The sequence below is a fragment of the Pseudoalteromonas sp. SG43-3 genome, from assembly GCF_014164385.1.
Classification (GTDB): Bacteria; Pseudomonadota; Gammaproteobacteria; order Enterobacterales; family Alteromonadaceae; genus Pseudoalteromonas; species Pseudoalteromonas distincta.
Map to the genome: position 1 here is coordinate 230,686 of NZ_JACJFC010000001.1, position 115,343 is coordinate 346,028.

Genomic DNA, 115,343 nt, shown 5'->3' on the forward strand with positions numbered 1-115,343 from the left:
TACAAAAATACCCGTAGGATTGCCAAATTCGTCTTTAATTATCTCACCGCCTTCAGGTGCTTTTGTTTGGGCGGTAATACCTGCAAGTTCGAGCGCTTTTGAATTAACCCAAATGGCATGGCTATCAACTCGAGAAAGCACCACAGGTCGATCGTTAACTACTTTGTCTAAATCTTTAGCAGTAGGAAAGCGTGTATCAGCCCAAAGCTCTTGGTTCCAACCTCGCCCTATAATCCAACCTTGTTTGTTATCGGCAAATACTTTTAGTTTATTCGTTACTTCATCAACCGATTCTGCACCGCGTACATCAAGTTGCGATAAATTATCGCCAAGGCCAATAACGTGCCCATGAGCATCAATTAAGCCTGGTAATAAGGTATTACCGTGCGCGTCAATTAGCTTGGCATCTGGGTAGCTATCTTTAAGTGTATCGCTACCTAGTTTTACTACCTTGCCATTTTTAATAACGAGGGTAGTAAACTGCTGTACTTCACCTTGATATAAAGGGGTATAACCGTTGGCATTATAAATTACTTTTGTTTGTGCAAGAGTGTAACTAGAACTAGCGCAAAGGCTGGCTAGTATGAGTGGTTTGATTATTTTTTTGAGCGACATGGTTACTTAATTTTCATTGTTAATTTACTTACATTAACAAACTTGATTTTATAATACCAATGAATTGATAGGCCTCATTATAAGGTTTTTCTCTTTACTAACTGTTTACAAAATAGGTAATTGATGTGATTATTTAGTATGTAAAACAATCAATAAAGCATAAGGAAACGCTATGAAAGCCCTCTATTTATTACTCCCATTAACTTCATTACTTGCGGCATGTGGAGCAACACCTACGACAGAGGAAACTGTTGAAAAGCTAGATTATATAGATTTATCAAGTGTTGAGCTGCGCGATAGGGTGAAAGACTATTGGAATATTTTAACAAGAACAGAACCACAATATCCAATAGCTGCTGCAAAAAAAGGTCTTGCAGGTTGTGTAGAACTCATGACTATCATTAATTCTGAGGGTAGGGCGCAAGGATATAAAGTAACCTCCTCATATCCTAAAGGGTTATTTGATGAAGCCGCAGCTCAATCTTTAAGTACATGGGCCTGGTTGCCTACTAACGTAAATGTAGCTAAACAGCCTGTTCTTACTCATATTAGAATTGATTTCACTATTGACTCAAAACCAGTAGGTGAAAAATATTTAAAGAATTGTCCGGCTGGCGAAGCATTTCAAATAACGGGAGAAAGAAGAAAGTCATAAGATTTTAAGTGGAGTATTTATATATCTCACTTTGGTGGTGCACAGGTAATTGATGCAACTACTTAAAAAATTATTTATAACGAATTAATAAGGGAATGCTATGAAAGCTCTCTATTTATTACTCCCTTGAGCATGATGCTGACAGCCTGTAGCTCAATGTCTGATAAACAAGTAAACGATGAAATGCCGAGTTTTATTGATTTATCAAGTCCTGAACTGCGAAGTAAGGTAGGTGAATACTGGGATGTTGCTAAAAGAGTTGAGCCGCGATGTCAGATAGAAGCTGCAAAGAAAAGTATTTAAGGCTGTGTTGAGTTTGCTATGTTAATTAATTCACAAGGTGAAGTCCAAGGGTATAAGGTTGTCTCGTCTTACCCTGAGGGCGTGTTTGATATTGATGCGGCAGCTGCTGTGGGTTTATGGCGCTGGAAACCGACAGTTGAAAATACGAGTAAGCAACCGATTCTAACTTATCTCAAAATGGATTTTATGGTGAGCCCAAAACCTACTGATGCAGAGTACTTAGCGCATTGTTCTAAAAATAAAGTCTGAACGTAATTAATAGTATAAATATAATAAGCTAGGTGTTTGTGTACCTAGCTATAAGACTACTTACTTGCATATAAACTGTATTCACTTAGCGTTAGCTTGCCGTCTTTGTCTTGATCATAGCTTGAAAATCGAGACCACAAAGCGGGGTCTACAGCGGTTTCTGAACGTGTTAAAAAACCATCCTGGTTTCTATCAAGTTTTTCAAATTGCTCTGCAACATTGTTGCTTGCAGCAAAGCCTAATGTGCTAAAAATACTAAACGCAAAAAGCGCTATATAGCTTGTTTTTTTCATGAAAAATACTCAGTAGAGATTATTGGTAAGGTAATTTTTAAATTCGATTAACGAAATTTGGTTATCTTGGTTTTTGTCCCATTTTACAAATGTGTTTAATAGTTGTGGTTGGGGATCAAGTTCGTCATGCGTTAAATAGCCACTTTTGTCGCTATCGAGGTGATCAAAGCGTTGCTTTACATCAAGTGCAGCGGCATCAAAGCTTAATAGCATTAAGATGCTTATAATAAGGGGAAGTATCTTCATGGTGTTCCTTCCAAAAGATGTATTTAAAGTTTGTGGCTAAAATAAAGTGAAAAGGAAAAAGCACTTGCCGTAATTTAACTCCCAACATTAAATCCTTTTACACACTCCCTCAGGGATTATGGCAAATGCTTTTAATTCCAGTTTACCTATAACAAGCTTAAGTAAAGCTTAATCAGTAATTACTCATTAAGGTTTAAAGCTTTCAAATTCTTTTTTTGAGACTTTTTCATCACCGTCTTCATCTAAGTCGGCAAATTGTCTCATTACTTCCTTATCTTCCTTTGCTTCTGCAATTGATATTTGTCCGTCCATGTCTTTATCTAAGTGGGCAAAACGCACATTTGTTGGCGATGCAATTACGGTGGCACTAATTGCTAAAAACATTAATGAAAAAGCGGCTATAAGTTGTTTCATAATCACGTTCCTTATTAAATGAGTTTATTGAATAAATTTTTTGAATTCATCTAGCGACAATTGCCCATCTTGATTAGTATCAATTTGAGAAAAATTCTCGTGTAACACAGCATCTTCACCTGCTTCGGCTTCACTTAATGTGCCGTTACTGTCTTTATCAAGTTCGTTAAAAGTCGCGTGAACGTCCATTGCGTGTGCATTAGCGCCTAAAAAGCCTAAAGCCAGTAATGATGAAATTACTAAAATGCGTTTGTTCATAATTATTTCCTTATTGATTAAAGTTATTACTCCTATTACAAAAATGGTGCCAATAATAATTGTTGTTATTTTTCAATTGGTTATTGTTTTAGCTTTAAGCCAGTGAGAAGTTTTTACTGGGTTTATTGTAATTTTTGTGCGCCTTTTGCAACACTATTTAATGGGGTTAAAAGGGAGTTTATTAAAATCAACGAGTTACGTTGTCTCTATTTGGCGACACATTGTTTTGTAGTGCTGGCTGTTAATCGTATTAAATATAATTGCTGGTTCAGCTAGTGTATAAGGTAAGCACTTAATAATAGAACGCTTAACTTAAAAGGACTAAACGAAATGCCAGCAACCATAGCTAAAAAATACCAAGCAATGCTTAACTGGCGGCCTAATTTAATTGGGCAATTTGCAATGAGTATGCTGCTTTCGTTACTGCCGCTTTCTATAGTGGTGATCGTATTTTTAAATGCGCTTAATAAGCAATTAGCGGTTACTCAAAGTATTGTGAGTAGCAACTACCAAGTTACTAAATCGTTTAACACTTTAAAGCAAGAACTCAACAGTCTTGAACGCGCCACTAGACAAAACTGGGTATTAAAAAGTGAATCGCTAGATAAGCTCATTGTTGATAAATGGCAATCATCCCTACAAAGCATTGATGAGCTTAAATTTGTAAACACGAATAAAGAGTATATCAACCAATGGCAACGCTTATATACCACCTTACAAACCGCGCATGTAGAGCTTGTTGAGAAAAAACAACAGCAAGCTGAGCTATTTGTGCCAGTGAGCGATTTAGTTGCTGAGCTTACTTTATGGTTACGTGATAAAAACGAAGCGCAAATTACCAATAACCAAAAAGAGCTTACAAGCCTGCAAGCGTCATTTATAAATTGGCTGGTGGCACTTATTCCACTGACTTTAATTGTTGGGGGAGGTTTTTTATGGCGCATAAGTGGGCGGCTAAAAGGGTTAACTACGGTTATTGATAAGCTTGGGCAGGGGCATTGGCAGCAAAAAATATCTGTGAAAGGTTCAGCTGAGCTTGTTGAGCTAGGAGAAAAGCTTCAGTGGGTGCAAGAGCAACTACATATGCTTGAGCAGCAAAAAGATACTTTTTTACGCCATGTAACTCATGAGCTAAAAACGCCGCTTGCTTCAATGGTCGAAGGCACTGACTTATTAACTGATGAAATAGTAGGTCCAATTACCGCTGAGCAAAAAGCAGTGCTTGAGCTTATTAGCCAATCTATGGTGCGCCTTCGTACAATGATTGACAGCTTGCTGAGTTATAATGCTATTCGCACCAGTAAAGATAGCCTAAGCGAAGTTGAATTTAGTCTTCTTATTAATAAAATTAATAGCCATTTTGAGCATCGCTTAACTGCGCGTCAGCAAGCTCTGCAGTGGCAAAATACTTTACCTAACAAACCGCTTGCTTTACCTAGTGAGCTTATTGAGATGATTTTAATTCAGCTTATTTCAAATGGCTTAAAATTTTCAGAAGATAAGCAAAGCGTTACTATTAATTTAGCGCTTGAGCAAAACCAGCTTTGTATCGTTGTACTTGATAAAGGGTGCGGTATTAAAGAGCAAGAAAAAACTCAAATTTTCAGCGCATTTTATCAAGGTAAACACAGTAAAAATGTTACGCTGCAAGGCAGTGGGCTGGGTTTAACTATTGTAAAAGAGTCTGTTGAACAGCTAAGAGGTACACTTAGTGTTGAGCATAACGAGCCACATGGTTGCCGGTTTTCAATTAAAATTCCCATAACAAAAAATCTAGGAGTTAATTAACATGCGCTTGCGTTTAATCGCTATTTTATGTGTGCTCAGTAGCAGCATGGTTATATCAGGTTGTGAAATTAATAATGGGCAAGAAGAGCGTGTGTCAAATACACCTGCACCTGTGGTCGATACAAAAAAAACGACCGACAAAAACAGTAACCCTAGTCCAAAACCTAGACCAAAAATTGAACCAAGCTATCCTCCTGCAGAGCAAGTTATTGCATGGCACGCTAATCAGTGTGGCGGGTTTAAATTGGTACCTAGCAAAAATGTTTTTACAGGCGAAAACGAGCTTAAACGCTTTTTTAAATTTATGTGCTTAAACATAAATAATGATCCAAATACGGTAATGACTCAGTTGCTAAAGCTCGATCTTGCTTACTTTTGGCCTGATGACATAAAGCAATATTTATGGCTTCAAAAGCAGCAAGTAACTATGCAAATAAATGCTAAAAAAGAGCAGCAAGCACTTAATAATAAAATGCAAGAAACCCTCTCATCGTTAGCAACGATTGAGCAGCAACTTTTACTACGAGAAGAAACGAAGGAGCAGTAACGATGGCCGCAACTAAAGTACAAGGTGCAAAAGTATTACTCGTAGACGACGACGCTAGCTTATTAAAACTGCTCGCTATTCGTATTGAATCAAAAGGATACGAAGTAACAACCTGCGAAAGCGGCTTAACCGCACTACAAATACTTAAAAGCCAAGTGTTTGACGCCGTAATAACCGACTTACGCATGGATGAAATGGATGGTATGGCACTGCATCGTCAGCTGCAAAGCCGCTACCCTGCATTACCTGTCATTATGATGACAGCGCACGGCTCAATTCCTGATGCAGTAGAGGCAACTAAGCAGGGCATTTTTGCATTCATAACTAAACCAGTGGATAAAGATGAGCTATTTGACAGCCTTGCAAAAGCGATAGAAATTCATGGTGTTAACGCCGATGAAGCTGCACCTAAAAGTAATATAGTTACGCGCAGTGGTGCAATGCTGCACTTGTTAGAGCAAGTAAAACTACTTGGGCCAACGCAAGTTAATGTACTTATTTCGGGGGCTAGTGGTACTGGAAAAGAATTACTCGCACAGGCGATTCATCAGCATAGCCATGCAAGCGGTGGCCCTTTTGTTGCAATTAACTGCGGTGCTGTACCAGGGGAGCTTTTAGAGTCCGAATTATTTGGTCATAAAAAAGGCTCGTTTACGGGTGCAATTAAAGATCACCAAGGTTTGTTTCAACAAGCACAGGGTGGCACGTTATTTTTAGACGAAATTGGCGATATGCCGCTTAACTTACAGGTTAAGTTACTGCGCGTATTACAAGAAAAAACAATTCGCCCAGTAGGTTTTCAAGAAGAGGTAGCAATTGATGTACGCATAGTGTCGGCAACACATAAAAATCTTCCTGAAGCTATTTTAAACCAGCAATTTAGAGAAGATTTATACTATCGCTTAAACGTAGTTAATTTAAAATTACCGCCACTGTGTGAGCGCCGCGAAGATATAAGCTTATTAGCACAGCACTTTAGTGCAAGCATTGCTAAGCGCATGAACCAAACTGAAAAACACTTTGCAAGCGATGCTATGCATGCGCTTGTACGTTACGACTGGCCAGGTAATATCCGCCAATTACAAAACGTAGTAGAGCAGGTTGTAGCATTAACGCCAAGCGATGTTATTTCAGAGCATTTAGTGTTAGCTGCGCTAAATAGTAACGAAACAAACGTAGAACCATTATCACTAAACGACGCTAAAAAAGAGTTTGAGCGCGACTATGTAATTAACACTTTAAAAATGGCAGGTGGTAACGTAGCTGAAGGCGCTAAGCTTGCCAAGCGCAATCGCTCAGATTTTTATAAGTTGATTAAAAAGCATAATATTGATGTTGATAATTTAGGTTAAGGAAAAGCATGCAGTTATTTATGGTGTATTTAGGTGGCCGGATTCAAGGTTGCCACATTGAAATGCATGATATTCGTTTTGTAGTAGGGGAGAATATAGAGCAAACCTACTCAAAGTTAAAAAGCCAGTGGGTAGGAGACAGAAGTAGTGTTCACATGGATAGCTACATGGCAATTAATCATATTGATGGCTTTAAAGTAGAAGTTGTTGATAGCTATGTGGAGCAAAATAAACAACTCTATTTTGTAAATTTAGGCGCTTACAGAAGTGATTCAATGGCTGAGCAACATGACTTTGCACTGTATGTTGCAAGCAGTAGCCATGAAGCTAAAGAGCGTGCTAAAAACGATTTGCTCGCAGGGCTTAGTCATATTCATAAAGATGATTTACATGATGTGGACGATTGCTTTGCCATTGATTTACTCGACAGCCAGCTAAACATTAAGCTCACGCCTAGCGGTATATCGCAGCCGATAAAGCCAGACTGGTTTGGCTATCACATACTTTAAATTATAATAAGTAGCTAAAACAGAGTAGGATTAAGAGTCCTGCTTGTTTTGTTCATCCTTTTCGCTTTTAGCCGCCATTTTAAACGCCACAATAACCAACCCAAACATAGCAAACGGCAGTGCTGCCAACATGTATTCAACCAAATTACTGTCTTGAAAATTTGCTTGTAGTAAAAAGTGACCCGCCACACACATCAAAATAACCACTAATAAAATGGGTAGTAACATGAGTTCTTTTTTTGATGAATGGTTTTTCATTAATTATGAGGCTATAGCTAAAAATAATGCGCCATTGTAATGAGCTTACTTAAGCTTGGCAAATACCGCAGAATTTTTTAATTAATGATATGATTAGCGTCAAACAATTGGGCAAGTGTTATTGGGAATAAAGTGAAAAGTAACTTAAAACAAGTTTACCTCGTTGGCGGTGCAGTGCGCGACAAACTGCTAAATATAAAATCAAAAGATAACGACTATGTAGTGATTGGGGAAACACCAAAAACGATGGAATCGCTTGGTTTTGTGCCAATAGGTAGTGACTTTCCGGTTTACTTACACCCAAAAACAAAAGAAGAATACGCACTGGGGCGCACAGAGCGTAAAAGTGGCAAAGGCTATACTGGCTTTGTGGTTGATGCCAGCCCAACCGTTACGCTAGAAGAAGATTTAGCAAGGCGTGATTTGACCATAAATTCAATGGCGCTTGATGAACACGGTAATATTATTGACCCGTTTAATGGCCAAACTGACTTACAAAATAAAACACTGCGCCACACCACTGAGGCATTTGTAGAAGACCCTGTTCGAGTACTGCGTATTGCCCGTTTTTTAGCGCGCTATGGCAGCGATTGGCGTATTCACCCAAGTACCTATGCATTAATGCGCGAGCTTAAAAATAAAGGTGAGCTAAATCATTTAGTACCTGAGCGCGTGTGGCTTGAAACTGAAAAAGCACTGGGTGAAAAGCACCCTGAGCTTTATTTTGAAGCACTGCAAGGTTTAGGTATTTTTCCAGAACTTGAGCGCATGGTTAATGTACCGCAACCGGCAAACCATCATCCTGAAGGGGATGTATTTGTGCATACTATGTTGGTACTTAGGCGTGCAGCCGATTTAAATTTTAACTTAGAAGCACGTTTTGCTGCACTTACCCATGATTTTGGAAAAGCGCTTAGTTTTAAAAAGCATGGAAACCTACGTGGGCACGAACGCGAAGGTGTTGCAGTTATTGAGGCGTTTTGTGAGCGCTTAAAAGTGCCTAACCGTTTTCGCGATATTGGTGTACTCACCAGTGATAATCACACCCTTTGCCATACAGTTGATCAGTTAAGGCCGCAAACCATTCACAAGCTAATAGTGACTAACTTAAATGCGTTGGTACACCCAGAACGTTTTATAGCGTTTACCCAAGCATGCCAATGCGATGCACAAGGGCGTGGTGAAACACTGGTCGATAAGCCATACCCGCAAGCAGCTAAACTGCGAGCAATTCATACTGAACTGCAAAAAATGGATAAGAAACAAGTAGTGCAAGATGCACTTAAAAATGGCAAAAAAGGCCCTGAAATAGGCGAAGAAGTAAAACTTGCAGAAATAAACTGCATTAAAGCATTTTTAGAACATGAGAAGTCCCAAGCGTAATAAAATTAGACTAAGTAGTGCGATACACCTTGGTTTTTAGTCGCGTCGTGCTTTCTTAGCTCTTTGTAATTGGTGTTTTTTGGTTTTACCTCTTCAGACTTGGGCTTTTTAGAGGGCCTGTATAAGTCAAAAATAAAGTCTAGTTCTTCACGCTCTAGTGATGGTTTCATGAGTATTCCTTCAATTTAATACTTTAATATGATGTAGGGTATGGTCATTCGACTGAATAAAAAGTGAATAGTTACATTTGAAGTTGTACTAAATTGTAACCGGCAGGTTTTGAGGGATGAGAGGGGGTTGTTTGTTAATTTATATGGAGTTAAGGTAAATTAAAGTAGCTCTTTTTAACTAAAAATATACAGCTGAATTTAACTTATTGCGTACTTACTATTTGCATATAATGCTGGGGCTATAAATATAACGGTACAAATATAACGGTATAAATACAGCCCTAACCATTAGCTAACGGCAGTGTTACGGTAAACACTACACCATTACCTTGCTCGTTGTTTTGCGCGGTTACACTGCCTTTATGGTAATCGCACACCAGCCTTACAATATAAAGCCCTAACCCCAAATGTGGCTGTTGCTGCATTTGCTGGCTACGTACCGACACCATAGAGTCAAAAATATGCTCAGTGAGTCCTTCAGGTAAAGCAGGACCAGTATTACTCACTGTTAATGTTGCTTTATTTTCGCTCTGCTTAAGGCTTACATTAATAGCCGTATTGGCTTTGCTGAACTCCAGCGCGTTACTAATAAGTTTATCAAGCAGCTGGGCTATAAACTCCGGTGCACCTTGCATAGGTAATTTGCTTTGGCATACATCAAGCGTAAATAACTGGTTTGGGTAAGTAAGCTGGTAGCCTTGCATGCAACCATTTATTACTTTTTGTAAATCAAAAGGCTCAGACTCGTTGCTTTGAATACTCTGCTCAAGGCGGGTGGCTTCGCTCATGGTGGTTATTATTTTACCTAAGCGTTCAACGCCTTCACTGGCGCGGTCGAGGTATTTTTGACTCAGCTCGTTTTGTGGCAAGCTTTGCAAGTTTTCGAGTGATGAGCGCACTACGGCAACTGGCGTGCGCAGCTCGTGGGATAACCGTGACGACATATTTTCTAAGTAATCGGTATAGCCACCAAGTCGGCTTACAATATTTGAAAAACTACGAGACAGATCCCCAATTTCATCGTTAGCATCGCTGTAATTAATACTGCCGGTAACACGCCCTTGTGCATCAATTGCTTGCTCAGCGGTATCGCGCAGCCGCCTAATTCGGTTCGATATACGTGAGGCAAAAAAGAACAATGTGACAGTACCAATTAGCATCACAGCTAAAATAACGTTAAAGAGTTTTTCAAGTGACTTGTTACGCAGCGTACGTACGCCGTTTGTGGTTTCCTCTGCTATTACCGCGCCAATTACTTGGTCTTGAATCCAAATAGGGTAAGCGGCCGATAAAATAACGGCTTTGCTGTCGGGAGTTAAGCGCCAAGACGATGCAGGTTGTCCTTTTAATGCTTTCGCTAAATGTGTGCCCTGCATAGAAGCTACATCGTGCAGGGTATCTAAAAACTCATTTTCGGGGCGCGTTAATATTTTATAGTAAATTGGGTGTAAGTAATTTTGCTCAAAGCGCTGCCACCAAGTTTCAGGTGCTTTGTTAGCAAGTCCATCAGCCCATACGCCATCTGCATTTTGAATAGTACCCGATTGCGCAAGTACACGATGATGGTTATCAACCACCCAAATGCGGCTACCACTGTGGCCCATACCTTTTAAAATACGGCTAATTTCTGGAGAAGGGACTAATACTGAGCCTAAATCGTTTGGGTTATTTAAGTTTGAGGTCGACATTATTTTAGGCTCTAGCAATGCCTCTTTACTATCAATGTCAACAATAGCAAAGCCAAGTTTGTTGCCCAGCATGCTAATAGGAAAGCGCAGCTCTACGTTATAACCTGATTCGGTACTTTCAAAATAGCCCTGAATTTTTGTAAAAGGGGCTTTGGTATTTGCATCAAACGCATTAACCCAGCCATCTTGGCGTGGCGCAATTATATAGGTATTAAATTGGCCGTCAGGTGTTTTTAAGCCAATTTGTAAATAATCGTTATTGGTAATGCTTAAACTATTTTTAGCGCGATAAATAAGGGTATTGTCGGTTACTTTAAATGCGGCGTATAAGTAGTTATCAAACTTGCCAACCATATGATCAAACGATAAGTCACTGGCTTGATGTTTGTTATCTGTTTTTTGTAAATAGCGTTTGTCGTAGTGCCAAAATAACGGTTGATAGCTGTCCCAATCGTTAAGTTTACCGTCGAGCTGAATAGGGTTTTTAAGATTATAAGCGTATAAATCACGACCTTTTACAACTTGGTCTAAAAAGTTGGTTTGCTCGTCAAATAATGCAGGGCGCTCATGTAATGCGGTAGCAAGTGCGCGAGTGGTGCCTACGAGGGTTTTTTCTTGGCCTTGGCGTAAAAACTTTTCCATTTCCCATACGTACTCGTAGCCAAGCCACGGTAGCAAAAACAAAAAACATGAAAGTAATATAAATTTACTGCGTAGACCAAATCGTAGCATTAGTATTGTTCCCACCTGTAGCCCATGCCATACACGGTATCTATGCAATCAAAGGAGCTGTCGAGTGCTATAAATTTTTTACGAATACGCTTTACGTGGGAAGTAATAGTGCTGTCGTCTACATAAATTTTTGCATCGCTCATTAAATCGTTACGGCTTTTAACATGGCCTGGTCGCTGGGCGAGTGAATGCAGCATCCAAAACTCGGTTACGGTTAAATCAACTAATTGTTGCTGCCAAAATACCTGCATACGTTGCGTGTCGAGCGTTAACTGCCCGCGTGTTATGAGTGCATTTGCATCAGCGGGTTGTTCAAGTGCTTCCATTCGGCGAAATAGCGCACCAATACGTGCAGCCAAGTGAGCCAAGCTTATGTCTTTTGTTAGGTAGTCGTCGGCGCCCATGCGTAGGCCGCATACGGTATCTATTTCGCTATCGCGGGCGGTTAAAAAAATAATAGGCAGTGTTTTAGAAAGCGATCGCAATGTTTGGCACAGTAAAAAACCACCATCTATTTCATGGCCTAGGCCAATATCAACAATGGCTAAATCGGGCAGGGCATTTTTAAATGCAGCTTCAGCGCTGGCGCGATCGGCAAAGCCACTGACTTGGTAGCCCTGTGCGCTCAGCATTTCTATGTAGTTTTCGCGGATTGCGGGTTCATCTTCAACGATGGCTATTTTTTTCATCTTAATCATTATCCTATCGGCTCTGCTGTGCACTATATCGAAGTTTTTAAGCTAAGTACGCTTAAAAAGGCAATTGCCATTTTTTTGCCACAATTGCTCAGCAGTTTGCCATTTTTGATCCCCTTTGTTGCCACTTGAACTTGTTTTAATAGGTCCATCAAAACAAAACATCACAAATTAAAAAGTAAGTTTAAGGGTCAAATCATGAAGAAGACATTAATTGCATTAACACTCGTTGCTAGTTTTTGTACTCCAGCAATTGCCTCAACATCTAACACGCCATCAAAAGAAGCCCATAAAGAAACGGCTATTGGTTTAGGTGCAGGCGCTATTATTGGCGGCGTAGTAGGCGGGCCAATAGGCGCGTTTATTGGGGCATTTGCCGGTGGTTTAATAGGTGATTCAAAAGTAGCTGATAACAAAATTGCAGAGCAAGAGCGTGCAATTACGGTTATGAAAGAAAAAACCAGCGATTACCAACACGTGCTTAACCACAACAATATGTTAGAGCAACAGCTAGAAGTGCTTGCCAATCAAAATGAGCAGTTAACTCAAGTTCAAATTAATAACTTATTGGCGATGACGGTGCAATTTAAAACAGGTTCAAGTGTTATTGCCCCGCATTTTGCACTGCAGTTAGACCAACTCGTTACCTTGTTAAACAACCAACCACAACTCGCACTTGATTTAAGTGGCTTTGCCGATCAGCGCGGCGATGAGCAAGCCAACCTTTTACTTTCTAAAGCGCGTGTAAATGCCGTGCAAAGCTATTTAATAAAGCACGGTGTGAGCCACAAACGTTTAAGCACGCAGGCATTTGGCGAGCAGCAAACATTGGCTAACAGCAACACGGTGGAAGATAACTTTTTTGATAGACGCGTAACGCTTACCACTCGCTCAATGAATCCAGTAAATGGCCAAACGGCGAGTAACTAAATCTAACTGAATCTAAGTAAAACAAAGCGTTCGATGGAGTGATTTTATGTTGAGTAAACCGACCAAAATGCTTACTAAAGTAAGCATTTTTATATTCATAGCGATTGTGCTGTTAGCGAGCTTCAAAAGCCATGCGCAATCACCCAAGTTAGAGCTTTTTGATAGCAATGGTGCGCCAGCAGGCCCAGCAATAATATTAAAAAGCGACGCCAATATGACCTTAACTGGCCTGATTAATCATGTTGTAGTCACGCAAACCTATCAAAACGAAAACCCGTTTGCGGTTAATGCGCGCTACGTTTTTCCATTGCCTGATGAAAGCGCCGTACATGCCATGACTATGCGTATAGGTGAGCGAGTCATTAAAGGCCAAATTGATAAAAAGGTAGAGGCCGAAAAAAAATACGAGGAGGCTAAAAAAGCAGGTAAGCAAGCGGCCCTTGTACGCCAGCAACGCGCCAATATGTTTATTACGAATGTGGCAAATATTGGCCCTGGTGAGCAAGTAATTATTGAGCTTGAGTATCAAGAAATAATTGATTACAGCAGCGGCACATTTGCTATTAGATTTCCTACTACCATTACACCGCGTTATCACGCGATTAGTGGTGAAGTTGAGGTTAATACTCAGAACCAAACGCACGTTAACTCACTCCCAACGGGATGGTTAAGCCCTGTTTACAGTATTAAAAGCAGTAATCAAAATGATAACGTACCAAGCAGCCAATTTAGCTTAAACATAGATATAGACGTAGGCTTAGAGCTGGTGGATATCAATTCTAAATTTCACAATGTTGAGGTGCAAAACACCGCGTTTGGACAATATAAAATAGCGTTAAATGAGACAAATGCAGTTAATCGCGACTTTGTACTTGAGTTTAAACCGCTGCAAAAAGAGCAAGCTCAAGCCGCATTTTTTACTCAGCAGTTTGAAAATGGTGACCGATACGGGCTTGCTATGCTAATGCCACCAGGGGATCATTTCACACAAACACAGCGCTTACCTCGTGAAATGGTATTTGTAGTTGATACGTCAGGCTCTATGCATGGGCAATCTATGGAGCAAGCTAAAAAAGCGTTGTTTTATGCACTTTCATTACTTGATAGCGACGACAGCTTTAACATTATTGGTTTTGACAACATAGTAACTCCAATGAGCGATAAACCTCTTATAGCCAGTGACTTTAATTTACGCCGTGCAGAGCGATTTATTTATAGCCTAGAGGCCGACGGTGGCACTGAAATACAAGGTGCGCTTAATGCCGTACTTGATGGTAGCGAGTTTGATGGTTTTGTGCGCCAAGTTGTATTTTTAACTGATGGCAGCGTAAGTAATGAAGATGCATTATTTAAAAATATTCAAAGTAAATTAGGCGATAGCCGCTTATTTACAGTGGGTATTGGCAGCGCACCGAATAGCTTTTTTATGCGCCGAGCGGCAGATATAGGTAAAGGCTCATTTACGTTTATAGGCAGCACAAGCGAGGTGCAACCTAAAATGCAGCAGTTGTTTGATAAGCTTGCACATCCGGCTATTACTAATTTGGGGCTAAGCGATGAAAGCGGTAACAGCTTAGATTTTTGGCCGTCACCACTACCTGATTTATATTTTGGTGAGCCTATCATGGTCGCCATAAAACTTAATAATGCTAAAAATGTGGTACTTGCTGGGCAAACAGCACAAGGGCCTTTAAGTATTAAATTAAGTACACAAAATAGCTCAAGCGCTCAAGGTATAGCAAAACTGTGGGCGCGCCAAAAAATCAAGTCATTACTTTTATACAACGAGCAAAATACAGTTAAAGATGAAGTACAGGAGCTTGCGCTTACTCATCAATTACTTAGCCCGTTTACTGCTTTTATAGCGATTGAACAAACTCAAATAAAAGAAGTGGCAGAGCAAACGGCGCAAGCTACTAATGCAGTACCACAAGGTATGGCAATGCGTTTACCGCAAACCGATGGGCAAAGCAGGTTACATATATTACTAGGCTGTATTTTATTATTGGGATTTAGCGCCCTTAAAATAAACCGATCATTTAAATTAAGCAGGGCACGTAAATGAAAAAGTGGCTAAGCGCGGGTTTACTAATAGCTGGGCTTGGATTATTTGGTCACGGTGCTTATATGCAGGCAAAAGCATGGCTTGCTCAAGTATTAATTGAGCAAGCATGGCAAGAGGCGCTTAAATCACCCGGCACTAAAGTAAAGCCGTGGTATTACGCCGACAGCTACGTGACTGCAAAGCTTGATTGGCCAAGCCATAATAAAACATTAAGTGTATTGGCTGGAGCGAGTGGTCGTAATTTAGCGTTTGCGCCTAGCCAATTTTTACCTGCAGGGGAGCTGGGCGGAAAAGAATTTGGAAACGAAAAGGGCGCGCTAATAGCTGGGCATAACGACACCCACTTTGCATTTTTACAAAACGCCAAAGTGGGAGAGGCGTTTACTTTGCAGCTGCAAAGTGGAGTGATTCAAAATTATAAGGTAACGGGGATTGAGGTTATTCATCAATCCCAAAACTCATTTTTACAAACACCTGGGCTGTATTTGCTTACCTGTTACCCTTTTGATTCGCTTGCCTCGGGTACTGATTTAAGGTTGCTTGTATCTGCGCAAATGTCTTCGCCTGATTCACTAAGCGGTATATCAACCACGAGTTCTTGATGGCGCTGGCTTACCATTACGCCAATAAATACCACAAATATGCTCAGCCATTGCCAAACGTTGAGCACTTCGCCCAAAATAATAGCTGACAAAATAAGTGTAAAAATAGGAATTAAATTAGAGTACGCAGCAGCGGTTAATACCGATACCTTGCTAATTGCATAGTTGTACATGCCGTAGCCGCCAAGGGTTACACACGAGCCTAAATACAAAATGCTCATGAGCGCAGTTAAGTCGTGTTGATTTTCGCTTGGTAGGTCGATAAAAAATAAAAACGGCGCAAAAAACAAGCTGCCGCTAATACCTTGCAACGCAATTAAAGTCAGGGGCGAGTAGCGATTAGCTAAATGTTTAATACTTACGGTATAAAATGCAGCGCACACCATAGCCATAAGCTCTAAAAAGTTACCTAGTAACGGATTAGGTGCTTGGTCGGTACTTGGTGAAAGAAGCGTAAGTAAAATACTGCCGCCTATACACAGCGTAAAACCGACAACAATGGCTTTGCTTATATGCTCTTTAAGTAATACAAAGGCAAGCAACGCAATAATAATAGGCAAGCAAGAGACAATAACACCAGCCTGCGAGGCTGATGTGTATTCCATTGCATGGCCTTCAAATAAAAAGTATAAGCAAGGCTCAGCAAGCGACATACCCACTAAATACTTCCAGTCACCTTTTAAGTACTCAAACCGAATAACGTAGCGCCATAAACAAAGCGACAAAACTAACGTGGTGAGCATGCGTAAAAATATCACCAATGCAGGGTCGTAAATAGCAATGGCGTATTTGAGCGCAATAAAAGAGCTGCCCCATAAAAAGGTGGCAATAATTAAACATAAACTGGCAGGCATAGAGAGTAATTTACTTAATTTAATAAAATCAGATCCTAGCATGAAAATTTTTAACTTGTTCAAAAATACCGAGCTGGTATAAATTAATTCATCTTTAATTAATCAATAGTAAAAAGCACATGCAAAGGGAACAGGTAATAGTTGTAAAGCTTGGTACAAGCGTACTAACTGGCGGCACCGATAAGCTAGACAAAGCACATATGGTTGAATTAGTACGCCAATGCTGCGAGCTTAAAAAGCAGGGGCATCACGTTATTTTAGTATCGAGCGGCGCGGTAGCTGCTGGGCGCGAACAACTATTAAAACCCTGTGGCAGAAGCTTAATTGATAAACAAATGCTTGCTGCAATTGGACAAGGTCAACTTATTCATATTTGGCAGAGCTTGTTTGCTTTATATGGGGTAAATGTAGGGCAAATGCTGCTTACTCGCGCTGATGTAGACGACAGAGAGCGCTACCTTAATGCCCGCGATACACTCAATGCGTTATTAAATTACGACGTTGTGCCCATCATTAACGAAAATGACGCAGTCGCTACCAGTGAAATAAAAGTAGGCGACAACGATAATTTATCGGCACTTGTCGCTATTTTGGCTAATGCTAATAAGTTACTGCTACTTACCGATCAAGAAGGGTTATTTACCAGCGATCCGCGCACAAATGCCGATGCTACCCTCATTGGCGAAGTAACACATATAAACGATGAGCTGCGCCAACTTGCTGGTGGCAGTGGTACAAACTTAGGTACTGGCGGCATGGCGACTAAACTGCAAGCCGCCGACATTGCAAGGCGTGCAGGCGTTGAAGTCATTATTGCTAAAGGCGCTGGTAAAAACGTTATTTTAAAATGTATGAGTGACGAGTTACCTGGTACACGCTTTTTAAAACTCACCGCCCCAAAAGATGGCCGTAAAAAATGGCTACTAGCTGGGCCTAAAAGTACCGGCCAAATTGTTATAGATGCAGGTGCTATTAGTGCCCTTCAAAATAAAGGTGCAAGCTTACTTGCTAAAGGCGTTACTAATGCATTTGGACGTTTTGAAAGAGGCGATTTAATTGATTTAATAGATACTAAAAATCAAGTAATTGCACGTGGCTTAACGCGTTTTAGCAGTACCGAGGTAAATAAAATCAAAGGCGCACACTCAAATCAAATAGGTGAGTTACTTGAATACGATAGTGGTGCAGAAGTATTGCATCGCGACGACTTAGTATTACTTTAATACCTATTCTAAAGGATTAGTTAATAAGTATTACCTCATAACTTAGTAAATTCATGAGTATTGTCTAGACTAATAAAAGTTTAATTAGTTTAGGCAGTGTAATGAAGGCAAATAAGTGTGGGCATGAATGGATTATTAAGCTTACCCAGCAAGAAGAGGAAAGTGATTTAGATAGCGCATTAATACAAATAATTGGCGACTTGCTCGAAGTTGATAATTTTGCCATTTACGTCAATAAAAATTTTTCAGCCCCCATACCCCCTACTCTTATAAATTCAAATAGTAATTTAGAGCAATTAAGCCCAGATGAAGCATCATTGTTATTACAAAAGGTCACTCAAAATAAAATTAGGGTGAGCTATGCCTTTAGTAGTACTACAAGTTACGTGCCTATTTATCATTTTGGAAAAGTAGTCGGCACTTTATTAATAGAAACCGAGCAAGAATTACCAGAACGAACAACTATGTTAGCTGTACATATTTTAAATATTTATGCTAATCAGCTTGGGCTATTATATAAGTCGCGGTTAGATCCACTTACAGAGCTTTTAAATAGGCAAACATTTGATAAAAAAGTAATTGAGATTGTATCGGGTAACGGTTTTTTGTTACCAAGAAATGATAACAATAAAAAGCGACGTTGGTATTTAGCTATTGCCGATATCGACAACTTTAAAAATATTAATGATAACTACGGGCATGTAATTGGCGATGAGGTTATTTTACTTGTTGCACGGCTACTAAAAAATAATTTTAGAATTGAAGACTATGTATTTAGGTATGGTGGTGAAGAATTTGCTATGTTATTTCAAGCAAAAACAGAGGGTGATGCACATGTTGCACTTAACCGGTTACGCCTTAATGTTGCCCAATACCCTTTTCCACAAATTGGCCAATTAACCATTAGCATTGGTTTTTTAGAGTTAGTGAGTATTGATACTGTATCGAGTATTGTAAACCAGGCTGATTTAGCGCTTTACTACTCTAAAAATACTGGTCGTAATAGAGTTACCTCCTACAGTGAATTAGAAGTTAATAACGAACCAAAGATAGATAACAGTATTGAGCTTTTTTGATTGTAAATTTGTGCTAAAATCTGGCTCCTTAAATTGTTGTAAGCAGAGCACAGAACATGAAATTAGTTCGTTGGTTTTTAGGTTGTATAATCTTATTCTTTAATTTTGTATTTACTCCTCGCAGTAAAAAGCGTGCAAGCGACGAGCAAGCACAGCTTGATCAGCAAACCTCACAATTTAAACTGTACCAATTTAAAGCATGCCCGTTTTGTGTAAAAGTACGCCGCGCTATTAAGCGCGAAGGCTTAAACATAGAAACGCGTGATGCAAAAAATAATGAGCAATATCGTCAAGAGCTTCTTGAGCAAGGCGGCAAAGTTAAAGTGCCTTGTCTGCGTATAGAGAAAAATGGCCAAGTACAATGGCTGTATGAATCAAACGATATTATTGCTTACTTAAACAAAGTAGCTGCATAAACCACTTTTATTATCTCACTTATTTAAAGAGAATTTACCATGACAATTCGCACCCGTGTTGCCCCGTCGCCAACTGGTGACCCGCATCTTGGCACCGCTTATATCGCCTTATTTAACTACTGTTTTGCTAAACAACAAGGCGGTGAATTTGTACTTCGTATAGAAGATACAGACCAAGTACGTAGCACGCCAGAGTCTGAACTTGCGATTATGGATAGCTTACGCTGGTTAGGGCTTGAGTGGGATCATGGTCCTGATGTGGGTGGCGAATTTGGTCCTTACCGTCAATCTGAGCGTAGCGATTTATATAAAAAATACGCGCATCAGTTAGTTGACGATGGTAAAGCGTTTTACTGCTTTGCAACAAGCGAAGAGCTTGATAAAATGCGTGAAGAGCAAATGGCAGAAGGCTTGCGCCCTAAATACGACGGTCGTGGTTTAAACCATACAGATGAAGAAATTAAAGCAAACTTAGCGGCAGGCAAACCTTACGTTATACGTATGAAAATCCCAAGCGAAGGCACATTTAAGTTTAACGACTACCTACGAGATGAAATTGAGATCCCGTGGGAAAACGTAGACATGCAAGTGCTTTTAAAAGCGGATGGTTTCCCAACGTACTTTTTAGCGAACGTAGTTGATGACCACCATATGCAAATTAGTCATATTTTCCGTGGCGAAGAGTGGATTAACTCAGCACCTAAGTTATTAAAACTTTACGAAGATTTTGGTTGGGAAGCGCCAGTACTTGGTCATTTACCATTACTACGTAACCCAGATAAATCAAAGCTATCTAAGCGTAAAAACCCAACGTCTATTAACTACTATAAAGAAATGGGTTACCTGCCAGAAGCCGTGCTTAACTACTTAGGTCGTATGGGTTGGTCAATGCCAGATGAGCGTGAAAAGTTCACACTTAATGAAATGATTGAAAACTTTGACATGAAGCGCGTATCGCTTGGTGGCCCAGTATTCGACGTGGATAAATTAAGCTGGTTAAACGGCATGTGGATCCGCGAAAATCTAACCGACGAGCAGTTAATTCAGCGCTTTGTTGATTGGAAGTTTAACGGTGAAATGTTAGCTAAAGTATTACCTGAGGCTAAAACGCGTATTAATACCCTTTCGGATATGGTTGAGCTGGCAGGGCACTTTGTAGGTGGTATTCCAACTTACGACCCTGCGCTATTAACAGCTGGTAAAGCAGACGAAAACGTAATACGCCAAGCACTACAATTTTTTGTATGGCAGCTAGAAGGCTTACGTAGCTTTGATAAGCCCGCTATTTTTGCAATTGCAAAAGAAGTGGCTACATTCCACGAGCTTAAAATTAAAGACTTTTTAGAGCCAATTTTTGTCGCAATTACAGGCAAAACATCAAGTACGTCAGTGCTTGATGCAATGGAAATATTAGGCTCTGACTTATCACGTGCTCGTTTACGTGTTGCACTTGCTCATTTAGGTATTTCTAAAAAGCAGGCTAAAAATATAGAGCGTGCGTACCGCGAATACCCAAGTGCATAATTACTAAAATGCACTTATAAAAGCCGAACTTAGTAAAATAAGTTCGGCTTTTTTGTTTCAGGCTGTTTAGCTATATGACATCGTATTTTGATATTGTTTAACTAAAGTATTAGTACTTAGCCCAATGATACAATAGGGCATATAAACTCATAGGAGGCAGTATGATTGCACCTGTAAAAAACAAAGCCATTTTTAGCAGTAACACATTTTCGATAAACCTTGTTACTTACCCAACCAATCATAGCGTAATGAACCATATTGACCCTGTGCAGCAAGGGCGCTATTACAAGCTCAATTTTGTATTAGAGAAACCTAAAGCGGGTGGGGTATTTAAATGCTCTAAATGCATTATAAATTTATTTAATCGCGTGTATTTGTTCAGACCCGATAAGTACGAACACAGCGTATCTAAAATCGAGTCTGGAAAGCGTGTACTACTGAGCTTTGCGCTTAATATATAATTTGCACTTTTACTTATTAATAGTCGTAGGCCTGTCCGGTGCATAAAACAGATAGGTCGCAGTACGATACAGAGGTTTCACTACAGGAATTAATAGTAAAAGCATTCCCGCCCCTGCGCATAGCATCAGCTTTAAGTAAATCAATCGCGTTTGATTTAGAGCGATTGTAGCTTACATTATTGTTGCCCATACCGTCGCCATCACAGCTTTCACCTTCTATTCGGCCTAAAAGTGTTGCGCCACTTTCGTGTGCTTCTTGGTCGCTATAAAATTGCTGTAAATCTCTTTTATTAACGTAGGTGCCAATTTCTTGAGATAAAACACCGTTGTCTATGTCTGTATGATAGGTCATTCCTGAACAACCGGTTATTGTGGCCAGCACTGTTATTGCCGCTATAAAACGTAGCATATTTATTAGTCCTTTAATTTATTATTTAAAGTAGTAAATTACTAACAAAATCAAACGCTGGCAATGTTTGCTAACGGGTAAATTGTTAGCATTTGTAAATGTATTTAGATTTTACTGAGCATAGGGTAAGTAAACAAAAAGAAGTGAAAAACGTTCACTAACCAGTGGCATATAATAGCCCATTCTAAACGCTGCGTTTTATAAAAAATATAGCCGTATCCTAAGCCTGCAATAAATGAAACCAATACATAGTTAATTCCTCCAGCAAAATGCGCCAAAGCAAACACTGCTGCTGTCATTATTGGGGCAAGTAACGCTAGGCGAGTAGATGAGATTATTTGGCTAAGTTTGGTTTGTAATAACCCTCTAAATAAAGCCTCCTCAGCTACACAGGTAAATAAAAGATTAATAGCAATAAAGGCTAACCAAAAGTCGGGCACTTTTGGGTTAAAACTTACAAGTTCAAGTATTAAAGCCACAGTGAGCGAAGCTAAAACCGTAGCAATAATTATAAAAATGGGCTGTTTAACGTTTAATCGACTTACTTTATTAGAGTCTGCTTTTAAAGCTTTTTTATTCGAATAAAAGTAAGCACAAAGAAATAACCCCGCCATAGCTTTATCAAAATTAGCATAAAAGGTAAAAGCAATCGCATCGCTTGTAATACGCTCATCTATAACAATAGGGAGGTTATTAAAACCAGACACCCAATGAAGTGCTAATGCCAGTGAGAAAGTTATAAAAACAGTACTTAATATAGCGCGTATTATTGCTCGCTTTGCATTTAGCGCGCAGTAGTATAAAACAACGTAAAGCCCAATGCTGAGCAGAGCATATAAATTTACATAACCTTGAAAATACGCACTTAGAACACTTAAAGCCATTAAGTAGTGCCAAAAGGGTTGCCGCATTATTGATATTTTGCAGTACGGAAAAACACATATAATTGATAGCGCTAACAAATAAAAGGTCATTGTTTTTTTATTGCTCTGTTTTATTTAGCCATTAATCTAACAGATTCGACCTCTCAATATTTTTTTTCTGGTAATATAGATAGGTTATAAGCAGTTTAAGCAGTGAACAAACTATGTTAAGTCCTTTTTTTCAGCAGCATGCTGATTATGTTTCTATCTCTCGTGAGCAGGGTTGTCGCTTCGCTAAATGCGTTGCTGATGATTACAATCCACTTCATGACAAAGATGCCAAAAAGTTTTGCGCGCCAGGAGACTTACTTTTTTCATTGGTACTAGACCGCTACGGTATTAGTGAACAAATGGAATTTACTTTTGCCGGTATGGTTGATGAAAACACCAAACTACATTTCCCTGAGGGAGCAGATGAGTTTGATGTTACCAATGGCGAAAAAGTAATTTTAAAGGTAAAGCGCAGCGGTAAAACCAGCCAATGCCCAGCACTAACTAATAGTCTAATAAAAAATTATGTTGAGTTTTCTGGTACTACCTTTCCGCATGTAATTATCCCATTAATGGGCAAGCAAGAGGTAATGATAAACCCTGCTCGTCCGATGGTAATTTACGAATCAATGCTTATTAATCTTGATAACCTTGATATAACAGCGCCAGTACTTGAATTTGCAGAGCCAAGCTTTGAGTACACTGGTAAGCGCGGAAAAATTACACTACGTTTTAACCTGTTAGAAAACGGCGTTAAAGTGGGTAGTGGTGAAAAGCACATGGTGGTTTCGGGTATTCGCGAATACTGCCAAGCAACAGTTGACGATTTAATAGCGTTTTACAACGAACGTAAAGCGACACTAAAGCCAGCTTAAAGCTACAGCAAATTATAAAAGGCGCTAAATACAACGGTTATTTAGCGCCTTTTTTATTATTTTAGCGCTAAAGCGAAAGAGAGCAATCACGATTAAATACTTTTCTGGACTGGTTAATTTACGCAGTACAGTAATATGCGTACAATAGCGCTCTTTGTTATTTTAAAGCTAAGCCTATGTCTGCCACTACGTTCTCATCACTTAATCTCGACCCGTTATTATTAACAGCGATTGAGCAAAATAATTACACTCAGCCTACCGCAATTCAGATTAAAACTATTCCGCCTATTTTAGCCGGAAGTGATGTAATGGGCAGCGCGCAAACAGGTACGGGTAAAACCGCCGCCTTTGTTTTACCTCTGTTACATAAGCTTTTAAATACCCCTAAAAAAGATGAGCAAGGCCTTGCCCGCGTTGTAATTTTAACGCCAACACGAGAGCTTGCTCAGCAAGTATTTGCCAGCTTTGAAAAGTACGCACAAGGCACTAACATCAATGGTGCTTTAGCCTATGGTGGTGCAAGTATTGGCCCTCAAATAAAAGCACTTAAAACAGCACAAGTTATAGTGGCCACACCAGGGCGTTTGCTTGATCATATAGTTAAAGGCAGTGTGGTACTTTCAAGCGTAGACTCTTTAGTGTTTGACGAAGCCGACCGCATGCTTGATATGGGCTTTATTGATGAAATTAGACGTATATTGCGACATATCCCGGGCGATCGCCAAACTTTACTATTTTCAGCTACGTTTGATGACAGCGTGTTTGAACTCAGTAAAAAACTACTTAAAAACCCTGAGCTAATTGAAGTTGATAAACGTAACTCAGCTGCGGTTGAAGTAGAGCAAGTTATTTACGCTGTAGATGAAGACCGTAAGCGCGAACTTGTATCGCACATGATTGGCATGAAAAACTGGCGCCAAGCGCTTATTTTTACTCGCACAAAACAAATGGCCGATCAGCTTGCTAAAGAAATGTGTAAAGATGGGTTAAAAACCGAATCAATCCATGGCGATAAATCGCAAGGCGCACGTGACCGTGCATTGCAAAACTTTAAAGAAGGTATTACACGCGTACTTGTTGCAACCGATGTCGCTGCGCGTGGTTTAGATATTTCTACACTTAGATACGTAATTAATTTTGAACTGCCGTACATTGCCGAGGATTATGTGCACCGTATTGGCCGTACAGGTCGCGCTGGTGAACAAGGGCTTGCTATGTCATTGGTAAGTCTTGATGAGCAATGGCTGCTAGAAGAAATTGAAGTATTACTCGATACGCGTTTAACGCCGCAGTGGTTAGAAGGTTACGAGCCTGACTTAAATAAAAAGCCCAAAGATAATCGTAAAAATACGAATAAATCTCGAAAAGATCGCGATAAAAAACGCATTACAGGTAAAAGAGAGCCAAGTAGACGTCGTAAATAATAGCTTTTAGTTTACTTTTTTGCCTATACTGGAGCTATTAAATAGCCGAGGTAAAGTTAATGTTTGAAACTGATAAATGGGCATTCTCTGGTGTTGATGGCCAAATATCTTTGCATAAATGGCAAAAAACAATGGACCTTATCACGGGGCTTTTTTCAGCCCCGTCTGGTTATATAGTTCAGGCAACAAGCAAAGGCTATCGCGTTGTTATTAGAAATAACGAAGGTGGCTCAAGCTTTGAAACCAACCCGATACTTCCCCCTCAAACTCCTCTTTTTTGTCGGCACGTCGCTGAAACTAATAATATTTTATATGTTAATGATGCAAGCAATAACGATGCATGGAACACCCTACCAGAAGTAGTTGAGGATGGCGTTGAATCCTACCTAGGCTTACCTATTCATTGGCCAGAAGGTGAAGTATTTGGCACGCTATGCTTAAAAGACACTAAAATAACTAGCTATACCGATGAATACTTTGAGCTCATAGAGCAACTACGCGATTTAATTGAAGACGACCTAGCGCTTGTTTACAGCTATGAACAAATGCGCGAAATAGCCATGTTAGACTCATTAACAGATATTTATAATCGCCGAGCACTTAACTTACTAGCTCAGCAAAAGCTTAATTTAGCACTGCGTTTGGGCTTCGACGTATGTTGCTTGTTTATTGATATAAACGACTTTAAAAAATTAAACGACACCTTTGGACATGAAGTAGGTGACAAAGCCTTAATTATTTTGGCGGATACGCTAAAAAACCATTTAAGAGATGCCGACATAGTAGGGCGTTTAGGTGGTGATGAGTTTGTTGCAGTAATGCAATTAAGCGATAAAAGCAAAATTAGCTACATCATGGATAAAATATCCTCTGAGTATACAAATGCTTTACTAAAAGAAGGTGTTTGCGATTTATCGCTCAGCATTGGTTATAGTTTTACTAATAAACAAAAGCAACCATTTGAAGCGCTATTAAATGATGCAGACCACGCAATGTATAAAAATAAACAAGCGTATAGACTCGCTAAAAAAGCACAATAATAAAAGTAAGTTCGTCATGACTCATGACTCATGACTCATGCCACAAAAACTTGGCTAGTTTTTTCTGCGATAGGTTTTATTTTTGGTGTTATGTGCTCCTCTATGGGGTTTGCCTTAAAAAGGCTTGAGAGTAATAACCAAAAATAGCTTCAATGAATAGCTTAAGCTGCAAATTTTTACTTGTACTTCTTAATTTATTTTTCAAAGTACGGACATAAAAAAGCAAGCCATGAGGCTTGCCAAGAAGGGGGTTAATTAGCTCTTACCTAGCCTTTAAGCTATTAGCTTTTCAGCAAGGTTTAATTCCATAATAGCTTTTAATAAACGGTATAAGTTAATTGATGCATCAATTTCTTCTTTACGGTTTGTTAAGCTTTCAATATTTAAGCCCAGCGGTACATCTAAATGCGCACAGCTTTTAAGTATTAAGTCGAGGTTTTCGCGGCAAATACGGACCGATTCGCTTAATGTATTGTCTGCATCAAGCATGCGCCATTTTGTTGCCTCTGGCACTGAGATACCCAACCATTGCATAAATTCTAAGGTTTTTTCGCCGCCGCACGGGGTAAACGTTAATATAATACGTTGTGGTATAATACCCTGCGCTTTACATGTACGTGCGTAGCTAGTAATTAGCTCTATAGTCGCTTGTGCATCGTAAACAGCTTGCGATATAAAAAACTGACAACCTTGTGCTGTTTTTTCTATTAATCGTTCGTGCTCATTTCGTTTACTTGAATGGCGTTCAGCAATCGTAACGCCACCTAAAAAGAAATCATCTGATTGCTCAGCCAATGCTTTATAAGCATCTGGCAGGCTTAGCTTTATATCGCCTATCGATGATGGGCTACCTACTAAAACAACATTTTGTAAATCGTAGTCGTTTTTAGTTTCACTTAGCCAATCTTTAAATTCGCCTACGCCACGCTGCGCCACACTTTTATAAGTAATTACATCTTGTGCAGATAAATTACGAAGTAAATGGCTGTATTCACGCGGATCAACGGTTTGTTTAAACGCAAATGGACGGTCTTGATTAGTTCGGCTGCTTTCGTCTTGAATGTCGTAAATTATCACGCCGTCGTATTCAATTTCGTGTAAGCGACCTAATAGCTTTTCTGCAATGGTTTTTAATTGCGCTTTATCGGTGCCAATTTTAGGCGGGGTAGTACCAATAAGATAAACACCTTGATTGGTGTCCACTATCTTCTCTTTTAGTGATAAAGCCATAATCCTCATTCCAGCTAAGTTTGTTTTGATGGATTTAATATAGCAGCCATTTAGACGTCTAGATAGATTTATTTAATGAAAGTTTTTCAATTAACATGATGTTTATTCATAGTGCTTGTTCCCATAATTTATAATTGACACAGTTGTTTACACAATAAATTCCCTTGGGGCTCTTATATTTATTGGCTTTGGGGCATAATTAAAGAGTTAAATCTGACAACAAATTTGCTCAATTTAAAAAGGGACAACAATGAAATTTAAATTATTAGCAACCAGCTTAGCGGTATCGCTGGCCTTAACGGGTTGCGCCATGCAACAAAACCAAAGCACGCAAACAACAGCACAACAAGAACAAGTAAATAAAGCTGATGACCGTGTTTTTTCACAAGATTACTTAATTGAAGAGCTAGAAAACGGCTTACGTGTCATGGTTGTTAAAACCGATTACCCTGATGTAGTGTCGCTGCAAATTCCGGTATCGGTTGGATCGCGTAACGAAGTTGAAGAGGGCAAAACAGGCTTTGCTCACTTTTTTGAACACATGATGTTTAAAGGCTCACAAAAATACCCTGAAGATGTGTACTCAGACATATTAAAAAATTCAGGTGTTGATAACCGCGCATATACAACAAACGATTACACAAATTACCATTTAAACTTTTCAAAGCAGCACCTTGATAAAGTACTTGAGCTTGAAGCTGATATTTTTCAAAACTTAACCTACACCGAAGAGCAATTTAGAACAGAAGCGCAAACAGTAAAAGGTGAGTACTTAAAAAACAACGCGAGCCCAATTCGTAAATTATTAAGCGCTGTACGCGAAAAAGCGTTTGATAAGCACACGTATAAACACACCACTATGGGCTTTTTTAAAGACATAGAAGCCATGCCTGATCAAATGGCCTATGGTAAAGAATTTTTTGCTAAGTTTTATAAGCCTGAGTATGTGTCACTTGTCATCGTGGGCGATGTAGACCCACAAGCAACAATGGCAATGGTTAAAAAGCATTGGGGCAGCTGGAAAAAGGGTAACTATGTTGCTGACATTAAAGCAGAACCTGTTCAACAAGCACCAAAATATTTACACCAGCAAGATGAAGCGCTACCAGGGCATTGGTTACTCGTATCGTACAAAGGCGCTGCGTGGGAGCCTGCTAAAAAAGACAGAGCGGCGCTTGATTTAATCTCACAGCTTTATTTTTCAAATAATTCAGATTTATATCAAGAGCTAGTGGTCGACAAACAAATTGCCAGCCAAATGTTTACCTATAACCCAGAGACTAAAGATCCGGGTTTATTACACGTATTTGTTAAAGTAGAAAACGCAGGCGATTTAGCCACTGCGCGCGATGCCATTAATCGAACTTATGCAAAAGCACGCACTGAGCTTGTTGATGAGCAAAAGCTAAGTGATTTAAAATCGAATCTTAAATACAGCTTTATTAATGGCTTAGATTCGTCGCAAGCGATTGCATCAACCCTTGCCAGCTACATGCATTTTGAGCGCGATCCTGAGGTTATAAACCAGCTGTATAAATCGGCAGATAACATCACCAGCGCAGATATTAAAGCCGTTGCTAATAAATACTTTACTGATAACGCACGTACCACATTAACAATGTCGGCACTTGATAAAGCCCCAGGTTTTGAGCAAGAAGTTAATTTAAATGCGCTTACTGCAAAGCTTGAACAAGCACCTGCGGCACCTGCATTTAAAGTACTTGATAAAACCAATAGCTCGCCGTTAATCGATGTTAACTTTTTATTCAATACCGGCGCGGCTGCCGACCCTCAAGGCAAAAAAGGTGTTGCAGCGCTCACTGCGGCAATGCTTGCACAAGGTGGCTCAGAGGCGACAAGCTATAAAGATATTCAAAAAGCACTTTATCCGCTTGCAGGTAGCTTTGGTTATCAAATAGATAAAGAAATGCTGTCGTTCCAAGGGCGTATTCATAAAGACAATGCAGCGCAGTGGTATTCACTTGTGAGCGATCAATTATTAAACCCAGGCTTTAGAGACGATGACTTTAAACGCCTTAAAAAAGAAATGATCGATGGTATTAAATCAGGCTTAAAAGCATCTAACGATGAAGAGCTAGGCAAAGAAGTGCTATACAGTGCACTTTACAACAATCACCCTTACGAAAGTTACAACTACGGTGATATTTCGGATTTAGAAGCGTTGACGCTAGATGATGTTAAAGCGTTTTATAACAGCGAGCTTACGCAATCTAAACTCACGGTTGGCTTAATTGGGGCTGTGCCTGCAAACCTTAAAGCTAAAATGATGAGCGATTTTGCAACGCTACCAAAAGGTGAGCAAAGCCGTTTAAGTATTCCTGATGCGCCAGTGCTTAAAGGTCATCATGCAACTATTGTAGAAAAATCGGCACAATCGACTGCTGTATCGTTTGGTTTTCCTATTGATACAATAAGAAGTAGCGAAGACTGGACAGCCCTTTGGCTTGTGCGTTCGTACTTTGGTGAGCACCGTAGTTCTAACAGCTTTTTATATGAGCGCATTCGTGAAACTCGCGGCATGAACTATGGCGATTACGCATACATTGAATACTTTCCACGTGGTATGTTTCAAACCAAGCCAGATGCAAACCTAGGGCGCTCAGAGCAAATATTTCAAGTGTGGTTACGCCCACTTCGCTCTAATAACGATGCGCACTTTGCAACACGTACCGCCTTGTTTGAGCTAGATAAGCTAATTAAAAATGGTATGAGCGAAGGTGATTTTGAAGCTACGCGTAACTTTTTAATTAACTTTGTGCCGCAAATGGTTGCAAGTCAAAATCGCCAATTAGGTTACGCGCTTGATAGCGAATTTTACAACACTGATAACTTTGTAAGTTACGTAACTAATAAACTTAAAACGCTAACGCTTGCTGATGTTAATCGCGTTATTAAAGAAAACTTACAAACAGACAATGTTCACTATGTATTTATTACTGGTGACGGCGCTGATATGCAAAAACGTTTAGCATCGCAGCAAACATCACCAATGATTTATAACACTAATAAACCTGCTGAATTAGTGGCTGAAGATAAAGTGATTGCTGATTATAAATTAGCAATTCCTGCAAAAAATATTGAAGTGATGAAAGTCGATAAAGTATTTCAATAATTTAAGTGTTTTTTAAGCGTTAAAATAATGCCTCGGTGCTATAAGCATCGAGGCATTTTTATTATTTAATAATGAAACTTAATAAACAGTTATACCTAATAACCAGAACAAATAACTAAGGGATTAACACCTTAGTGGTTAAATCCGTTAGACTTGGGAAAAGGCTATTTTATATCAACTTAAGGCAGTGCAGTATTATGCGTCATGCAATTTGGCAACAGCTTCGCGACGAAGCTAACGATGTAGTAAAACGTGAACCATTATTAGCAAGTCATGTTTATTCATGTGTTTTAAATCATGATTGTTTAGGTTCGGCATTGAGCTTTATTGTTGCTAATAAGTTGGCTGATGCGGTGGTATCTGCATTCACTATCCGAGAGCTGTTTGACCAAGCATTTGTAAAATGTGACCGTATGCTATCTTTTGTTGCTGAGGATATTAAAGCGGTAAAAGACCGCGACCCTGCATCAGAAACCTATCTTACGGTTATATTAAATCTAAAAGGTTTTCATGCTATTCAGGCGCACCGTTTGGCTAATTGTTTGTGGCAACAAAATCGCAAAGAGCTAGCGCGCTTTATTCAAAGCCGTAATTCTGAAGTGTTTGGGGTCGATATTCACCCAGCATGTAAAGTGGGTAAAGGCATTATGTTTGACCACGCAACCGGTATTGTTATTGGTGAAACAGCGGTAATTGAAGATAACGTATCAATTTTGCAATCTGTAACGCTTGGCGGTACAGGCAATGAGCAGGGCGATCGTCATCCTAAAATTAGAGCAGGCGTATTAATTGGCGCGGGTGCTAAAGTACTGGGTAATATTGAAGTAGGTGAGGGCGCACGAATTGGTGCGGGCTCAGTTGTACTTAGCAATGTTCCACCACACACAACCGCTGTTGGCGTACCCGCTAAAATTATTGGTCGACCGGATTGTGAGTGTCCGGCGCAAAGTATGAACCAAAACTTTTTAGCAAATCCTGAGCCTGAAAACGAATCGCACACGAGTGCAATGTTATAAGTAACTAAAAATAATAAAACTTAAAAGGAATTAACATGAACAAGAATAGTTTATTGGCTCTAGGGATTGGGTTTATTGCGGGTGTAGGTTTAACTTGGAGCTACTTTAATGCAGCTTCAAGTTATCCGGAATCTGTTAAGTCGCAGCCAAGTTATGAAAAACAGAAAAAGCTTCATACTGAACAACAAAGTAATGAGGTATTGAGTAATGCAGACTCTGCAGTACCTGAGCAAGTCGCTAGTATAGAGCCCGCTGAAGACACGCCTACAACCAATTCAGAAACCCAAATGCTTGATGAACTACCTTTAGAAGAGCAAGTAACTCAGCTTAAGCAGCAACTCGCCGAACAGAAAGCGGCGCTCAAAAGTGTTTTAAAGAAAATGAGGGGCCCTTCAGATTTTGAGCAGATTTTACGTGATAAATTTGAAAATCAAACGCGCGACGAAGAATGGGCTTATCGTACTGAAATGGTATTACAAGATTTTTTATTAACAGCTGATTTATCAATTATTCCTGACGTTGTTAGTGCAAAATGTAAAAAAACAGTATGTGAATTTGAACTTGCCGCCCCCATTGATAACGACACATTTGGTAATGCTCAATGGCGAGAGCTAAACGATAAGTTGATGGAACAAGAGTTTTGGCAACAATTTAAAAGCACTACCTCCACATCGAGCGATAGCGAACTTAAAATGTTGCTAAGTACAGAGCTTTAAATAATTTGTGATTCTATAGAGCCATCGACTAACTCTGTAACTAAAACATCGCCTGTTTTAATTTGCCCCACAGATTTAACTACTTTTCCTTGCTGTGTTTTAGTGATGCTATAACCGCGCGCTAAAACATTAAGCGGACTTACCGAGTCTAACCTGCTTGCTTGCAGTGCTAAGCTATTATTCGCTTGTTGTAACTGATGCTGTATAGCTTGGTTTAGCCTAGCTTGTAATTGCGAGAGTTGATGGCTTGCTGAAGCGAGTTTTTTATCAGGTGATTGGCGCATCAAACGAGGCGTTAAGTTATTGAGTGTGCGTTCTTGCTGATATAAACGATTACGCATAGCTTGTTGCAGCGCAATGCTTAGCTCATCCAAACGTTGTGATTTTTGACTAAGCTGACTACGCGGATGACACAAATTAAGGCGGTGTTGTAACTGCGTTGCTAGAGCGCGTTTATCGGCAATGTCGTGCTTAAACGCGTTAGATAAACGATTAACCAATTGCGTTACTTTGTTGTGTAACTCTTGCGTATTTGGGCTTACAAGCTCAGCTGCGGCTGATGGAGTTGCTGCACGAACATCAGCAACGTAATCGCTAATGGTTGTATCTATTTCATGGCCTACTGCACTTACTATCGGTAATTCACTTTCAAAAATAGCCCGTGCGAGCTGTTCGTGATTAAAGCACCATAAATCTTCAAGTGATCCGCCGCCTCGTCCTAAAATAAGTACGTCTACTTCATCACGAGCATTAGCTAATTCAATTTGATTAATTAAATGTAGGTGTGCTTCTTTGCCTTGTACCATAGCAGGGTAAATGATTACTTCTAACTGCGGCGCACGGCGTTTAAGTACCGTTAAAATATCTTTTATAGCAGCGCCGGTTGCTGAGGTAATAACACCAATACGATTAATGTTTTGCGGAAGTGGTTTTTTATACGCAGAGCTAAATAATCCTTCGGCGGCCAAACGCATTTTAAGTGCATCGAATTCTTGTTTTAGCTGACCTTCGCCGGCCGGTTCCATATGCTCAACAATAAGCTGGTAGTCACCGCGAGGTTCATAAAGTGATACACGCGCTTTTACTGTAACTTGCGCGCCATTTGCAGGGCGATAGCTTTGGTTGCGATTATTCCCACGCCACATAGCAGCTTTAATTTGTGCTTTATCGTCTTTTAACGAAAAGTACCAATGTCCAGATGCAGGGGTAATAAAGTTAGAAATTTCGCCCGTGAGCACTAAAGATGCAAAACCTTGCTCAAGAATTGTGCGAATTTCTCTATTAAGGCGTGAAACGGTGTAAACCGCCTGCGAAGGCTTCGAAAACATAAAAAACAACCTAAAACTATTTATTGCACTACTTTATCATAAATATTTGCGAAATATTATTTACTCATGCCAACAACGCTGTTAAAATTTGGCCGCAATTCCTTATCTTAGATCCACATGTGAGAAGTTGCCAAAATGCTTAGAATCGCTAAAGAAGCTCTTACCTTTGATGACGTACTTTTAGTACCTGGTCATTCTACTGTTTTGCCACACACGGCAAATATTTCAACTCGCTTAACGCGTGGTATCAAACTTAACTTGCCGCTTATTTCAGCATCTATGGATACTGTTACAGAAGCTCGTTTAGCTATTGCCCTTGCGCAAGAAGGTGGTCTTGGTTTTATTCATAAAAACATGACTATTGAAGAACAAGCGAAAAACGTACGTAAAGTTAAAACCTACGAAGCAGGTATTGTTTCATACCCTGTAACGGTCACTGCCGATTTAACAATTGCAGATGCAATTGAGCTTTCGCACGAAAAAGGTTTTTCAGGTTTTCCGGTTACCGACAGCAATAATGTGCTTGTAGGCATTGTTACAAGTCGTGATATGCGTTTTGAAACTAAGCTTGAACAGCCTGTTTCTACCGTTATGACCAAAAAAGAAAAGCTTGTTACCGTTAAAGAGGGCGCAGCACGCGAAGAAATTTTAGGCTTAATGCACGAACACCGCATTGAAAAAATCCTTGTTGTTGATGATGAATTTAAACTCAAAGGCATGATCACAGTAAAAGATTACCAAAAAGCCCAAGACAAACCTGACGCATGTAAAGATGACCAAGGTCGTTTACGTGTAGGTGCTGCTGTAAGTGTTGGCGCAGGTACTGATGAGCGTATTGCTGCATTAGTAGAAGCGGGTATTGATGTTTTACTTATCGATACATCGCATGGTCACTCTCAAGGCGTTATTGACCGTGTTACTAAAACTCGCAAAGAGTACCCAGACTTACAAATTATTGCAGGTAACATTGCAACGGCTGAAGGTGCGATTGCACTAGCTGATGCCGGAGCGGATGCAGTTAAAGTAGGTATCGGCCCTGGTTCTATCTGTACTACACGTATTGTTACCGGTTGTGGCGTTCCACAAATTACCGCTATTTCAGATGCTGTTGAAGGCTTAAAAGGTCGCGACATTCCTGTTATTGCTGATGGTGGCATTCGTTTTTCTGGTGATATTGTTAAAGCACTTGTTGCTGGTGCATCGTGTGTAATGGTGGGTTCTCTTCTTGCTGGTACAGAAGAAGCACCAGGTGAAGTTGAATTGTACCAAGGCCGTTATTACAAATCTTACCGTGGTATGGGCTCATTGGGCGCGATGGATCAAAAAGAAGGTTCATCAGATCGTTACTTCCAAAAATCAAACGAAGCAGACAAGTTAGTACCTGAAGGTATTGAAGGTCGCGTAGCTTACAAAGGTCCTATTGCAACGATTATTCATCAGCAAGTAGGTGGCTTACGTAGTGCTATGGGCTTAACGGGTTGTGCAACAATTGAAGAGCTAAATACAAAACCACAATTTGTACGTGTTACTTCAGCAGGTATGGGTGAGTCGCATGTTCATGATGTGCAAATCACTAAAGAAGCACCAAATTACCGCTTAGGTTAAGCAGCGTAATTAATTTAATATACTGGGCTTGCTTTGCAAGCCCTCTTTTTAGTCGTTTACATTAACAAACGGCATTTAGCATCAGACTTTACGAGATACTCCATGAGCAAAGATATTCACGATTCACGAATTCTCATTTTAGACTTTGGTTCACAATACACTCAATTAATCGCCCGTCGTGTGCGTGAAATTGGTGTTTACTGTGAACTTTGGGCATGGGATGTGACTGAAGAGCAAATCCGCGAGTTCAACCCACAAGGTATTATTCTTTCTGGTGGTCCAGAATCAACAACACTTGAAAACAGCCCGCGCGCTCCTGAGTATGTATTTAATGCAGGCGTGCCTGTGCTAGGTATTTGCTACGGTATGCAAACAATGGCAGCTCAACTTGGTGGAAGTGTACACAGCTCTGATAAAAAAGAGTTTGGCTACGCACAAGTTGAAAAAGTAGGCAGCTGTGCATTATTTGATGCAATTGAAGACCATATTACTGATGGCGGCAACGGCATACTTGACGTATGGATGAGTCATGGCGATAAAGTAATGGACATTCCAGCTGATTTTACAACAACAGCTAAAACATCTACTTGTCCACATGCTGCAATGTCTAACGAAGAAAAGCGTTTTTACGGCGTGCAATTTCACCCAGAAGTAACGCATACTCATCAAGGGTTACGTTTGCTTGAGCGTTTCGCTATTGATATTTGTGGCTGTGAAAAATTATGGACTCCTGCAAAAATCATTGATGATGCTATTGAGCGTATTAAAGAAACTGTAGGTGATGACGAAGTCATTTTAGGTCTATCTGGTGGTGTTGATTCATCAGTTGTGGCTATGCTTATTCACCGTGCAATTGGCGCAAAGCTAACATGTGTATTTGTTGATAATGGTTTACTTCGTTTAAACGAAGGTCAGCAAGTTATGGACATGTTTGGTAATAAATTTGGCTTAAACATTGTTAAAGTTGAAGCTGAAGAGCAGTTTTTAAATGATTTAGCTGGTAAGTCAGACCCAGAAGATAAACGTAAAGCCATTGGTCACACGTTTATTAATGTATTTGATGAGCAAGCCAAAAAGCTTAAAAATGCGAAATGGTTAGCGCAAGGTACAATTTATCCTGACGTTATTGAATCTGCGGCATCTGCCACAGGTAAAGCGCATGTTATTAAATCTCACCACAATGTGGGCGGATTACCAGATGACATGAAAATGGGCCTTGTTGAGCCATTGCGTGAATTATTCAAAGATGAAGTGCGTAAAATTGGTCTAGAACTTGGTTTACCGTACGACATGCTTTACCGTCATCCTTTCCCTGGACCAGGCTTAGGTGTACGTGTACTTGGCGAAATCAAAAAAGAGTACTGTGATTTACTACGCCGCGCAGATGCGATTTTCATCGAAGAGCTACACAAAGCTGAGCTTTACCATAAAGTAAGCCAAGCGTTTACTGTATTCTTACCAGTTAAATCGGTAGGGGTTATGGGCGATGCACGTAAGTACGATTGGGTTGTATCACTTCGTTGTGTAGAAACAATCGACTTTATGACAGCACGCTGGTCACATTTACCATATGAGTTTTTAGGTGTGGTTTCAAACCGTATCATTAACGAAATTGATGGTATTTCTCGTGTTGTTTACGATATTTCAGGTAAACCACCTGCAACTATCGAATGGGAATAATTAATTTTAGTTTTAATTAACTAATTTAAAGTGATTAAAAAACGGCGAATTAGCATGCTAATTCGCCGTTTTGTTTATTTAAAAAGCAGTTGAACTAAAAGAGTGATTTTTCTCTTTACCTTTGGCGAAACTTCTCTATAATTCGTCGTCATTGCAGGGGCGTAGTTCCAATTGGTAGAACAGCGGTCTCCAAAACCGATGGTTGGGAGTTCGAATCTCTCCGCCCCTGCCATTTCTTCTTTACATCGTTTTTATTACTTCTTATATTGTTCAAATGTCTAATCTACTGAGTTGTTATGCATCCACGTTACGCAGCTATTTTTGATATAGAAAATCTTGAACTCAATCAGCATTATTGTTCTCAAACAAATGACCAAGCAGATACTTTATCGCAAAGCACGACAGCTAGTTCTTTAACGATAAATGAGCAACTATTTGCAGACATTAAGCTCAGTGCAGGGGCTATTATTATAAATAGCGTTGTACAGGGTAGTGAGATGCAATTAAACGACAATCAGCTTACATTGCCAACCCCACAGCTCAACGCCTCTGAGAAGCGTGCTTTATGGGCTTTAATGAGTGAACACCTTGATAAACTTTAAATCAGTAGATGAAACTGCAATACCTCAATTAATGACCATCGAAACAGCATGTCATAGCCATCCGTGGACTTTAAATACAATGAGTTCATGTATAGGCGGGCGCTATTTTAATGTTGCCGCATTTGATGAGGTGAGCATGATTGGTTTTTATATTGGTGAAAAAGCAGGGCCTGATTTTACGCTTATGGATATTTGTGTAACACCAAGCCACCAGGGTAAGGGTATTGCAAGGCAGTTGTTAGCCCAGTTTATTGAATATGGTGAACAGCAAAATGCTGAAAACCTCTTTTTAGAAGTACGCGAATCTAATACGCGGGCTATTGCGCTATACGAGAACGCTGGCTTTACAGAGATGTCAGTGCGTAAAAACTACTATCCAAGTGATAATCCGGCCAAAAATGGCTTTGAAGACGCTATTTTAATGGGCATGGCATTAGGTTTAAACTTTTCATAATTAAAGTCGGTGGTTAGCGTTTTAAGCATAGAGCACTAACGCACCGAACTTGTACTATTTTGTAAGTTTTCTTTTAGGTTACTTTGCCACTAATTGCTTGCTTAATGGCTGCTATTAATTTATTTACTAGCTCGTCTCTTGGCACTTTATTGTTACTTTTTAAATTTTCTTCAAGTGCCGCAGCGCTGTGGTAAATCTCATCAAAATTAAAGCATCCAGAACTACCTTTAATACTGTGCGCTATACTTCTTAATGCTTCCCAGTCATTACAATGTTGCAGAGTTTTAACTTCTTCTAAATAAGTAGGTAAGTTGGCTAAATAGTTATCAGTAATTTGCTGAAACTTTTCGCTTTTTAATAAGCTGTCCCACTTATTTTGATTATCCTTTTCAAGATGTAGGTAGCTTACGAGTACATTTTCCAGAGCATCTTTATCAATGGGTTTAGCGAGTGCTTTGTTGCAGCCAGCTTCTAGGTAAGTGCCTATATCGTGGTTCATTACATTAGCAGTAAGGGCAATAATGGGGCCATCGTATGCTGCATGACGAAGCATTTTAGTCGCTTCTAATCCGCCCATTACAGGCATTTGCATATCCATTATAATAAGCTGATAGTCATTAACGAGTGCCATTTCTACAGCTTGTGCGCCATTACTAGCAATATCGGGTTCAAGGCCCCAAGTTTGCAGTAATAATTTAATTAATAGTTGGTTATCAGGGTTATCCTCAGCGACTAAAATATTAGCCTCAAAGTTATTGGTCGCAAACGATAAGAGAGGGTCTTTCTCTGGTATTAACTGGCTTTCTTGCGTTAAAAACTCAAGCATTGGTTGATCATCAGATAACTGACACGACACCCTAATTGTAAAGCGGCTACCAACGCCAACTTCACTTTCAAGCGTTACATCGCCACCAAGTAACAGTGCTAAATTTTTAGAAATACACAACCCAAGGCCTGTACCACCAAAACGACGTGTGGTTGTGGCATCGGCTTGCTCAAACGGTTTAAACACACGCTCTATTTGATGCTCAGACATCCCAATGCCGGTATCTTTAATTACAAATTCTAGCTTTTGACTTGCTTGTAAATAATGCACGCAAATAGACACACTGCCATTTTCGGTAAATTTAACAGCGTTATTTGCAATATTTATAAGTATTTGTTTTAAGCGGGTCACATCACTATAAATGGTGCGAGGTAGCGGCAGTTGGTAATCAATATTAAGGGTTAATTGTTTTTCTTGTGCCAGTGGTTGAATAATCGATTCAATGTCATGCACAAGCTGTACTACGTTTAACGCAGACAAATCGACAGCTAGCTTTTCAGCTTCAATTTTAGATAAGTCGAGTATGTTATTTATTAACTCTAGTAAGTGTTTTGAATTACGTAAAATAGTGCTTAGATGTTGTTTGTCGTTGGCTACTTTGTCGTTGTGGAGTAATTGCTCTGTAAAGCCCATAATAGCCGTAAGTGGCGTTCGTATTTCGTGACTCATATTAGCTAAAAAACGACTTTTAAGCTGATTAGCTTGCTCGGCTTGGCCAATTGCAAGCTCTAGTTGGCTGTTCATGGCTTCAAGTGCTTTAGTACGACTTTCTACTTTATCTTCAAGGTGGTGTTTATATTCTTCAAGCTGCTGCTGGTAGTGTCTAATTTGATTAACCATGTGGTTAAAGTCGTTAAACAAAACACCCACTTCGTCATTTGTATGAGCTGGTAAGTGCACCGACAAATCGCCATCACCAACACGGTGGCTTGCAGCACCTAGTAATTCAATTGGATTAAGTAATAAATTACGTACCACTATAAAAATTAATATTGGCAGGGTGATTATCGAAATAATAACAATTAAGCCTGTTATTAAGCTTATGGCTTTACCAGATTGATAAAGCACACCTTTGGGAATGGTTGAAACGTAATAATATCCACCGGGCATTTGTACGGCAAAAATCATTCGCTCTATTTTATCTATGCTTGAGAGTTCAATGGTAGAAAGCATGCCTATATCGGCAAGATCATGTACTTGGTTAAGTTCATATTCGCTTATGTATTGGCCGCGCATGTTGTAGTCGGAGCTAAATAAAATTTTCCCGTCTTTGGTCAACATTAAATTAAGTGTGTTGTTATATGGCGCTTCTAAAATACTGGAGTTGAGTATTGAAGGCTCTATATGTATTACAATAAAACCAAGCTGCTGTGGACGTTTCAAGTAGTAATCAACGCTGTCAATTCGTTGAATGAAATATAAGCTCGTGGTGCCATCGTCCTTTTGAATCATAAATTGCTGTGTACTTAAATTACTTTGCAATACTCGATTAAAAAATGGATAGCTTTTAGGCGCTGTTGTTAGGTTATTAGAGTAGTAGGCATCACTTTTCCCACTTGCTGAAACTAAATTAATGCTAATTATATCTGGATAAGCTTCGCTGTAACTGGCAAATACATCCATAAGCGCGCCAAGTTTTCGGGTGTAATTACCGTTGGCACTAATATCGTTTGCTAAAAAGTCACTAAGTACTGGCGAATTTGAAAGTAGTTTTGCAGTAGAGTGAAAAGAGTCGATATAGTTGAATATTTTTTGCTGTTGTTGCTCAACAAAACGGCTCATTATTAAATCAGCTTGTTTTTGTGTTGAATTAGTGACATTGGTGAGCGTAAAGCCACCTAAAAATAGCAGTGGTAGAATAACAAGAGGTGTTATATACCATAATAATCTTATACTTAACTTACTGGTTTTCATGACCAAACGACTTATCCTCCATGCAATCTGCCAATAATATGCGTTACGACCTGATTACACAAGCTTATAGCGGTCTTGGTGGCTAAATTACAATCATTAGTTGCATGATCTTTAGCTCTTTTTTTTATGTTTAAGTTATTTAAATTTAACAAGTTACATGGATATAATATTAATTCGCTGTTTAAAAAACTTACATAGTTTTACATCTTTTAAAGTTACTAATTAAAGTTGATGCATTGCCAAGCGTGACATTAAAAGGACACGTTGACAGTCTAAGTCCAGCAAGTGGTGTAAGTTACTCCACTATTGGTGCGCATAATGCAACAGGCAACTTTACTAAAATAGCGCAGCGCCTACCGGTAAAGATTAGTTTAGATGTTAAGCAGCCTTTACTTAGTCAACTACGTGTTGGAATGTCGGTTGTACCTACTATTGATGTTGTTAAGTAACTACTCATTTTTATTTAAACGATCTACGAGCAAATTGTAGGTCGTTTAAATATCGCTTGCTGTACACATTTATTTTAAAGCTAAGATATTTTTAAGTAGATAGCACACTTTTATACCGACTCCTGTTACAATTGCCATTATTAAAAAATCAACTATTGACGCTTTATTATCAGCTGTTTGCAACGTGAAAATCAGCGAGAATAGTAGTTAATTACGATCAACATAACGGGTTTACTCGCAGACGCTTATTAAAATGCATTCAACCCCGCATATAAACTAAAAGAATTTATCAATGGCAGACCAGACTATTATCAATGAAATCAGCAAGCGAAGGACCTTTGCTATCATCTCTCACCCGGATGCTGGTAAAACAACGATTACCGAAAAAGTATTGTTATTCGGACAAGCTATTCAAAGAGCTGGTACTGTAAAAGGTCGCGGCTCTAACCAGCATGCTAAATCTGACTGGATGGAAATGGAAAAAGAGCGTGGTATATCAGTTACTACGTCTGTAATGCAATTTCCATATAACGACGCACTTGTTAATTTACTTGATACGCCAGGACACGAAGATTTCTCTGAAGATACGTACCGTACATTAACAGCAGTAGATTCGTGCTTAATGGTTATTGATGCGGCTAAAGGTGTAGAAGACCGTACCCGTAAGCTAATGGAAGTTACACGCCTGCGTACCACACCTATTGTTACGTTTATGAACAAATGTGACCGTGATATTCGCGACCCAATGGAAGTGCTGGACGAAGTTGAAACAGAGCTAAATATTGCCTGTGCACCCATTACTTGGCCAATTGGTTGTGGTAAAGAATTCAAAGGTGTTTATCACATTCATAATGATGAAGCTGTTTTATATAAAACGGGCCAAGGTCATAAAATTCAAGATGTTCGCACAATTAAAGGCCTTGATAATCCAGAGTTAGATATTGCCATTGGTGAAGACTTAGCTGCGCAGTTACGCGATGAGCTTGAGCTTGTTATTGGTGCGTCCAACGAATTTGATTTAGATCTGTTTTTAGCCGGTGAGCTTTCGCCAGTTTATTACGGTACCGCACTTGGTAACTTTGGTGTTGATCACGTGTTAGATGGTTTAACTAAGTGGGCGCCAACGCCATTACCACGTGAAACCGAAGATAGACTAATTGTTGCAACTGAAGAAAACTTTACCGGGTTTGTATTTAAGATTCAGGCCAACATGGACCCTAAACACCGTGACCGTATTGCATTTATGCGTATTGTATCGGGTAAGTACAGCCAAGGCATGAAAATGAATCACGTGCGAATTGGCAAGCAAGTGAGCATTTCTGATGCGGTAACCTTTATGGCGGGCGATCGTGAACGTGCCGCAGATGCTTTCGCTGGCGACATTATTGGCTTGCATAACCACGGTACAATTCAAATTGGTGATACGTTCACGCAAGGCGAAAAACTTAAATTTAGTGGTATTCCTAACTTCGCCCCTGAACTATTTCGTCGTATTCGCCTTCGCGATCCGCTTAAGCAAAAGCAATTGTTAAAAGGTTTAGTACAGCTTTCTGAAGAAGGTGCTGTACAGGTATTTAGACCACTTATTAATAACGACTTAATAGTAGGCGCGGTAGGCGTACTTCAGTTTGATGTGGTTGTAGCGCGTTTAAAAGCAGAATATAACGTTGATGCTATTTATGAAGGCGTAAACGTGAATACGGCACGCTGGGTAAGCAGTGATGACGTTAAAAAGTTTGAAGAATTTAAACGTAAATGCGAAAGCAATTTAGCACTCGATGGCGGTGATAACTTAACTTACATTGCGCCGAGCCGTGTAAACCTTAACTTATCGGTCGAGCGTTACCCAGAAGTAACGTTTAGCCATACACGCGAAAACTAGAGCTCATTTACAAGAATTAAAAGAAAACCTGCTTTGGCGGGTTTATAAAGGTAAAAAAATATGAATATTCGTACTATTTTAATTGAAAAAGCCATTGCAGCTATGGTCGGTGCAGGCTTACCTGAAGATACAAACCCGGCAGTAACGCAAAGCACGCGTCCACAATTTGGTGATTACCAAATTAATGCAGCCATGGGCGCAGCTAAAAAAATGAAAAGCAACCCGCGTGAGCTTGCACAAAAAATTATTGATAACCTTGATGTAAGCGATATTGCACAAAAGACTGAAATTGCGGGTCCAGGTTTTATTAATATTCATTTAAAGCCTGAGTTTTTAGCGCAAAGCGTGAAAGCGGCTAACAATGATGCAAAACTAGCTGTAAACGAGCACGCTAAGCCACAAAAAGTAGTTGTTGATTATTCATCACCAAACCTAGCTAAAGAAATGCACGTAGGTCATTTACGTTCAACTATTATTGGTGACTCAATTGTACGTGCGCTTGAATTTAGAGGCGATACGGTTGTACGTCAAAATCACATGGGTGATTGGGGCACGCAATTTGGTATGTTAATCGCGCATTTAGAAGATCAAATTAGTCAAGGCGTTGACTTAGATACTGTTGCGCTTGCTGATTTAGAAACTTTTTACCGCGATGCTAAAAAACGCTTTGACGACGAAGAAGGCTTTGCAGATAAAGCACGTGACTACGTTGTTAAATTACAAGGCGGCGATGCGCATTGTGAAAAACTTTGGAAACTATTTATAGCCACCTCAGTTAAACACTCTGAAGAAGTATATAAGCGTTTAAATGTAACGCTTACCCAAGCCGATATTATGGCTGAAAGCGCATACAATGCAGAGCTTAACGATATTATTAGTCTACTTAAAGATAAAAACATTGCCGTAGAGTCGCAAGGCGCGCAAGTGGTGTTTTTAGATGAGCTAGCTAATAAAGATGGCGAGCCATCAGCCTTTATCGTACAAAAATCTGGCGGTGGTTTTTTATATGCAACAACAGACTTAGCGGCATGTGACTACCGTTCAAATAAATTAGGTGCTGATCGCATCTTAATTTTTGTAGATGCACGTCAAAATCTACACTTTAACCAAGTAGAGCTAACAGCGCGTAAAGCTGGTTTATTAAGAGACGAAACAAGCTACGAGTTTTGCCCGTTTGGCACCATGATGGGCGCCGATAATAAACCATTTAAAACACGTACTGGCGGCACAGTAAAACTTGCTGATTTATTAGAAGAGTCAATTAACCGCGCAGCAGCAAAATTAGCTGAACGTGAGTCTGATTTAAGTGATAGCGATCGCAGCGAAATTGCCCGTAAAGTAGGTATTGGCGCAGTTAAATATGCCGACCTTTCTAAGCACCGTACCAGTGATTACATTTTTAACTGGGACAGCATGCTAAGTTTTGAAGGCGCAACCGCTCCTTACTTACAATATGCTTATACACGCGTACGCAGTATTTTCCGTAAGTCAGGCGTTGATGCTGCTACATTAAATTCAGACGTTGCAATTGTTGAGCCTCAAGAAAAAGCACTTGCACTTAAGCTACTACAGCTCGAAGAAGTACTTGATTTAATGATCAGCGAAGCAACACCGCACGTACTATGTGGTTACTTATACGAGCTTGCAAGCTTATACATGACATTTTACGAAGCCTGCCCAGTACTTAAAGAAGGCGTAGAGTCAAGCGTGCGCGATAGCCGTTTAGTGTTGTGTAATTTGGTTTCAAGAACATTAGAAACGGGATTAGACTTACTCGGCATTGAAGTCATGGAGCAAATGTAATCACCTTCTGCTGCGTGTAGTTCGCTTTAGCTGCGTTGGTAAAACTATTTAGCCTAAGTCACATACAAACCGTATGCTCCTTGGCATAAATAGTTTTACCGCCTTGCTAGCACTCCTACACTTGCAGATATCTGAGCTGTGTAGTTTGCGTTGTAGGTTAGGTTGAGTGAAACGAAACCCAACGATACACCTGAGACTCTATGTTTACTGCTATCGAATACACTCGAGACTCGGTGCTATTTCTATCGTATACACCTGAATCTTAATATTTGTTATTACTCAATATCTATTGTTTTAAGCTCGCTACTCTAAGCTCTTTTCTAAGTCTTTATTTAAAGGATTTGTTATGAAACTCGAAGATATCCGCCGTGAATACCTGCAAGACGCGTTAAGCGAAGATAACTTGCAAGATGACCCATTCAAGCAGTTTGAAACATGGCTTGAGCATGCTGTAGCAAGCCAATTACCCGATCCAACAGCGATGGTTGTAGCAACTGTTGATGAAACCGGTCAGCCTTCACAGCGTATAGTGCTTTTAAAGCACCTGGATGATAACGGCTTTGTATTTTTTACCAATACAGGTTCGCGTAAAGCGCAGGAGCTTAAAGGCAATAACAAAATTTCCTTGCACTTTCCTTGGCATCACATGGAACGCCAAGTTATTGTTTATGGCGAGGCTAAACCATTACCAACTTCTGCTGTGGCAAAGTACTTTTTATCTCGTCCTAAAGAAAGCCAATTAGCAGCGTGGGCATCAGCGCAAAGCCGTCCGGTGTCATCACGTAAAGTACTAATGGAAACCTTTGCTAATATGAAAAATAAGTTTGCTAAAGGTGCAATTCCATTACCTGATTTTTGGGGCGGTTATTGTGTAGTGCCCACTAAAATTGAGTTTTGGCAAGGTGGGGCGCATCGTTTACATGATCGTTTTATGTATCAGCGCCAAGCAGATAATAGCTGGCAAATTACACGCTTAAATCCTTAATAAATAGATGAGTAAGTAACCGTGCAATTTATTGACTCTCATTGCCACCTCGATTTTAGTGAGTTTGATTCAAGTCGTGAATCGCTCATAACCGAGTGCGTCGCAAAGGGAGTTAATCAGTTTGTTGTACCGGGTATTACGCTTGCTCAATCGCATACTCTTATAGGGCTCAAAGCAACCTATCCAAGTATAAAAATAGCGGCAGGGCTGCATCCTTACTTCTTAGATCAACATAAAGAATTGCACATAGAAGCGTTATTCGAGTTTGCAACTACAAATAAGCATCAGTTAGTGGCCATTGGTGAGTGTGGGCTTGATCGAAGCATTGAAAACCTCTCTAAACAAACTTATTTATTTGAACAGCAAATAGGGCTTTCTAATGAGCTAAGTTTACCGCTCATTGTACATCACAGGCAAAGCCATGATTTAATTGCGCAAGCGTTTAAACGTTGTAAGCCAAAAAATGGGGGAGTGATTCATGCATTTTCAGGTTCAATCCAACAAGCGAAGTACTATATCAAACAGGGCTTTAAGCTTGGCGTAGGCGGTGTTATTACCTATGAACGTGCAGCTAAAACCCGTGCTGTTATTGCCGCTATTGAGCCCGAGCACTTAGTGCTTGAAACAGATTCACCTTCAATGCCTTTAAGTGGCTACCAAGGGGAGGTTAACACGCCATTGCATATACCTGATGTGTTTGACGCACTATGTGATTTAAAGCCACACAGCGAAAAAGAGACGCTTGCAAAGCAACTTTATGATTCTTGTTCAGATGTTTTTTGCATATAACGATTTACCTGCCAGCGCTTTAATCCACGGCCTAACTGCCACGTAAAAATACAAGCAATCACTAGCATTAGTAAAACCTGCCTGCCTAAGTCATGAAAATGATTGTGGCTGTCGGATATTGCAGCGCGAGTTAAATAAGTAATAGATACAAAACCTATAGGGCGGTCATCATCGCTTATAACAGGTTCCATAAAAGGTGTTTTTAACTTACTTATTCCAGGGGTAGAATCAGAAAGTTGACCATAAACATGGTGCGACTGCCAATTGTCGCTACTGGCTAATAAAATACCCTGTTGATCGTAAATAGTGGCCGAAAGCACGAACTCATCTTTACTTATATCGTTACAAATTGCATTGAGCTGGGGTTTATTTTTTTCGATTAAAGGTGTTTTAACATTTAAAGCCATAAACTGAGTGAGGCTTTTTGCGGTGCTGTCGGCGCTATCGTAAAGTAACTGGTGACTCTGAAAACTACTATTAACACCCACCCAGCTTAGTAATACAAAACAGCCAGCCGCAAGAATTAAGCGAACGAGTCGCTTTCTTTGGGATGCGCTTATAGGGTTTTTAATATGGTTATTTTTCATAGTCACCGTTTATGCTACTGACAGCATTTTGATTTGATGTTACAACTACACTAACTATAACCTTAAACCCCACCTGATGGCGAATTTAGTGTTGAGAATAGCAGTTTTGAGATGCCAACTATCAGGAAAATAAAAATAAACACGGAGATCCCATGTCGCAAATCAACATGGCACAGCAAGCTGCTGAGCAACCATTACAACACTTAACTCTAAATAAATGGTTTAGCTATAGTGGTGGTGTATCTACACTTCTCGATTATATTCCAAACAAAGCATTAGGGTTATTTAGCATCGCATTTGCAGGTGATTTTGCGGAAAAACACATTGCCAGTATTGTTGACTTTTTAGCGACACATAACCAAAAAGTCACCGCTATATGCCAATACCAACCTGATTTAGGGCTTGCACCAGCACTGTGTTTTTACGCGCAAAATGCAGATAAAACTATAAACCCGTTAGTACTACAAGAATTTTCAAACACGCTTGATTGTCAATTAGTGCAAGTTGCTACGCCGCCTAATTTATATGAGCCAGGTTTATTGGTTATGGATATGGACTCAACTGCAATAACTATTGAGTGCATAGACGAAATAGCACGCCTTGCGAACGTATACGATGAAGTTGCCTCTGTAACTGCACTTGCAATGGCGGGTAAACTTGATTTTAGTGAGAGTTTATATCAGCGTGTAGCTAAGCTTGAAGGTATTGAAAAAAGCTTAATTGAAGAGCTGAAAAGTACATTACCATTGATGCCTGGTATTAAAATACTGTGCCAAATTTTAAAGCAACATAAGTGGTATTTGGCGATTGCCTCAGGTGGTTTTGTGCCTTTTGCAGAGCGTGTACAAGAGCTGATTAATTTAGATGAAGTGCACGCTAATGAGCTCGAATTTAAAGACGACAAGCTAACAGGTAAAGTACTGGGTACGATTGTCGATGCGCAGCAAAAAGCGGTCGTTTTAGAGGTGCTTCAGCAAAAGCTAGGGCTTAAAAAAGCACAAACTGTAGCTATTGGAGATGGCGCAAATGATCTAGTCATGATGGCAAAAGCTGGCCTAGGTGTGGCCGTACATGGTAAGCCTAAAGTGGTTGAGCAAGCACAAGCGGCTATTTGTGAAGGGTCATTATTGCAATTGTTGTATATGTTGGCTATTCCGTTAGAAAAACAACCAACACTTTAAAATAAATTAAGTTAAACCGCTTAACGTAAGCGGTTTAACCAAATTAGCTTACGGCGGCTCATTTGTGCTACTTGCTCTTTTTTTAGTTCTAAATGGCTTAGCGCTTCTTCAGTTATATCTACTACATCACCTACACCAGCTACGGCCCATAAGGCTTCTTCTAAATCTTTAGCTTTGTGCATTGCGTACTGACTTACGTATTTTAGCTCATTAGAAAGATAATCAGTATCGGGGCGACCTGTGCGCGATATATACAAACGCATTACGAATATAAGTTGCGATGTAATACCTTTACTAATTTGTTTATAAAAGCTTGAGTAGTCTTCACCTAAAGCGCATTGGCTAACAATAGCCTCTTCAATACTGCCTTTTCGAGGATCGAAGTTAATAGCAAGTGTAAAAGCAAGCGGTGCATCTTGGCGGCTGCGATCTTTAATATTTGGTGTTATTACATTAATAATTTGCTCTTCGGTCAGAATGCTCGAAAAGTCAGTTTTGTTACTTAATAAACCAAAGTTTTGCAAAATCACGTGCATAGGGCTGGCGTATAACCCATATCCAATTGCGCCGGTTTTAAAGTGTGCAGCTTCTTTGTGTAAATATAGCGGAAATTGGCAAACGCTTTTTGTAACCATATTTCTAAGTGCGGTAGATAAGCCTTCTACTTTAGGTGTTTCTTCAGATACTTTAAGTTTGTCTTTATTACCTTCTATTAGCTGAGTGAAAAAGGTCACGCCAGCATGGGGTAAATCAGCAATACGATTTGCTTTTAGGTTAATAGTAGTAAATGACTTACTGATGGCCATTACTTCGTACTTTAGTTCACTAAGCTTATGCTTTTTAGTTATTTTTTGAAGTTCAGGGAATGCTAAAAGTACTATATCGCCTTTTTTAAATGTGGCAGGTTGTTCGCACTCTAACTGCAAACCCATTACCGAAAAGTCACGTGTATAGCCGTTAAATACCTCATCATTAATAGTGACACTAACTGGTGTTTTATAAAGATAGCGCTTATGCGAGCGTAAATTTACGTATTCAAGTGGCACAATATCTAAGTAGGGTGGTGTTTTGTGTTTTGCGTGGCCAAAGTGCTTAAGCTGATTTACTAATGCTTTATCAAAAGTAAGTTGTTTATAATTTGCTTGTTCAGCTTTATTGCCAATATTTGTAAGTACAACAATATACTTAACATCTTTTATAAGGCCTTTTACACGAGGTGAAGGCGGCTTATTTAATTTTTCTATATTTTCACCGGCACTATTAGGTAGTGAAAGCGGTATAAAAGAATCATCTGGATGACTTGGCATTACTTGTATTTTAAAGCACTGCCAGCTCTCTTTTTGGCTACCAAAACCTAAAAATAGATCACGTAATTTAGGGTTGTTATTTAACTCTGTACGCGTCGCTGAGTAGTAATAAATTTTACCTGATGATATATGTGTAAATGTATAGAGGTAATCTTCTTTTACTGCGGTAATTTGAGTTAGTAATTGTGTAATACGCTGATGATTAAGTATATTGTACAAACACGGTATTTTTCTTTCATCGGTAAAGTAGCGCTGAATAAAAATATTATTTTCAGTGGTAAGGCTAAGGCTTGGGTAATATTGCTCATCTTTTTTACTTAAAAACACATATAAAGACGTTACGCGAGGAATGTAGTACTGCTCATACCCCTTTGATACTACAGCATCGAGCGTATTATCTAGATTTACTTTATAACGACGCTTATTACCATGAATAAAACTTTCTAAAAAGTCATTAAAGGCATCGTTGTTTTCTATATAAGTGCGCTTTAAGCGGATGTGATTAAATTCACGAGAGATATTTTCTACTGCAACAACTTCGTATTGAATACCGTTTTTTAGGCCAAGTTCAAAGTCTTGCTCAAGGCCTACTAAGCGCATTGCGATGAGTTCGCCTTTTTTTATAGAGTAGCGCGTTGCAAGCTTAACTTTACAACCGCTTAAAGATATATCTGAGGTGCTAGCAGCAATGTTCTTTTTATCTTTGTAATCAATCGTTACTTTTATTGAGTAATTCATTCGCTCTTCACGGCGGCTCTCGTAAGAGGCAAACTTAATTACTTCAGTGTTTAAGTTATTTTCTAACTCTTGTAACTCTGATTTTTCGGCTGCTTGTTTTTGTAATACGCGGTGGTTATTTTCTGTATTCATTACGGCTTCGTAAACAGCTAAGGTGTATTCACCATGTTGTTTAAGCGCTTTTTCAAACACTTCAATGGCTGTGTCATCCATAAAGTGTTGCTTGCCGTTATGCTCATATGGTTTTACTTGGCCTGTCACCAATCCGCGAAGATCAACAAAACGTGCCACTGGCTGAGATAAACGCGACATTTCCATTTTCATTAAAAATTGCTCAGGTTTAGTTAACCCTGCGGTTTTTGATTTGAAAATTAGATCAAATTTAGCGTTGCCTAAATATGTTTTTAACTCATTCACGAGGTCTTCGTGTTTGAGCATTATGTCATCAGCCATTTATAAAACCATCACCGTCTAATTGAAAAAGTAGGTATACTGTTAAGTCCATTTATTAGAAGTTCAATAAACGTTAAATCGCGCTATGTTATTAATATAGGTACAATTATTTGAGTTACTACTGTTTAGCTCTTGTTATGTATGTGTTATTTGCCATTTTATTGGCAAGTTACTTTAAACTATTACAAAGCAAAAAGTATGCCCTAAATTATAGCTAAAAAGAAACACCATGTGTATTTATTGATTGTGACGCTAGATTTTTAAGCAGGCAAGAGTTTGTTGCTAAGTAAATGCCTGAAATGGCCAAATAAGCGCTTAATAGTAAGAATTTTTTTTAATTAAAGAATAGTAGGTAAAGTTATCAATGGCTAAAGCGGCAAAAGTAGAATTTGTTTGTACCGAATGTGGCATGAACTATCAACGTTGGCAGGGTCAATGTCGCTGCGGTGCGTGGAACACATTAGCGGAATTTAAGCCTTCAGCAGGGCACAGTAAAAAAGCATCAATACGAGCAAACGTTGGTGGTTATGCTGGTGGTGTTGGTGGTGGCTCTAAAAAAATCAATGATATTGCTACATCAGAGGCTGAAAAGCAGCTAACTGAAATCGGCGAGCTTGATCGCGTACTAAGCGGCGGGGTGACTACTGGCTCTGTTAATATAATTTCGGGCGATCCGGGGGCAGGTAAGACAACTTTGCTATCTGACTTAGTGGCGAGAATGTCACAGCGGATGCCGTCACTTTACTGTACGGCAGAAGAATCTTTATCGCAGTTTAAAAACAGGGTAAATCGTTTAAAGTTAAACTATAACCCGGACGAGCTTTATTTACTTTCAGAAACGAGCGTTGAAACCATCATCGAAGAGCTCGAGAAAAATAAAATTAAGTTTGCTGTTATTGACTCTATTCAAGCTGTTGTAACCGATACGGCAAATGGTAGCCCAGGTTCGCCTTCGCAGGTAAAAAGCGCCGCCCAAGCATTAACTCAGTACTGTAAGCAAAATGATGTAACCATGTTCATTATTGCTCACGTAAATAAAAATAACGAAATAGCAGGCCCTCAAACACTTGTACATATTGTTGATGCGCTTTTACACATAGATACCAACGATGGGCAAATACGAACCCTTAGGGCAAATAAAAACCGCTTTGGTGATATTGATACTGTTGGCATTTTTAAAATGTGTGAACGTGGAATGTTAAGCGTTGATAATCCAAGTGAAATATTTTTATCGGGTTCAACCACCGACTCACCTGGCTCTACTATTACCTGTATTCGTAAAGGGAATCGTAATTTATTGCTTGAGATTCAATGTTTAACTACCGAAACAGAAGCTGAATTTCCGCAGCGTGTTTGTGTTGGTTTAAATATGAATCGTATAAAAATGCTGACCGGTATATTACGTAAGCATACTAAAACTAAAATATTTCACGATACGTTTTTTAATATTGTGGGTGGTTTAAGAATTGATGAGACAGAAACCTGCATCGATTTAGCATTAGTAACCGCGTTACTTAGCAGTTTAAACGAATTTGTTGTACCTCGTACCACGTGTATTATGGGAGAACTTAGCTTAAACGGCGATGTACGCCCAATAGACAGTGGTGTACCGCGTGTTAAAGAGGCTGCACAACATGGTTTTACAGAAATATATATTCCATTTCGCAATTACCATAAATCGATGGAAGGGCTAGGCGCTAAAATTACCCCTGTAAAAACCGTACATGAGTTACTTAGTTTGATTAATTAACACTTATCGGTGATGTTCTTCAGTGTTACTCTTAAGTTGAGACACTTTATAGAAAGAATTAAATAAGGAAATGACATGAAAAAATTAGTTATAGTTGCAGCTCTTGTGGCCGCAGGCGTGGGTGGTGTTAGTTACGCAAACTACGTAGCAACTCAAGAAGTGCGTGCAGAAGTAGATAAGCAACTTGCTTTAGTAAGCGAGCAAACTGGCGCTACATTTAAATACGCTGGTTTATCGGCAAGTGTTATTTCAAAGAGTGTAGAAATAACAAACATGGAAGTAATAAGCCCTGAAGGTGACAATGTTGCTAATATTCAAAGCATTGAAATAACTGGTTACGAGCCGGATAAAATATCACCACATACATCATTTGATGTAAAAAGCTTTCAGTTTGATAAAAGCTTCGTATCAAAATTACCAGCTGATACAAACGAAATGTTAGCGTCGGCAAGTTACGACTTACATTCATCACTTGATTACGATGAAGAGTCTGGCAATAGTGATGTAGTAGTTAAGCTTGATGCAAAAGACATTGTTAGTTTTAATATGGATATGGGTTTAGCTAATTCAAAAGCGTTAATGGATGCTTCATTGGCTATTAGCAAGGCGCAGCAAGAAGCGGGTGATCAACCGCTGACGTATGAGCAAGAATTACAGCAGCAAACACTTGTTATGCAAGCAATGAGTAAATTAGAGCCGCGTAATGTTAGCTTTGCCTTAAATAACCAGGGTAAATTAAAAGATTTACTCTCAAGCGAGCTTGAAAAGCAAGGTATGACGCTTGAGCAAATGGAAATGACGCTAGAGCAACAGTTACAACAAGCTCCTGTAACTGAAGATATTGCAGAGGCTTTAACTAGCTTTGCGAAAGGTTTAAATTCATTCAGTGTGTCTGCAAAGCTACCTGAAGGTAAAACTATGATGGAAATTAACCAACAAGTTATGATGCTAGTAGGGCAACCTGAAGAGCTAGTTAAGTTTATTAACTTAGAAGTTAAAGGTGATTAGGCCTTAGTTCTGTATTAATAAAGGCGCCAATTGGCGCCTTTATTGTAATCTTATTAGCTAAAGCAATTTGCTTTTATAAGATTAGTGATTATTTGTTGTGATGGTTTTATTTTTTCCATCGCTAAAAATTCATCAGGCTGGTGTGCTTGGTTAATTGAGCCTGGGCCCATTACAATCGTTTCACAACCGAGTTGCTGGATAAACGGCGCTTCAGTGCAGTAATTTACTGCGACCGCTTTTTGCCCCGCTATTTTTTCAGCCATTTTTACTAAAGCACTGTCGGTGCTCCCACTAAATGCCGGTATTGGTTCATGTAAATCAATAACGCTCACCGCATTTGGGTATTGCTGATTTATCTCTTTCGTTGCATCGAGTACTAATGCTTGTAGTTCTTGTACACTTAAACCTGGTAATGGGCGCATATCTATATGCATTTCACAGCAACCACAAATTCTATTCGCGTTATCGCCGCCATGAATATTACCTAAGTTTAATGTTGGATAAGGGATTTCGAAGTGGTTTATTGAATACTTATGCTTTAATTGTTCTTTTAAGATCATCAATTTTGTAATCACTTTATGCATTACTTCAATGGCGTTAAGACCACGTTCGGGATCGGAGCTATGCCCAGAGCGACCAACCACTCTTATTGCTGTACTCATATGGCCTTTGTGCATAAATACTGGCGTCATATCAGTAGGTTCGCCTATTATACAACGCGCAGGTTTTAAATTCGGGTGCTTACATATTTGTTGTGCACCAGCCATCGTTGTTTCTTCGTCGGCGGTGGCAAGGATTAAAATAGGCTGAGTTTGCTGCTTTTCATCAAGTTCACTAATCGCTTGTAATACAAAAGCAAAAAAGCCTTTCATATCAATACTTCCTAGCCCATACAATTTGTTATCGAGTTCGGTAAGTTTAAATGGATTATGATTCCAACGACTGTCATCAAAAGGCACTGTGTCGGTATGACCAGCTAGCATTAATCCGCCATCACCTTCTCCGCGTTTTGCTAATAAATTATAGCGCCCTTTACCTCCTTCTAATTCTATAATTTCACACGTAAAACCGATTGTTTCGCACCAACTGGCTAGGAGTTCAATTACGTTTTTATTGCTCATACACAGGTTGTCTTCAATAGCACTAATAGAAGGGGCTGCAATCAATTGTTGGTACATGGAAATAAACGAAGGCAAAGGCATAAAAAAATCCAAAATTATTATTCAATTTAATTGCATAACAATATAAAAGTATTTATGATGAATATCAATTCACTTTTTAAGCATAAATATATTAAAAGTAACGCCATGAAAATAATGCGACGATAATCAAAATTCATTAATAAAAAAGACTTAATTAGCGTCTAAGCTAGTTTAAGCGAACATTATAGATAAGTAGTAATTAATTTTAAGATAACGAGTAACAAATGAATGTAGTGATTATTGGCGCAAGCGGATACAGCGGCGCAGAGTTAGCAAGTTTAGTTGCTAAGCATCCAAACTTAACTTTAACAGGCTGTTATGTATCTGAGGGTAGCTTAGATAAAAATAAATTGCTAAGTGATTTATACCCAGAGCACCTTGGCTTACTAGACTGCCCTTTACTTCCTCTTAGCGTATCAGCTTTTGATGACATTCAAAGTGATGCTGATTACGTATGCTTATGTACCGATCACAAAGTAAGTGTTGATCTAGCGCCGCAATTTTTAGCTATGGGTAAAAAGGTATTTGATTTATCTGGTGGCTATCGTTTAGCAAGCAATGACGACTACGTTACTTACTATGGTTTTGAGCATCAACATCCAGAGCTTTTAAATGAAGCGGCTTACGGTCTAGCTGAGTGGAACCATGATGCTATCGCTAATGCAAAGCTAATTGCTGTTGCAGGCTGTTACCCAACAGCAGCGCTTAATGCGCTAAAACCGCTTAAGCAAGCAGGCTTATTAAGCAGCGAAAGTATTATTATTAATGCGGTTTCGGGCGTTACAGGCGCAGGGCGTAAAGCCAGTGTAGGAACGCATTTTTGTGAAGTGTCGCTTGCACCTTATGGTTTGTTTAACCATCGCCACGGCCCTGAAATTGAACAACACCTTGGCCACAAAGTGTTGTTTACACCGCATCTAGGTAATTTTCCGCGCGGTATTTTAGAAACTATTTATGTACAGCTTAAGCCAGGCGTTACCAAGGAAAACGTTGCATCGGCTTATCAAGTACTTTCGAGCGAGCCATTAATTCGTTTATTAGGCGATAAAGTACCTTCAATTAAAGGTGTAGCTAAGCAGCCATTTGTTGATATTGGCTGGCAGCAACAAGGAACGCAGTTAATTGTGATGTCTGCTATTGATAACTTATTAAAAGGCGCTGCTGGACAAGCTTTACAGTGTATTAATATTTCTATGAATTTAGATCATACCACTGGTTTAAAAGGAGCGTTTTAAATGAGTAAAAAAACGTGGGTAATTAAACTAGGTGGTGCAGTACTTAATACAGAAAATGCAGCAAAAGCGTTGTTTGATGTATTAAATGAGCAAACAAATGATGAGTTTGTGATTGTACATGGCGGTGGCGCTTTAGTTGATACATGGTTAAAACAAGCGGGTTTTGCCAGTGCTAAACACCAAGGATTACGTATTAGCCCAGCAGAGCAAATGCCTTATATAGTGGGTGCACTCGCAGGTTGCGCTAATAAACAATTAATGACTCAAGCTATTAGTGCAGGGCACAAACCTGTGGGCTTAAGCCTTTTTGAGGCAGGTGTTACTGCCACTCAAAAGCTAAAAGCGCTTTGCTTAGTGGGTAAATGTAAAAGCAACGACGATTCTATTGTTAATGATTTACTTAAAATCGGTCGCCTACCGATTGTTAGCTCTATAGGCTTTGATGAGCAAGGGCTTTGGTACAACGTAAATGCAGATGAAGCAGCAGCGGCTATTGCTAGTAACTTAAATGCTGAGCTTATTTTTATGACGGATGTTGAAGCAGTGCTTGACGAAAATAAACAGCCGTTACATCAACTTGACACAAAACACATTGATACTTTAATTACAAATGGAGTAATTGTGGGCGGGATGGAGGTCAAAGTTAAGACCAGCCTTCACGCTGCCCAACATTTACGACGCGGTGTGTATATTTCCAGCTGGCAAAAGCCAGAAAATTTAACTGCTCTGCTACAAGGCGAGCATGTCGGAACTAAGATTACACCATAGGTTTATTATGTTTGAGAATTTTTTAACGGGTTTAGAGTTAGACCAAGAAGGCGCACTTAATTTATTAAAGTTAGCGCAAGATATAAAAGCAAAACCAGAAAAATACAGCAACGTATTAGCGGGAAAATCAATCGTAACATTGTTTGAAAAACAAAGTTTACGTACTCGCTTATCGTTTGATATAGGTATTAACCGCCTTGGTGGCCATGCAGTTTATTTAGATCAGCAAAATGGCGCTATGGGTGCACGTGAATCAATTAAAGATTTCGCACTTAATATTTCTACTTGGGCCGATGGTATTGTTGCACGCGTAAATCAGCACAGCACATTAACTACATTAGGTGAATACGCATCAGTACCGGTAGTAAATAGTTTGTGTGATTTATACCACCCATGCCAAGCTCTTGCTGATTTTTTAACGCTTCAAGAAGTTCACGGCGATGTGAGCGAGCTTAAAGTGGCTTACTTAGGTGAGGGCAACAATGTAACTCATTCATTAATGCTTTTAGCGGCAACGCTTGGCACTGATTTTGTTGCTGTAACGCCAAAAGGCAGCTCGCCTGATTCGCAAATCCTTAAAAAGGCAGAGCAAATAGCGGCAATGAATGGCGCATCAGTGATGGTAAGTGACCGTGTTGAAGCGGCTGTTGGTGCAAACGTTGTATATGCAGATACTTGGGTATCAATGGGTGATACAACACCGCTTGAGCAAGTTAAAGAAAAATATATGCCTTATCAATTAAATCAGGCATTGCTAGATCAAACAGGTGCAACTACGGTATTACATTGCCAACCGGCACACCGTGAATTTGAAATTACCTCTGAGGTAATGGATGGTCCAGCATCGAAAATTATTCAACAAGCAGAGAATCGCATGCACGCGCAAAATGCTTTGCTAGTTACATTACTAAATCCAAATTTTGTTAAGGAACACCTATGAGTTCAATTAAAAAAGTCGTTTTAGCCTATTCAGGTGGTCTTGATACATCGGCTATCGTGCCATGGTTAAAAGAAAACTACGGTTGTGAAGTTGTTGCGTTTGTAGCGGATGTAGGTCAAGGCGCAGAAGAACTTGAAGGCGTAGAAGCTAAAGCAATCGCTTCAGGTGCTTCAGAATGTTACGTAGTTGATTTAAAAGATGAAATGGTAAGTGATTACATTTATCCAACACTTAAAACGGGCTCGATTTACGAAGGTACTTATTTACTAGGTACGTCTATGGCGCGTCCTATTATTGCTAAAGCACAAGTTGAAATTGCACGTAAAGTAGGTGCTGATGCACTTTCTCATGGTTGTACTGGTAAAGGTAATGACCAAGTTCGTTTTGAATCATGTTTTGCGGCCCTTGCTCCAGATTTAAAAGTAATTGCGCCATGGCGTGAGTGGGACTTATCGAGTCGTGAATCATTACTTGATTACTTAGCAGAGCGTGACATTCCGTGTTCAGCATCTGCTACAAAAATTTATAGCCGTGATGCTAACGCTTGGCATATTTCGCACGAAGGTGGTGAGCTTGAAGATCCATGGTGCCAACCAACTGAGCAAGTATGGACTTGGACTAACTCTCCAGAGCAAGCACCAGATAAATCAGAACTAGTAACTTTAAAAGTTGTTGAAGGCGAAGTGGTTGCTGTAAATGGCGAAGAACTTAAACCATATGACTGTTTAGTTAAATTAAACGATATTGCATCACCTCATGGCGTTGGACGTGTTGATATTGTAGAAAACCGTTTAGTTGGCATGAAGTCACGCGGTTGTTATGAAACACCAGGTGGCACAGTAATTATGGCTGCGCTTCAAGCCATTGACGAGCTAGTGCTTGATAAAGCAAGCCGTAAGTGGAAAGAAGTACTAGGTGGTGAATTTTCACATTTAGTGTATGACGGACGTTGGTTTACACCACTTAAAGATTCTATTTTAGCCGGTGCAGAAGCACTTTCTAAAGTGGCAACAGGTGAAGTGGTACTTAAATTATATAAAGGTCAAGTAACTGCGGTTCAAAAGCAATCACCAAATAGCTTATACAGCGAAGCATTTGCTACATTTGGCGAAGATGATGTGTACGACCAATCACACGCTGAAGGCTTTATTCGTTTATTCTCGCTTTCAAGCAGAATTTCAGCATTGGCTAAAAAGTAAATTATTTATAGCCCCTTATAAAAGGGGCACTACAGGGTTTGGAGAGATTTCATGGCATTATGGGGCGGACGTTTTTCTACGGGTCCAGATGAGGCGTTTAAGCAATTTAACGACTCTCTTCCCTTTGACTACCAGTTAGCAGAGCAAGATATTATTGGCTCTGTGGCATGGGCTGGTGCACTTGAACAGGTAAATGTACTTTCAAGTGATGAGCATACAAAATTAGTTGCTGCATTAAATGAGCTACTTGAAGAAGTTAAAGCTGATCCACAATCAGTTGCTACTTCAGGTGCAGAAGACATTCATTCACATGTTGAAGCTGCTCTCATTGAAAAAGTAGGTGATTTAGCTAAAAAATTACATACAGGCCGAAGCCGTAATGACCAAGTTGCTACCGATTTTAGACTATGGTGCCGTGATACAGCCGATCATTTACTAGATGCCATTGCACAGCTAAAAGGCGAGTTTGTAGCGCTTGCAGAGCGAGAGCTTGGCACAATATTACCAGGTTACACGCATTTACAGCGCGCACAACCAGTATTGTTTAGCCACTGGTGTATGGCGTATGTAGAAATGCTAGAGCGCGATGAAAGCCGCCTGCAAGATGCTAAAGCGCGTATGAATTTTTGCCCATTAGGCAGTGGTGCATTAGCAGGTACAGCTTATCCGATTGATCGCCAAGCATTAGCCCACGGATTAGGTTTTACAGCGGCTACAAAAAATAGTCTTGATGGCGTATCTGATCGTGACTTCGTGTTAGATCTTTTAAGTTGTGCGTCTATTTCGATGATTCACTTATCTCGTATGTCTGAAGATCTGATTTTTTATAATTCGGGTGAAGCCGGATTTATAGAGCTTGCTGATAACGTCACGTCAGGCTCATCGCTCATGCCTCAGAAAAAAAATCCTGATGCACTCGAGCTTATTCGCGGTAAAACCGGACGTGTATTTGGTGCATTTAGCGCTATGATGATGACATTAAAGGCACTGCCACTTGCATACAATAAAGATATGCAAGAAGACAAAGAAGGCCTGTTTGACGCTATGCCAACATGGCTTGCATGTATTCATATGGCGCAAGCATGTATTAAAGGCGTAAAAGTAAATGGCGATAAAACGTTAGCAGCGGCAAAAGGCGGCCACGCTAATGCCACCGAGCTTGCTGATTACTTAGTTGCTAAAGGTGTGCCATTCAGAGAAGGGCATCACATTGTGGGTGTACTTGTACAGCTTGCGATTAGCGAAGGTAAAACGCTTGAGGAGCTATCACTTGAGCAGTACAAATCAGTAAACACTGTATTTGAAGACGATGTTTACCCAGTACTTGAAATTGATGCGTGTATAAAAGCGCGTCAAGCGCTTGGTGGGACGTCTATTGAGCAAGTAACTAATGCTGTTAAAGAAGCCAAAAAAAAACAGCAAATAACGGTACGTGATGCAAATTTAGATGATGTAGAGGCAATAGCCACACTTATACAGCATTGGGCAACGGTAGGCGAAAACCTACCTCGTGCAAAAAGCGATATGGTGCACTCTATTAACGAGTTTGCAGTTACTGAAATAAATGGAAAAGTGTCGGGCTGTGCATCGTTATACATTTACGATACCGGCCTTGCTGAAATACGCTCATTGGGTATAGACCCAAAAAGTAAAGTGACGGGGCAGGGTAGACAGCTTGTAGAGCACCTACTTGCTAAAGCCAAAAAATTGGCACTTAACCGAGTTATTGTATTGACCCGTGTACCCGATTTTTTTGAACAACAACGTTTTACTTTTTGTAGCAAAGACTCTTTGCCTGAAAAAGTAATGAAAGATTGTGAACTTTGCCTTCGTAAAGAAAATTGTGACGAAGTAGCAATGGAATATATTTTGAAGCTAAGTACACGTGCGGAGATCCCGTGTAAATACGTAGCTTAAACTCCCTGGATACAAAAAACGTACGGTTATCCCTGTGCGTTTTTTTATATTTGCAGTAAACTGGTCGGAGTTGTTTGGTTGGGTTATATTTTTTGAGTGAATTTTAATGTGTCAAAAAAAGTTGGCACATTGATTGCTATGTATAAGATAGGTAGCAAAATAGCTATCACTGCTTAAAACAGGTAATGCATTTATCTACATAATAATGTGGTTAAAAGTTGCACCAAATATAATTAAAACTTTTACAAGGATCAATCACATGCAAGTTTCAGCTAATAGCCAATTACAAATGCAAGCATACAACAAAACACAACAATTAAAGCCTGCAATGGAACAAACTGCTAGCCCTAAAACCCTGCAATCTGATACAGTGAGTATCTCTCAAGAGGCTATCTCTGCAGCAAGTAGTGATAGCTTACAGCGCGGTTCTATCATATTGCCAGGTGGTCTCCGCCCTAAGTAATTTTAAGGTTTTTAATGTTTTTAACTGAGTTATTTGGTTTTTTCTCGCTTTCAGCTTTGATAATGTGGGCTTTTCTAATGGCCTTCTTTTTTAATATTTTTGTTTACAGCTTAGATGTTAAAAGAGGCACAACTTTATTACTCAGTTCATTCATTATGATGACTTCATACTCATCATCTGATTATTTTCTTACTTGGCTGTCAATATATAATATTACTTATTTAGATTGGGTTATTTACGATTTGGCTACAATTATATGTTTGTTTATAGCCTTTGCCTTCATTAGAAAAACTTCAGATTCTTTTTTATATTTAATAATAGGTTTGAGCGTAAACTTAGTTTTAACCTTATCAATGCATATTGATATGTTTATTTATGGCAATCAAGAGCCGTGGATATTTTGGGATATTTATACAATATCTGTTTTTATTATTGATTTAACAATGGTTGTAGCTCTTATTGTAGATAGAGACTTTCTCGGTCTTCATAAATTAAAAAATAAAACTCTCAGCTACTTCAAGTCAAACGATACCCATAAAGTAACCTAGCTTAAATGTACGTTACTGAAGCCCTGATGGATTATGTAGAAGCTTTCTCTCAATGGGGCTTTTTAATGGCCTTCTTATATTGTTTAGCCTCCAGTATAAATAAAGAAAATAAATCCTCGGTTTATTTATCTGCGCTTATGCTCTGCTCATATATTTCCAGTGGTTATATAAACTTATTAGAAAGTTTATATTTAAACTGGGCGCTTTATGATTTAATCACAATTTTAGCTCTATTAATTTTAGAGCACTTAAAAGTACTCCAACGTTCTGCAGCCTTTCACTTCATCATCTTTGCGTTAACAACAAATGCTGTACTCACTCTCATAATGCATTATGACCTATACGTTTTATATAACTATGAGCCTTGGTGGTATTGGAGTGTTTATTCTGTTGGCGTTAATATGTTCGATGTTTTAATGATTCTGTCACTAGTATTCAATAAAAATCTCAAAAAAAATGGATAATATTCTAGTTAATCCAGTAATTTCTTTTTACATAGGTGCATTTGTACAGTGGGGCTTTTTAATGGCCTTTTTGTACTCATTAGTTGTAAGTATTAACACACCTAAAAAAGAAGCTGTATGGTTATCATTTGTTATGTCAATTTCTTACTCCTCAAGCCTGTTTATCGATATACAACACATATCGTACCTTGAGCTCTTTTTGTTTGATATAGCAACTATTTTAGCCATCTTTATTTTAAGGTTTTTCATTATTGAAAATCTTATATCGATCTACTTGTTGTTAGGGCTGACTATAAACTCATCATTATTTCTTGGTATGTATATAGATGTGTCAGTTTTTAATAATTATGAACCTTGGTGGTTTTGGTTTTTTTATTCAATTGTTATTAATTTAGCCGACTTTATGATGCTAGCTATATTTTTTATAAACAAAGATTTTTTAGCTTTAGCTGCAATTAAAATATGGTTCCACAATAGTATTATGAAAAGGAATAATAGTAGTGGCTGACATACTTTGGGCTCTGGTAGATTTAGGATATAACGTAGCAATACTATTTACATGGTTCTTCCTAATCGCATTTTTATATAACCTATCAGCGAGTATTAATAAAAATGATAAAAGTAGAACGCATCTTTCATTTATAATGATGGCCTCATATATATCTAGTCTTTTTATGGATCCACTTATTGAAAATCTTCACCTAAATTACTTCTATTATGATCTTGCTACTATTAGCGCCCTGATACTTTGGCGATTTATATATAAAAAATTAGTACCAATTGTTTTCTTCTATTTAATTGTAGGCCTTTTTATTAATGCATGTTTATTCTTAGGTATGCACTACGATATTGAAATTGCAGGTACTCTTTACTATTGGTGGTTTTGGACTGTTTATATTTTTGGAATGTATTTTGTCGACTTTACAATGGCATTGGTATTAATCATCAATAAGGATGTTTTAGGCTTAAACAAGCTTTTAAGGTGTGTTAGAAAGTTAAGTTTGGATCGCTGAGGCAGTATAGCTCAACTTAAAAGAAGAGTGATTTTGTGCCTTTTCTGATGTTGCCGTAATATGTAAAGCGGTATAATAATTTTTTATCTAGTGTTGGAGTAAGATGATTGAGCTACTTTTAAATACAAACATCTCTTTTTATATAGGTGCTTTTGTACAGTGGGGCTTTTTGATGGCTTTTCTATATTCTTTAGTAAGCTCTATAAATAACGCAGATAAAAGCATTGTTTGGCTATCTTTCATCATGGCACTTTCTTACTCTTCTAGTATTTTTATTGATATGGATTCGATAACTTACTTCGATTTTTTCTTATTCGATAGTATTACTCTATTTGTTATTATTTTATCTGGTTTTTTTATAAAAATTAGCGGTGTATACATTTATTTATTATTTGGTTTAGGTATAAACACCTTACTATTTTTTGCAATGTATATAGATAATGATGTTATGCACCATTATGAATTTTGGTGGTTCTGGTGGGTGTACATAGTAGGTATAAATTTTACAGATTTGACCATGGTTTTAGTTTTCTTTATAGGTAAAGATATTTTAAAACTTGCTTGGTTAGAAGGAAAGCTAAATAAAGTGTTTAATAAAAGGGCCTATTAGTAATGGATTTCAGTGCTAACAGGCCTTATTTATTATTAACTGGCACCACAGCCCAATTTAGTTTTTAGCGCTTTGACAATTACAGGGTCTACAAACTCGCTTACATCACCATTGTGACGTGCTACTTCTTTAACAAGCGTTGATGAAATAAATGAATTTCGCTCTGCGGGTGTTAAAAATACACTTTCTAAATCAGGATTCAGGCGGCGGTTCATGTTAGCTAATTGAAATTCATAGTCAAAATCAGATACAGCCCTAATACCACGTATAAGCACATTAGCATTGTGATCGCGCGCAAGGTCAGCCAATAAGCCAGAAAAACCAATGACCTTAACATTATCTAAGTGACTTAAAATAGAGTTTGCAAGTTCAACACGTTCTTCAAGGTTAAAACAGGGTTTTTTACTTGGGTTGTTCGCAACCGCAACTAATACGGTATCAAACATTTTAGCTGCACGTTGAATAAGATCTGTATGACCATTGGTTAGTGGATCAAAGGTGCCTGGGTAAATTGCAATAACTTTCATAATGTTCACTATTTATGATTTTAGCGCTAGTTTAACAGTGTTTATGCCACAAAGCAGCCTAGCTAATAAAGCATATAAACACTTACTTTCTTTGAACAGGTCAGTCCAAGGTTTGAGTGTTTTAATGATTCATATTTGTTTATACTGTTTACCTCTTTTGAGTGTAATGTAGCCTATAGATAATTTGAGTATTAGCATATGAATACCAAGGATAAAATAATACACACCAGTATTTTGTTGTTTAACGAAAATGGTGAGCGAGCAATAACGACAAATCATATTGCATCAAACTTAGGGATGAGCCCGGGTAATCTTTATTATCATTTTAAAAATAAAGAAGACATTATCCGTCATATTTTTGCGCTGTATCGCGATCATTTAAATACTCACTTTAAACCTATTAATAAAGATGATGATGCATTTAATCATTTAACGGCTTATTTAGATTCGTTATTTGAATTAATGTGGCGTTACCATTTTTTTTACGACAATCTTGGCGATATACTCGCCAGAGACACTGAGCTAAAACAAGCTTACATTGATTTTCAGTTAGAGTTATTAGAGCAAGTTCGTAAAATTATTCTAGGTCTTCGCGATAGTGAAATGATTGCTATTGATGAGCAAGATGTCATTGATTTAGCCCATACACTAAAGTTAACTGTTAGCTTTTGGACGCCTTATATTAAGGCTCGTAGGCCAAGCGGTACCCTTGCTGAGCAAGATATATATCACGGTATTTTAAAAGTACTTACATTATTTAGAGCGTACAGTACCGATAAAAGTATTAATAAAATGAACCTATTACGAGAAAAATACACCGAATTAGCGCAACAAGCCCCAACTGTTGTTTAGCCGTTGCCCTTTGGTTGTTTCCTAGACGCTGGATTTTTTGCTATAATCGCGCGCCAAATGCCTGGGAGCGCGAATTCCCGCAGTCTAAGAGTGAACTATGCTTAAATTTATCGTCAAACTACATCCTGAAATAGCCATCAAAAGCCGTTCGGTCCGTAAACGCTTTACTAAAGTGTTAGAAAATAACATTAAGATTGTATTGCGACGTCTTGACGAAAAAGTACAAGTAAGAAATAACTGGGATAATATTTCAGTTGTTACAAAGCTTGAAGATGCACAAGTTCGCCTTGATTTTATCGACAGCCTTAAACGCATACCTGGTATCGTTCAGTTTATTGAAGTAACTGAGACGCAATTTGAAACTCTCGATGATATCTATCAAAAAACAATAGCGTTAGTGGGTCATACAATTGTGGGTAAAACCTTTTGTGTGCGTGCTAAGCGTATAGGCCAACACGACTTTACCTCGACTGATTTAGAGCGTTATGTTGGTGGTGGGCTAAATCAACATATTGAAGGCGCAAGCGTTAAACTTAGCCGTCCAGAAGTAACAATACGCTTAGAAGTAAAAGACGATAAAGCTTATATTGTTTCGCAAACGCATTTTGGTATGGCGGGCTTTCCACTACCAACGCAAGAAGACGTGCTTTCGCTTATGTCGGGTGGTTTTGACTCTGGCGTAGCAAGTTACCAAATGATTCGTAAAGGCGCACGTACGCACTTTTTATTCTTTAATCTAGGTGGCGCAGCGCACGAGATTGGTGTTAAGCAAGCGAGCTATTTTTTATGGAAAAAATACAGCTCAACACATAAAGTTAAATTTATAACAGTTGATTTTGAACCTGTTGTTGCTGAAATTCTAGAAAACGTTGAAAACAGCCAAATGGGTGTTGTACTTAAACGTATGATGATGCGGGCTGGAAGTGTAGTGGCTGAAAAGTTAAACATTCAGGCGCTTGTCACTGGTGAAAGTATTGGCCAAGTATCTAGTCAAACATTAGCGAACTTAAGCGTGATTGACCGCGTTACTGAAACGCTTATTTTACGCCCGCTAATTCAAAATGATAAACAAGAAATTATTAATCTTGCTCGCCAAATTGGTACAGCTGAAATGGCTGAAACGATGCCTGAATATTGTGGTGTTATTTCTAAAAAGCCGACAGTTAAAGCCAAAATTGAAGTAATAGAAGCCGAAGAAGAAAAGTTCGATTTTGATGTGCTAGATACCGTAGTAAATAACGCGCGCATAATGGATGTACGCGATATTGACGTAGAAGCCAAGCAAGAGCTAAAAGAGGCTGAGTCGGTTGCTGATTTACCTGCAGGCTCTGTAGTAATTGATATTCGCTCACCAGAAGAAGAAGAAGCTGCACCGCTTGCAATCGATGGTGTTGAAGTGGTGCATTTGCCGTTCTTCCGTTTGGCTACTAAGTTTGGTGATTTACCAAAAGACACCGACTACTATTTATATTGTGACAGAGGCGTAATGAGCCAACTACAGGCACTTATGCTGCACGAACAGGGCTTCGAAACTGTAAAAGTTTATCGCCCGTAAAGTTAAAAGCTTATATAAGCGTGGTTTATACCACGCTTTTTTTTGCCTGAATTTTGACTAACAACTCATCGTTGTAAGGCGTTGGAATACTGTGAAGTTTACCTTGTTGGCTAATATAGCCACATATAGCTGATATTTCAGTTTCTCTATTGTGAGCTATATCTTGCTGCATTGATGAGTAATTATTTGCGGTTAACTCCATTATTTTATAAGCGGTATTGAGAGCTTTAATTAATGGGATATTAAGCCCTTGAGCCTTTGCAATATTGCATGCTTCAGTGAGTGCATTAAAAATTATTGTATTGTACTTAGGTGCACGTAATTCGCCATTTTTTACATTACTTAAAGCGCTTAATGGATTAATGGCAATATTGACGAGTAGCTTTTCAAAACGAAGCTGCTGAATGTTATTAGTAAACTTTAGGTTGGGTATTACTTTAAAAATATCAGCTATTGGCGCACTATTTTGAAGTGCAAGCTCATTACAGCCACCAATAACGCTTTGTCCTTCACCTGTGTGTTGCACAATATATTGGTTTGATTTAAAGCCCGCTATGCTTGTCGTTAAAAAGTAGAGTGCTTGATGGGTGTTTAGCTGGTTATTTATCTCATCAACGTTGCCCATTCCATTGTGCGAAAGTACAACAGAGCAATGTGTTGGTAAAAATGGCTTTATTTGAGAAAACGCATCAAGCACTTGAAAAGCTTTAACGGTAAATAAAATTACATCAAATTCAGTTGCTTTATCTAGCTGATTTAATGAAATAAATTTAGCGTCAATTTTTTTTGATGCACCCTTAGCTCTGCTGTAAAAGCGGGTGTTTGTTGGGTTTTTACGAGTTAAAACACTGACATTATGCGATGCGCTCAAAAAGTGGCTCAGCAATAAGCCAATAGCGCCATCGCCAACGATTAAAATATTAGCCATGTGGGTTCTTTTTTCGAGGTGTAAAAATTACTCTAAGTAAAAAGTAGCTTGCAGCACCTGCAAAATCAGCAAAAAAATCACCAAGTGATGCTTGCCTATAAGGTAGTGCGTCTTGCATTATTTCTATCGAGGCGCCATAGCCTGCTAATAAGAGTATTTGAGCATATAAAGGAAGCTTAAAAGCCTTATCCATTATTATGGCTAATATAAAAAAAATCCCAAAATGGGCGACTTTATCAACATGAGGGAATAAATTTACAACGCCACCTTTTATTTCTTTAGCAAATAAAAAGGTGAAAGCCACTATGCTGATTAAAAAAACTGCTTGATAAACACGCCTTGTCACGACAAATCCTAAAATCGCTTAAAAAAGAGGCGCAAGTATATCAAACTAATTTAGTATCGCACCTGAACAAGATGCAGAAAAATGTAAAGATTTATAATTTTAGCGTTATAATTGCCACATAAAATTAAGATTAAATAGTTAGGAGTATACTAATGCCTTCATTTGATATTGTATCTGAAGTAGAAATGAACGAAGCTAAAAATGCGGTTGATAACGCAAACCGTGAATTAGAGACTCGCTTTGATTTTAGAGGCGTTGATGCTTCTATTGAGCTAAACGATAAAACAATTAAGCTTAAAGCAGAAGCTGACTCTCAAGTTATGCAGTTGTTCGATATTTTAGCGGGAAAAATTTCAAAGCGCGGTATGGATGTAGCTAGTTTAGAACTTCAAGATATTAGCCGTGCAGGGAAAAATGTATTTCGTAACGTTGGGTTAAAGCAAGGTATCGAAAAAGACATGGCCAAAAAAGTGGTTAAAGCCATTAAAGATTCAAAAGTTAAAGTACAAGCCGCTATTCAAGGCGAAGAAGTGCGTGTGACAGGTAAAAAGCGTGACGATCTTCAAGAAGCAATGCAGGTAGTACGCAGTGCCGATTTAGGTCAGCCTTTTCAGTTTAAAAACTTTCGCGACTAATTTATAAACTGTTTTTAATAAAAGTGCTTTAATTTGTCTATATTTGCAGACAGATTAAAGCTACTTAATTTTTTACAACTTTCCCACCTTATCCTCTCGTAGTTCTGCATGTATTAATCCACTTTTTGATATTTAAGCTATTATATTTAATTGAATATAATAAAAACTTCACTCTAGAAGGTATTAAAATGAGACCCCATCAATTATTTCTGTTATTTGTTTTGCTTATATTTGCCAAGCCAAGCTTATCAAAGCCAGTTGATATTGATGTATTGGTCGAAAATGGCTACTTTCCGATTGTTATTAACGCGCAAAAAAAGCAGGGCTTTGCTCCTGAGTTTATTAATATTTTAAACGACGCACAGGAGGAATTTAACTTTATACTTATTTCTTTACCTGTAAAAAGGCTTACTTTGTCTGTTGAAAAAAATAACTTCGACGTTTTATTTTTAATGGCAATGCAATGGTTGCCAAAAAAAACGCAGAAAAATATTGAAAAAACTGAATTTTATACCATCACCAAAAACGAGCTTTATACACTCAAAGAGAATGCATCAGAGCAAACTTATTTTGACAATCTGGACAAATTAACCAAAGTTGGGGTTTTAGGGTACTCGTATCAATTTGCAGGATTTAATACAAATGCCGAATACTTGAGAGAAGAGCACCAGGTAAGCCTTACAATCGATGAATTCAATGTAGTTAAAATGCTGCTATTAAGGCGCGCTGAAGTCGGGGTTTTAAACAGTATTGCTTATCAGTATTTTAAAAAGCAGAATATCTTAAATATGGATTTACTATTTAAGAGTGACGTACCAGATGCAGTGTATGAAACACATTTTTTGATTAACTCACAATCAAATAAAATATCTAGTCACAAAATGGATGAAATATTAAATTTACCTACTACACAAATGCAACTTCAGAAGCTACTTGATAAGTACGGTATTCCTTCAAGCTATAATAATACAGCACTGAACTGAAATAGCTTTTAGCTATATAGACGTCCATTGACATTTGTAAACAAAATGCTCACAATGACGGCATATTTTCAAGGTGCTTGCTAGCCACTTCATGTAATGATTTTTTTAGCAGGATAATCGGGAAGTTGGTGCGTTTTCATGATGACTACAAGCCCAACACTGCCCCCGCAACGGTAGAGTATTGCATGTTTTTATGTGCTTACTGAGTCCGGAGACCGGCCTTGATGCAATCTTACTTACTTAAATCTTTGCGGTGGGCAAAGGTAGGGGATCTCATGTTAAACAAAACAACTCTAGGCGTTGCAATTTCTGCTGCGCTTTCATTTTCTGTGTCTGGTGCAGAGCAATCAATTGAAAAAATAACCGTTACAGCTAATAAGTTTGAGCAATCAATTAACGACGTTTTAGCGAGTGTAAATGTTATTGAACGTGCTGAAATAGAAGCTAGTAACGTACGCGATTTACCTACACTTTTAAGCACGCGAGTGGGTTTTCAAGTTAATCCAAACGGTGGTTTTGGTCAAAATACAGGCGTGTCACTTCGTGGTACGGGCTCTGGCGATACGTTGATTTTAATTGACGGTGTACGTACAGGCTCAGCAACACTAGGTCAAAAAGCATTAAATAATGTCCCTCTAAATAGCATTGAACGCATAGAAATTATTAAAGGCTCTCGCGCGGCTGTTTATGGCTCTGATGCACTCGCTGGTGTTATTAATATTATTACGCGTGAGTCAGATAACTTATCCCTAAGCGCTACATTTGGTTCTGACTCTTATCAAAATTATCAAGTTGCAGGCTCTGTAAAATCAGATGATATAACAACAGCATTTAACGCAGGCTTTGAAAAAACAGATAACTTTGATGTACTGCAAGGCGTAGCACCTGATGAAGATGGTTATGAAAATAAAAACCTTGGTTTTAAAGTAAACTACACCGATGCACATTACGGCGACTTTAAGTTATTAGGCCAATACAGTGAAGGCTATGCAGATTACGACAGTCGCTTTAGCCCAGCAGACAGTACGATTGAACGAGATGATTTTAAAAACTATCAACTTTCTGCAGGTTGGAGTAAAAACTACACTAACCAAACGCATAGTGTTGATTTAGCGCTTTCAACAGATGATTCAGATAACACTTATGTTGATTTTTCAGTTGGGCCAACAACAAGTACCTTTATAACTAAACGCACACAAATTGATTATAACGGCCAGTACCTGTTATCTAATGAACTTAACATTAGTGGTGGTATTAATTGGTACAACGATGATGTGTCGCATAGTTCGCAACCATTTGTTGAAGACAGCCGCGATGTACTTGCTGTGTTTGTAGGTGCTTACTATGATGCAGATAAAGTACTGGCTAATTTAACTGTTCGCCAAGATGATGATGAGCAATTTGGCGACGAAACAACGTATACAGCCGCTGCAGGTTATCATTTATCTGAAGATGCAACATTTCGTATAAGCCAAAGTACTGGCTTTAAAGCTCCTACATTTAACGATTTATATTATCCACTTTATGGTAACCCTGATTTACAACCTGAAAAATCAGTAAACCGTGAGTTAGGTTTGAGTGTAGATTTTGATATCGCGCAAGTTGATATTGCAATATTTAGAAACGATATAGAAGATAAGATTGATTACGATGCAAACTTTGCATTGGCTAATATCGATGAAGCACGTTACGAAGGGGTTGAATTTAGCTTATCTCAGCAGTTTTTTGGTTTTGATAGCAACCTTAACTTTGCTTACTTAAGCGCTGAAGACGAAGAAACGGGCGCAGAGTTGCGTAATGTTGCTAAACGTACTTTTAACTGGGAACTTGCAAAACAGTTTGGTGCTTTTGATGCAAGCTTAGACATGCAATACCGTAGCGACCGACAAGGTGCTGTGACGCGCTTAGGCTCTTATACACTCTGGAACCTAGCGGGTAATTATCAAGTAAATGAACATATTGAAGTTTCACTTCGTGTAGAAAACTTATTTGATAAAGAATATAACGCTGTTGATTCAAACACTGATTTTACAACGGGTGAAGTGTATTACTACAACACGCCAGAGCGTCGCTTTTTTGCAGGCGCAAGCTACCAGTTTTAACGGTATTTATTAATATTAAAAAGCCCGACTTATGTCGGGCTTTTTAATGTGTAGCTAAGTTTAACTACTAAAATTAGCTAGTCAGCTAAGAACTCTTTAAATACGGTTTCAAACTTGTGTAACTTAGGTGCTATTAAAATACTACAGTAACCCTGCTGTGGGTTTTCGTTATAGTAATCTTGATGATAATGCTCTGCTGGATAATACGTAGTGGCAGGGCTGACTTCTGTCACAATTGGCTCAGCGACATGGCTTTGCAGTTGAGCTATCATTTCGTTGGTTTGCTTAAGTTGAGCTTCATCGTGATAGTAAACCACACTTCTATATTGTGTGCCTATATCGTTACCTTGGCGATTCAATTGTGTTGCATCATGCAGTGTGAAAAACATTGCTAAGAGTGTTTCAAAGCTAACTACAGTCGCGTCAAATTCAATTTTAACAACCTCAGCGTGACCGGTTGTGCCTGAGCATACAGAGTCATATGTTGGGTTATTTGTTTCACCGCCGGTGTAGCCAGAGCTTACGGTTAGTACGCCATTTACACGTCTAAATGCAGCATCTATACACCAAAAACAGCCGCCACCAAATGTTGCTACTTGCGTTGTTGAGCTCATAAGTATTCCTAAAATGTATATGGGGTTTAAAGGCGAGCATAAATTGTATGCGCCGCAACAACAAGGTTACGGCGCAATTAAGAGGCTAGATCTCTTCGAAAGGTTTTTCAGCGGCTTGTTTGTCTAATTTTTGCTGTAAAAATTCAGGTGATTGAGTGTTACGTGCAAGTGCATAATATGCAGCAGGTACAACAAAAAGAGTTAGTAGGGTCGATACAATAACCCCAGTAAACACGACTACACCTATCACCATACGGCTTTCAGCGCCCGGACCTGAAGCAAGTACTAAAGGTACCGAACTCATAACCGTAGTCAGCGAGGTCATAATAATAGGGCGCAAACGCTGAGTTGCTGCTTGCAAAATAGCTTCACTAAATTCAACGCCTTTATCGCGTAGTTGGTTAGTAAATTCTACAATCAAAATACCGTTTTTAGCACTTAGCCCTATGAGCATGACAATACCTATTTGGCTGTAAATATTTAAGGTAAGTCCTGTAGCCCAAAGTCCGAACATAGCGCCCATTAAACCAAGTGGTACGGTAAGCATGATGACGAACGGATGCATAAAGCTTTCAAACTGTGCTGCCAGTACTAAAAAGGTAACAGTGAGTGCAAGTATAAATACGTAGGTCATCGCTGATGCGCCTTCGTAATAAAGCTGCGACTCGCCTTTGTAATCTACGGCGCCATCTATATCGTTTTCTTGCGCGGCTACTTCGTTTAAAAAGTTAAGCGCTTGCTCAAGCGTATAACCGTCGGCTAAGTTGGCGCTTAATGTAATTGCGCGCATACGGTTGTATCGGTTTAAGCGCGATGCGGTTGCTTCTTCTTTTAAGCTGATAAGGCTATCAAGTGGGACTAGTTCACCGCTTCGTGATTTAAGATATATATTTGAAATGTCAGTAGGGTTAGTAAAGTCTTCTTTAGTCCCTTTTAAAATTACATCGTATTCTTCACCACGGTCAATAAAGGTTGTAACACGGCGCTGGCCAAGCATTGTTTCAAGTGTACGGCCTACATCAGATACAGAAACGCCTAAATCAGCGGCCTTGTTTTTATCTATGCTGACTAAAAACTGCGGGAAGGTTTCTTTATAATCATGATCGATTCTTACTAAACCTGGGTTTTGTTCAGCACGCTTAATTATACGGTCACGCCAATCGGCAAGTTGTGCATAATCATTACCTTGCAATACAAACTCAATAGGGCGAGATGAACCACCACCGCCAATACCACGGCGCATAATGGCAAATGCACGAACATCGGTAACTTCTTGCATTTTACCGCTTATTTCGTCCATTACTTCCCATGTTGAGCGTTTGCGTTTATCCCAATCGGCCATACCAACAATAGCAACACCGCCGCTGCCACCCCAGCCAGGTACTCGAACAAGTACGCGACTTAGCTCACCTGCTTGCGAGTAAGGCATTAAGCGTTCTTCAATTTTAGCCATATTAGCGGCATTATTTTCATAACTTGCGCCCTCAGGGCCGCTCATCATAATAAAGAACGTGCCACGGTCTTCTTTTGGCGTTAGCTCAGAGGGGACTTGTAAAAACAACGAGTAACTAACAAAGCCCGCTAATAATAGGCTCACCATTAAACCCCATTTACGGGTTATGTTGGTGGAGAGTGAATTACGGTAACTTACTTCAATTTTAGTAAACTGGCGGTCCATCCATTGGCTAAATTTATTTGGTTTGTCTGATACTTTAAGTACTTTAGAACACAAGGCTGGTGCGAGAGTCAGCGCTGTAACACTTGAGAAAAATACGGCAGCACTTACCGCCATTGCAAACTCAGTAAATAATGCCCCTATACGGCCATCCATAAACACCAATGGCACAAACACCGATATTAGTACAAGCGTGGTTGCGACAATGGCAAAACCAACTTCACGCGCACCTCTATATGCAGCTAGTAATGGCGGCTCACCCAGTTCAATACGACGGTGAATGTTTTCAAGCATTACAATGGCATCATCTACTACTAAACCAATAGCCAGTACTAATGCAAGTAAAGTTAGTAAGTTGATTGAGTAGCCCATTGCTAATAAAAACATAAAGCTACCAACAAGTGCGACCGGTACGGTAACCGCAGGAATAAGCGTTGCTCGTATATTGCCTAAAAACAAAAATATAACGAGTACGACTAAACCCATAGAGATGGCAAGTGTGCTGTAAACTTCACTAATTGATTCTTTAATAAATACAGACGAATCGTAGCTGTCTTGAATTGTGGTGCCTTCAGGTAGGTTACGTTTGATTTTTTCAAGTTCACTGCGTGCGTTATCTACTACGGTAAGCGTGTTTGCTTTAGCTTGTTTTACAATTCCTAGGCCAATCATGTTGCGCCCGTTACCACGAAATAAGCTTTCGTCATCGGCAGCTTCTAATTTTACGTCGGCAACTTCACCTAAACGCACTAAATAACCTTCTTCACCACGTTTAATAACAAGGTTTTTAAAATCGCGCTGATCTTTATAACTACGTGCGGTACGCACGGTAAAGTCGCGATCTATTGATTCTATTTCGCCGGCAGGTAATTCAACGTTTTCTGTACGCAGTGTATTTTCAATATCGCTCGAGGTAATGCCACGTGCAGCCATTGCTTGGCGGTTTAGCCAAATTTTCATGGCGTATTGGCGCTCACCACCAATACGCACGTTAGATACACCATCTACAACGGCTAAACGGTCAACGATAAAGCGCTGTGCGTAATCAGAGAGCTGTAACGAGTCCATTGTTTCGCTGTTTAATACAAACCATGCGATTGGGCTTTCATCACTATTTGACTTAGACACTTCTGGTGGGCGTACCTGATCGGGTAAACTATCAAGTGCACGTGCTACACGTTCGCGTACATCGTTAGATGCGGCATCTATATCGCGGTTAATATCAAACTCAATGGTAATGTTTGAACGCCCATTACGACTAGATGAGTTTATACTTTTAATGCCTTCAATACCGGAAATTCGATTTTCTATTATTTGCGTTATTTTTGTTTCTATAATTTCGGCAGAAGCACCTGTGTATTCAGTGCTGATATTTACTATTGGTGTTTCAATATCAGGGTACTCACGAAGTGGCAGCATAGTAAATGCAACCAGACCAAAAGTAAGAAGCAGTAAATTAATTACTATGGCAAAAACGGGGCGTTTAACGCTAGTATCAGTAATTTTCACGTATTACCCCTTTACGCTTACTTTACTACCAGAGCGAATTTTTATTAGCCCTTCAGTAACAATTTGCTCGCCATCATTTAAACCTTCATCGATAGCAACCCAGCCATTATTTCTGCCAGCAACATGCACTTCAACCTTATTGGCTACTCCGTCTTGAATTTGAAAAACAAAGTGTTTGTCTTGTAAAGGGATAACCGCTTTTTCTGGCACCATTAAAGCTTGGTTACTGCTTAGCTCAAGTGCTGTATTTAGTAACATACCAGGGCGAAGTAATCCTGATTTATTAGCAAAACTTGCAGTTACTTCAACACTGCGTGTTACCGAATCAATACGCGAGCTAATATGCGTTACCTTGCCGTTAAATGTCTGCCCTGGGTAGGCATCGTTTTGCGTAAGCACTTTCATGCCCATATTTAATTGTGCTAAATATTTTTCAGGTACTTTAAAGTCAACTTTAATAATACTAATATCATCAAGTGTTGTGATTATTGTTGTATTACTTACGTAAGCACCTATTGATATTTCACGCTTACCTAACAGGCCTGAAAAGGGCGCACTAATAGTCATTTCGTTTAATTTAGTTTTAGCGCTTTCTAGTTGGGCCTCTGTTGCATCAACACGAGATAACTGCTCTTCAAGTAATGACTTTGCCGTTGATTGCGAGCGTGAAAGTTCGGTAAGGCGATCTAACTGGCGTTTTTCCTCACGTAAGTTAATACCGAGTTCTTTAACTGCAAGTTGCTCTTGTTGGCTTTGTAACTGTACTAATTTTTGTCCTTTACTGACTAAGTCGCCATCTTTAAAATATATATCTGTGACATAATCGTTTTGCGCACTTTTTATATAAATAGCTTGGTTTGCACGTGCACTACCGATGGCCTCTATCATCACTGCGTTTTCCTCAGAAGTAACAGTATGAGCCGTTACTTGGGTAGACATTTGTGATGAATCGGCTTGTTCGCCGTGGCTAGCGGGTAAATATAAATAAACGCTAAATATTAGAAGTAACGTAATAATAAATGGAAAAAGTGCTTTACCTGATTGTCTTGAGTACATTGATTTCATACCTGAAAATGAATTGTAAGTATTGTACGAAATAAGACCGTGAAAAGACGGTTATGTATCTCATAAATTTGTGCGTTAAGCGTAAAAGTAAATAAGATTTATTCATTGTTCCTATTTTGTTGAGAAAAAAGCGGTAATGTATGAAATTTAAAACTAGCTGTAACTTATGTATAACAACAAGAAAGGTCATAATTTGGGGCATTATTATGTTTGTTTTTTATATGGTGTTTTACCGATATGGATAAATCTGACAATGTCATTAAGTTTCGGGCACAGGGCGCGCGAAACGCAATTGAGGTGATTGTTGTAGGTGCTATAGGCTTAGTCTTTATTATGTTATTTAATTTACTGAGGCCGGGTGAGATTAGCATACTTGAAATATTTTTAGTGAGCTTGTGCCTTGTGGCTATTTTTATTGGATTTTTAAAATCTCAAGAACCATACCATAGCCTTATATTGAGCGAATCTGAGCTCGTTTATTGCCACAAGTACGGAGCTTGGTGTATGCCTCATAGTAACTTTCATCACAGTGGAATACCCAAAGTAGAAGATGGCTTTGACTATTTAGAATTAAATGCGGTTGGCGTTAAGGTAAATGATATAGACGACTTTTTATCAAGCATAGCGCCTAGAATTGCAGGGAAATTATTAATAGAGCAGCGTAATTTATTTATGCAAGTTGTTCAAAAACATTGCAAAAATGGCAATTGCCCATCAGAATGGTTAATAGAAGATACACATTACACATCCCATAAAGGGATAAGCTATACTGGGCTTATAGCCATGTTTGCTAATAGAACTAAGCACCTTCAGCAGCTAACAGGTTACGATTTATTATTGCCTGCCAGCGTGTTAGATAGAGATATTTGGGCATTTAGTGCTAACTTAAATAAGTGGAAGCGCGAGCCTAGTCAGTTTATAGCGTCGCAGCTTAGTAATTAAGCTACGACTGTAGGAAAGAAAAATGAGTCAAGAGAGAGCCTTTTTAAAAAGTGGTCGAAACACCATAATACATAAAGATAAAAAGCATGATTTAGTGATTGTAAACTCTGAAATTCATCCTCGAATTAAAGTAACGCAACATGGTCTGGAGCCATTTAAAGAAGAATTACCTAAAAACCGCCGTGATGCAAAAGAGCGTTATTTAGAAATGGTTTATGTAAGTAGCGCTGATGTATTTGGCGAAGAAAAGCAGTTGCTGTTTATTCAAGCTCTAGACGGGCGTGAATACAAAATAGATTACAGTAAAATCGGTACGAAGTTGTTTGTACGTATTCATCAAGACACATATATGTAGTACTTTAATGGCATCTTTATTGCTAGTGATTACACTATAGTAATTATTTGACATAATAAGGTGCTGCGTATGAAAGCGTTTGCTTTAATCCCCCTCATTTCTTGTAGTTTACTGAGTGCGTGTGGAGGCGGTGGCGGTGATAGCGATAATACAGTTGTTGAAACGTCTGTTAATGCTGGAGCCGATTTACAAATTATCGAAAAATCTGAATTTACCATCACAGCACAAGGTTCCCCCGCTGATGGTACGTTTTCATGGCAACAAGTTAGTGGCCCAAGCATAGAAGGTTTTCCCCTTGAAGGCGCTGAGCAAACACTTACTGCACCTGACGTAAAAACTGATAGTGAAATAATATTAAGAGTGAGCTATCAAAGTACAGGTAGTAGCGCTGTTAGTGACGACATTTCTATTTCAGTGAGCTCTAATAACCAACTACCTCTTGCTGTTGTTACACAAACATCTCCTGAAACACTTCCCTCTGTATACAAAGATACAGTGACTTTGAGTGCCCTAGAGTCGAGCGATCCTGATGATAATGGCCAAATTGATAGTTATTTGTGGCAATTGCTATCGGGTCCTGATTTAGATATTGAGAGTTTTAATGAATCAACTCTTAGTTTTTCTCATCCATTACTTGAAAGTAACGTGAATTTATCTTGGCAGCTAACTGTCACTGATGATGAAGGTGGCGAGGCGAGCACTCAATATTCAATGACACTCAACAAAACAAATGAGTTAGTGGATGCAAATGCAGGCGCTGATCAAAATGTCGAAGAGTTTGAGCAAGTAACGCTTGATGCTACAAATAGCGAAACAGTTACCGATACCTATAAGTGTGAATGGCAACAACTTACCGGTAATAGCGAAACATTAAGCAATAGCGACCAATGTACAACGACATTTTTTGCCTCAGATGTTGATACTGAGTCTACATTGAGCTTTGAAGTCACGGTAACCGACTCAAAAGGACGCACAGATACAGACTCCTTATTTGTTGATGTATCACCCAAAGCACTTGGATTCATCAACGATAGTGGTGTTGGTGAGTGTTATAACAATACTCAACGTATTAATTGTGAGAGTGATGACTTTCCAGCGCAAGATGCAGAGCTTGGACGCGATAGCTATGCAAACCGCTTAGATAAAGTTGGCAAAGGTAATTTAGCGTTTGATTACACTAAACTTAATCAGTTTGCTGATGAAGTTGGTGATGATAGTAGTGACTTTACCTGTATACGCGATAATGTTACTGGGCTTGTATGGGAGGTGAAAAGTGTGGCATCTGGCACGGTACCAAATACTTCGCTACGTGATGGTCAAAATCATTACTTTTGGGATGTAGGGAATACGACTTTTACCGATACCAGTACAGCCAATTCAACGTGTCCGGACAATACAAGTTGTGGAGTACAAAGTTATATAAACGAAGTTAATGATTTAGATTTTTGTGGTGGTACTAACTGGCGATTACCTACTTATACAGAGCTTTTGGGCTTAATTGATTACGGTAAACAAGGGCAAAGCATATTAATTGATGAGGCATTTTTTCCTAATATGCCAAGTGAAAGTGCATTAAGCCATTTACGTTACTGGACCTCACAAACAGCAGCTGATGGTACCAGTTTATCTCAAGCGTATATCATTGATATGAGTGATGGTAACGACCTTGCTTATCCAAAAGAAAATACTGCTTATGTACGTTTAGTTAGAAGTCGTTAGGAGAAAATAATGAAATTTAAATTACTCTATGCACTAGCAACTATAAGTTTGAGCTTTAATATTGCAGCGGCGCAAACGTGCTACGACGGTGCAGATACCACAACACCGACAGATAGATTTACCATAAATGCAGATGGCACAGTGTCTGATAGTGAAACAGGCCTTATGTGGCAACGCTGTAGTTATGGGCAAACTTATAATACAGAGACACAACTTTGTGAAGGTTCAACACCTTCTCTTACTTGGCAAGAGGCACTACGCGGTGCTAAAAATGATACAACCGCAGATTACGATGATTGGCAAATGCCTAACATTAAAGAATTGGCGAGTATTTTAGAGCACAGTTGCACAGAGCCGAGTATTAATGAAGACGTATTTTTGGGCACTAAGCTTCAAAACTATTGGTCAAATACATCGGGTGTAAGCACAATGAGCTCAGCGTGGGTTTATCAATTTGATAGTGGGTTGAATAGCTTACATGCTAAAACCAGTAATGTGTATTTACGGTTAGTGCGCTACGAAGAGTAAAATGCATACTAAGATTAGACAGACAAAAGTGCAGCCTTAAAACAGCTGCACTTTTTTGTTTTACATAAATTTACGTTATTTCAATAATAAAGCGCTTACAACGTTGTCACTCAGCGCATTTTTTTGCCATTATAGGCCGTGATTTAATTACGAAGGAACATCACGGTGTATTTAAGCTATTTTGGCCTGAACGAAAAACCTTTTTCGATCTCGCCCAACCCTCATTACTTATTTTTAAGTGAACGACATAAAGAAGCCTTAGCACACCTTACCTATGGATTAGGTGAAGACGGTGGTTTTGTATTATTAACAGGTGAAGTAGGTACAGGTAAAACAACAATTACCCGCAGTATGTTAGAGCAGCTTCCTGAAAACACTCAAGTAGCGATGATCCATAATCCAGCGCTTTCAGAGCTGGAGTTATTAGCCAGTATTTGTGATGAGCTCAACATTAGTTACGATGTTCATAATGCGACGCTTAAAAGTCTTACCGATATTATAAAAAAGCATTTAGAGACTAATAATAAATCGGGCGGGCACACTATACTTATTATTGACGAAGCACAATTACTTGCCCCTAACGTGCTTGAGCAATTACGTTTGCTGACAAATATAGAAACCGATCATAAAAAATTATTACAAATAGTATTGGTTGGTCAACCAGAGCTGCAAGAACTTTTGAAGCGCAACGAATTAAGGCAACTTGCCCAGAGGATAACGGCTCGTTACCATTTATTACCACTTACGCAAGGCCAAACAGTCGCTTACATAAAGCATCGGTTACATATTGCAGGGTGTGATAAAGGAATCTTTTCGATGGATGCCATGCAAGCTGTTCATCAATTAACTGGCGGTGTGCCACGATTAATGAACTTGGTCTGTGAGCGTGCTTTAGTTGGGACTTTTGCAAAGCAGCAGTTGATAGTTGATAGCGATATAATAAAAAAATCAGCCCATGAGTCATTACCCATGGATTTTGTCGCACCGGTTAACGAAGCTAACAAAGCAACGTCATTTGTACCCTATAGCCTTGCATTCGCTGCTTTATTTGCCGTAGGCATTGGGCTTTCATTTATTTTATAGTTAGGTAAGTTATGTCTTATTTATTAGATGCGCTAAAGCAGTCGCAGCAATCAGATATGAGTGCTGAACAGTACGACTTACAATCTGAGCAGTTAAAGCAACAGCAAGCACTTAAGCGTTATAGACGATTAGCATTAGTATTTGGTACAAGCTTAGCTGCTTTTATTGCGGTAGCGGGTGGCTTTACCGCCGGAAAGTGGTTTCAAAGTACGACTTTATTAAACGCAGCGGAACCCGCTGTAATTAAGGTGGTGGAAAGCGAAAAATCATCGCCTAACAAAGACGTTAAAGAGGAAGATGCTGAAGCTGAAAAACAGCAAGTAGCTAAGTTGGAGCCTGCTAAAGTAGCTCCAACAAATACTGCAACGATTGAAGGGCAACTTGTGCATGTGCAAACCCCCAATGGTGTACAGCAAATGTTATTAACCCCAAATGGTCAGTATATTCCTATGCCGTCGAGCCAGGTCACGAGCGCAGCAGGTTATAATCAGCAAAACATGCAACAAGTAATGCCTGTTCAAAATTATAATCAGCCAGCGTTTAACCCACAAAGTAATTACAATCCAAATAATGCACAAAACACTGCGGTATTTGGGCAAAATCAAAATACCGCATCGGCTCAACTTGATATGAGTAAATATAAAGTATTGGGTAAGCCAATTAATGGCAGCACCCAATCTCAACAGACGAGTGACCCTGAGCTTGATGCTGTGCCTACAACTCTTAAAAATGCATTTGCGCAAGCTATACAAGATGTCGAAAAAAACCAAGATTATGAAGTTACTCAAGCGTCAAAAACGTCATCACGTGTTGAGCCTGTTGAGTTATTACCTGATGGTTTGCAATCAATGTTACCTAGTATTAAATATCAAGCGCATATATATTCATCGAGTGCTGATAAACGTTGGATCAAGCTAAATGGCCGAGAATTACACGAAGGAGAAAGCATAGGAGCTCTAACAGTCACAGAAATTACACCTGAGCAAAGTGTGCTAGATTTTGATGGTTATGAGTTTAGCTTAAAAGCTTTGCAAGACTGGCCGCAGTAAGCGCTTAGTTATCATGTTGAGAGCTCGGTAGAATATTGAGCTCTCAATAGTGCTTAGGATAATATTGAATTTTTATAAAAGCGTTCTAAATCAATGTTATATTCTTTAGGTTTAATCGCTGACTCAAGAGTGTCTACAGTTTTTTTATTAGATAAATCAATATCTTTTACTTCGGTGTAGCGGCTATGCTTAGCGCTGTAAAATGTTTTAACGACAGGTTTTAGTGGTGCCCCCGGATTACTCTCGGTGACCAAACCCACTCTTTGACTCGATAACCTTACAAGCGTTCCTACCGGATGGATGCCAATACATTGAATAAATTTATTAAGCAGCACAGGATCAAAGCTATCAGGGCACCCGTCTTTTAATATTTTAAACGCCTTTATTGGCTCCATGCCTGCTTTATAAACACGTTCTGCGGTAAGTGCATCATAAACATCTACAATTGACGCCATACGCACATACTGACTTATCTCGTCACCTTTTTTACCAAACGGGTAGCCTTTACCATCGAGTCTTTCGTGGTGCATACCTGCAATATCTACCGCGATCCCTGTTAACCCAGAGTCTTCTAATATCTCTTTACTGAAAAGCGAATGCATTTTCATTATTTTAAATTCGTCGTCTGTAAAGCGCCCAGGTTTGTTTAGCACTTCATCAGGGATTTTTATTTTACCAATGTCGTGTAATAGTGCGCCGGTAGTCAGCTCAACAATAGTGTCTTTCTCTATATTTAAGTGTTTTGCAAAAATACCCATTAATATTGATACATTAATTGAGTGCTCAAGTAGGTAGGCATCTTTTTGGCGCATTTGGGTAAGGCAGGCTAGGGCATCTTGATTTCTAAAAACAGAATCCATAAAGCCACTTGCCAGTTCTCTAAACGGCCCTATATCTATATCACGGCCAGCTTTTATATCTTTAAATGCTTTTATTTGCAGTGTTTTTGCTTCGTCATAAAGCTTTTTTGCTTTTCCCATTTCTTGCTCAGCGCTGTTTATTTTTTGCCAAGGATCACGCTTTATTTTTGTTGTAGGTGTAGCGATAGGATCTTTTTCAGGGACTGAATCAATGAGGGTTTTATCTGGGTCAATTTCTACTTCTAAAATACCTGCTTTTATCAGGTTATTAATACCAGCTTGAGTTTTAACCCAGCCTTGGTTTTTAATTTTAATACTGCCAGTTTGTTTGGTAACGCTTTGCACAAACATACCTGGGACTAACTTAGTAATAGGAATGGTTTTCAATTTTACGGCTTCAGTTGTTAATCTACTTTTAAACTAACAAACTTATACGTAACGACCAAATAAAAAAGGCACTTTACAGTGCCTTATTTTATTTTTTAGTAAAAAAGCATTAGCTTAATTATTCATCATCTTCAACAAGCGTCATTAGCGAGGTATTACCGCCTGATGCTGTTGTATCAATACTAATTGTTTTTTCAGTAATTAAGCGCTTGATTAATGTATCGTAATACTCAGAGCTAATTACCGGTAAAATTGCGCCTTTACGCTGTGCAAGCTGTTGGCTAAAGTAGCCTAAACGAGACGAGCGAGCAGCAACTACCGCGCCAGCTAAATGAGGGTGAGCCAAGATAGCTTGTAACTGATTAGGTTTAGCTACTTGGAAAACACCTTCAGCAACACCTGTAGAGATAAATTTATCTTTAAAGGCAACAGCTTCATCGTAAAACAGCTCAGACGCTACAGTAATTACCGTATTACCTGCGGCAATAGCGGTAATGATAGACAATGCCCAGAAGTTAAATGATGTGCTCTTATCTGCATAACACACTACACAACCACGCGCTTCTAGATGAAGTGTATTAGACTCACCCGTTGGCCCTGGCAGGGTAGTAAATTTACGCATGTGCTTTTCAAGGCGGTTAAGCTGTGCACGAGCTTCTGATAATGTTAATGCTAAATCGTCTGCTAAATCGTCGATAATTTCTACCGTCGCGATTTTAGCAAGCAACTGACGCACAGCCGAAACACGGTCGTTTAGTGGTGTTGCACGCCAGATTTTTTCATCGCGCATTGAGTTAGCCATTAGCTTTTTAACTTGCTCATTTGCACCGCTGTAGTGGTGTAAATCAAGCTCATCTGGCGTCAGGTTTGTCATTTGCACGTTATCTGGTGATGCCTTTTCTTTTACTAAACGTTGAAGGTAGTTAGGGCCACCGGCTTTAGGGCCAGTACCTGATAAACCACGGCCACCAAATGGTTGCACACCAACAATAGCACCAATCATGTTTCGGTTAATGTAAACATTACCCGCACGTGACATTTTAGCAAGGTACTCACAGCGCTCTTCAATACGTGAATGTACACCCATTGTTAAGCCATAACCTGTGTTGTTAATTTGATCCATCACATCATCAAGTTCGCTCGATTTAAAGCGAACAATATGAACACATGGGCCAAATACTTCACGCTTAAGTACTGATAAGTCTTTGATTTCGTATAAACGAGGAGCAAAAAAGTATGCGCCATTTTGCGTGTTATCCGGAATTTTACACTCGTAATGAAGTATAGAATTACCTTTTAAGTACTCAACGTGCTCATTTAAGTTTTTAAGTGCTTTTTCATCAATTACAGGACCAACATCAGTTGATAGTAACGATGGATCGCCAATGTGTAACTCAGCTAGCGCACCTTTAAGCATTTCGATAATGCCATCTGCTACGTCATCTTGAATGAATAAAACACGAAGAGCAGAACAACGTTGCCCAGCACTTTGAAAACCAGAACTGATCACATCGTCAACTACTTGCTCAGGAAGCGCCGTTGAGTCAACAATCATACAGTTTTGGCCACCTGTTTCTGCAATTAACGGTACTTGAATATCGTTACGTGCAGCAAGTGTTTGAGAAATTAATGTGCCTGTTTCAGTAGAGCCTGTAAACATAACCGCTTGAATGCGTTCATCAGGAACAATTGTTTTGCCTACTTCAGAACCACGAGCAATAACCGGTTGAACAACATGCTCAGGTAAACCAACAGACAGCATTAGTTCAATAGCACGAAGGGCGATTAAACTTGTTTGCTCAGCAGGCTTTGCAATTACAGTGTTACCTGTAACAATCGCAGCGGCAACTTGGCCTAAGAATATTGCAAGCGGGAAGTTCCACGGGCTAATACATAAAATAACGCCACGGGCTTCAAAACGCTCATCTTGCGATAGCTCCTCAGCGCGCGCCGCGTAGTAACGGCAAAAATCAACCGCTTCACGTACTTCATCAATACCATCTTGAGCTACTTTACCTGCTTCTTTAATACAGATGGCAACAAGTTCGTCGTGATGACGCTCTAATATGTCAGCAACTCGACGCAGTAAGTTAGCTCGCTCTCTTACTGGTGTTTGTGACCATGATTCAAGTGCAGCTTCAGCGTTAGCTAGTAATACTTTCATCTCTTCGCCAGTTTGCAATTTAACGTGGCCGATGATTTCTTTGTGATTTGCTGGGTTTTTAACAGCTAATGAGCCTTCAGGTACTTGGCTTTGCTCAATTAAGTGCTCGTTAAACCATGTTTCAAGATTCTCTTTGAAAGGGGTAATAACGTTAATGTCGGTTAAATCCATGCCTTTAGAGTTAGCACGTTCTTCACCGTATAAATCAATTGGCATTTTGATTTGCGTATTGTACTTGTTACGCAAGCCTTGCAATGTTTCTACAGGGTCTGGAAGTAATGATTCAACAGGTTTTGTTGTATCAACAATTGCGTTTACAAATGATGAGTTAGCACCATTTTCTAATAAACGACGAACAAGGTACGCAAGGAGGTCTTCATGTTGACCAACTGGGGCATACACGCGGCATTGAATTTTTTCTTCGTTAACGATTTGGTCGAATAATGACTCACCCATACCGTGCAAACGTTGAAATTCGAAACCTGTGTTGTCGCCTTTGGCTACTTCTAAAATAGTCGCGGCAGTGTAAGCGTTATGTGTAGCAAATTGCGGATAAAGCACATCGCGCGCTTCAAGCATTTTAATAGCACACGCTTTGTAAGAAACGTCTGTTGTTGCTTTACGGGTAAATACTGGGTAGTGATCTAAACCATCTTGCTGTGTGGTTTTGATTTCAGTATCCCAGTATGCGCCTTTAACTAGACGTACCATCATCTTGCGACCAACGCGGGTTGCAAGGTCAGTAAGCCATTCAATTACAAAAATAGCACGTTTTTGATACGCTTGAACTGCTAAGCCAAATCCTTGCCAATCACCAAGATCTTCATCACTGAATACCGCTTCAATTACATCTAATGAAATATCTAAACGGTCTGCTTCTTCTGCATCAACGGTAAAGCCGATATCGTATTTTTTAGCGGCAAGAGCAAGTTCTTTTAACTTAGGGACTATTTCTTCCATCACACGGTCTTTATGAGTGAACTCATAGCGCGGATGAATAGCAGAAAGCTTAACTGAAATACCAGGGCTCTTAATTGGACCACGACCATTAGCCGCTTTACCAATTGAGTGTATAGCATTCATGTAGCTGTCAAAGTAACGCTTCGCATCTTTCATTGTGCGCGCGCCTTCGCCTAGCATATCGTAAGAATACACATAACCTTTTTGCTCTGTTTCGGCTGCACGTTCAATTGCTTCGTCAATGGTACGACCCATTACGAATTGCTTGCCCATAATTTTCATAGCAAAGTTTACAGACTTACGAATAACTGGCTCACCTAAACGACCAATGGTCTTTTTAAGCATGCCGAACTGTTGTTCTTTAGTTTTGTCTGTGTAGTTAACCATTTTACCGGTAACTAATAATCCCCAAGAAGATGCGTTTACAAATAAAGAATCGCTGCTTCCTAGATGAGAGCTCCAATCACCTTTGGCTAACTTGTCACGAATAAGTACATCTTGAGTTGCTTTATCTGGTACGCGAAGCAGTGCTTCGGCCAAACACATTAATACAACGCCTTCTTCACTAGAGAGTGAAAATTCATTTAAAAGCGCATCAACACCGCCTTGCCCATCTTGCTCTTTACGAATGTTCAAAACAATCTGGCGGGCTCTTTCCCAGGCACGACTTCGTGCTTTTACGCCTACTTCTGCAAGCGGTAAAATATGATCAATAACTGCATTTTCATCTATGCGGTAGAAGTCACGGATTCTTTGTCTGATAGGACAAGTAGTAGTTAAATCGCCGTTGAATAACATAAGCAACCCTCAGGATGTTAAGAATTAAAGTAAAATTAATTACCAATAAATTACCAGTGATATTGTGAGTGCATTCTAATTAAAATTCAGCAGAATATGCTGGTTAAATTTCGCGATTTACGATAATTTACAGGGTATAAATTTAACTTATCCGCATAAAATTCTGTTATGACAATTCCAAATAGATTACGCATGCTAGATCGCATTGATTTAGCCATACTAGACGTTCTTCAAAAGAACGGCAGAATTTCTAATGTTAACCTCGCAAAACAGGTTAATTTGAGTGCCAGCCCGTGCCTAGATCGTGTTAAACGATTAGAGCAAGAAGGGTATATTGAAGGCTATTATGCCAAGCTTAGCGAAGCTAAACTTAATCAGAGCTTAGTAGCGCATGTTCAAGTATCGCTTGTTGCTTCAAATACAGCTGTATTTAAAGTATTTAGAGAGCACATATTAAGGATAGAACAAGTAGTCGAATGTGACATGGTTGCTGGTGGTTATGATTACTTATTAAAAATTCGCGTTTCTAATATGGAAGAATATAGACAAGTTCTTGGCGACTTAGTAGATATTCCCGGCGTGGGTACTCATCATACTTATATGGTGATCGAAAAGATTAAAAAGGATGAAGGATTGTTAATCGATATTTAAGCTTTTCTCAAGTCATAAAAAAACCGCAATTGCGGTTTTTTTATTTTAGTAGATAAATGCTATACCAAATAGTTAGTACATCACCTTATACATAATTTATTACGACCTTCCGACTTCGCTCTGTATAAGGCAGTATCCGCCGCGCATATTAATGCCTCAGATGTTCTGTATTGATTATTGTATTCACACGCTAAACCCTGACTTACACTTATTTTTACATTCGCTGGTAAACCGAGATCTCTAAAATTAATGTTGAGTATTTTTTCTTGAATACGCTTAGCAATCATTTGTGCATTTGAAATATGCGAACGAGGCAGCACAACAGCAAACTCCTCACCACCATAGCGTGCTACTAAACTGTCTTTAGATGGTAAGCACTCTTCAATTGTACGAGCGACTTTTTGAAGGCACTTATCACCTTTTACATGGCCAAAGTTATCGTTAAATAATTTAAAGTAATCAATATCAATAAGTATAAAGCTAAGAGGCTGCTTGTTAACTATGCACTCTTGCCAATTTTTAATGATGGTTTTTTCTAAAGTACAGCGATTAGCAATACCAGTGAGATGATCAAGTCTGGCTACGTTTTCCAGTACTTTGTATTTTTTAACGTGCTTTGAAATATCATGCATTATACAAATAAAAAGTGGGGTACTTGCGACTACCGATTCGGGTAAACATGATATAGATAACTCAACATCTAAACAGTTACCATTGTTTTTTCTTATTTGAACTTCTTTCGGACCATGATTGAGTGGTGTTTGATAGTTGTTTTTCCAACTTTCAAACATGTATTTATAGTCATCGCGATACTGTTCTTGTAAACAATCTTGCCATTTTTTACCTATTAATGAATCAGACGTTACATTGAAAAAACGTGCTGCTACGGGATTTACTGATTCAAACACCCCATCTGCATTAACAATAAAAATAGCATCGGCCATGACATTAGTGACATTAATAATTGCGCTTATTTTTTCATTGTTAACGGTATTAGAAATGCTGCTGATTAATGCAGATACAGCGCTGTCGGTGTTGTTTGCTTTGCTATTTTCATTATTGTTAGACATGGTGTTGCTCATTTTTATTGTTAATGAAACTTTATGTCTAGCAGTTTATTCAATTTATCGTTTTTAAACCTTTCGGTAACCTTCTGATTTAAGTTGTTGTTATTTAAGTTTATTTAAGGGGCATTTTTAAATAAATTACACCGCAATTAATATGCCTGTGCAATTTAAAAATAAGCATTACTAATTAGAGTTCTTTTTCATTCTTAACTTGAGGATCAGCGCTTTCATATTTATTGCCATTACACTCAACGTTAAAGATTAAGCATACAGAGCCATTATTTTCATCTGTATCGGTAATGATAATTGTGTGGCCGTTGTCACTTACTTTATAGCTGAAGTCTTGGGCGCATGGTTTTTGTGTGTCGATATCGGTGATAGTAGCGCCAGTAAATACGAAACCATTTTGAATTGTGGCGTCGTCTAAATTGTAGTTGCCAGCGGTTTCAGTTCTTACAACACCACCGCCAGTAGCGGATTCGCCATTTTTTGTATAGCTAAAAATAGCTTCACCGTTGTTAAGTTCAATATTTACTTGAAAGTCGACATTTTCTAGGGTGTTATTCATATCATTTCCTTTATGAGTAATTATAGTTGGAAGTTCGTAATGCCTAATTTAACTAGGCTTGTTTTTATTTCTGATATCTCGTCTTCTCTGTTTAAACAGGTATAAGCTTGTACTAGTGGGTATGTTATTTTTACGCTCTGACTTATTTTTGCAGCTTCAGAAATTGCTTTGATAGCACTTAAGCAAAATTGCTCTCGCTGTTTATTAGTTGTAGCTAAGTTTGCTTTGATTAAGTTTATTCTTGTATATACTAAGTAATCACCAGTTTTAGTTAGGCTGGCTAATTGATGTTTGTAGTTTTCATTATTCTCAAGCTCAGTTAATAACTCCTGCGCTTTGAGTGGTGATTGTCTATTTATAAAATATTGAATCAGTGTAATTTGTGTTTTAATAGTGCTGGTATTTTTAAAATTTTGAGATTTTAAAAAATTAATTATTTTTTCAATTGTTGAGTCAGTAGCTTCATCAGTAGATAGCATTAGTGAATGTGCTAAAGAGCGATAATACATAAGCTGAAATTTATTGTTTTTTGGATCTTGTACTAAAGCTTCATTGATAACTTGATTAGCCAAGCTGGCTTTTTTATGGGCCATCCGTTTATCACTCAAATAGCTCAGTAAATAACTTTGTTGCATATATAGGTTTGCTGACGTGTAAAAAAGGCTTGCATCACTAGGGTAGTCAGCAATCAATTTTGTGATTACGCCAACTGCACCTTCCAATATATTAACTGCTTCATTAAAGTTACTTAGCTTCTCTTCTGTTTTTGCAAGCCAACTAATCGTATCGGATTTATCTCGAAGTAAATCTTTGTTATTGGGTTTCAGTTTAAGCGCTTTATTTTTAAGTAAAAGTGACTCTGCAAAGTTCTTTTTTGCAGCGCTGTAGTTGGATTTTTCTATGTATAAAGAACCTAAAGAATTAGATGAATACGATAATTCCATAATGGAGTTAAAATCATTGGCTGCCAGCGCATACATTTTTTTACTGTAAGCGTGGTATTTTTTAAACATTTGCTCAGTAGCTTGATGATCATTTTGATCATAAGCTAATTGACCTAGCCAAAAGGCATTGGCGCCTGCAAGCGTTAGTAGCTCTAAGTTATTAGGCTGTATTTTTAATAATGCCTCAAGGCGGGTGCGGGCGTTTTCAAAGGCGGTAAAGGCTTCATCGGTTTTGCCGCGCGAATAAGCTACTTCACCCATTGCTTCGAGGGTTTGTGCGTACTGAAAACGGTTGTTAAATTGTGCTTTATTATCGCTAAAGCTAAAAAGTGAACTTGAATCGTCAGTTTGATCAGTAAAATACTCAAGTGCTTTATTACTAATACCATCAAGTAAGTCCATACGTTCAACGCTACGTAATTTATCGGCAAAGTCGCCGACCATAAACCCCAGTAAGCTTTCAGCCTCAAGCTGTTTTTTTTGCGCATGTTGTTGGGCTTTAAAACTAGTGAAGCTCATTAATAACGCGGTAAATGTAAGTAAGCACAATAAAGTAACGGTCACTCGTTTTGCTCTTATTTTTGTTTTTGTTTTTTTTACAGAGCTTTTGATAAGAGCATGCTCGTTATCATCTAATTTAAACAGTTTGTCGTTAAGTAATAGCTGCGCTTCTTGTAGCGGTTTACCTGGCGCTAGGAGGTAAGCACTACTTTTACCTTCATCTACCCAATTTTGTGCTTGATGTTGTAAACGACTTTTTATTGCTAAGGCATCTTTATGGTCATTAATCCATTGTTTTGCGCGCGGCCATTGACGCAATAATGCCTCGTGAGCAAGGCTAAAACAGGCTTCTTGGTTTTGTAAATGCGATACAAATAAACGGCTATCGACCATGGCTTGCACAAGCTCTTTTTGACTTGTGTTGGTTAATGTTTGCCAGCGGGCAGCGCGGCTCGTAATGGTTTTACCATCTGGGTTTAAAGTGATCAATTGTGATAATACGCTTTTTAGTTGCTGCTGTTGCTCATTACTAAGGTCAATAAATATATCTTCTGCTTTTTTGCCTATGGCGCCCTCAATACCCCCGAGTTTTTTGTAAACACTGTGCAGTAGCTCGTTATTATCACTGCGCTGTAAGTACAGCTCTTGCAATGTGTATTGCAGCATGGGCAATGCATCGGGGTTATTGGCGGTATCGGCGCACAATATTTCATCCAGTGGTGTTTGAGTTTGTGGGTCATTGGAGAACGTTAAATTAGCGGTTAACGCTGGCAGGCGAATAATTTGTTGGAGTTCTTGGCGGTTTGGCGGTGTTAAATCGTAGTGCGCGCCATGAGCTTTGCCTGCCATTAAACTTGGTTGTTCAACAACTAAAGGGTAAAAGTCGTTACGACACGCACTAAATACAATCACAGCTTTAGAGATTGCTAAGCGCTCAATAACCGACAAGAAATGGTTGCGTGTTTCGCTACTAAATATAGGAGAAGAAAGCAGTACTTCTAAGCGGTCAATAAATAAAAATAACTGGGGTGTTTTAAGTTGTGTAGAGGCTTTACTAAGTGCAGCTTGTATGGCATTAATTACGCCATCTATTGCCAATTCTAGTTGCTCTGCAAGTGTTTGCGCGCTTAATCCTTCAAACACAGGCTGGGCGTTTATATCCCAATCAAGTAATGCAGAAGCTAAGTCTAGAAAAAGTCTATTTTTATGCACATCTGCAAAGTCGATCTGGGTGTAGGAAATAACCCCGATGCCATTATAGCCTCGCTCATCTAGTAGTTTTGGTAAAATTCCAGCATTAACAAGCGAGGATTTACCTGTACCACTAGGGCCAAGTATTAAGCAAAAAGCACGACCGTAATTTACCTGGCTAGATATCCTTTCCAGCAGGGTAGCTATAGATTGGGTACGGCCAAAAAAAACGTGGGTATCATTTGGGTTATATGCACGTAGGCCTAAGAAAGGGGATCCTCCCTGCCATGTACTTTTAGTGCTTGGGATAGGATCTGCTAACGGAAAAGATAATTTTGCAATAATGCGGTAGCCACGTTTACGGATAGTTTCAATATAATGTGGTTCATTGGCTTTATCACCGAGCGCTTTTCTTAGCTGAGTGATAGTTTTATGTAATGGATTATCGCCAATATCAGTATTTTTCCAGCATTTATTGAGCAATTCATCGCTGCTTACAATGTCGCCATTTTGTTGACACAAATGCAATAAAACTTCCATCGCTTTGGGCTCTAACTGTTTGGCTTTACCAGTGAGTTGAATTGAGTTAGTTGAAGGTGTTACTTGCCAATCGCCTAGGTAGAAGGGGTTGCGCATCATCATTACTCATTATTGTTTTTTTATTATTAAAATTAAGTGCGTATTGATATTTATTAACACTATTTATATGGCAAATAAATCTATAACACAACTATTTGAGTTTATTCTGAGCAGAGGGGGTAGGAAAGGATGAGCTTGCAGATATGCAAGCTCAAAATAAAAATAAATTAGCTTTCTAGGTCGGCTTTGTTAATTGTAATGACGCGTTGAGGGAATGGAATTTCAATATCAGCGTTATTAATTGCTTTATAAACACCACCGTTAATAGCCAGTTTGGTTTCGATAATTTTAGTAGTAGGCACCCAATATCGGTAGCTTATTGTAACACCGCTATCGGCGAAGCGTTCAATACCCACTTGTGATAACGGATTTTGTGCGACTAATTCATGTGCTTTAAGTACGTCTTCAATGAGGCTAATCGCGTTATCAGAGCAAGCACTATAGGCTATGTCTATTTCACCTTTGACCAATGAGTAACTAAATGAGTTATGAAGTATTTCACCCACTATGTGCTTATTTGGAATGGTGATTTCTACTTTTTCTTCATTGATTAAAATAGTGTAGCCAAGCTCAATTGTTTTAACTTGGCCGCTTACATTTTTAACTTCAATAGTATCACCAACAACAAAAGGTCGCGTGGCTATAATGGCAAGGCCTGCACCATAATTAGAAAGCATTCCTTGCAGCGCTAAACCAGCACCTAAAGATGCAGCACCAATGGCTGCTACAAATGGCGTAACGCTAATACCTATTTTGCCAAGTGCAATAATTATAACCATTACAATGAGCAGTACTTTTACCACGCTACTGACAAAGTTTGTGAGCGTAATATCAACGTTATGACGGGTCATTAACGCGGCTACAAATTTGGCAAGCTTTTGTGCTATCCACAAACCAATGAGGACGATAAAAATAGCGCCAACAATTTGCATACTGTAGGTAACCATATACTCAGTAAGCATGGTGTAATATTTTTCAAACTGTTCGATTTCAGAACTGATCATAAAGCGCTCTAAGTTAGGGCTATGTTGTATTTTTCCAACTATAGCAAAATGTTGACTAAAAATGGATATAACAGCGGCACTATAATCGCTGTTAATAAAGCACTTAGTGCCATTGCAACTGATGAGTAAGCGCCTACTTTTGGATGCTCAGCAATAGCAGCAGCGGTCCCAATTGCATGGCAAGCTGTGCCCATGGCAACGCCTTGAGATTCGTGATTAAAAATATTAATGAGTTTAAAAAGCATAAAACCAAATAAAGCGCCTAGTAAACCAATAAAAATAACTAAAGCCGCAGCAAGTGAGCTAATCCCTCCTAACGAGTCAGTAACAATTAAAGATATTGGGGTCGTCACACTGAGTGCGGCAACAGATGCACTTAGCTGTGCAGGTGCGTTAAATAATATGCTTAGCAAAAATGCCACAACGGTTGCGTTAACAATGCCTAAGCTACATGTTGCGACTATGAGTAATAGATTTTTTCGTACGTGTGTAAACTGCTGATATAAAGGAAGCGCTAGAGCCACAATTGCGGGCTCTAATAACCAGCTTAGTAATTTGCTGTGCGTGGCAAATTGCGTATAAGGCAAATTTAGATTAACGAGTAATAAAGCAATAATACTAATACTTAAAAATACGGGGTTGGTGAGCGATTTAAATACGCTGCTTTTTATACTTTGGTTTACGGCCCTTAGCGCTAAAAATAATACAATAATAAAAGGAATACTTAGCCACCATAAATTAGGTTGTAGCTCTGAAATAGCGGAAAAAGTAAGATTAGTCATTATTTTCTTTTCCCTTAAAGTACGCAATTACACTGCTAACAAGCAATAAGGTAGTTATAGGAACAAGCACCACAACTGAGGCTAAAAATGCCCAGTGCGATTTTATAAGGCCGAGATGTTCAATAAATCCCACACCCGCTGGAATGAAAAAGATAGGCATAATATTTAAAATAGGGGAGGCGCATGGTTTTACATGTTGCTCTTTTACAATACCCGATAAGAGTAAAACTAATAAAATAACCATAGCGAGTAACGGTGCAGGAAAGCTTCCACCAATAAAGTGCATAATGAGTTTAGCGCTGGCTAAACATAGTAAAATAATAGCGCTACTGAGCAGATATTTCATCAAAGTGGCTCACAGAAAAGATAAGAGCTTAACTTTAACAAATCAAACTCTTTTATGCATTGTGCAATAGTCTACCAATGCTTTGTATTTACGTAGGTTATATCCGCTTTTCCTTTTGCTTTAGCAATTGCTTTTTTAGTGTTTGGGTTTAGCAATAAGCGAATTTGGCTGAAGGTTTCTTTAGCGAGTATTTTTCGTTGGTTTGGTTTGTAGCTAAGTTGTGTAACACGTTTAATAGCAGCAAGCGTATCGGGTGAGCGCTCAAGTAATGTATTGAGCATGTTTTGCGTGGCTTGTTGAGTATCATCGGTAAGCTGAGTAACTAAACCTAGCTCATTTGCTTGTTGTGCTGTGATTGGGTTTGCGTGGCTTGCAAGCCAAAGTGCTTGGTCACGCTTAACTAAACCGCTCATCATTACATTGGCGCCCATATCGGGGCACAAGCCCCAACGCGCTTCCATAATGGCAAGCTTGGCATCAATATGAACAATCCTGTAATCGGCACCCAGCGCTATTTGTAAACCACCCCCTAAACAGTTGCCATCAATTTGTGCAATAACAGGCACGCTCAGTGACTGCCAGCCTAATACTACTTTTTGCGCTAAGTTTTGATTGCCAGGTAACCATTTAAGCAATAATTTTATAATATTCAATGGTGCCGCCATTACGGCTGATATATCAAGCCCTGCACAAAAATGCTCGCCATCGCCTTTTATTACTACAGCACGAATACTGCGGTCTCTTTTTATGTTTTTAATGGCTTTGTTTAGCTCTACAAACATTTCAAAGCTTAATGCGTTTTGTTTTTTTGCTCTGCTAAGCGTGACGGTTGCAATGCCATTTTGTTTTTCTAGTTTTATCATTACAAACTCCTCTGACCTGTTAGTTGAGCTTATGTTGTTATAAGAATTAAGTAAAGTGACGGTATTTTTTAAATAAATGGAATTTATTGCTAAAGCTGTAGTCTTAAAGGGTTAGATTTAGATGAGAAGAAGCTAAACAATTAGAACTTGAGATAATAAAATTTTTTACGTTGTTATTTTAAGCTTAAATTAAAAAAGTAATCTTGATATTCAATGGGTTAGTTAAATTGTTATTTACTGTTTGAGTTGTATGCTGAATAAAGCATGACTCAGTTACAAAAAAGTCAGTGTTTTACGCTTTTTTTTATCAAAATGATGGAGAGATTTGATAATATAGCGCAACTTAAAAGCTTAAGGTTAAGCACATATGTCGGGTCCACGTTTATATACGGTAGAAGAAGCTACTCACCAAGCTTATGATATTTTTTTAGAGCTAGCGCCAAATAACTTGAGTGATAAAGATGTTGAAGACTTTAATGAGTTTAGAGAAGACCTAGGCTTTATCGAAGAAGACGAGCCAGACGATCAGTGGCAAGATTTTGTTGCCCTTGAGATAGAGCCAGAGCACTTTATTCAGGTGCTAGTTGGTTTAGAATTTGAAAATGATGATGTTTTGTTTGCTAAAATTTTGATTAGTCGTGATAAAGATGCTCCGTTTTGTCATATTTTATGGAAAGAGAGTGAATAAGCAATACCGCTTATTTTTATAATTGTGTGCAGAGAGAGTGTTGTGCGTAAGTATTTATTTTTAATTTTTTTAATAATTAGCTGCCCAAGTTGGGCTGTTGATCCATTTGAAGATTTTCATGAATATGGCAAGCTCTCTGATGAAGAAATTCATGAGTTACACAAAGGTGATATGCTTTACGGTGATACTGAATTTGGTTTTATTCTAAGTAAAGGTAACACCAATTCGACCAGTTTTAAGCTCAAAGGTAATTTATACCAAGATTTTGAAAAGTGGCGTAACCAATTTAAAATAGACTCTCTTTATAAGCGTGATGAAAACGATGAAAGCGGTGGCACTGATGTTACAGCTAATCGTATTTTTGTATCAGCGCAAGGTAACTATAAAGTAGGTGTTAAAAACTCCTCATTTTTTATTTACGGTGATTACGAAGAAGATGAATTTAGTGGACTTGATTTTAAAAGCACGGTGGCGACAGGCTATGGTGCGCGTGTATATCAAGGCTCTAAAAACAAAGTAGATATTGATATAGGACCTGGTTTATACCGTTCAGTCGCCGATGAAGATTCGGATGTGAGCGAAGATGAAATTGATAAAACCGGTTATTTAGTACGTGTTGCAATGCAGTGGGAACGCTTGGTTTCTAAGCGCACTCGTTTTAATCAAGATGTGAGTATAGAGCAGTCGCTTTCAGGTCTTAATTCTCGCTTAAAATCGGAAACCGCACTGATAAGCCAAGTGATTGGCGCGGTATCACTCAAATTTACCTACATGTATCGTTATAATTCAAAACCCGAAGATGATAAACTCAAGTTTGACTCAGAGCTGAGTGCTACATTGGTATACAGCTTTTAAGTATTTATTTAATTTAGAGAATATTATGTATCAGCATAAACAGTATGCGGTGTTTATCTTTTTTGTATTAGCGTGGATTGGCGGTTTTGTGGCGCTTGCGTGGAACTTGTTAGGCGCTGATGGACCTTTAATAATATTTACTGGGATTTTAGTGCTGGTGGGCTTTTTGTTCCATGGCCTAACAGTAAAAGTAGATGATAAAAATATTAGCTGGGCGTTTGGTCCAGGTGTTGCTGGGCAAAGTATTGAGCTTAGCGAAGTAGTAGAAGCAAAAGCAGTTCAAAACTCATACAGGCACGGTATTGGTATGCGAATTACTCACGATGGTTGGGTGTATACAGTATCTGGCTTTAGTGCAATACAGTTAACGCTCAAAGATGGCACCTTGTATAGAGTTGGTACAAACGATCAAAAAGGTTTACTAGCTGCTTTAAAAGAAAAAAACGTATCAATCGCGCTGCCTAGTAAGCCAAAAGCTGAAACGGTAAAGCGTAACAATATGATATAAAAAAGCGCCTTAGGCGCTTTTTTTATCTGTTTAGCAGTGCATTAGTGGTCGTGGCCACACCCACCTTCGCCATGTACGTGGCCGTGAGTTAATTCATCTTCTGTAGCATCACGTACTTCTAGTATTTCTACATCAAAGTTAAGTGTTATACCTGCAAGTGGGTTATTACCATCTACAATCACTTCTTCATCTTGGATATCGATGATCATTACTGATTGGTCACCATCATCTGTTGATGCACGAAATTGCATGCCAACTTCAATTTCCATACCTTCAAACATTGATTTAGGTACTGCTTGCATTAGGTTTTCGTGGCGCTCGCCGTAACCTTCTTCAGGTTCAACCTTTACGCTAAGCGTGTCGCCTGGTTGCTTGCCCAGCAAAGCATTTTCTAGGCCTGAAATTAAATAGCCTGTGCCAATGATAAAGTGTAGTGGCTCACCACCGAACGAGTTATCAATGCTATTGCCATCATTATCCATTACTGAATAATGCATTTTTACCACTTTGTTTGCCGCAACGATCATAGTCATTCCTATTTATTCATCTTCAAGAGAGTAGGGTAGAGGCAGAATGCTTAGCTCCACCTGAGGTGTGTGTTTTGCACGAAGTACCTGAGTTACATCAGTATCGTTTGGCAACACAACGAGGCCTGTTAATTTATTTGTTTGCTCATCAAAGCTTTGTGCAATAAGTTTACCTGCACGGCGCCAATTTTCGCCTAATTGGGTTTCTAAATCAGGCTCTGAAAGAATCCCTTCGCTTTGCCCTGAAACGATATACATTGCACGTTTATTTTTACCAAGGTACTTCATACGGGCTACTGTTTCTTGACCGGTATAACACCCTTTTTTGAAACTTATACCGCCAATAGCATGTAGGTTTACCATTTGAGGAACGTACTCGCCAATTGCATCTGCACTTAGCTGAGGCTCACCGGCAAGCATCGCTGCTTGTTGCCAAGGGGCTTCGTTATCAAGTGTGGATACGTTATCAGGCATGCTAAATTGGTTATCAACCATTATTAAAACACGGTTATCAGCTAATTTTAGCGCTTTACCATTCGTAAAATCACACGCGCTTGCATCGCCTTCAAAGCTAATATCAAGTTGTGCCAGTACATCCGATAAATCATCACCAATTAAACCAATTAAACGCTTTGAGCATTCAGTAATATCAACTTTTGCAAATACAGCGTATTTTTTAAGTTCAGCTAATGATTTTTCAACTTCAGCTTGGCTACCCGCAAGGTAGTAGCTATCTTGGTAAGAAAATAATTTAAATACACCCCAAAGTTTACCTTTGGCGCTGCAATGGCCAGCCCACAAATAATTACTGCTGGTTAATTTATTTAGATCTTGAGTGATTTGTCCGTGCAAATAAGATAATTTATCAGCACCGCAGAGGCTAATAAGTTGATGAGATAACGGACATGCATAAACGCTCGACATAAAAACCTTCTTTGCAATATAAATGAAGTGACATAATAACGCAGTTGTTACGTATGGTACAGACAAGCGCTTATTGGTGCGGGTTTATTATTTAAAGAGAGATTAATAGCTGCTAAATAGGCTTGTGTTTGTTAAACTCGAGTCAATTAAGTATGAGGTTTAAAATGGTTGAAATTCATAGTAAAGCACGTATTCGTTGGGCTTGTCGTCGTGGCATGTTAGAGCTAGATGTTTTGTTTATGCCGTTTGTAGAAGAAGCATACGACTCTTTGAGCGCAGAGCAACAGGCTATCTTTCAGCGTTTGCTAACGCAAGAAGACCCTGACTTATTTGCATGGTTTATGGGTCATGAAGAATGTAAAGACGAGCAGTTAAACGGTATGGTTTCGCTGATCTTAGACCGAGTTCGTGTATAGGTTTACGGTTACAAATAATAAAGCTGACCACAAACCGATTGTGGTCTTTTTTTGCGTGCTTAGCTTACTACTTTGTATGTTTTTAGACGCGGCGTTAGCTATGCTATTTTGTGTGATTATAAATGCGATAGCTGCCTATATAGTTTGGCGAAAAATTTTAGCGATACACCCTACACAGGGCGTAATAATTTTAGAACCTAAGCTTTTTAGGTTTGAAGGCGAAACGCTAAAAGTGCAGGGTGAAATAACTCAAAAGAGTCGTTTTTATGGCAATAGTATATGGCTGCATATAAAGGGCTTTAGCGAACACCATTGGCTTATAATTTCAGCCAATGGCGTTAATGAGCAAAGTTATGCGCGTCTAAAACGTGCCACTGTCGGCGCAATTAATTGCGTTTTGGAGTCAAAATAGTCGGCGTTGGATTTTCACTTTGTTCAGGGTAATCAATAGTGTAATGCAAGCCTCTGCTTTCTTTTCGCTCCATAGCACTTCTAATAATTAGCTCTGATACTTGCACTAAATTACGAAGCTCAAGTAAGTTATTACTTACTCTAAAGTTTGCATAGTAATCGTGTATTTCTTGTTGTAGCAACTCAACTCTATGCAGTGCTCGTTCTAAGCGTTTAGTAGAGCGTACAATACCTACATAATCCCACATAAATAAACGTAGTTCATGCCAGTTATGGGTAATAACAATTTCTTCATCTGAGTTACTAACACGGCTCTCATCCCAATGAGGAAGCGCTATCGGCTCTGGTGCATGTTCAATTTTACTTAAAATATCTTTAGCTGCAGCGTGGGCAAATACAATGCACTCTAATAGTGAATTACTTGCCATACGGTTTGCACCATGTAAGCCTGTGTAAGCAACTTCACCTACAGCATATAAGTTATCGAGATCTGTTTTGCCGTTAAAGTCAGTCATTACACCACCACAGGTGTAATGCGCAGCAGGCACAACTGGGATTGCTTCTTTCGTTATATCGAGGCCTACACTTAAGCATTTTGCGTAAATAGTAGGAAAGTGCTCAATAATAAAGTCTTTATCTTTGTGGCTAATATCTAAATAAACACAATTGGCGCCTAAGCGCTTCATTTCAAAATCGATTGCGCGTGCCACTATATCGCGTGGAGCAAGCTCTTCACGGCTATCAAAGTCTTTCATAAACCGAGTTCCATCAGGGCGCTTTAAATAAGCCCCTTCACCGCGCATGGCTTCGGTAATTAAAAAGTTTTGTAGCTCTGGATGATAAAGACTTGTTGGATGAAATTGATTAAATTCCATGTTGGCAACTTTACAACCTGCACGCCAAGCCATTGCAATACCATCACCACTTGATACGTCTGGATTAGATGTATATAAATACACTTTACTTGCACCACCGGTTGCAAGAGCAACAAATTTAGCTGAAATGGTTTCTACCTTTTTAGCTTTTTTGTTCCACACATACATGCCTTCAATGTGTGAGCCTGTTTTTCCGGCGCTTTTATCTGTGATTAAATCTATGGCGTTGTATTGCTCTAAAAGCGTTATATTTTTATGAATTTTAACTTGGCTGATAAGTGTTGTTTGCACCGCTTTGCCTGTTGCATCGGCTGCATGCAATATACGGCGATGGCTGTGACCACCTTCACGTGTTAAATGAAAACGCTCTTTTCCTTTGCTATCAAACTCCATATCAAAGGGTACGCCTTGGTCGATTAACCACTGTAGGCAATCGTGAGCATTGCTGGCGGTATAATGAACAGCGTCTCTATCGCATAAACCGCCGCCTGCATCGAGTGTATCTTCAACATGAGATTCTATGCTGTCGTTTTGTTTATCAAATACAGCAGCTATACCGCCTTGGGCATACAAAGTAGAACCTTCGGTAAGCGCTCCTTTACTGATCACGGTAACGTTACAATAATTAGCTAGAGATAATGCAAGTGATAAGCCTGCTGCGCCGCTACCTATAATAGCGACATCTGCAATGTGATGTTTATTTTGGTTCATGTCAGAGGTACTTTGCGGTTACAATGCTCATATAGAGCAATATTTGTTTTTAATATCTGTAGTTGTATCATATTTGTCATACTACTACGTAGTGATTTTAAAGGCTTAGCGCCGTTATTATCATCTATTTTATAAAAAAATAATATTAAGCAGAACTTTTTATTCATAAAGAGGTCAGAGTATTTGTGAACAATGACGACAATATGAATAACAAGCAAAAATCAGACATAGGAGTACCGGCTCGAATGAGCGAGCAGGAATTAGATTTAGTGCTAGTAAAAAGGGTCCAGCAAGGAGATAAAAACGCCTTCAACCTATTAGTAAAGAAGTATCAAAACAAAATTGCAGGTTTGATCTCACGTTATGTATCTAACCAAGGCGATATTGCTGATGTAGCACAAGAAGCTTTTATTAAAGCTTACCGTGCACTTCCTAACTTTAGAGGTGACAGCGCCTTTTACACGTGGTTATACCGTATTGCCGTTAATTGTGCTAAAAATTACTTAGTAGCCCAGGGGCGTAAGCCGCCAGCAAATGATATAGACGCTGAAGATGCCGAGTTTTATGATTGTGCAGATTCAATGCGATCGAATGCATCTCCTGAAAACCTACTTTTAAGCGAAGAAGTACGCGCTGTTATTTTTAATACGATTGATAGTTTGCCTGAAGATCTTAAAACCGCAATCACCCTTAGAGAAATAGAAGGGATGAGCTATGAAGAAATAGCAGTGGTAATGGATTGCCCAGTCGGGACTGTGCGTTCGCGTATATTTCGTGCCCGTGAAGCAATAGATAACAAATTAAACCCATTAATAGGCGAGTCTTAGTATGACAAAAGCACACCTTAACAAGTTAGATAACGAAGCGTTATCGGCATTACTTGATGGCGAGCAACATCTAACTGATGCAAAAATTGCAGAGCAAGATGTAACTACGTTTGGCCGTTATGCGTTAATTGGTGATGCGATGCGTGCTCAAAAAAATAATAACGACATACATATTGATATTAGCGATCGCGTTGCATTAGCACTAGAAAGCGAGCCTGTTTATGCTGACTTTAGTCAGTCAAAAACACAGCCTCAAGCAATCACTGAAACAGTACAAGATAATAAAGTAGTCGCTTTTAATTGGCGCAAACCAGTTGCCCAATTAGCTATTGCAGCAAGTGTAGCGATGTTTGCTATTGTGGGCGTTAATACGCTTCCTCAAAGTAACAATGAGCAGCAAAGTGAAATTCCATTACTGCAAACCACACCGCTAGCAGGTATGGCCTCGCCAGTAAGTTATTCGTCTGAGCCTGCGCTTGAAAATGCTGAGCAAGGTTTACGTGAACTACAGCAACAGCGTATTGGTGCGTTAGTTCTTGAGCATCAACGCCAAGCACGAGTTGCGAATTCTTTAGAAACAGCGCAAACTAATACCAAAGCGTCTGAGGAAAAAAACTAATTAAATGAAAGTAATCACTTTTGTTCTGTCGTTGGTAGTAAGCTTCAATGCATTTGCCAACGACACAAATCCTGCCAAAGATTTATTACTCAAAATGGCTAATGCCGTTCACACCCGTAATTTTGACGCCTCGTTTGTGGTTGTCAAAGGTAAAACAATGGAACCCTACCGATGGGTGCATGCTTTACAAGGTGACACCGAACTTGAGCATTTAAGTTTACTTAACGGTGCTGGGCTTGAAATGGTCCGTATCGATAATCAAGTTACTTATTTTGAACCTCAGTCTGAACCATATTCTCTAAAAACAGATTCAATAGCAGGTCCAATCCCTGAAGTACTATTTAAAGATATAGATCGCTTAAGTGCGCACTATGATTTTGTACTAGGCGGCAAAGGGCGTATTGCAGGGCGCGCAGCGCAACTTGTTCGCATTGAATCTAAAGACGAGTATAAATATAATTATTGGATTTGGCTGGATATGGAATCGTCGTTGTTGCTAAAAGCCGCGTACGTTAACCATGAAGGTGAAGCCTTAGAGCAGTTACAGCTTACACATATTAGTGTGACAGAGCAGCCAGCCGGTATGCTAGTTGAAGTGCTCAATCGAAACTTTCCAACGCCTTTGCCAAACGATGCACTTATAAATGAAGATAGTACTGCCACTAATTGGAAAATTAGCTGGTTACCAGATGGCTTTGAGTTGCTAAAATCAGACAGACATAAGCTCGATTTAAATAACGAGTTAACTGATTATTACTTGTTCTCTGATGGTTTTGTTGAGGTTTCTGTATTTATTCAGCGCCCATTACCAGGTAAGCGTTTAAGTGGAGCACTCACTTCTGGTGCAACGACAGTATATGTGCATAATGGCGGTAATTTTGATGTTTCGGTTGTTGGTAATGTACCGAGTATGACCGCAAAAGCGATTGCAGAGTCAGTTACCCGCGCACTATAGACGATTCCGTAAGGATTGTTATGATTGAACAAACCCTCACTGTTGTGGCCCTCGATGGCCACATTGCTCATTTAGAAGCACAGCAAAAACAAGCTTGTGAAGGCTGCAATGGTCGTTGCGGCTCACAAGTGTTTAGTAAATTATTTGGCACTGCAAAAAAAACCTTTCCTTATAAATTTGAATCCTCTGTAGAAATAGGGCAAAAGGTCACTTTGTCACTAGATGATAGTCATGTTGTTAAGCATGCTTTTGCGGTTTACATGCTACCGCTCCTTTTGAGTCTTGTTTTTGCATTTGTTGCGGCGCAATTGTTTATAGCTTCCGAAGGCTGGCAGATTTTAGCTGCTGCTCTAGGTGGCGTTACTGGCTTTTTTATAGCTAAAACTCGCGTGAAATCTCTAAAGCACGATATAAAAGTTATAAAAATTCACCCAATTAGTATCCCTTTAACTCAAATAGATGGTGATTGACGCCAATTAAATGTAAAATTGCCGTTTTATACCAAAGTAACTTGGAAATACAGGGAACCGTGGTTTTTTAAATTATTTTATCTGGCTGAATTATTTAAGTTAAGTAAATATAACTTATTGTTATTCAATACATAAAATGGTTGTAACCCATCTTAAAAAGCGTAAGTACAGTTTGTTATATACAAATTTAGCTTATGGCATCCTAAAGCAAGTATTTTCAAGTCACTTAGGTATTCATATTTAGTCCATTAAAATAGAAGTATAGAATCCAGTTTATGAAGCATATCCGTAATTTTTCGATCATCGCCCATATTGACCATGGTAAATCGACCCTTTCAGATCGTTTGATCCAAGTTTGTGGCGGTTTAACCGACCGTGAAATGCAAAAACAAGTTTTGGATTCAATGGATATTGAGCGCGAACGTGGTATTACCATTAAAGCGCAAAGTGTAACGTTGAATTACAAAGCGAACGACGGCGAAACCTACCAACTTAATTTCATTGATACTCCAGGACACGTTGATTTTACGTATGAAGTTTCACGATCTTTAGCTGCTTGTGAAGGCGCGTTGCTTGTTGTTGATGCAGGCCAAGGCGTTGAAGCACAAACACTAGCTAACTGTTACACCGCTATTGAAATGGAATTAGAAGTAATTCCAGTACTTAATAAAATCGATTTACCGCAAGCGGATCCTTTACGTGTTGCAGAAGAAATTGAAGAGATTATTGGTATTGATGCCCTTGATGCAGTGCAGTGTAGCGCTAAAACAGGTGTAGGTATTGCCGAAGTTCTTGAAATGATTGTTAAAGATGTACCGCCGCCAGTAGGCGACAAAGATGCACCTTTACAAGCACTTATTATCGATTCTTGGTTTGACCCATACCAAGGCGTTGTATCACTAGTGCGTATTAAGCACGGTGAATTACGCACTGGCGACAAAATAAAAATAATGTCGAACGAGCATATACATACTGCCGACCAAGTAGGTGTGTTCACTCCTAAGCAAACCAACACCGGTATTTTAAGAACAGGTGAAGTAGGGTTTGTTATTGCTGGTATTAAAGAGATACATGGTGCGCCAGTAGGTGACACTATTACTCATCAAAAAAATGCAGCTCCACTTCGCTTACCTGGCTTTCAAAAAATTAAGCCTCAGGTTTATGCGGGTATGTTCCCAATTGCATCAGATGAGTATGAATCGTTCCGTGATGCACTTAATAAATTAAGCTTAAACGATGCGTCGTTATTCTTTGAACCAGAGAATTCAACTGCACTAGGTTTTGGTTTCCGCTGTGGCTTTTTAGGTATGCTACACATGGAAATCATTCAAGAGCGTTTAGAGCGTGAATACGATATTGATTTAATTACAACAGCACCTACGGTAATCTATGAGATAGTTACTAAAGAAGGTACATTTCAGATTGATAATCCATCTGATTTGCCTGCAGTAAACGATATTGTAGAGATTCGAGAGCCGATTGTTGAAGCTAATATTTTGGTACCACAAGAATACCTAGGTAACGTTATTACTTTGTGTATTGAAAAACGTGGTAGCCAAACAAAAATGACTTATCACGGAAAGCAAGTAGCTGTAACGTACGAGCTACCTATGGCTGAAGTGGTGATGGATTTCTTTGATAAATTAAAATCAACTAGCCGTGGTTTTGCGTCGCTTGATTATAACTTTAAACACTTTCAAACATCAGATATGGTGCGTGTTGATATTTTAATCAATGGTGAGCGCGTTGACGCACTTGCGATAATTGTTCACAGAGATGGTGCACAGTCTCGTGGTCGCCAGTTAGCTGATGCGTTAAAAGAGCTTATCCCACGTCAAATGTTTGATATAGCGATTCAAGCTGCTATCGGACAACATGTTATTGCCCGTACCACGGTAAAACAATTACGTAAAAACGTAATTGCTAAGTGTTACGGTGGTGATGTGAGCCGTAAGAAAAAGCTACTTAAAAAGCAAAAAGATGGTAAAAAACGTATGAAGCAAGTAGGTAATGTTGAAGTGCCTCAAGAAGCGTTTTTAGCTATTTTAAAAGTTGGCAAATAAAAACAAAGGATTATAAATGGCTGGTTATTTTTCAGTTTTATTGGTGTTATTAACTTTAGGCTCAGGCTTAATATGGTTAATAGATCACTTAATGTATGCACCTAAAAGACAGGAGCGCTTAGCGATAGCGCAAACGTCTGCTAGAGCTCCGTTAGATGAAGAAACGGCGGCATTAATTGCACCAGAACCAGTACTAACAGAAACAGCAAAGTCGATTTTCCCGATGATTGCAGCAATTACTATTTTTAGATCATTTATCTTTGAACCGTTTCAAATTCCATCCGGTTCAATGATGCCTACATTATTAGTAGGTGATTTTATTTTAGTACAAAAGTATTCATATGGAATAAAAGACCCTGTTTGGCGTACTCAATTAGTTGAGATTGGGCAGCCTGAGCGTGGTGATATTGTTGTTTTTAAATACCCTTTAGATGAAAATGTTGACTATATTAAACGTACAATTGGTTTACCTGGCGATAAAATTGTTTATCGCGATAAACGTTTATATATTCAGCCAAATTGTAAAGAAGGCGAAACCCAGCAGGGTGAGCTTTTATGTAATGAATTCAATAAAATTGATTTTAAACTAATTAATGATAACGAATTTAAACAAGGCCCAATGCCTCTAGCTCGTGTAAATGAAAATTTAACAACAGTTACGCATGATATATTAATCAACCCACAAGCGCCTGAGAGAAAAGGGCGTTACTACCAGCAACCGGGCACGCCTTCTGATGAATGGACTGTTCCTGCTGATCATTATTTTATGATGGGTGATAACCGCGACAACAGCCAAGATGGTCGCTTTTGGGGCTTTGTACCAAAAGAAAACTTGGTGGGTAAAGCTGTCTTTATATGGATGAGTTTTGAATTTGAGAATGGCCCTGATGATATTTTACCAGGATGGGTTCCAACTGGTGTTCGCTTTGAGCGCCTAGGTAATATTCAGTAACGATGAAAAAAAATGTAACAGAATTATATAAAAAAATTGGCTATGAATTTGCCGATCAAGGTTTACTTGAGCAAGCAATGACGCACCGCAGCCACAAAGGCCAGCATAATGAGCGACTAGAATTTTTAGGCGACTCTATTTTAAGCTTTGTGATTGCCAATGCACTTTATGCCAAATTTCCTAAAGCGCGTGAAGGCGATTTAAGCCGCATGCGCTCAACGCTTGTGCGTGGTCAAACACTTGCCGAGTTTGGTCTTGAATTTGGCCTAGGCGATTATTTACGCTTAGGGCCGGGCGAGCTTAAAAGTGGCGGATTCCGTCGCGAGTCAACGCTTGCTGATGCAGTAGAAGCTATTATTGGCGCTGCATTTTTAGATTCAGGTATTGATAGCTGTGGCGATCTTATATTGTCATGGTACGAATCACGATTAGATGCTATTTCACCAGGGCTTAACCAAAAAGATCCGAAGACCCTGCTGCAAGAGTATTTACAAGCCCGTAAATTATCTTTACCGGGTTACACTGTGGTTGATACCAAAGGCCAAGCACACAATCAAACATTCACGGTCGAATGTATTGTTGATGGAATGGATAGCATAATTTCTGTAGGTAGCTCGCGCCGTAAAGCCGAACAAAAAGCTGCTGAAAAAGCATTGAAGATACTTAAAAATGAACCTTGATACCCTAATACAGCCTCATGAAGGTGATGTAGATACGTTTTGTGGAATGGTTGCTATTGTAGGGCGCCCAAACGTAGGTAAGTCGACTTTGCTTAATGAAATTATTGAGCAAAAAGTGAGTATTACCTCACGTAAACCACAAACCACGCGTCATCGTATTATGGGTATTCATACCGAAGGTAAACACCAAGCGGTATACATAGATACACCAGGTCTACACGTTGAAGAAAAACGTGCGATTAACCGTTTAATGAACCGTGCCGCGTCTAGTTCTATCGGCGATGTTGAGCTTATTATTTTTGTAGTTGAGGGCACTCATTGGAATGCCGATGACGACATGGTACTTAATAAAGTATCGCAAAGTGGTAAGCCGGTATTATTGGTTATTAATAAAATAGACCAAGTTAAAGACCGTGACCTTGTGTTGCCTCATATGAAGTGGTTAAGTGACAAGTTTGATTTTGTTGGAATTATGCCAGTATCGGCAACGCAAGGTAAAAATGTTGATTTAATCAAAGCAGAAGTAACTAAACGCTTACCTCCTTGCGAATTTTACTTTCCGGAAGATTATGTAACTGACCGTTCAATGCGCTTTATGGCAGCTGAAGTAATTCGTGAAAAACTAATGCGTTTTATGGGCGAAGAATTGCCGTATTCTGTAACTGTTGAAATTGAGCAGTTTAAATGGCAAGACAACGGTATTTGGCATATCAACGGGTTGATTCTTGTTGAGCGCGAAACACAAAAACGCATGGTTATTGGTAATAAAGGCGAAAAGCTAAAAACCATTGGTCGTGAAGCCCGTAAAGACATAGAAGAAATGCTTGATAACAAAGTATTCTTAGAGCTTTGGGTTAAAGTTAAGTCGGGTTGGGCTGACGATGAACGTGCACTAAGAAGCTTAGGTTACAGTGAAGACTAGACCAAGCAGTAGCTTAGTGAATGGATAGCGACTTCTACACCGCGTATTTATTACATCGGCGTCCTTATAGTGACTCCCAAGTAATGTTAGATATGCTTGTAGAAGGCGTTGGTCAGTTAAGAATGCTGGCCCGAATTAGTGGTCGCCAGGCCACTAAACATAAAGCACAACTTCAGCCGTTTCAGGCACTGCTTGTTAATTACAGTGGCAAGTACGATTTAAAATATATCAATAAGTTTGAACTGCATGGGAACTCGCACTTTTTAAAAGGTGATGAGCTTTATTGTGGTTTTTATTTAAATGAGCTTACAAATCGTATCGTTCCTGTTAACGAGCCAATTGAACAAGTATTTGAGCTATATAAAACTCATCTATCAAACCTAAACAGCGGGGCCAATTTACAAGAAGTGCTGCGTTCATACGAGTTTCAACTATTGGAATTACTCGGTTATGGCGTGGATTTTAGTTTTGACGCCAGTGGTGAACCAATAGATGAAAAGCAGACGTATAGTTATTTCCCCGAACTTGGTTTTTTAGTACAAGAAGATACGCGTTCTGGATTTAGTGGCAAACAACTCAACGCCATAGCAAATCATGACTTTAGCCAAAGTGATGTGCTATATATGGCAAAGCAATTAAGTCGCTATTTATTAAAACCCTTATTAGGTAGTAAACCATTAAAAAGCCGCGAGCTATTTATGGCCTCTCAATAAACGTAATTTTACAGGTAAGAAAATGAAAGATATTCTTTTGGGTGTAAACGTAGATCATATTGCAACACTTCGCCAAGCGCGTGGAACAAGCTATCCTGATCCAGCTCATGCAGCCAGTGTAGCAGAGCATGCAGGCGCAGACGGTATTACGATTCACTTACGTGAAGACAGACGCCATATTCAAGATCGCGACGTTTATGTAATGGCTAAAACCATTCAAACTCGTATGAATCTTGAAACCGCTGTTACCGATGAAATGATAAAAATAGCGCTTGAAGTAAAACCTGAGTACGTGTGTTTAGTACCTGAAAAGCGCGAAGAATTAACAACCGAAGGTGGCTTAGACGTAGCCGGTAATATAGATAAAATTAAAGCAGCAACAAAAACGCTTACCGAAGCGGGTATTAAAGTATCGCTATTTATTGATGCAGATAAAGCACAGTTAGATGCAGCCAAAGAATGTGGTGCTCCTTATGTAGAAATACACACAGGCGCGTACGCCGATGCAACAAATGATACTGATTTACACAAAGAGTTAGAGCACATTCGTGAAGGTGTCAAATACGCAGCAAGCTTAGGTTTGATTGTTAACGCTGGCCATGGTCTTCATTATCATAACGTGAAACCAATCGCTGCAATGCCTGAGATTTATGAGCTAAATATTGGTCACGCTATTATTGCTCGTGCAGCTATAGATGGGCTTGATAAAGCCGTACGTGACATGAAACGATTAATGATTGAAGCAAGAATGTAAGATAAGCAAACATAAGCATTTAAAAAGCTTAATTAAAAAACGCGGTAAATACCGCGTTTTCTGTATCTAAAATTCAAAGCTTATCTTTGCAGTTCGGTCACACTTGCATCTGCAAGTAGGTTTTCAAGCTCATCTTGTAACTCAAATAATTCAGGTTCAATATTCTCTAACAAGCATTTATTTTTAAGCGATGTTTCGATTGTTTCTGCGAGTGATTTAAGTTTAGGTACACCAGTGTAACAACATGCACCATGAAATTTATGGACAATACTTAACACTTGCTGGCAATCGTTACTCTCTATTGCTTTAGCAAGTAATGTAAGGGTCTCAGGGACACTTAAAAGTAGCATGTTAAGCATCTCTAGCGCTAACTCGCTCTTTCCGCCAGCACGCTGCAGGGCTTGTGCCCAATCAATTCTACTACTTTGAAATGGTGCAGGACTTTGTGGTGTATCTGTCTTAGCTTTGTCACGATTAACAGGAGTCTGTGGACTATGGTCGCTAATAATTTGTTTAAGCATATCTTCATCAATAGGCTTAGTTAAATAGCCTTTAAAGCCATCTTTTAGTAGTTGCTCTTTTTCGCTTTGAAGGGCGTGTGCCGTTACAGCGATAATGGGTGTGTCTTCATTAAGTGATGATTCTTGTATAAGCTTACATGCGGTTATACCGTCCATAATTGGCATTTGTATATCCATAAAAATTATGTCGTATTTATGACTTTTACTTAAACTGTATGCCTGTGAACCATTATGAGCCGTTTCTATTACTTCAATCTGTTCACTTAACAAAGTATGGAGAAGTTTTAAATTAGCATCGTTATCATCAACAACCAATACTTTTAACGGCAGTAGAGCTTGATCGTTTTGTTCAATATTATGAGTCGGGTGGTCAAGTCTGTAAGGTGCTGCAAGTACTTCACATAACTTACGGTGATTAAGTGGCTTACTTAAACATGCATCAGCTCCGCTGCCTATAAAGGCTTCTCGCATATTGTGCGATACAGTATTAAGCATTAAATATAAGTAATCAGTAGATTCACGCACGGCTTTTACATAGCTTTTTAGTTGCTGCATATCATCAACTGATGCCATATGGCCAATTAAGCAAACGTCATATTTATGTTCAGTATTTTTTATAGCGTCTAAAAAGCTAGTTTCGTTAAAGCATGCCGTAACGTTTGATTCCCACTGGGTTAATAACGAAAGTACGGCATGGTGCGTATGCTCATGTGGCTCTAAATATAAGATACGCTTACCAATGAGCGATTTAGTCGGTAAGTCATTTGTAAATACGTGATTTGGCAAACTAAACACACTATTGAATGTAAAGCAGGTACCGTTACCAGGCGCAGAATTTAACGTTATACGACCACTCATTGCTTCAACAATATGCTTGGTAATAATAAGACCAAGGCCTGTACCACCAAACTTACGTGTAATGCTTGAGTCTGCTTGCCCAAATGGAGTGAATAAAGAGTCTTGCTTATCCATAGGTATACCCACGCCAGTATCTGTTACTGACACAAGTAAAGAAGTGCGTTCGTCGTCGAGTAACCGATGGCTTATGTCGACCTTAATAGAGCCTTTTTCGGTAAATTTAATCGCATTACTTAACAGGTTTATTAAGACTTGTTTAAAGCGAGTGGGATCGCCCGTTAAGTCATCCGGTACTTGTTGGTTAATGTAAATGGATAGCTCTAATTGCTTATCGTGTGCGCTAGGAGCGAGTAGCGTCATCACTTCATTTACAGCATCACGAAGTTGAAACTGAATCGACTCAAGTTCCATTGCACCCGCTTCTAGTTTGGAGAAGTCTAGAATGTCGCTAATAATAGTCATTAAACTATTTGCTGATAGCATAATAGTGTCGAGATAATCTTTTTGATGTTTATTCAGCGGTGTTTTATAAAGCTGGCGTGTAAATCCAATAACACCATTTAACGGAGTACGGAGTTCGTGGCTCATTTTAGCTAAAAAGTCTGATTTTACACGGTTAGCATCTTGAGCTTCTTTTTTTGCAAACGAGAGCTCTATATTTGACGTTTCGTATTGTTCTAGTGTTTCGCGGTAGTCACTCGTTGCTTGATCAATATTTTTTTGCATTTCATCTTTTTGCATCACCATAGTGTGAGCAATGGTGTTTAAGCCTTCGCGAAGTAACTCAAACTCACCAATCATGTTGTCGTTAAGGCCAGTACTTCTTTTACCTTCAACCAACTTGTCGGTTGCAAGTACTAACTTATTAAGCGGCGTCATAAACATGCGGCTTAACCTTAAAGCTAAAATAGCTGCAAACACCAATGATAAAATAATCACAATACCGCTAATTAATAAAGCTCGTTGTTGCCCTATAACAGCTTGGTCTTTGTTTAGCTGTATAATAACGGTGCCCAGAGATGACTGAAAAGCCGACGGGTCCCATTTAGAATCGTGACTTGTATGGTTAATAATGGGGGTGAAAAATGTAACAAGCTCATCTGACTTTTGCACATGGGTGGTTTTTAAATTTATGAGCGTTTTTTGATTAATTAACTTTTCAAATGAGCGGTGATAATTACTGGTCATTAATAGCGCATTATTTTTATCAAAAATTGCAATCGACTTAATTGTAGGAGAGTGCTTGTTATGTGTGTAGCTTATAAGGCGATTCAATAGCTGTTTGTTTTTTTCGAGCATGGGTTGCTCAAGCGCAATAGCAAGGGGCTCAGAAATAGTAGTGCCTTGCTGATATAAAATTTCATCAAGCTCAATGTAACGATTTATTGTAAAATAGCCACCAAGTAGTAATCCTATGATCACCGTTGGGATCAGGGTCAGTGTTAAAACAGAATCGCGTAAGCCTAATTTGGTCATAATGAGAGCGTTTTATCGTTATTAGTATGACTTGAGTATATACGGTTCAATACGCATTCTAAAGCATCTAAATATAGGTGCTTCATAAATAAAGTTAAGGTAATGCCTAATGGCGCAAATTTTTAAAGCGAAAAAAAAACCGTTAAAGCAACAAACACTAGAATTGACTATAACGGGAATGGATCATCAAGGGCGTGGCATTGCTAAACATAACAATAAAGTATGTTTTGTAAGCGGTGCATTACCAAACGAAACAGTCAAAGCAACACTCGTCGAAGATAAAGCTAAATACAGTAGTGCAAAAGTAACTAAAGTTATTCAAGCGAGTGAATCAAGAGTAGATGCTTTTTGTGAGCACTATAATCAGTGTGGTGGTTGCCAATTACAGCATTTAGAAGTAAGCCAACAAGTTGTAGAAAAACAAACTGCAGTTACTCAGTTATTTAGTAAGTTTGCTAAATTAAACAGCTTAAACTGGCAAACCCCATTATTAAGTAAACCTGTGCATTACAGACGCAGCGCTCGTATAGCTGTTATGTTTGATAAAGCAGCTAAAAAAATGCGCGTGGGTTACAGAGCAAGTGGCTCAAAAAATATTGTGAGTATTAATAAATGTGCAGTACTTGATGAAGTATTTACAGATGTTTTCACACTTTTTGATGATTTAATTAATCAACACAAAGCACTGCACAGTATAAGCCATTTACAGTTATGCCAAAGTGATAAACAAAACTTTGTTGTTATTCGTCACACTAAAGCAATTAATGATGATACAAAGGCTTTGGTTGAGCACATAACAAAAAGCCAGCAGTTTAAAATTGTATGGCAAAGCGAGAGCGATGCAATAGAACATTCACACTTAGCCATGCCATTTTATTATCTTAAAGAATTTGATCTAAAATTTGAATTTGGTTTAGGTAATTTTATTCAGGTAAATGCGCAAGTTAACGAAGCTATGTTAAAGCAAGCTGCAAATTGGCTTGATTTAAAAGGTGATGAAAATTTATTGGATTTATTTTGTGGGATTGGTAATTTCTCATTAGTGTTAGCAAAACAAGCAAAATCTGTAATTGGTGTAGAAGGTGTGACTTCAGCGGTTGCAATGGCTGCTCAAAATGCGCAAACTAACTCTATTACCAATGCGCAGTTTCATTGCTTTGATTTAACCCAAAGCATACAGAGCGCCCCATGGTTTAGCAAAAACTTAGATGTGCTTGTACTCGATCCTTCGAGGACTGGTGCTATGGCTGTATTAGAGGAATTACCTTTAAAGCAGTTTAAAACTATTTTATATGTCTCTTGTGACCCTGTTACTTTAGCCCGTGACAGCGCAATTATTTCACAAGCTGGCTTTGATCTTAATAAAATTGGGCTAATGAATATGTTTCCTCATACAGGGCATATTGAAACTATGGCGTTATTTCAACGGAGGTAGAACGCATTATGGTAGCTACACGACAATCACATCAACAAGATGAGACAACAGATTTTAGCACTCGGCTTTCATTTCTTGCCTTGTCTGAAGAAAAAACAGAGCTACTTACTAAAGCCCAAGCGCTCTGCGTAAAATGTGATAGTGAAAGCAGGCAAACTACTGCAATCGAAATGGTTGAAATTTTAGCTGAGCTAAATCTCGACCCCGAATCGTTAGCTACTGCGTATT

The 115,343-nt window shown here is 39.0% G+C and carries 110 protein-coding genes, 1 tRNA gene and 1 riboswitch (2 of these 112 only partly in view); of the genes, 74 read left to right on the top strand and 37 right to left on the bottom strand.

Going from position 1 to position 115,343, the window contains the following annotated elements:
- On the bottom strand, positions 1-615 hold the 5' end (the start) of the coding sequence (locus H5157_RS01130) for an amidohydrolase (RefSeq protein ID WP_182723958.1). Its footprint begins 1,068 nt before the window's first position; the window shows 615 of its 1,683 coding nt (coding positions 1-615); its start codon is at positions 613-615; its stop codon lies off the left edge, out of view.
- Positions 616-787: 172 nt separating this feature from the next.
- Between H5157_RS01130 and H5157_RS01135 the strand changes: the two genes are divergently transcribed.
- The 3 genes from H5157_RS01135 to H5157_RS20835 all read left to right on the top strand — a co-directional run bounded on the left by H5157_RS01135 (position 788) and on the right by H5157_RS20835 (position 1,822).
- Entirely contained in the window at positions 788-1,270 is a 483-nt protein-coding gene (locus H5157_RS01135; RefSeq protein ID WP_024597594.1) for an energy transducer TonB, read from the top strand.
- Between the two features lie 156 nt (positions 1,271-1,426).
- Positions 1,427-1,573: a hypothetical protein gene (locus H5157_RS20830; RefSeq protein ID WP_240915858.1), complete on the top strand. Its 147-nt coding sequence runs from the start codon at positions 1,427-1,429 to the stop codon at positions 1,571-1,573.
- A gap of 18 nt (positions 1,574-1,591) precedes the next feature.
- Positions 1,592-1,822 carry an energy transducer TonB gene (locus H5157_RS20835; RefSeq protein WP_240915857.1) on the top strand — a complete coding sequence of 77 codons (231 nt, stop codon included), beginning with the start codon at positions 1,592-1,594 and terminating at the stop codon, positions 1,820-1,822.
- Between the two features lie 56 nt (positions 1,823-1,878).
- Here the strand turns inward: H5157_RS20835 and H5157_RS01145 are convergent, their stop codons facing one another.
- From H5157_RS01145 to H5157_RS01160, 4 genes are all read right to left on the bottom strand, one after another.
- Positions 1,879-2,115 (bottom strand): calcium-binding protein, encoded by a 237-nt coding sequence (locus H5157_RS01145; RefSeq protein ID WP_002961647.1) that lies wholly within the window; start codon positions 2,113-2,115, stop codon positions 1,879-1,881.
- A 9-nt stretch (positions 2,116-2,124) separates the two neighbouring features.
- The gene (locus H5157_RS01150) at positions 2,125-2,361 is read right to left on the bottom strand and encodes a calcium dependent protein (RefSeq protein WP_033021630.1); all 237 of its coding nucleotides are present in this window, start codon (positions 2,359-2,361) and stop codon (positions 2,125-2,127) included.
- Between the two features lie 186 nt (positions 2,362-2,547).
- A complete protein-coding gene (locus tag H5157_RS01155; protein WP_024597597.1) occupies positions 2,548-2,775 on the bottom strand; it encodes a hypothetical protein in 228 nt (75 codons plus the stop codon).
- Positions 2,776-2,799: 24 nt separating this feature from the next.
- Positions 2,800-3,033 carry an EF-hand domain-containing protein gene (locus H5157_RS01160; RefSeq protein ID WP_002961641.1) on the bottom strand — a complete coding sequence of 78 codons (234 nt, stop codon included), beginning with the start codon at positions 3,031-3,033 and terminating at the stop codon, positions 2,800-2,802.
- A gap of 330 nt (positions 3,034-3,363) precedes the next feature.
- On the opposite strand from H5157_RS01160, the gene H5157_RS01165 reads away from it, so the two are divergent.
- From H5157_RS01165 to H5157_RS01180, 4 genes are read left to right on the top strand one after another with little or no spacing between them, the layout of a single operon-like run.
- Positions 3,364-4,821, top strand: a complete 1,458-nt coding sequence (locus H5157_RS01165; RefSeq protein ID WP_182723959.1) for a sensor histidine kinase KdpD — start codon at positions 3,364-3,366, stop codon at positions 4,819-4,821.
- A 1-nt stretch (position 4,822) separates the two neighbouring features.
- Positions 4,823-5,368, top strand: coding sequence for a hypothetical protein (locus H5157_RS01170; RefSeq protein ID WP_182723960.1), 546 nt, complete (start codon positions 4,823-4,825; stop codon positions 5,366-5,368).
- Between the two features lie 2 nt (positions 5,369-5,370).
- Positions 5,371-6,720, top strand: coding sequence for a sigma 54-interacting transcriptional regulator (locus tag H5157_RS01175; protein ID WP_182723961.1), 1,350 nt, complete (start codon positions 5,371-5,373; stop codon positions 6,718-6,720).
- An 8-nt stretch (positions 6,721-6,728) separates the two neighbouring features.
- Positions 6,729-7,229: a DUF1543 domain-containing protein gene (locus H5157_RS01180; RefSeq protein ID WP_002961636.1), complete on the top strand. Its 501-nt coding sequence runs from the start codon at positions 6,729-6,731 to the stop codon at positions 7,227-7,229.
- Between the two features lie 30 nt (positions 7,230-7,259).
- Here H5157_RS01180 and H5157_RS01185 read toward each other — a convergent pair whose 3' ends face one another.
- Complete coding sequence (locus tag H5157_RS01185) at positions 7,260-7,487, bottom strand: hypothetical protein (RefSeq protein ID WP_182692551.1); 228 nt, start codon at positions 7,485-7,487, stop codon at positions 7,260-7,262.
- 132 nt (positions 7,488-7,619) lie between these two features.
- Here H5157_RS01185 and H5157_RS01190 point away from each other — a divergent pair, with 132 nt between their 5' ends.
- On the top strand, positions 7,620-8,870 hold the full coding sequence (locus H5157_RS01190; RefSeq protein ID WP_182721371.1) for a multifunctional CCA addition/repair protein: 1,251 nt from the start codon (positions 7,620-7,622) through the stop codon (positions 8,868-8,870).
- Between the two features lie 5 nt (positions 8,871-8,875).
- On the opposite strand, the gene H5157_RS01195 is transcribed toward H5157_RS01190, so the two are convergent.
- The 3 genes from H5157_RS01195 to pdsR all read right to left on the bottom strand — a co-directional run bounded on the left by H5157_RS01195 (position 8,876) and on the right by pdsR (position 12,149).
- Entirely contained in the window at positions 8,876-9,040 is a 165-nt protein-coding gene (locus H5157_RS01195) for a hypothetical protein (RefSeq protein WP_182196201.1), read from the bottom strand.
- 281 nt (positions 9,041-9,321) lie between these two features.
- Positions 9,322-11,460 carry a proteobacterial dedicated sortase system histidine kinase gene (pdsS, locus tag H5157_RS01200; protein WP_182695729.1) on the bottom strand — a complete coding sequence of 713 codons (2,139 nt, stop codon included), beginning with the start codon at positions 11,458-11,460 and terminating at the stop codon, positions 9,322-9,324.
- Positions 11,460-12,149: a proteobacterial dedicated sortase system response regulator gene (pdsR, locus tag H5157_RS01205; protein WP_182721372.1), complete on the bottom strand. Its 690-nt coding sequence runs from the start codon at positions 12,147-12,149 to the stop codon at positions 11,460-11,462. The genes pdsS and pdsR overlap by 1 nt, the downstream gene beginning before the upstream one ends.
- Positions 12,150-12,353: 204 nt before the next feature.
- Between pdsR and pdsO the strand changes: the two genes are divergently transcribed.
- The 3 genes from pdsO to H5157_RS01220 are packed head-to-tail and all read left to right on the top strand — an operon-like array spanning position 12,354 to position 15,752.
- Complete coding sequence (gene pdsO, locus H5157_RS01210) at positions 12,354-13,085, top strand: sortase-associated OmpA-like protein PdsO (RefSeq protein ID WP_007377011.1); 732 nt, start codon at positions 12,354-12,356, stop codon at positions 13,083-13,085.
- A 46-nt stretch (positions 13,086-13,131) separates the two neighbouring features.
- A complete protein-coding gene (locus tag H5157_RS01215) occupies positions 13,132-15,150 on the top strand; it encodes a marine proteobacterial sortase target protein (RefSeq protein WP_182723962.1) in 2,019 nt (672 codons plus the stop codon).
- Complete coding sequence (locus tag H5157_RS01220; RefSeq protein ID WP_182673329.1) at positions 15,147-15,752, top strand: class GN sortase; 606 nt, start codon at positions 15,147-15,149, stop codon at positions 15,750-15,752. The genes H5157_RS01215 and H5157_RS01220 overlap by 4 nt, the downstream gene beginning before the upstream one ends.
- On the opposite strand, the gene H5157_RS01225 is transcribed toward H5157_RS01220, so the two are convergent.
- Positions 15,647-16,606, bottom strand: coding sequence for a DMT family transporter (locus H5157_RS01225; protein ID WP_024597327.1), 960 nt, complete (start codon positions 16,604-16,606; stop codon positions 15,647-15,649). The two genes, H5157_RS01220 and H5157_RS01225, sit on opposite strands and share 106 nt — an antisense overlap.
- A gap of 119 nt (positions 16,607-16,725) precedes the next feature.
- On the opposite strand from H5157_RS01225, the gene proB reads away from it, so the two are divergent.
- The 5 genes from proB to H5157_RS01250 all read left to right on the top strand — a co-directional run bounded on the left by proB (position 16,726) and on the right by H5157_RS01250 (position 21,306).
- On the top strand, positions 16,726-17,829 hold the full coding sequence (proB, locus tag H5157_RS01230) for a glutamate 5-kinase (RefSeq protein ID WP_039484993.1): 1,104 nt from the start codon (positions 16,726-16,728) through the stop codon (positions 17,827-17,829).
- A 101-nt stretch (positions 17,830-17,930) separates the two neighbouring features.
- Complete coding sequence (locus H5157_RS01235) at positions 17,931-18,905, top strand: GGDEF domain-containing protein (RefSeq protein WP_182716800.1); 975 nt, start codon at positions 17,931-17,933, stop codon at positions 18,903-18,905.
- Positions 18,906-18,961: 56 nt separating this feature from the next.
- The gene (locus H5157_RS01240) at positions 18,962-19,321 is read left to right on the top strand and encodes a glutaredoxin domain-containing protein (RefSeq protein ID WP_002961611.1); all 360 of its coding nucleotides are present in this window, start codon (positions 18,962-18,964) and stop codon (positions 19,319-19,321) included.
- 39 nt (positions 19,322-19,360) lie between these two features.
- On the top strand, positions 19,361-20,845 hold the full coding sequence (gltX, locus tag H5157_RS01245) for a glutamate--tRNA ligase (RefSeq protein ID WP_182716801.1): 1,485 nt from the start codon (positions 19,361-19,363) through the stop codon (positions 20,843-20,845).
- A 161-nt stretch (positions 20,846-21,006) separates the two neighbouring features.
- On the top strand, positions 21,007-21,306 hold the full coding sequence (locus tag H5157_RS01250; protein ID WP_002958795.1) for a hypothetical protein: 300 nt from the start codon (positions 21,007-21,009) through the stop codon (positions 21,304-21,306).
- A gap of 16 nt (positions 21,307-21,322) precedes the next feature.
- Here H5157_RS01250 and H5157_RS01255 read toward each other — a convergent pair whose 3' ends face one another.
- Positions 21,323-21,715 (bottom strand): hypothetical protein, encoded by a 393-nt coding sequence (locus H5157_RS01255; RefSeq protein ID WP_154903480.1) that lies wholly within the window; start codon positions 21,713-21,715, stop codon positions 21,323-21,325.
- A gap of 104 nt (positions 21,716-21,819) precedes the next feature.
- Positions 21,820-22,599, bottom strand: a complete 780-nt coding sequence (locus H5157_RS01260; RefSeq protein WP_259399335.1) for a CPBP family intramembrane glutamic endopeptidase — start codon at positions 22,597-22,599, stop codon at positions 21,820-21,822.
- 203 nt (positions 22,600-22,802) lie between these two features.
- Between H5157_RS01260 and H5157_RS01265 the strand changes: the two genes are divergently transcribed.
- The 3 genes from H5157_RS01265 (at position 22,803) to H5157_RS01275 (ending at position 25,968) form a co-directional block, all read left to right on the top strand.
- A complete protein-coding gene (locus tag H5157_RS01265) occupies positions 22,803-23,504 on the top strand; it encodes a DUF3581 domain-containing protein (protein ID WP_182716070.1) in 702 nt (233 codons plus the stop codon).
- A 176-nt stretch (positions 23,505-23,680) separates the two neighbouring features.
- Positions 23,681-24,928: a DEAD/DEAH box helicase gene (locus H5157_RS01270; protein WP_182723964.1), complete on the top strand. Its 1,248-nt coding sequence runs from the start codon at positions 23,681-23,683 to the stop codon at positions 24,926-24,928.
- Positions 24,929-24,987: 59 nt separating this feature from the next.
- Positions 24,988-25,968, top strand: coding sequence for a sensor domain-containing diguanylate cyclase (locus tag H5157_RS01275; protein ID WP_182723965.1), 981 nt, complete (start codon positions 24,988-24,990; stop codon positions 25,966-25,968).
- A 273-nt stretch (positions 25,969-26,241) separates the two neighbouring features.
- Here H5157_RS01275 and H5157_RS01280 read toward each other — a convergent pair whose 3' ends face one another.
- Positions 26,242-27,198, bottom strand: coding sequence for a methylenetetrahydrofolate reductase (locus H5157_RS01280; protein WP_182723966.1), 957 nt, complete (start codon positions 27,196-27,198; stop codon positions 26,242-26,244).
- Between the two features lie 250 nt (positions 27,199-27,448).
- Here H5157_RS01280 and H5157_RS01285 point away from each other — a divergent pair, with 250 nt between their 5' ends.
- The 3 genes from H5157_RS01285 to H5157_RS01295 all read left to right on the top strand — a co-directional run bounded on the left by H5157_RS01285 (position 27,449) and on the right by H5157_RS01295 (position 32,063).
- Positions 27,449-30,331: a pitrilysin family protein gene (locus H5157_RS01285; protein WP_182723967.1), complete on the top strand. Its 2,883-nt coding sequence runs from the start codon at positions 27,449-27,451 to the stop codon at positions 30,329-30,331.
- Positions 30,332-30,528: 197 nt separating this feature from the next.
- Positions 30,529-31,347: a serine O-acetyltransferase gene (cysE, locus tag H5157_RS01290; RefSeq protein WP_002958786.1), complete on the top strand. Its 819-nt coding sequence runs from the start codon at positions 30,529-30,531 to the stop codon at positions 31,345-31,347.
- 35 nt (positions 31,348-31,382) lie between these two features.
- On the top strand, positions 31,383-32,063 hold the full coding sequence (locus H5157_RS01295) for a hypothetical protein (RefSeq protein ID WP_182723968.1): 681 nt from the start codon (positions 31,383-31,385) through the stop codon (positions 32,061-32,063).
- Here the strand turns inward: H5157_RS01295 and xseA are convergent.
- On the bottom strand, positions 32,060-33,391 hold the full coding sequence (gene xseA, locus H5157_RS01300) for an exodeoxyribonuclease VII large subunit (RefSeq protein WP_182695719.1): 1,332 nt from the start codon (positions 33,389-33,391) through the stop codon (positions 32,060-32,062). The genes H5157_RS01295 and xseA overlap by 4 nt on opposite strands.
- Before the next feature lie 135 nt (positions 33,392-33,526).
- Between xseA and guaB the strand changes: the two genes are divergently transcribed.
- The 5 genes from guaB (at position 33,527) to rimI (ending at position 37,732) form a co-directional block, all read left to right on the top strand.
- Entirely contained in the window at positions 33,527-34,996 is a 1,470-nt protein-coding gene (gene guaB, locus H5157_RS01305; RefSeq protein ID WP_002958783.1) for an IMP dehydrogenase, read from the top strand.
- Between the two features lie 102 nt (positions 34,997-35,098).
- Complete coding sequence (guaA, locus tag H5157_RS01310) at positions 35,099-36,676, top strand: glutamine-hydrolyzing GMP synthase (RefSeq protein ID WP_002958782.1); 1,578 nt, start codon at positions 35,099-35,101, stop codon at positions 36,674-36,676.
- 155 nt (positions 36,677-36,831) lie between these two features.
- Positions 36,832-36,908 (top strand) — tRNA-Trp (locus H5157_RS01315).
- 64 nt (positions 36,909-36,972) lie between these two features.
- Entirely contained in the window at positions 36,973-37,278 is a 306-nt protein-coding gene (locus H5157_RS01320) for a hypothetical protein (protein ID WP_182694285.1), read from the top strand.
- Positions 37,265-37,732 (top strand): ribosomal protein S18-alanine N-acetyltransferase, encoded by a 468-nt coding sequence (gene rimI / locus H5157_RS01325; RefSeq protein WP_182694287.1) that lies wholly within the window; start codon positions 37,265-37,267, stop codon positions 37,730-37,732. Before H5157_RS01320 ends, rimI begins: the two co-directional genes overlap by 14 nt.
- Positions 37,733-37,805: 73 nt before the next feature.
- Here the strand turns inward: rimI and H5157_RS01330 are convergent, their stop codons facing one another.
- The gene (locus H5157_RS01330; RefSeq protein ID WP_182723969.1) at positions 37,806-40,472 is read right to left on the bottom strand and encodes an ATP-binding protein; all 2,667 of its coding nucleotides are present in this window, start codon (positions 40,470-40,472) and stop codon (positions 37,806-37,808) included.
- Positions 40,473-40,717: 245 nt separating this feature from the next.
- On the opposite strand from H5157_RS01330, the gene H5157_RS01335 reads away from it, so the two are divergent.
- The 5 genes from H5157_RS01335 to H5157_RS01355 all read left to right on the top strand — a co-directional run bounded on the left by H5157_RS01335 (position 40,718) and on the right by H5157_RS01355 (position 46,380).
- Positions 40,718-40,921: a multidrug transporter gene (locus H5157_RS01335; RefSeq protein ID WP_310736815.1), complete on the top strand. Its 204-nt coding sequence runs from the start codon at positions 40,718-40,720 to the stop codon at positions 40,919-40,921.
- A gap of 292 nt (positions 40,922-41,213) precedes the next feature.
- Positions 41,214-42,803 (top strand): peptide chain release factor 3, encoded by a 1,590-nt coding sequence (gene prfC / locus H5157_RS01340; RefSeq protein ID WP_002958776.1) that lies wholly within the window; start codon positions 41,214-41,216, stop codon positions 42,801-42,803.
- A 60-nt stretch (positions 42,804-42,863) separates the two neighbouring features.
- Positions 42,864-44,606: an arginine--tRNA ligase gene (argS, locus tag H5157_RS01345; protein WP_182723971.1), complete on the top strand. Its 1,743-nt coding sequence runs from the start codon at positions 42,864-42,866 to the stop codon at positions 44,604-44,606.
- 346 nt (positions 44,607-44,952) lie between these two features.
- A complete protein-coding gene (gene pdxH, locus H5157_RS01350; RefSeq protein WP_024596079.1) occupies positions 44,953-45,591 on the top strand; it encodes a pyridoxamine 5'-phosphate oxidase in 639 nt (212 codons plus the stop codon).
- Between the two features lie 21 nt (positions 45,592-45,612).
- Positions 45,613-46,380 carry a TatD family hydrolase gene (locus H5157_RS01355; RefSeq protein ID WP_182723972.1) on the top strand — a complete coding sequence of 256 codons (768 nt, stop codon included), beginning with the start codon at positions 45,613-45,615 and terminating at the stop codon, positions 46,378-46,380.
- Here H5157_RS01355 and H5157_RS01360 read toward each other — a convergent pair.
- Positions 46,347-46,967, bottom strand: a complete 621-nt coding sequence (locus tag H5157_RS01360; RefSeq protein WP_002958772.1) for an AhpA/YtjB family protein — start codon at positions 46,965-46,967, stop codon at positions 46,347-46,349. The genes H5157_RS01355 and H5157_RS01360 overlap by 34 nt on opposite strands.
- Before the next feature lie 152 nt (positions 46,968-47,119).
- Here H5157_RS01360 and serB point away from each other — a divergent pair, with 152 nt between their 5' ends.
- The gene (serB, locus tag H5157_RS01365) at positions 47,120-48,148 is read left to right on the top strand and encodes a phosphoserine phosphatase SerB (protein WP_182723973.1); all 1,029 of its coding nucleotides are present in this window, start codon (positions 47,120-47,122) and stop codon (positions 48,146-48,148) included.
- A 20-nt stretch (positions 48,149-48,168) separates the two neighbouring features.
- On the opposite strand, the gene H5157_RS01370 is transcribed toward serB, so the two are convergent.
- A complete protein-coding gene (locus tag H5157_RS01370) occupies positions 48,169-50,646 on the bottom strand; it encodes a PilZ domain-containing protein (RefSeq protein WP_182723974.1) in 2,478 nt (825 codons plus the stop codon).
- A 364-nt stretch (positions 50,647-51,010) separates the two neighbouring features.
- On the opposite strand from H5157_RS01370, the gene radA reads away from it, so the two are divergent.
- Both radA and H5157_RS01380 read left to right on the top strand, forming a co-directional pair.
- Positions 51,011-52,396 (top strand): DNA repair protein RadA, encoded by a 1,386-nt coding sequence (gene radA / locus H5157_RS01375; protein ID WP_002958769.1) that lies wholly within the window; start codon positions 51,011-51,013, stop codon positions 52,394-52,396.
- A gap of 75 nt (positions 52,397-52,471) precedes the next feature.
- Entirely contained in the window at positions 52,472-53,404 is a 933-nt protein-coding gene (locus tag H5157_RS01380) for a hypothetical protein (protein ID WP_002958768.1), read from the top strand.
- Between the two features lie 53 nt (positions 53,405-53,457).
- Here the strand turns inward: H5157_RS01380 and argE are convergent, their stop codons facing one another.
- A complete protein-coding gene (gene argE / locus H5157_RS01385) occupies positions 53,458-54,606 on the bottom strand; it encodes an acetylornithine deacetylase (protein ID WP_182723975.1) in 1,149 nt (382 codons plus the stop codon).
- A 224-nt stretch (positions 54,607-54,830) separates the two neighbouring features.
- On the opposite strand from argE, the gene argC reads away from it, so the two are divergent.
- The 10 genes from argC to H5157_RS01435 all read left to right on the top strand — a co-directional run bounded on the left by argC (position 54,831) and on the right by H5157_RS01435 (position 63,763).
- Complete coding sequence (argC, locus tag H5157_RS01390; protein WP_024596072.1) at positions 54,831-55,841, top strand: N-acetyl-gamma-glutamyl-phosphate reductase; 1,011 nt, start codon at positions 54,831-54,833, stop codon at positions 55,839-55,841.
- Entirely contained in the window at positions 55,842-56,609 is a 768-nt protein-coding gene (gene argB, locus H5157_RS01395) for an acetylglutamate kinase (protein WP_002958765.1), read from the top strand.
- 7 nt (positions 56,610-56,616) lie between these two features.
- Complete coding sequence (locus H5157_RS01400) at positions 56,617-57,549, top strand: ornithine carbamoyltransferase (RefSeq protein ID WP_002958764.1); 933 nt, start codon at positions 56,617-56,619, stop codon at positions 57,547-57,549.
- A complete protein-coding gene (locus H5157_RS01405) occupies positions 57,546-58,748 on the top strand; it encodes an argininosuccinate synthase (RefSeq protein ID WP_007377844.1) in 1,203 nt (400 codons plus the stop codon). The genes H5157_RS01400 and H5157_RS01405 overlap by 4 nt, the downstream gene beginning before the upstream one ends.
- A gap of 51 nt (positions 58,749-58,799) precedes the next feature.
- A complete protein-coding gene (gene argH / locus H5157_RS01410; protein ID WP_149602222.1) occupies positions 58,800-60,665 on the top strand; it encodes an argininosuccinate lyase in 1,866 nt (621 codons plus the stop codon).
- Between the two features lie 259 nt (positions 60,666-60,924).
- Positions 60,925-61,128, top strand: coding sequence for a hypothetical protein (locus tag H5157_RS01415; RefSeq protein ID WP_165727584.1), 204 nt, complete (start codon positions 60,925-60,927; stop codon positions 61,126-61,128).
- A 14-nt stretch (positions 61,129-61,142) separates the two neighbouring features.
- A complete protein-coding gene (locus H5157_RS01420) occupies positions 61,143-61,676 on the top strand; it encodes a hypothetical protein (RefSeq protein WP_182196481.1) in 534 nt (177 codons plus the stop codon).
- 26 nt (positions 61,677-61,702) lie between these two features.
- On the top strand, positions 61,703-62,140 hold the full coding sequence (locus H5157_RS01425; protein WP_259399336.1) for a hypothetical protein: 438 nt from the start codon (positions 61,703-61,705) through the stop codon (positions 62,138-62,140).
- 500 nt (positions 62,141-62,640) lie between these two features.
- A complete protein-coding gene (locus H5157_RS01430; RefSeq protein ID WP_182723977.1) occupies positions 62,641-63,153 on the top strand; it encodes a hypothetical protein in 513 nt (170 codons plus the stop codon).
- Between the two features lie 103 nt (positions 63,154-63,256).
- Positions 63,257-63,763, top strand: a complete 507-nt coding sequence (locus tag H5157_RS01435; protein ID WP_154903485.1) for a hypothetical protein — start codon at positions 63,257-63,259, stop codon at positions 63,761-63,763.
- A gap of 35 nt (positions 63,764-63,798) precedes the next feature.
- Here H5157_RS01435 and coaD read toward each other — a convergent pair whose 3' ends face one another.
- Positions 63,799-64,290, bottom strand: a complete 492-nt coding sequence (coaD, locus tag H5157_RS01440) for a pantetheine-phosphate adenylyltransferase (protein WP_024595945.1) — start codon at positions 64,288-64,290, stop codon at positions 63,799-63,801.
- Between the two features lie 198 nt (positions 64,291-64,488).
- Here coaD and H5157_RS01445 point away from each other — a divergent pair, with 198 nt between their 5' ends.
- Complete coding sequence (locus H5157_RS01445) at positions 64,489-65,142, top strand: TetR/AcrR family transcriptional regulator (protein ID WP_182723978.1); 654 nt, start codon at positions 64,489-64,491, stop codon at positions 65,140-65,142.
- A 97-nt stretch (positions 65,143-65,239) separates the two neighbouring features.
- Positions 65,240-66,697: a tRNA uracil 4-sulfurtransferase ThiI gene (gene thiI, locus H5157_RS01450; RefSeq protein WP_149602230.1), complete on the top strand. Its 1,458-nt coding sequence runs from the start codon at positions 65,240-65,242 to the stop codon at positions 66,695-66,697.
- A 25-nt stretch (positions 66,698-66,722) separates the two neighbouring features.
- On the opposite strand, the gene H5157_RS01455 is transcribed toward thiI, so the two are convergent.
- Together H5157_RS01455 and H5157_RS01460 are read right to left on the bottom strand one after the other, a co-directional pair.
- Positions 66,723-67,625 (bottom strand): ketopantoate reductase family protein, encoded by a 903-nt coding sequence (locus H5157_RS01455; RefSeq protein WP_182723979.1) that lies wholly within the window; start codon positions 67,623-67,625, stop codon positions 66,723-66,725.
- Positions 67,618-67,971: a VanZ family protein gene (locus H5157_RS01460; RefSeq protein WP_002958754.1), complete on the bottom strand. Its 354-nt coding sequence runs from the start codon at positions 67,969-67,971 to the stop codon at positions 67,618-67,620. Before H5157_RS01460 ends, H5157_RS01455 begins: the two co-directional genes overlap by 8 nt.
- Before the next feature lie 152 nt (positions 67,972-68,123).
- Here H5157_RS01460 and H5157_RS01465 point away from each other — a divergent pair, with 152 nt between their 5' ends.
- The 3 genes from H5157_RS01465 to H5157_RS01475 all read left to right on the top strand — a co-directional run bounded on the left by H5157_RS01465 (position 68,124) and on the right by H5157_RS01475 (position 71,691).
- Entirely contained in the window at positions 68,124-68,606 is a 483-nt protein-coding gene (locus tag H5157_RS01465; RefSeq protein WP_002958753.1) for a YajQ family cyclic di-GMP-binding protein, read from the top strand.
- A 188-nt stretch (positions 68,607-68,794) separates the two neighbouring features.
- On the top strand, positions 68,795-69,589 hold the full coding sequence (locus H5157_RS01470) for an ABC transporter substrate-binding protein (RefSeq protein ID WP_182723980.1): 795 nt from the start codon (positions 68,795-68,797) through the stop codon (positions 69,587-69,589).
- Between the two features lie 54 nt (positions 69,590-69,643).
- Positions 69,644-69,828: riboswitch (cobalamin riboswitch) on the top strand.
- Positions 69,829-69,864: 36 nt separating this feature from the next.
- Complete coding sequence (locus tag H5157_RS01475; RefSeq protein ID WP_182723981.1) at positions 69,865-71,691, top strand: TonB-dependent receptor domain-containing protein; 1,827 nt, start codon at positions 69,865-69,867, stop codon at positions 71,689-71,691.
- A 77-nt stretch (positions 71,692-71,768) separates the two neighbouring features.
- Here H5157_RS01475 and msrA read toward each other — a convergent pair whose 3' ends face one another.
- The 3 genes from msrA to H5157_RS01490 form a co-directional block, all read right to left on the bottom strand.
- Positions 71,769-72,305, bottom strand: coding sequence for a peptide-methionine (S)-S-oxide reductase MsrA (gene msrA / locus H5157_RS01480; RefSeq protein ID WP_024595951.1), 537 nt, complete (start codon positions 72,303-72,305; stop codon positions 71,769-71,771).
- Between the two features lie 85 nt (positions 72,306-72,390).
- A complete protein-coding gene (locus H5157_RS01485) occupies positions 72,391-75,489 on the bottom strand; it encodes an efflux RND transporter permease subunit (protein WP_024603401.1) in 3,099 nt (1,032 codons plus the stop codon).
- 3 nt (positions 75,490-75,492) lie between these two features.
- A complete protein-coding gene (locus H5157_RS01490; protein ID WP_182723982.1) occupies positions 75,493-76,545 on the bottom strand; it encodes an efflux RND transporter periplasmic adaptor subunit in 1,053 nt (350 codons plus the stop codon).
- Positions 76,546-76,791: 246 nt separating this feature from the next.
- Between H5157_RS01490 and H5157_RS01495 the strand changes: the two genes are divergently transcribed.
- The 6 genes from H5157_RS01495 (at position 76,792) to H5157_RS01520 (ending at position 82,230) form a co-directional block, all read left to right on the top strand.
- Positions 76,792-77,496: a DUF2982 domain-containing protein gene (locus tag H5157_RS01495; protein ID WP_002958747.1), complete on the top strand. Its 705-nt coding sequence runs from the start codon at positions 76,792-76,794 to the stop codon at positions 77,494-77,496.
- Between the two features lie 22 nt (positions 77,497-77,518).
- On the top strand, positions 77,519-77,851 hold the full coding sequence (locus tag H5157_RS01500; RefSeq protein ID WP_024596875.1) for a hypothetical protein: 333 nt from the start codon (positions 77,519-77,521) through the stop codon (positions 77,849-77,851).
- Between the two features lie 69 nt (positions 77,852-77,920).
- Positions 77,921-79,570, top strand: a complete 1,650-nt coding sequence (locus tag H5157_RS01505; RefSeq protein ID WP_182711515.1) for a DUF1566 domain-containing protein — start codon at positions 77,921-77,923, stop codon at positions 79,568-79,570.
- Between the two features lie 9 nt (positions 79,571-79,579).
- A complete protein-coding gene (locus tag H5157_RS01510) occupies positions 79,580-80,098 on the top strand; it encodes a DUF1566 domain-containing protein (RefSeq protein WP_024596877.1) in 519 nt (172 codons plus the stop codon).
- Between the two features lie 165 nt (positions 80,099-80,263).
- Positions 80,264-81,181, top strand: a complete 918-nt coding sequence (locus H5157_RS01515; protein WP_024596878.1) for an ExeA family protein — start codon at positions 80,264-80,266, stop codon at positions 81,179-81,181.
- 11 nt (positions 81,182-81,192) lie between these two features.
- Positions 81,193-82,230, top strand: a complete 1,038-nt coding sequence (locus tag H5157_RS01520; protein WP_165723572.1) for a general secretion pathway protein GspB — start codon at positions 81,193-81,195, stop codon at positions 82,228-82,230.
- A gap of 53 nt (positions 82,231-82,283) precedes the next feature.
- Here H5157_RS01520 and H5157_RS01525 read toward each other — a convergent pair whose 3' ends face one another.
- Both H5157_RS01525 and putA read right to left on the bottom strand, forming a co-directional pair.
- A complete protein-coding gene (locus tag H5157_RS01525) occupies positions 82,284-83,477 on the bottom strand; it encodes an HD-GYP domain-containing protein (RefSeq protein ID WP_165723571.1) in 1,194 nt (397 codons plus the stop codon).
- 118 nt (positions 83,478-83,595) lie between these two features.
- On the bottom strand, positions 83,596-87,399 hold the full coding sequence (gene putA, locus H5157_RS01530) for a bifunctional proline dehydrogenase/L-glutamate gamma-semialdehyde dehydrogenase PutA (RefSeq protein WP_024596881.1): 3,804 nt from the start codon (positions 87,397-87,399) through the stop codon (positions 83,596-83,598).
- 168 nt (positions 87,400-87,567) lie between these two features.
- Here putA and H5157_RS01535 point away from each other — a divergent pair, with 168 nt between their 5' ends.
- Positions 87,568-88,050, top strand: coding sequence for a winged helix-turn-helix transcriptional regulator (locus H5157_RS01535; protein WP_024596882.1), 483 nt, complete (start codon positions 87,568-87,570; stop codon positions 88,048-88,050).
- Positions 88,051-88,130: 80 nt separating this feature from the next.
- Here the strand turns inward: H5157_RS01535 and H5157_RS01540 are convergent, their stop codons facing one another.
- From H5157_RS01540 to H5157_RS01570, 7 genes are all read right to left on the bottom strand, one after another.
- Positions 88,131-89,120, bottom strand: a complete 990-nt coding sequence (locus tag H5157_RS01540; RefSeq protein WP_182694340.1) for a sensor domain-containing diguanylate cyclase — start codon at positions 89,118-89,120, stop codon at positions 88,131-88,133.
- A 184-nt stretch (positions 89,121-89,304) separates the two neighbouring features.
- Positions 89,305-89,685: a DP-EP family protein gene (locus H5157_RS01545; RefSeq protein WP_182723983.1), complete on the bottom strand. Its 381-nt coding sequence runs from the start codon at positions 89,683-89,685 to the stop codon at positions 89,305-89,307.
- 20 nt (positions 89,686-89,705) lie between these two features.
- On the bottom strand, positions 89,706-92,960 hold the full coding sequence (locus H5157_RS01550) for a winged helix-turn-helix domain-containing protein (protein ID WP_182723984.1): 3,255 nt from the start codon (positions 92,958-92,960) through the stop codon (positions 89,706-89,708).
- Between the two features lie 167 nt (positions 92,961-93,127).
- The gene (locus H5157_RS01555; RefSeq protein ID WP_002958733.1) at positions 93,128-93,964 is read right to left on the bottom strand and encodes a mechanosensitive ion channel family protein; all 837 of its coding nucleotides are present in this window, start codon (positions 93,962-93,964) and stop codon (positions 93,128-93,130) included.
- A gap of 38 nt (positions 93,965-94,002) precedes the next feature.
- Complete coding sequence (locus tag H5157_RS01560) at positions 94,003-94,746, bottom strand: LrgB family protein (RefSeq protein ID WP_182696108.1); 744 nt, start codon at positions 94,744-94,746, stop codon at positions 94,003-94,005.
- Positions 94,739-95,092: a CidA/LrgA family protein gene (locus H5157_RS01565; protein ID WP_182723985.1), complete on the bottom strand. Its 354-nt coding sequence runs from the start codon at positions 95,090-95,092 to the stop codon at positions 94,739-94,741. The genes H5157_RS01560 and H5157_RS01565 overlap by 8 nt, the downstream gene beginning before the upstream one ends.
- Before the next feature lie 71 nt (positions 95,093-95,163).
- Positions 95,164-95,955: a crotonase/enoyl-CoA hydratase family protein gene (locus tag H5157_RS01570; protein ID WP_182723986.1), complete on the bottom strand. Its 792-nt coding sequence runs from the start codon at positions 95,953-95,955 to the stop codon at positions 95,164-95,166.
- Positions 95,956-96,322: 367 nt separating this feature from the next.
- Between H5157_RS01570 and H5157_RS01575 the strand changes: the two genes are divergently transcribed.
- Genes H5157_RS01575 through H5157_RS01585 form a run of 3 tightly spaced genes read left to right on the top strand, consistent with a single transcriptional unit; the run spans position 96,323 to position 98,006 of the window.
- Positions 96,323-96,643: an HI1450 family dsDNA-mimic protein gene (locus H5157_RS01575; RefSeq protein WP_002958729.1), complete on the top strand. Its 321-nt coding sequence runs from the start codon at positions 96,323-96,325 to the stop codon at positions 96,641-96,643.
- A 42-nt stretch (positions 96,644-96,685) separates the two neighbouring features.
- Positions 96,686-97,498 carry a DUF481 domain-containing protein gene (locus tag H5157_RS01580; RefSeq protein WP_024597159.1) on the top strand — a complete coding sequence of 271 codons (813 nt, stop codon included), beginning with the start codon at positions 96,686-96,688 and terminating at the stop codon, positions 97,496-97,498.
- A 25-nt stretch (positions 97,499-97,523) separates the two neighbouring features.
- Positions 97,524-98,006 (top strand): hypothetical protein, encoded by a 483-nt coding sequence (locus H5157_RS01585; RefSeq protein WP_165723566.1) that lies wholly within the window; start codon positions 97,524-97,526, stop codon positions 98,004-98,006.
- A 41-nt stretch (positions 98,007-98,047) separates the two neighbouring features.
- On the opposite strand, the gene H5157_RS01590 is transcribed toward H5157_RS01585, so the two are convergent.
- Together H5157_RS01590 and H5157_RS01595 are read right to left on the bottom strand one after the other, a co-directional pair.
- The gene (locus H5157_RS01590; RefSeq protein ID WP_002958726.1) at positions 98,048-98,533 is read right to left on the bottom strand and encodes a peptidylprolyl isomerase; all 486 of its coding nucleotides are present in this window, start codon (positions 98,531-98,533) and stop codon (positions 98,048-98,050) included.
- A gap of 12 nt (positions 98,534-98,545) precedes the next feature.
- Positions 98,546-99,457, bottom strand: a complete 912-nt coding sequence (locus tag H5157_RS01595; RefSeq protein ID WP_002958725.1) for a folate-binding protein YgfZ — start codon at positions 99,455-99,457, stop codon at positions 98,546-98,548.
- 164 nt (positions 99,458-99,621) lie between these two features.
- Here H5157_RS01595 and H5157_RS01600 point away from each other — a divergent pair, with 164 nt between their 5' ends.
- Positions 99,622-99,873, top strand: a complete 252-nt coding sequence (locus H5157_RS01600; protein WP_182723987.1) for a succinate dehydrogenase assembly factor 2 — start codon at positions 99,622-99,624, stop codon at positions 99,871-99,873.
- 55 nt (positions 99,874-99,928) lie between these two features.
- The gene (locus H5157_RS20845) at positions 99,929-100,285 is read left to right on the top strand and encodes a hypothetical protein (protein WP_310736816.1); all 357 of its coding nucleotides are present in this window, start codon (positions 99,929-99,931) and stop codon (positions 100,283-100,285) included.
- On the opposite strand, the gene nadB is transcribed toward H5157_RS20845, so the two are convergent.
- Positions 100,260-101,870, bottom strand: a complete 1,611-nt coding sequence (nadB, locus tag H5157_RS01605; protein ID WP_154903488.1) for an L-aspartate oxidase — start codon at positions 101,868-101,870, stop codon at positions 100,260-100,262. The two genes, H5157_RS20845 and nadB, sit on opposite strands and share 26 nt — an antisense overlap.
- Positions 101,871-102,115: 245 nt before the next feature.
- Here nadB and rpoE point away from each other — a divergent pair, with 245 nt between their 5' ends.
- The 10 genes from rpoE to pdxJ all read left to right on the top strand — a co-directional run bounded on the left by rpoE (position 102,116) and on the right by pdxJ (position 110,825).
- Positions 102,116-102,697, top strand: a complete 582-nt coding sequence (gene rpoE, locus H5157_RS01610; protein ID WP_002958721.1) for an RNA polymerase sigma factor RpoE — start codon at positions 102,116-102,118, stop codon at positions 102,695-102,697.
- Between the two features lies 1 nt (position 102,698).
- Positions 102,699-103,316 carry a sigma-E factor negative regulatory protein gene (locus tag H5157_RS01615; RefSeq protein WP_002958720.1) on the top strand — a complete coding sequence of 206 codons (618 nt, stop codon included), beginning with the start codon at positions 102,699-102,701 and terminating at the stop codon, positions 103,314-103,316.
- A gap of 4 nt (positions 103,317-103,320) precedes the next feature.
- Positions 103,321-104,271 carry a MucB/RseB C-terminal domain-containing protein gene (locus H5157_RS01620; RefSeq protein ID WP_002958719.1) on the top strand — a complete coding sequence of 317 codons (951 nt, stop codon included), beginning with the start codon at positions 103,321-103,323 and terminating at the stop codon, positions 104,269-104,271.
- A 20-nt stretch (positions 104,272-104,291) separates the two neighbouring features.
- A complete protein-coding gene (locus H5157_RS01625; RefSeq protein WP_024594973.1) occupies positions 104,292-104,741 on the top strand; it encodes a SoxR reducing system RseC family protein in 450 nt (149 codons plus the stop codon).
- Positions 104,742-105,016: 275 nt separating this feature from the next.
- Positions 105,017-106,804 (top strand): translation elongation factor 4, encoded by a 1,788-nt coding sequence (gene lepA, locus H5157_RS01630; protein ID WP_002958717.1) that lies wholly within the window; start codon positions 105,017-105,019, stop codon positions 106,802-106,804.
- Between the two features lie 16 nt (positions 106,805-106,820).
- Positions 106,821-107,756, top strand: a complete 936-nt coding sequence (gene lepB / locus H5157_RS01635; protein WP_182723988.1) for a signal peptidase I — start codon at positions 106,821-106,823, stop codon at positions 107,754-107,756.
- Between the two features lie 2 nt (positions 107,757-107,758).
- Positions 107,759-108,436: a ribonuclease III gene (rnc, locus tag H5157_RS01640; protein WP_002958715.1), complete on the top strand. Its 678-nt coding sequence runs from the start codon at positions 107,759-107,761 to the stop codon at positions 108,434-108,436.
- Positions 108,426-109,358, top strand: a complete 933-nt coding sequence (gene era, locus H5157_RS01645; protein WP_002958714.1) for a GTPase Era — start codon at positions 108,426-108,428, stop codon at positions 109,356-109,358. The genes rnc and era overlap by 11 nt, the downstream gene beginning before the upstream one ends.
- Positions 109,359-109,378: 20 nt before the next feature.
- A complete protein-coding gene (gene recO / locus H5157_RS01650; RefSeq protein ID WP_149593689.1) occupies positions 109,379-110,071 on the top strand; it encodes a DNA repair protein RecO in 693 nt (230 codons plus the stop codon).
- 22 nt (positions 110,072-110,093) lie between these two features.
- The gene (gene pdxJ, locus H5157_RS01655) at positions 110,094-110,825 is read left to right on the top strand and encodes a pyridoxine 5'-phosphate synthase (RefSeq protein WP_002958712.1); all 732 of its coding nucleotides are present in this window, start codon (positions 110,094-110,096) and stop codon (positions 110,823-110,825) included.
- 80 nt (positions 110,826-110,905) lie between these two features.
- On the opposite strand, the gene barA is transcribed toward pdxJ, so the two are convergent.
- Positions 110,906-113,680 (bottom strand): two-component sensor histidine kinase BarA, encoded by a 2,775-nt coding sequence (barA, locus tag H5157_RS01660; protein WP_182720286.1) that lies wholly within the window; start codon positions 113,678-113,680, stop codon positions 110,906-110,908.
- 109 nt (positions 113,681-113,789) lie between these two features.
- Here barA and rlmD point away from each other — a divergent pair, with 109 nt between their 5' ends.
- Both rlmD and relA read left to right on the top strand, forming a co-directional pair.
- Positions 113,790-115,115, top strand: a complete 1,326-nt coding sequence (gene rlmD, locus H5157_RS01665) for a 23S rRNA (uracil(1939)-C(5))-methyltransferase RlmD (protein WP_182711524.1) — start codon at positions 113,790-113,792, stop codon at positions 115,113-115,115.
- 8 nt (positions 115,116-115,123) lie between these two features.
- Positions 115,124-115,343, top strand: the start of a protein-coding gene (gene relA, locus H5157_RS01670) for a GTP diphosphokinase (RefSeq protein ID WP_024594977.1). The gene runs 1,937 nt beyond the window's last position; only the first 220 of its 2,157 coding nucleotides appear in the window; the start codon lies at positions 115,124-115,126; its stop codon lies beyond the right edge, outside the window.

Excerpts from the sequence above, each read along its gene's own strand:
- H5157_RS01520 (WP_165723572.1), top strand. The coding sequence starts at position 81,193 with ATGTCTTATTTATTAGATGCGCTAAAGCAGTCGCAGCAATCAGATATG.
- H5157_RS01155 (WP_024597597.1), bottom strand. The coding sequence starts at position 2,775 with ATGAAACAACTTATAGCCGCTTTTTCATTAATGTTTTTAGCAATTAGT.
- H5157_RS01215 (WP_182723962.1), top strand. The coding sequence starts at position 13,132 with ATGTTGAGTAAACCGACCAAAATGCTTACTAAAGTAAGCATTTTTATA.
- H5157_RS01250 (WP_002958795.1), top strand. The coding sequence starts at position 21,007 with ATGATTGCACCTGTAAAAAACAAAGCCATTTTTAGCAGTAACACATTT.
- pdsR (WP_182721372.1), bottom strand. The coding sequence starts at position 12,149 with ATGAAAAAAATAGCCATCGTTGAAGATGAACCCGCAATCCGCGAAAAC.
- xseA (WP_182695719.1), bottom strand. The coding sequence starts at position 33,391 with ATGTTTTCGAAGCCTTCGCAGGCGGTTTACACCGTTTCACGCCTTAAT.
- H5157_RS01435 (WP_154903485.1), top strand. The coding sequence starts at position 63,257 with ATGATTGAGCTACTTTTAAATACAAACATCTCTTTTTATATAGGTGCT.
- H5157_RS01590 (WP_002958726.1), bottom strand. The coding sequence starts at position 98,533 with ATGATCGTTGCGGCAAACAAAGTGGTAAAAATGCATTATTCAGTAATG.
- argB (WP_002958765.1), top strand. The coding sequence starts at position 55,842 with ATGAGTAAAAAAACGTGGGTAATTAAACTAGGTGGTGCAGTACTTAAT.
- H5157_RS01370 (WP_182723974.1), bottom strand. The coding sequence starts at position 50,646 with ATGGCTGATGACATAATGCTCAAACACGAAGACCTCGTGAATGAGTTA.
- H5157_RS01320 (WP_182694285.1), top strand. The coding sequence starts at position 36,973 with ATGCATCCACGTTACGCAGCTATTTTTGATATAGAAAATCTTGAACTC.
- prfC (WP_002958776.1), top strand. The coding sequence starts at position 41,214 with ATGGCAGACCAGACTATTATCAATGAAATCAGCAAGCGAAGGACCTTT.
- H5157_RS01620 (WP_002958719.1), top strand. The coding sequence starts at position 103,321 with ATGAAAGTAATCACTTTTGTTCTGTCGTTGGTAGTAAGCTTCAATGCA.
- H5157_RS01255 (WP_154903480.1), bottom strand. The coding sequence starts at position 21,715 with ATGCTACGTTTTATAGCGGCAATAACAGTGCTGGCCACAATAACCGGT.
- H5157_RS01455 (WP_182723979.1), bottom strand. The coding sequence starts at position 67,625 with ATGGCTAATATTTTAATCGTTGGCGATGGCGCTATTGGCTTATTGCTG.
- H5157_RS01195 (WP_182196201.1), bottom strand. The coding sequence starts at position 9,040 with ATGAAACCATCACTAGAGCGTGAAGAACTAGACTTTATTTTTGACTTA.
- H5157_RS01260 (WP_259399335.1), bottom strand. The coding sequence starts at position 22,599 with ATGGCTTTAAGTGTTCTAAGTGCGTATTTTCAAGGTTATGTAAATTTA.
- proB (WP_039484993.1), top strand. The coding sequence starts at position 16,726 with ATGCAAAGGGAACAGGTAATAGTTGTAAAGCTTGGTACAAGCGTACTA.
- H5157_RS01265 (WP_182716070.1), top strand. The coding sequence starts at position 22,803 with ATGTTAAGTCCTTTTTTTCAGCAGCATGCTGATTATGTTTCTATCTCT.
- gltX (WP_182716801.1), top strand. The coding sequence starts at position 19,361 with ATGACAATTCGCACCCGTGTTGCCCCGTCGCCAACTGGTGACCCGCAT.
- H5157_RS01555 (WP_002958733.1), bottom strand. The coding sequence starts at position 93,964 with ATGATCAGTTCTGAAATCGAACAGTTTGAAAAATATTACACCATGCTT.
- H5157_RS01235 (WP_182716800.1), top strand. The coding sequence starts at position 17,931 with ATGAAGGCAAATAAGTGTGGGCATGAATGGATTATTAAGCTTACCCAG.
- pdxH (WP_024596079.1), top strand. The coding sequence starts at position 44,953 with ATGAAACTCGAAGATATCCGCCGTGAATACCTGCAAGACGCGTTAAGC.
- guaA (WP_002958782.1), top strand. The coding sequence starts at position 35,099 with ATGAGCAAAGATATTCACGATTCACGAATTCTCATTTTAGACTTTGGT.
- thiI (WP_149602230.1), top strand. The coding sequence starts at position 65,240 with ATGCTTAAATTTATCGTCAAACTACATCCTGAAATAGCCATCAAAAGC.
- H5157_RS01475 (WP_182723981.1), top strand. The coding sequence starts at position 69,865 with ATGTTAAACAAAACAACTCTAGGCGTTGCAATTTCTGCTGCGCTTTCA.
- argS (WP_182723971.1), top strand. The coding sequence starts at position 42,864 with ATGAATATTCGTACTATTTTAATTGAAAAAGCCATTGCAGCTATGGTC.
- lepB (WP_182723988.1), top strand. The coding sequence starts at position 106,821 with ATGGCTGGTTATTTTTCAGTTTTATTGGTGTTATTAACTTTAGGCTCA.
- msrA (WP_024595951.1), bottom strand. The coding sequence starts at position 72,305 with ATGAGCTCAACAACGCAAGTAGCAACATTTGGTGGCGGCTGTTTTTGG.
- H5157_RS01465 (WP_002958753.1), top strand. The coding sequence starts at position 68,124 with ATGCCTTCATTTGATATTGTATCTGAAGTAGAAATGAACGAAGCTAAA.
- barA (WP_182720286.1), bottom strand. The coding sequence starts at position 113,680 with ATGACCAAATTAGGCTTACGCGATTCTGTTTTAACACTGACCCTGATC.
- H5157_RS01445 (WP_182723978.1), top strand. The coding sequence starts at position 64,489 with ATGAATACCAAGGATAAAATAATACACACCAGTATTTTGTTGTTTAAC.
- H5157_RS01415 (WP_165727584.1), top strand. The coding sequence starts at position 60,925 with ATGCAAGTTTCAGCTAATAGCCAATTACAAATGCAAGCATACAACAAA.
- nadB (WP_154903488.1), bottom strand. The coding sequence starts at position 101,870 with ATGAACCAAAATAAACATCACATTGCAGATGTCGCTATTATAGGTAGC.
- H5157_RS01490 (WP_182723982.1), bottom strand. The coding sequence starts at position 76,545 with ATGTACTCAAGACAATCAGGTAAAGCACTTTTTCCATTTATTATTACG.
- H5157_RS01240 (WP_002961611.1), top strand. The coding sequence starts at position 18,962 with ATGAAATTAGTTCGTTGGTTTTTAGGTTGTATAATCTTATTCTTTAAT.
- H5157_RS01510 (WP_024596877.1), top strand. The coding sequence starts at position 79,580 with ATGAAATTTAAATTACTCTATGCACTAGCAACTATAAGTTTGAGCTTT.
- H5157_RS01550 (WP_182723984.1), bottom strand. The coding sequence starts at position 92,960 with ATGATGCGCAACCCCTTCTACCTAGGCGATTGGCAAGTAACACCTTCA.
- H5157_RS01160 (WP_002961641.1), bottom strand. The coding sequence starts at position 3,033 with ATGAACAAACGCATTTTAGTAATTTCATCATTACTGGCTTTAGGCTTT.
- radA (WP_002958769.1), top strand. The coding sequence starts at position 51,011 with ATGGCTAAAGCGGCAAAAGTAGAATTTGTTTGTACCGAATGTGGCATG.
- H5157_RS01330 (WP_182723969.1), bottom strand. The coding sequence starts at position 40,472 with ATGAAAACCAGTAAGTTAAGTATAAGATTATTATGGTATATAACACCT.
- cysE (WP_002958786.1), top strand. The coding sequence starts at position 30,529 with ATGCGTCATGCAATTTGGCAACAGCTTCGCGACGAAGCTAACGATGTA.
- H5157_RS01595 (WP_002958725.1), bottom strand. The coding sequence starts at position 99,457 with ATGTCGAGCGTTTATGCATGTCCGTTATCTCATCAACTTATTAGCCTC.
- H5157_RS01615 (WP_002958720.1), top strand. The coding sequence starts at position 102,699 with ATGACAAAAGCACACCTTAACAAGTTAGATAACGAAGCGTTATCGGCA.
- H5157_RS01505 (WP_182711515.1), top strand. The coding sequence starts at position 77,921 with ATGAAAGCGTTTGCTTTAATCCCCCTCATTTCTTGTAGTTTACTGAGT.
- H5157_RS01280 (WP_182723966.1), bottom strand. The coding sequence starts at position 27,198 with ATGGCTTTATCACTAAAAGAGAAGATAGTGGACACCAATCAAGGTGTT.
- H5157_RS01150 (WP_033021630.1), bottom strand. The coding sequence starts at position 2,361 with ATGAAGATACTTCCCCTTATTATAAGCATCTTAATGCTATTAAGCTTT.
- argE (WP_182723975.1), bottom strand. The coding sequence starts at position 54,606 with ATGCCTTTGCCTTCGTTTATTTCCATGTACCAACAATTGATTGCAGCC.
- H5157_RS01575 (WP_002958729.1), top strand. The coding sequence starts at position 96,323 with ATGTCGGGTCCACGTTTATATACGGTAGAAGAAGCTACTCACCAAGCT.
- H5157_RS01180 (WP_002961636.1), top strand. The coding sequence starts at position 6,729 with ATGCAGTTATTTATGGTGTATTTAGGTGGCCGGATTCAAGGTTGCCAC.
- pdsO (WP_007377011.1), top strand. The coding sequence starts at position 12,354 with ATGAAGAAGACATTAATTGCATTAACACTCGTTGCTAGTTTTTGTACT.
- H5157_RS01165 (WP_182723959.1), top strand. The coding sequence starts at position 3,364 with ATGCCAGCAACCATAGCTAAAAAATACCAAGCAATGCTTAACTGGCGG.
- H5157_RS01220 (WP_182673329.1), top strand. The coding sequence starts at position 15,147 with ATGAAAAAGTGGCTAAGCGCGGGTTTACTAATAGCTGGGCTTGGATTA.
- H5157_RS01600 (WP_182723987.1), top strand. The coding sequence starts at position 99,622 with ATGGTTGAAATTCATAGTAAAGCACGTATTCGTTGGGCTTGTCGTCGT.
- H5157_RS01565 (WP_182723985.1), bottom strand. The coding sequence starts at position 95,092 with ATGAAATATCTGCTCAGTAGCGCTATTATTTTACTATGTTTAGCCAGC.
- H5157_RS01405 (WP_007377844.1), top strand. The coding sequence starts at position 57,546 with ATGAGTTCAATTAAAAAAGTCGTTTTAGCCTATTCAGGTGGTCTTGAT.
- H5157_RS01570 (WP_182723986.1), bottom strand. The coding sequence starts at position 95,955 with ATGATAAAACTAGAAAAACAAAATGGCATTGCAACCGTCACGCTTAGC.
- recO (WP_149593689.1), top strand. The coding sequence starts at position 109,379 with ATGGATAGCGACTTCTACACCGCGTATTTATTACATCGGCGTCCTTAT.
- H5157_RS01360 (WP_002958772.1), bottom strand. The coding sequence starts at position 46,967 with ATGAAAAATAACCATATTAAAAACCCTATAAGCGCATCCCAAAGAAAG.
- H5157_RS01285 (WP_182723967.1), top strand. The coding sequence starts at position 27,449 with ATGAAATTTAAATTATTAGCAACCAGCTTAGCGGTATCGCTGGCCTTA.
- argH (WP_149602222.1), top strand. The coding sequence starts at position 58,800 with ATGGCATTATGGGGCGGACGTTTTTCTACGGGTCCAGATGAGGCGTTT.
- putA (WP_024596881.1), bottom strand. The coding sequence starts at position 87,399 with ATGTTATTCAACGGCGATTTAACTACTACTTGTCCTATCAGACAAAGA.
- H5157_RS01585 (WP_165723566.1), top strand. The coding sequence starts at position 97,524 with ATGTATCAGCATAAACAGTATGCGGTGTTTATCTTTTTTGTATTAGCG.
- H5157_RS20830 (WP_240915858.1), top strand. The coding sequence starts at position 1,427 with ATGTCTGATAAACAAGTAAACGATGAAATGCCGAGTTTTATTGATTTA.
- lepA (WP_002958717.1), top strand. The coding sequence starts at position 105,017 with ATGAAGCATATCCGTAATTTTTCGATCATCGCCCATATTGACCATGGT.
- H5157_RS01495 (WP_002958747.1), top strand. The coding sequence starts at position 76,792 with ATGGATAAATCTGACAATGTCATTAAGTTTCGGGCACAGGGCGCGCGA.
- H5157_RS01225 (WP_024597327.1), bottom strand. The coding sequence starts at position 16,606 with ATGCCTGCCAGTTTATGTTTAATTATTGCCACCTTTTTATGGGGCAGC.
- H5157_RS01400 (WP_002958764.1), top strand. The coding sequence starts at position 56,617 with ATGTTTGAGAATTTTTTAACGGGTTTAGAGTTAGACCAAGAAGGCGCA.
- H5157_RS01170 (WP_182723960.1), top strand. The coding sequence starts at position 4,823 with ATGCGCTTGCGTTTAATCGCTATTTTATGTGTGCTCAGTAGCAGCATG.
- H5157_RS01145 (WP_002961647.1), bottom strand. The coding sequence starts at position 2,115 with ATGAAAAAAACAAGCTATATAGCGCTTTTTGCGTTTAGTATTTTTAGC.
- H5157_RS01185 (WP_182692551.1), bottom strand. The coding sequence starts at position 7,487 with ATGAAAAACCATTCATCAAAAAAAGAACTCATGTTACTACCCATTTTA.
- rlmD (WP_182711524.1), top strand. The coding sequence starts at position 113,790 with ATGGCGCAAATTTTTAAAGCGAAAAAAAAACCGTTAAAGCAACAAACA.
- rnc (WP_002958715.1), top strand. The coding sequence starts at position 107,759 with ATGAAAAAAAATGTAACAGAATTATATAAAAAAATTGGCTATGAATTT.
- H5157_RS01535 (WP_024596882.1), top strand. The coding sequence starts at position 87,568 with ATGACAATTCCAAATAGATTACGCATGCTAGATCGCATTGATTTAGCC.
- era (WP_002958714.1), top strand. The coding sequence starts at position 108,426 with ATGAACCTTGATACCCTAATACAGCCTCATGAAGGTGATGTAGATACG.
- rpoE (WP_002958721.1), top strand. The coding sequence starts at position 102,116 with ATGAGCGAGCAGGAATTAGATTTAGTGCTAGTAAAAAGGGTCCAGCAA.
- argC (WP_024596072.1), top strand. The coding sequence starts at position 54,831 with ATGAATGTAGTGATTATTGGCGCAAGCGGATACAGCGGCGCAGAGTTA.
- H5157_RS01295 (WP_182723968.1), top strand. The coding sequence starts at position 31,383 with ATGAACAAGAATAGTTTATTGGCTCTAGGGATTGGGTTTATTGCGGGT.
- H5157_RS01275 (WP_182723965.1), top strand. The coding sequence starts at position 24,988 with ATGTTTGAAACTGATAAATGGGCATTCTCTGGTGTTGATGGCCAAATA.
- H5157_RS01380 (WP_002958768.1), top strand. The coding sequence starts at position 52,472 with ATGAAAAAATTAGTTATAGTTGCAGCTCTTGTGGCCGCAGGCGTGGGT.
- H5157_RS01270 (WP_182723964.1), top strand. The coding sequence starts at position 23,681 with ATGTCTGCCACTACGTTCTCATCACTTAATCTCGACCCGTTATTATTA.
- H5157_RS01625 (WP_024594973.1), top strand. The coding sequence starts at position 104,292 with ATGATTGAACAAACCCTCACTGTTGTGGCCCTCGATGGCCACATTGCT.
- pdsS (WP_182695729.1), bottom strand. The coding sequence starts at position 11,460 with ATGCTACGATTTGGTCTACGCAGTAAATTTATATTACTTTCATGTTTT.
- H5157_RS01175 (WP_182723961.1), top strand. The coding sequence starts at position 5,371 with ATGGCCGCAACTAAAGTACAAGGTGCAAAAGTATTACTCGTAGACGAC.
- serB (WP_182723973.1), top strand. The coding sequence starts at position 47,120 with ATGTCGCAAATCAACATGGCACAGCAAGCTGCTGAGCAACCATTACAA.
- H5157_RS01560 (WP_182696108.1), bottom strand. The coding sequence starts at position 94,746 with ATGACTAATCTTACTTTTTCCGCTATTTCAGAGCTACAACCTAATTTA.
- guaB (WP_002958783.1), top strand. The coding sequence starts at position 33,527 with ATGCTTAGAATCGCTAAAGAAGCTCTTACCTTTGATGACGTACTTTTA.
- H5157_RS01500 (WP_024596875.1), top strand. The coding sequence starts at position 77,519 with ATGAGTCAAGAGAGAGCCTTTTTAAAAAGTGGTCGAAACACCATAATA.
- H5157_RS01545 (WP_182723983.1), bottom strand. The coding sequence starts at position 89,685 with ATGAATAACACCCTAGAAAATGTCGACTTTCAAGTAAATATTGAACTT.
- H5157_RS01135 (WP_024597594.1), top strand. The coding sequence starts at position 788 with ATGAAAGCCCTCTATTTATTACTCCCATTAACTTCATTACTTGCGGCA.
- H5157_RS01540 (WP_182694340.1), bottom strand. The coding sequence starts at position 89,120 with ATGTCTAACAATAATGAAAATAGCAAAGCAAACAACACCGACAGCGCT.
- H5157_RS01470 (WP_182723980.1), top strand. The coding sequence starts at position 68,795 with ATGAGACCCCATCAATTATTTCTGTTATTTGTTTTGCTTATATTTGCC.
- coaD (WP_024595945.1), bottom strand. The coding sequence starts at position 64,290 with ATGAAAGTTATTGCAATTTACCCAGGCACCTTTGATCCACTAACCAAT.
- H5157_RS01425 (WP_259399336.1), top strand. The coding sequence starts at position 61,703 with ATGGATTATGTAGAAGCTTTCTCTCAATGGGGCTTTTTAATGGCCTTC.
- pdxJ (WP_002958712.1), top strand. The coding sequence starts at position 110,094 with ATGAAAGATATTCTTTTGGGTGTAAACGTAGATCATATTGCAACACTT.
- H5157_RS01420 (WP_182196481.1), top strand. The coding sequence starts at position 61,143 with ATGTTTTTAACTGAGTTATTTGGTTTTTTCTCGCTTTCAGCTTTGATA.
- H5157_RS20835 (WP_240915857.1), top strand. The coding sequence starts at position 1,592 with ATGTTAATTAATTCACAAGGTGAAGTCCAAGGGTATAAGGTTGTCTCG.